Origin of the sequence: Streptomyces sp. NBC_01190 (assembly GCF_045039895.1) — a bacterium.
Taxonomy (GTDB): Bacteria; Actinomycetota; Actinomycetes; order Streptomycetales; family Streptomycetaceae; genus Actinacidiphila.
Genome location: NZ_CP108580.1, coordinates 3,115,857 through 3,231,199, shown reverse-complemented (window position 1 = coordinate 3,231,199; position 115,343 = coordinate 3,115,857). Strand labels below are relative to the sequence as shown.

At 72.9% G+C, this 115,343-nt stretch carries 91 protein-coding genes, 1 pseudogene and 1 riboswitch (2 of these 93 cut by a window edge); of the genes and pseudogenes, 59 read left to right on the top strand and 33 right to left on the bottom strand.

Annotation, left to right across the window (positions count from 1 at the left end):
* The 10 genes and pseudogenes from OG519_RS13425 to OG519_RS13380 form a co-directional block, all read left to right on the top strand.
* A protein-coding gene (locus OG519_RS13425) for a phosphatidylglycerol lysyltransferase domain-containing protein (RefSeq protein ID WP_405582923.1) crosses the window boundary here: on the top strand, window positions 1-1,043 show its 3' portion. The gene continues 853 nt to the left of window position 1, outside the view; 1,043 of the gene's 1,896 nt are visible here — the last part of the coding sequence; its start codon lies off the left edge, out of view; the stop codon is at window positions 1,041-1,043.
* A gap of 16 nt (window positions 1,044-1,059) precedes the next feature.
* Window positions 1,060-1,932: a dihydropteroate synthase gene (folP, locus tag OG519_RS13420; protein WP_405582921.1), complete on the top strand. Its 873-nt coding sequence runs from the start codon at window positions 1,060-1,062 to the stop codon at window positions 1,930-1,932.
* Window positions 1,929-2,390, top strand: a pseudogene (locus OG519_RS13415) (nuclear transport factor 2 family protein); the annotation flags it as partial. The gene folP and the pseudogene OG519_RS13415, both read left to right, overlap by 4 nt.
* A 269-nt stretch (window positions 2,391-2,659) precedes the next feature.
* Entirely contained in the window at window positions 2,660-3,019 is a 360-nt protein-coding gene (gene folB / locus OG519_RS13410; RefSeq protein WP_405582919.1) for a dihydroneopterin aldolase, read from the top strand.
* Entirely contained in the window at window positions 3,016-3,624 is a 609-nt protein-coding gene (gene folK / locus OG519_RS13405) for a 2-amino-4-hydroxy-6-hydroxymethyldihydropteridine diphosphokinase (RefSeq protein WP_405582917.1), read from the top strand. The genes folB and folK overlap by 4 nt, the downstream gene beginning before the upstream one ends.
* Before the next feature lie 83 nt (window positions 3,625-3,707).
* Entirely contained in the window at window positions 3,708-4,220 is a 513-nt protein-coding gene (locus tag OG519_RS13400) for a DUF3180 domain-containing protein (protein ID WP_405582915.1), read from the top strand.
* A gap of 291 nt (window positions 4,221-4,511) precedes the next feature.
* A complete protein-coding gene (locus OG519_RS13395; protein ID WP_405582913.1) occupies window positions 4,512-5,081 on the top strand; it encodes a cysteine dioxygenase in 570 nt (189 codons plus the stop codon).
* Entirely contained in the window at window positions 5,081-5,572 is a 492-nt protein-coding gene (locus tag OG519_RS13390; RefSeq protein ID WP_405582911.1) for a rhodanese-like domain-containing protein, read from the top strand. The genes OG519_RS13395 and OG519_RS13390 overlap by 1 nt, the downstream gene beginning before the upstream one ends.
* A gap of 217 nt (window positions 5,573-5,789) precedes the next feature.
* Window positions 5,790-7,082, top strand: a complete 1,293-nt coding sequence (locus tag OG519_RS13385) for an MDR family MFS transporter (protein WP_405582909.1) — start codon at window positions 5,790-5,792, stop codon at window positions 7,080-7,082.
* Window positions 7,083-7,170: 88 nt separating this feature from the next.
* Window positions 7,171-10,245, top strand: coding sequence for a helix-turn-helix transcriptional regulator (locus OG519_RS13380; RefSeq protein WP_405582907.1), 3,075 nt, complete (start codon window positions 7,171-7,173; stop codon window positions 10,243-10,245).
* On the opposite strand, the gene OG519_RS13375 is transcribed toward OG519_RS13380, so the two are convergent.
* Window positions 10,242-11,420 carry an ABC transporter ATP-binding protein gene (locus OG519_RS13375; protein WP_405582905.1) on the bottom strand — a complete coding sequence of 393 codons (1,179 nt, stop codon included), beginning with the start codon at window positions 11,418-11,420 and terminating at the stop codon, window positions 10,242-10,244. The genes OG519_RS13380 and OG519_RS13375 overlap by 4 nt on opposite strands.
* Before the next feature lie 267 nt (window positions 11,421-11,687).
* On the opposite strand from OG519_RS13375, the gene OG519_RS13370 reads away from it, so the two are divergent.
* The 4 genes from OG519_RS13370 to OG519_RS13355 all read left to right on the top strand — a co-directional run bounded on the left by OG519_RS13370 (window position 11,688) and on the right by OG519_RS13355 (window position 15,367).
* The gene (locus tag OG519_RS13370; RefSeq protein WP_405582903.1) at window positions 11,688-12,464 is read left to right on the top strand and encodes an ABC transporter permease; all 777 of its coding nucleotides are present in this window, start codon (window positions 11,688-11,690) and stop codon (window positions 12,462-12,464) included.
* Window positions 12,461-13,165: an ABC transporter permease gene (locus OG519_RS13365; protein WP_405582901.1), complete on the top strand. Its 705-nt coding sequence runs from the start codon at window positions 12,461-12,463 to the stop codon at window positions 13,163-13,165. The genes OG519_RS13370 and OG519_RS13365 overlap by 4 nt, the downstream gene beginning before the upstream one ends.
* Window positions 13,162-14,148 carry an ABC transporter substrate-binding protein gene (locus OG519_RS13360; RefSeq protein ID WP_405582899.1) on the top strand — a complete coding sequence of 329 codons (987 nt, stop codon included), beginning with the start codon at window positions 13,162-13,164 and terminating at the stop codon, window positions 14,146-14,148. The genes OG519_RS13365 and OG519_RS13360 overlap by 4 nt, the downstream gene beginning before the upstream one ends.
* A gap of 178 nt (window positions 14,149-14,326) precedes the next feature.
* Window positions 14,327-15,367 (top strand): hypothetical protein, encoded by a 1,041-nt coding sequence (locus OG519_RS13355; RefSeq protein ID WP_405582897.1) that lies wholly within the window; start codon window positions 14,327-14,329, stop codon window positions 15,365-15,367.
* Window positions 15,368-15,474: 107 nt separating this feature from the next.
* Here OG519_RS13355 and OG519_RS13350 read toward each other — a convergent pair whose 3' ends face one another.
* Complete coding sequence (locus OG519_RS13350) at window positions 15,475-16,617, bottom strand: NADH-quinone oxidoreductase subunit D (protein WP_405582896.1); 1,143 nt, start codon at window positions 16,615-16,617, stop codon at window positions 15,475-15,477.
* A 157-nt stretch (window positions 16,618-16,774) separates the two neighbouring features.
* On the opposite strand from OG519_RS13350, the gene OG519_RS13345 reads away from it, so the two are divergent.
* Window positions 16,775-17,749, top strand: coding sequence for an NAD-dependent epimerase/dehydratase family protein (locus OG519_RS13345; RefSeq protein WP_405582894.1), 975 nt, complete (start codon window positions 16,775-16,777; stop codon window positions 17,747-17,749).
* A gap of 153 nt (window positions 17,750-17,902) precedes the next feature.
* On the opposite strand, the gene OG519_RS13340 is transcribed toward OG519_RS13345, so the two are convergent.
* The gene (locus OG519_RS13340; protein ID WP_405592702.1) at window positions 17,903-18,868 is read right to left on the bottom strand and encodes an SAM-dependent methyltransferase; all 966 of its coding nucleotides are present in this window, start codon (window positions 18,866-18,868) and stop codon (window positions 17,903-17,905) included.
* A 177-nt stretch (window positions 18,869-19,045) separates the two neighbouring features.
* On the opposite strand from OG519_RS13340, the gene OG519_RS13335 reads away from it, so the two are divergent.
* A complete protein-coding gene (locus OG519_RS13335; protein WP_405582892.1) occupies window positions 19,046-20,047 on the top strand; it encodes a carbohydrate-binding protein in 1,002 nt (333 codons plus the stop codon).
* Window positions 20,048-20,173: 126 nt separating this feature from the next.
* Here the strand turns inward: OG519_RS13335 and OG519_RS13330 are convergent, their stop codons facing one another.
* The 3 genes from OG519_RS13330 to OG519_RS13320 form a co-directional block, all read right to left on the bottom strand.
* Window positions 20,174-21,112 carry a 1-phosphofructokinase family hexose kinase gene (locus OG519_RS13330; RefSeq protein WP_405582890.1) on the bottom strand — a complete coding sequence of 313 codons (939 nt, stop codon included), beginning with the start codon at window positions 21,110-21,112 and terminating at the stop codon, window positions 20,174-20,176.
* A gap of 300 nt (window positions 21,113-21,412) precedes the next feature.
* Window positions 21,413-22,600: an N-acetylglucosamine-6-phosphate deacetylase gene (gene nagA / locus OG519_RS13325; protein ID WP_405582888.1), complete on the bottom strand. Its 1,188-nt coding sequence runs from the start codon at window positions 22,598-22,600 to the stop codon at window positions 21,413-21,415.
* Window positions 22,600-23,532 carry an ROK family protein gene (locus OG519_RS13320; RefSeq protein WP_405582886.1) on the bottom strand — a complete coding sequence of 311 codons (933 nt, stop codon included), beginning with the start codon at window positions 23,530-23,532 and terminating at the stop codon, window positions 22,600-22,602. The genes nagA and OG519_RS13320 overlap by 1 nt, the downstream gene beginning before the upstream one ends.
* 286 nt (window positions 23,533-23,818) lie before the next feature.
* Between OG519_RS13320 and OG519_RS13315 the strand changes: the two genes are divergently transcribed.
* The 3 genes from OG519_RS13315 (at window position 23,819) to otsB (ending at window position 26,429) form a co-directional block, all read left to right on the top strand.
* Window positions 23,819-25,057 carry an extracellular solute-binding protein gene (locus OG519_RS13315; RefSeq protein ID WP_405582884.1) on the top strand — a complete coding sequence of 413 codons (1,239 nt, stop codon included), beginning with the start codon at window positions 23,819-23,821 and terminating at the stop codon, window positions 25,055-25,057.
* Window positions 25,058-25,139: 82 nt separating this feature from the next.
* Window positions 25,140-25,436 (top strand): DUF3263 domain-containing protein, encoded by a 297-nt coding sequence (locus tag OG519_RS13310; protein WP_405582882.1) that lies wholly within the window; start codon window positions 25,140-25,142, stop codon window positions 25,434-25,436.
* A gap of 144 nt (window positions 25,437-25,580) precedes the next feature.
* The gene (gene otsB / locus OG519_RS13305) at window positions 25,581-26,429 is read left to right on the top strand and encodes a trehalose-phosphatase (RefSeq protein WP_405582880.1); all 849 of its coding nucleotides are present in this window, start codon (window positions 25,581-25,583) and stop codon (window positions 26,427-26,429) included.
* 77 nt (window positions 26,430-26,506) lie between these two features.
* On the opposite strand, the gene OG519_RS13300 is transcribed toward otsB, so the two are convergent.
* Complete coding sequence (locus OG519_RS13300) at window positions 26,507-27,937, bottom strand: trehalose-6-phosphate synthase (RefSeq protein ID WP_405582878.1); 1,431 nt, start codon at window positions 27,935-27,937, stop codon at window positions 26,507-26,509.
* Between the two features lie 261 nt (window positions 27,938-28,198).
* Entirely contained in the window at window positions 28,199-29,164 is a 966-nt protein-coding gene (locus tag OG519_RS13295) for a glucosyl-3-phosphoglycerate synthase (protein ID WP_405592700.1), read from the bottom strand.
* 193 nt (window positions 29,165-29,357) lie between these two features.
* A riboswitch (SAM riboswitch) is annotated at window positions 29,358-29,487 on the top strand.
* Between the two features lie 17 nt (window positions 29,488-29,504).
* Between OG519_RS13295 and thrC the strand changes: the two genes are divergently transcribed.
* The 4 genes from thrC to groL all read left to right on the top strand — a co-directional run bounded on the left by thrC (window position 29,505) and on the right by groL (window position 33,794).
* Entirely contained in the window at window positions 29,505-30,803 is a 1,299-nt protein-coding gene (thrC, locus tag OG519_RS13290; RefSeq protein ID WP_405582877.1) for a threonine synthase, read from the top strand.
* Window positions 30,800-31,075: a MoaD/ThiS family protein gene (locus OG519_RS13285; RefSeq protein WP_405582875.1), complete on the top strand. Its 276-nt coding sequence runs from the start codon at window positions 30,800-30,802 to the stop codon at window positions 31,073-31,075. The genes thrC and OG519_RS13285 overlap by 4 nt, the downstream gene beginning before the upstream one ends.
* A 527-nt stretch (window positions 31,076-31,602) precedes the next feature.
* Complete coding sequence (locus OG519_RS13280) at window positions 31,603-31,806, top strand: cold-shock protein (protein ID WP_009339379.1); 204 nt, start codon at window positions 31,603-31,605, stop codon at window positions 31,804-31,806.
* A gap of 365 nt (window positions 31,807-32,171) precedes the next feature.
* On the top strand, window positions 32,172-33,794 hold the full coding sequence (gene groL, locus OG519_RS13275) for a chaperonin GroEL (protein WP_405582872.1): 1,623 nt from the start codon (window positions 32,172-32,174) through the stop codon (window positions 33,792-33,794).
* A gap of 459 nt (window positions 33,795-34,253) precedes the next feature.
* Here groL and murQ read toward each other — a convergent pair whose 3' ends face one another.
* Together murQ and OG519_RS13265 are read right to left on the bottom strand one after the other, a co-directional pair.
* On the bottom strand, window positions 34,254-35,186 hold the full coding sequence (gene murQ / locus OG519_RS13270) for an N-acetylmuramic acid 6-phosphate etherase (RefSeq protein ID WP_405582870.1): 933 nt from the start codon (window positions 35,184-35,186) through the stop codon (window positions 34,254-34,256).
* A 135-nt stretch (window positions 35,187-35,321) separates the two neighbouring features.
* A complete protein-coding gene (locus OG519_RS13265) occupies window positions 35,322-36,236 on the bottom strand; it encodes a MurR/RpiR family transcriptional regulator (RefSeq protein WP_405582868.1) in 915 nt (304 codons plus the stop codon).
* A 257-nt stretch (window positions 36,237-36,493) separates the two neighbouring features.
* On the opposite strand from OG519_RS13265, the gene OG519_RS13260 reads away from it, so the two are divergent.
* Together OG519_RS13260 and OG519_RS13255 are read left to right on the top strand one after the other, a co-directional pair.
* On the top strand, window positions 36,494-36,853 hold the full coding sequence (locus OG519_RS13260) for a hypothetical protein (RefSeq protein ID WP_405582866.1): 360 nt from the start codon (window positions 36,494-36,496) through the stop codon (window positions 36,851-36,853).
* Window positions 36,850-37,182, top strand: coding sequence for a DUF4031 domain-containing protein (locus OG519_RS13255; protein ID WP_405582864.1), 333 nt, complete (start codon window positions 36,850-36,852; stop codon window positions 37,180-37,182). Before OG519_RS13260 ends, OG519_RS13255 begins: the two co-directional genes overlap by 4 nt.
* 197 nt (window positions 37,183-37,379) lie before the next feature.
* Here the strand turns inward: OG519_RS13255 and OG519_RS13250 are convergent, their stop codons facing one another.
* From OG519_RS13250 to OG519_RS13240, 3 genes are all read right to left on the bottom strand, one after another.
* Window positions 37,380-38,621 (bottom strand): IS4 family transposase, encoded by a 1,242-nt coding sequence (locus OG519_RS13250; RefSeq protein WP_405582862.1) that lies wholly within the window; start codon window positions 38,619-38,621, stop codon window positions 37,380-37,382.
* A gap of 324 nt (window positions 38,622-38,945) precedes the next feature.
* Window positions 38,946-40,046 carry a DUF6879 family protein gene (locus OG519_RS13245; RefSeq protein WP_405582860.1) on the bottom strand — a complete coding sequence of 367 codons (1,101 nt, stop codon included), beginning with the start codon at window positions 40,044-40,046 and terminating at the stop codon, window positions 38,946-38,948.
* Window positions 40,047-40,147: 101 nt separating this feature from the next.
* Window positions 40,148-40,390 carry a hypothetical protein gene (locus OG519_RS13240; protein ID WP_405582859.1) on the bottom strand — a complete coding sequence of 81 codons (243 nt, stop codon included), beginning with the start codon at window positions 40,388-40,390 and terminating at the stop codon, window positions 40,148-40,150.
* A gap of 145 nt (window positions 40,391-40,535) precedes the next feature.
* Here OG519_RS13240 and OG519_RS13235 point away from each other — a divergent pair, with 145 nt between their 5' ends.
* From OG519_RS13235 to OG519_RS13185, 11 genes are all read left to right on the top strand, one after another.
* Window positions 40,536-41,495, top strand: a complete 960-nt coding sequence (locus tag OG519_RS13235) for a hypothetical protein (RefSeq protein ID WP_405582857.1) — start codon at window positions 40,536-40,538, stop codon at window positions 41,493-41,495.
* 98 nt (window positions 41,496-41,593) lie between these two features.
* Window positions 41,594-42,994 carry a radical SAM protein gene (locus tag OG519_RS13230; protein ID WP_405582855.1) on the top strand — a complete coding sequence of 467 codons (1,401 nt, stop codon included), beginning with the start codon at window positions 41,594-41,596 and terminating at the stop codon, window positions 42,992-42,994.
* On the top strand, window positions 42,991-43,860 hold the full coding sequence (locus tag OG519_RS13225; protein ID WP_405582853.1) for a S8 family serine peptidase: 870 nt from the start codon (window positions 42,991-42,993) through the stop codon (window positions 43,858-43,860). The genes OG519_RS13230 and OG519_RS13225 overlap by 4 nt, the downstream gene beginning before the upstream one ends.
* The gene (locus OG519_RS13220) at window positions 43,857-44,447 is read left to right on the top strand and encodes a GAF domain-containing protein (RefSeq protein ID WP_405582851.1); all 591 of its coding nucleotides are present in this window, start codon (window positions 43,857-43,859) and stop codon (window positions 44,445-44,447) included. The genes OG519_RS13225 and OG519_RS13220 overlap by 4 nt, the downstream gene beginning before the upstream one ends.
* Window positions 44,448-44,736: 289 nt before the next feature.
* Window positions 44,737-44,901 (top strand): hypothetical protein, encoded by a 165-nt coding sequence (locus tag OG519_RS13215; RefSeq protein ID WP_405582849.1) that lies wholly within the window; start codon window positions 44,737-44,739, stop codon window positions 44,899-44,901.
* Window positions 44,902-45,039: 138 nt separating this feature from the next.
* Complete coding sequence (locus tag OG519_RS13210) at window positions 45,040-48,294, top strand: thiopeptide-type bacteriocin biosynthesis protein (RefSeq protein WP_405582847.1); 3,255 nt, start codon at window positions 45,040-45,042, stop codon at window positions 48,292-48,294.
* Window positions 48,291-49,379 carry a hypothetical protein gene (locus tag OG519_RS13205; RefSeq protein WP_405582845.1) on the top strand — a complete coding sequence of 363 codons (1,089 nt, stop codon included), beginning with the start codon at window positions 48,291-48,293 and terminating at the stop codon, window positions 49,377-49,379. Before OG519_RS13210 ends, OG519_RS13205 begins: the two co-directional genes overlap by 4 nt.
* Entirely contained in the window at window positions 49,376-50,356 is a 981-nt protein-coding gene (locus OG519_RS13200; protein WP_405582843.1) for a JmjC domain-containing protein, read from the top strand. The genes OG519_RS13205 and OG519_RS13200 overlap by 4 nt, the downstream gene beginning before the upstream one ends.
* Window positions 50,353-51,696 carry an MFS transporter gene (locus tag OG519_RS13195; protein ID WP_405582841.1) on the top strand — a complete coding sequence of 448 codons (1,344 nt, stop codon included), beginning with the start codon at window positions 50,353-50,355 and terminating at the stop codon, window positions 51,694-51,696. The genes OG519_RS13200 and OG519_RS13195 overlap by 4 nt, the downstream gene beginning before the upstream one ends.
* A gap of 148 nt (window positions 51,697-51,844) precedes the next feature.
* The gene (locus OG519_RS13190) at window positions 51,845-52,390 is read left to right on the top strand and encodes an AAA family ATPase (RefSeq protein WP_405582839.1); all 546 of its coding nucleotides are present in this window, start codon (window positions 51,845-51,847) and stop codon (window positions 52,388-52,390) included.
* 146 nt (window positions 52,391-52,536) lie between these two features.
* Window positions 52,537-52,800 carry a hypothetical protein gene (locus OG519_RS13185; protein ID WP_405582837.1) on the top strand — a complete coding sequence of 88 codons (264 nt, stop codon included), beginning with the start codon at window positions 52,537-52,539 and terminating at the stop codon, window positions 52,798-52,800.
* Between the two features lie 24 nt (window positions 52,801-52,824).
* Here the strand turns inward: OG519_RS13185 and OG519_RS13180 are convergent, their stop codons facing one another.
* Together OG519_RS13180 and OG519_RS13175 are read right to left on the bottom strand one after the other, a co-directional pair.
* Window positions 52,825-53,715 (bottom strand): alpha/beta fold hydrolase, encoded by an 891-nt coding sequence (locus tag OG519_RS13180; RefSeq protein WP_405582835.1) that lies wholly within the window; start codon window positions 53,713-53,715, stop codon window positions 52,825-52,827.
* Window positions 53,716-54,051: 336 nt separating this feature from the next.
* A complete protein-coding gene (locus OG519_RS13175; protein ID WP_405582833.1) occupies window positions 54,052-54,729 on the bottom strand; it encodes a GNAT family N-acetyltransferase in 678 nt (225 codons plus the stop codon).
* 181 nt (window positions 54,730-54,910) lie between these two features.
* Between OG519_RS13175 and OG519_RS13170 the strand changes: the two genes are divergently transcribed.
* Both OG519_RS13170 and OG519_RS13165 read left to right on the top strand, forming a co-directional pair.
* On the top strand, window positions 54,911-55,189 hold the full coding sequence (locus tag OG519_RS13170) for a type II toxin-antitoxin system Phd/YefM family antitoxin (RefSeq protein ID WP_405582831.1): 279 nt from the start codon (window positions 54,911-54,913) through the stop codon (window positions 55,187-55,189).
* The gene (locus OG519_RS13165) at window positions 55,182-55,586 is read left to right on the top strand and encodes a type II toxin-antitoxin system VapC family toxin (protein ID WP_405582829.1); all 405 of its coding nucleotides are present in this window, start codon (window positions 55,182-55,184) and stop codon (window positions 55,584-55,586) included. Before OG519_RS13170 ends, OG519_RS13165 begins: the two co-directional genes overlap by 8 nt.
* A 63-nt stretch (window positions 55,587-55,649) precedes the next feature.
* On the opposite strand, the gene OG519_RS13160 is transcribed toward OG519_RS13165, so the two are convergent.
* From OG519_RS13160 to OG519_RS13145, 4 genes are all read right to left on the bottom strand, one after another.
* On the bottom strand, window positions 55,650-56,147 hold the full coding sequence (locus OG519_RS13160) for a hypothetical protein (protein ID WP_405582827.1): 498 nt from the start codon (window positions 56,145-56,147) through the stop codon (window positions 55,650-55,652).
* 78 nt (window positions 56,148-56,225) lie between these two features.
* Window positions 56,226-67,334 (bottom strand): amino acid adenylation domain-containing protein, encoded by an 11,109-nt coding sequence (locus OG519_RS13155; RefSeq protein ID WP_405582825.1) that lies wholly within the window; start codon window positions 67,332-67,334, stop codon window positions 56,226-56,228.
* A complete protein-coding gene (locus tag OG519_RS13150) occupies window positions 67,331-78,526 on the bottom strand; it encodes an amino acid adenylation domain-containing protein (RefSeq protein ID WP_405582823.1) in 11,196 nt (3,731 codons plus the stop codon). Before OG519_RS13150 ends, OG519_RS13155 begins: the two co-directional genes overlap by 4 nt.
* Before the next feature lie 311 nt (window positions 78,527-78,837).
* Window positions 78,838-79,056 (bottom strand): MbtH family protein, encoded by a 219-nt coding sequence (locus OG519_RS13145; protein ID WP_405582821.1) that lies wholly within the window; start codon window positions 79,054-79,056, stop codon window positions 78,838-78,840.
* A 1,071-nt stretch (window positions 79,057-80,127) separates the two neighbouring features.
* On the opposite strand from OG519_RS13145, the gene OG519_RS13140 reads away from it, so the two are divergent.
* The 7 genes from OG519_RS13140 (at window position 80,128) to OG519_RS13110 (ending at window position 84,306) form a co-directional block, all read left to right on the top strand.
* Complete coding sequence (locus tag OG519_RS13140) at window positions 80,128-80,676, top strand: DUF1062 domain-containing protein (protein WP_405582819.1); 549 nt, start codon at window positions 80,128-80,130, stop codon at window positions 80,674-80,676.
* A 259-nt stretch (window positions 80,677-80,935) separates the two neighbouring features.
* On the top strand, window positions 80,936-81,391 hold the full coding sequence (locus OG519_RS13135; RefSeq protein ID WP_405582817.1) for a group II truncated hemoglobin: 456 nt from the start codon (window positions 80,936-80,938) through the stop codon (window positions 81,389-81,391).
* The gene (locus tag OG519_RS13130) at window positions 81,388-82,080 is read left to right on the top strand and encodes a TMEM175 family protein (RefSeq protein WP_405582815.1); all 693 of its coding nucleotides are present in this window, start codon (window positions 81,388-81,390) and stop codon (window positions 82,078-82,080) included. The genes OG519_RS13135 and OG519_RS13130 overlap by 4 nt, the downstream gene beginning before the upstream one ends.
* 80 nt (window positions 82,081-82,160) lie before the next feature.
* Window positions 82,161-82,589, top strand: coding sequence for a protein-tyrosine phosphatase family protein (locus OG519_RS13125; protein ID WP_405582814.1), 429 nt, complete (start codon window positions 82,161-82,163; stop codon window positions 82,587-82,589).
* Window positions 82,590-82,691: 102 nt separating this feature from the next.
* Complete coding sequence (locus OG519_RS13120) at window positions 82,692-83,075, top strand: ArsR/SmtB family transcription factor (protein ID WP_405582812.1); 384 nt, start codon at window positions 82,692-82,694, stop codon at window positions 83,073-83,075.
* Window positions 83,072-83,824, top strand: coding sequence for an aquaporin (locus OG519_RS13115; RefSeq protein WP_405582810.1), 753 nt, complete (start codon window positions 83,072-83,074; stop codon window positions 83,822-83,824). The genes OG519_RS13120 and OG519_RS13115 overlap by 4 nt, the downstream gene beginning before the upstream one ends.
* 23 nt (window positions 83,825-83,847) lie before the next feature.
* Complete coding sequence (locus OG519_RS13110; protein WP_405582808.1) at window positions 83,848-84,306, top strand: arsenate reductase ArsC; 459 nt, start codon at window positions 83,848-83,850, stop codon at window positions 84,304-84,306.
* Window positions 84,307-84,454: 148 nt separating this feature from the next.
* Here OG519_RS13110 and OG519_RS13105 read toward each other — a convergent pair whose 3' ends face one another.
* Window positions 84,455-85,378: an NmrA family NAD(P)-binding protein gene (locus OG519_RS13105; protein WP_405582806.1), complete on the bottom strand. Its 924-nt coding sequence runs from the start codon at window positions 85,376-85,378 to the stop codon at window positions 84,455-84,457.
* 101 nt (window positions 85,379-85,479) lie between these two features.
* Between OG519_RS13105 and OG519_RS13100 the strand changes: the two genes are divergently transcribed.
* On the top strand, window positions 85,480-86,046 hold the full coding sequence (locus OG519_RS13100) for a TetR/AcrR family transcriptional regulator (RefSeq protein ID WP_405582804.1): 567 nt from the start codon (window positions 85,480-85,482) through the stop codon (window positions 86,044-86,046).
* 48 nt (window positions 86,047-86,094) lie between these two features.
* Here OG519_RS13100 and tgmC read toward each other — a convergent pair whose 3' ends face one another.
* The 3 genes from tgmC to OG519_RS13085 all read right to left on the bottom strand — a co-directional run bounded on the left by tgmC (window position 86,095) and on the right by OG519_RS13085 (window position 88,714).
* Window positions 86,095-87,309 carry an ATP-grasp peptide maturase system methyltransferase gene (gene tgmC / locus OG519_RS13095; protein WP_405592698.1) on the bottom strand — a complete coding sequence of 405 codons (1,215 nt, stop codon included), beginning with the start codon at window positions 87,307-87,309 and terminating at the stop codon, window positions 86,095-86,097.
* A 276-nt stretch (window positions 87,310-87,585) separates the two neighbouring features.
* Window positions 87,586-87,876, bottom strand: a complete 291-nt coding sequence (locus OG519_RS13090) for a DUF397 domain-containing protein (protein ID WP_405582803.1) — start codon at window positions 87,874-87,876, stop codon at window positions 87,586-87,588.
* Window positions 87,836-88,714: a helix-turn-helix domain-containing protein gene (locus tag OG519_RS13085; protein ID WP_405582801.1), complete on the bottom strand. Its 879-nt coding sequence runs from the start codon at window positions 88,712-88,714 to the stop codon at window positions 87,836-87,838. Before OG519_RS13085 ends, OG519_RS13090 begins: the two co-directional genes overlap by 41 nt.
* Before the next feature lie 391 nt (window positions 88,715-89,105).
* On the opposite strand from OG519_RS13085, the gene OG519_RS13080 reads away from it, so the two are divergent.
* From OG519_RS13080 to OG519_RS13070, 3 genes are all read left to right on the top strand, one after another.
* Window positions 89,106-89,675 carry a Uma2 family endonuclease gene (locus OG519_RS13080; protein ID WP_405582799.1) on the top strand — a complete coding sequence of 190 codons (570 nt, stop codon included), beginning with the start codon at window positions 89,106-89,108 and terminating at the stop codon, window positions 89,673-89,675.
* Window positions 89,676-90,135: 460 nt separating this feature from the next.
* On the top strand, window positions 90,136-90,861 hold the full coding sequence (locus OG519_RS13075; RefSeq protein ID WP_405582797.1) for an alpha/beta hydrolase: 726 nt from the start codon (window positions 90,136-90,138) through the stop codon (window positions 90,859-90,861).
* 33 nt (window positions 90,862-90,894) lie between these two features.
* On the top strand, window positions 90,895-91,524 hold the full coding sequence (locus tag OG519_RS13070) for a TetR/AcrR family transcriptional regulator (protein WP_405582795.1): 630 nt from the start codon (window positions 90,895-90,897) through the stop codon (window positions 91,522-91,524).
* An 80-nt stretch (window positions 91,525-91,604) separates the two neighbouring features.
* On the opposite strand, the gene OG519_RS13065 is transcribed toward OG519_RS13070, so the two are convergent.
* Complete coding sequence (locus OG519_RS13065; protein ID WP_405582793.1) at window positions 91,605-92,273, bottom strand: hypothetical protein; 669 nt, start codon at window positions 92,271-92,273, stop codon at window positions 91,605-91,607.
* A 468-nt stretch (window positions 92,274-92,741) separates the two neighbouring features.
* A complete protein-coding gene (locus OG519_RS13060; protein WP_405582791.1) occupies window positions 92,742-93,887 on the bottom strand; it encodes a methyltransferase domain-containing protein in 1,146 nt (381 codons plus the stop codon).
* A 550-nt stretch (window positions 93,888-94,437) separates the two neighbouring features.
* Here OG519_RS13060 and OG519_RS13055 point away from each other — a divergent pair.
* Window positions 94,438-95,148, top strand: coding sequence for a copper homeostasis protein CutC (locus OG519_RS13055; protein WP_405582789.1), 711 nt, complete (start codon window positions 94,438-94,440; stop codon window positions 95,146-95,148).
* Complete coding sequence (locus OG519_RS13050) at window positions 95,145-95,693, top strand: hypothetical protein (protein WP_405582787.1); 549 nt, start codon at window positions 95,145-95,147, stop codon at window positions 95,691-95,693. Before OG519_RS13055 ends, OG519_RS13050 begins: the two co-directional genes overlap by 4 nt.
* A 151-nt stretch (window positions 95,694-95,844) precedes the next feature.
* Here OG519_RS13050 and OG519_RS13045 read toward each other — a convergent pair whose 3' ends face one another.
* A complete protein-coding gene (locus tag OG519_RS13045; protein ID WP_405582785.1) occupies window positions 95,845-97,950 on the bottom strand; it encodes a HelD family protein in 2,106 nt (701 codons plus the stop codon).
* Between the two features lie 449 nt (window positions 97,951-98,399).
* Between OG519_RS13045 and OG519_RS13040 the strand changes: the two genes are divergently transcribed.
* Complete coding sequence (locus OG519_RS13040) at window positions 98,400-98,621, top strand: hypothetical protein (protein ID WP_405582783.1); 222 nt, start codon at window positions 98,400-98,402, stop codon at window positions 98,619-98,621.
* A gap of 142 nt (window positions 98,622-98,763) precedes the next feature.
* Here OG519_RS13040 and OG519_RS13035 read toward each other — a convergent pair whose 3' ends face one another.
* Entirely contained in the window at window positions 98,764-100,491 is a 1,728-nt protein-coding gene (locus OG519_RS13035) for an LPXTG cell wall anchor domain-containing protein (protein WP_405582781.1), read from the bottom strand.
* Between the two features lie 220 nt (window positions 100,492-100,711).
* Between OG519_RS13035 and OG519_RS13030 the strand changes: the two genes are divergently transcribed.
* Both OG519_RS13030 and OG519_RS13025 read left to right on the top strand, forming a co-directional pair.
* A complete protein-coding gene (locus tag OG519_RS13030; protein WP_405582779.1) occupies window positions 100,712-102,364 on the top strand; it encodes a DNA repair helicase XPB in 1,653 nt (550 codons plus the stop codon).
* A gap of 283 nt (window positions 102,365-102,647) precedes the next feature.
* Window positions 102,648-103,403 (top strand): VanZ family protein, encoded by a 756-nt coding sequence (locus tag OG519_RS13025; RefSeq protein ID WP_405582777.1) that lies wholly within the window; start codon window positions 102,648-102,650, stop codon window positions 103,401-103,403.
* A 162-nt stretch (window positions 103,404-103,565) separates the two neighbouring features.
* Here the strand turns inward: OG519_RS13025 and OG519_RS13020 are convergent, their stop codons facing one another.
* The gene (locus OG519_RS13020) at window positions 103,566-106,418 is read right to left on the bottom strand and encodes a helicase C-terminal domain-containing protein (protein ID WP_405582775.1); all 2,853 of its coding nucleotides are present in this window, start codon (window positions 106,416-106,418) and stop codon (window positions 103,566-103,568) included.
* A 131-nt stretch (window positions 106,419-106,549) separates the two neighbouring features.
* Here OG519_RS13020 and OG519_RS13015 point away from each other — a divergent pair, with 131 nt between their 5' ends.
* Window positions 106,550-107,686 (top strand): hypothetical protein, encoded by a 1,137-nt coding sequence (locus tag OG519_RS13015; RefSeq protein ID WP_405582773.1) that lies wholly within the window; start codon window positions 106,550-106,552, stop codon window positions 107,684-107,686.
* 550 nt (window positions 107,687-108,236) lie between these two features.
* Complete coding sequence (locus tag OG519_RS13010; protein WP_405582771.1) at window positions 108,237-108,863, top strand: HAD family hydrolase; 627 nt, start codon at window positions 108,237-108,239, stop codon at window positions 108,861-108,863.
* Here OG519_RS13010 and OG519_RS13005 read toward each other — a convergent pair.
* A complete protein-coding gene (locus OG519_RS13005) occupies window positions 108,842-109,102 on the bottom strand; it encodes a hypothetical protein (RefSeq protein WP_405582769.1) in 261 nt (86 codons plus the stop codon). The genes OG519_RS13010 and OG519_RS13005 overlap by 22 nt on opposite strands.
* Before the next feature lie 187 nt (window positions 109,103-109,289).
* Between OG519_RS13005 and OG519_RS13000 the strand changes: the two genes are divergently transcribed.
* Window positions 109,290-109,673 carry a cold-shock protein gene (locus OG519_RS13000; protein ID WP_405582767.1) on the top strand — a complete coding sequence of 128 codons (384 nt, stop codon included), beginning with the start codon at window positions 109,290-109,292 and terminating at the stop codon, window positions 109,671-109,673.
* A gap of 361 nt (window positions 109,674-110,034) precedes the next feature.
* On the opposite strand, the gene OG519_RS12995 is transcribed toward OG519_RS13000, so the two are convergent.
* The 4 genes from OG519_RS12995 to OG519_RS12980 form a co-directional block, all read right to left on the bottom strand.
* On the bottom strand, window positions 110,035-110,958 hold the full coding sequence (locus OG519_RS12995) for a 1,4-dihydroxy-6-naphthoate synthase (protein ID WP_405582765.1): 924 nt from the start codon (window positions 110,956-110,958) through the stop codon (window positions 110,035-110,037).
* Between the two features lie 54 nt (window positions 110,959-111,012).
* Complete coding sequence (locus OG519_RS12990) at window positions 111,013-111,777, bottom strand: futalosine hydrolase (RefSeq protein WP_405582763.1); 765 nt, start codon at window positions 111,775-111,777, stop codon at window positions 111,013-111,015.
* Entirely contained in the window at window positions 111,774-112,265 is a 492-nt protein-coding gene (locus tag OG519_RS12985) for a hypothetical protein (RefSeq protein ID WP_405582762.1), read from the bottom strand. The genes OG519_RS12990 and OG519_RS12985 overlap by 4 nt, the downstream gene beginning before the upstream one ends.
* A gap of 195 nt (window positions 112,266-112,460) precedes the next feature.
* The gene (locus OG519_RS12980) at window positions 112,461-113,840 is read right to left on the bottom strand and encodes an MFS transporter (RefSeq protein ID WP_405582760.1); all 1,380 of its coding nucleotides are present in this window, start codon (window positions 113,838-113,840) and stop codon (window positions 112,461-112,463) included.
* Between the two features lie 270 nt (window positions 113,841-114,110).
* On the opposite strand from OG519_RS12980, the gene OG519_RS12975 reads away from it, so the two are divergent.
* Together OG519_RS12975 and OG519_RS12970 are read left to right on the top strand one after the other, a co-directional pair.
* Window positions 114,111-114,869 carry a DUF3027 domain-containing protein gene (locus OG519_RS12975; protein WP_405582758.1) on the top strand — a complete coding sequence of 253 codons (759 nt, stop codon included), beginning with the start codon at window positions 114,111-114,113 and terminating at the stop codon, window positions 114,867-114,869.
* A 178-nt stretch (window positions 114,870-115,047) separates the two neighbouring features.
* A protein-coding gene (locus OG519_RS12970) for a sacsin N-terminal ATP-binding-like domain-containing protein (RefSeq protein ID WP_405582756.1) crosses the window boundary here: on the top strand, window positions 115,048-115,343 show its 5' end (the start). Its footprint extends 2,944 nt past the window's final position; 296 of the gene's 3,240 nt are visible here — the first part of the coding sequence; its start codon is at window positions 115,048-115,050; the stop codon falls past the right edge of the window.

Here is a 115,343-nt window from a genome sequence, read left to right as displayed (position 1 = left end):
CCGTCTGCTACCGGGTGGTCTCCGGCGTGGCGCTCGCCAGCGGTGACCCGATCGGCGACGTGGAGGCGTGGCCCGGCGCCATCGACCGCTTCATGGCGCTGTCCCGGGCGCACGCCTGGCTGCCCGCCGTCGTCGGATGCAGCGAGACCGGCGGCGAGGTGTGGACCCGCGAGACCGGCCTGGACGCCCTGGAACTCGGCGACGAGGCGATCGTGGACACCGCCGGCTTCACCCTCGAAGGCCGCGCCATGCGCAATGTGCGGCAGATGGTCAAGCGCATCGACCGGGCCGGATACGTCTGCCGGGTGCGCCGGGTGCGCGAGCTGTCCGACCTCGACAAGCAGCGGGTACGGCTGGCCGCCGACGCCTGGCGCGGCACCGACACCGAGCGCGGCTTCTCGATGGCCCTCGGCCGCTTCGGCGAGGAGGCCGACGGGGACTGCGTGGTCGTCACCGCCCACAAGGACCGCGAGGACGGCGATCCGCACCCCGAGCTGGGCGATCTGCGGGCCGTGCTGCACTTCGTGCCCTGGGGCGCGGACGGCATGTCGCTCGAACTGATGCGCCGCGACCGCGCCGCCGACCCCGGCCTCAACGAGCTGCTGATCGTGGCCGCCCTCCGGCAGGCGCCGGACCTCGGCGTCAAGCGGGTCTCGCTGAACTTCGCGATGTTCCGCTCGGCGCTGGCCCGCGGTGAGCGGATCGGCGCCGGACCGGTGCTGCGCGGCTGGCGCGGGCTGCTGGTGTTCCTCTCCCGCTGGTTCCAGATCGAGTCGCTCTACAAGTTCAACGCCAAGTTCCAGCCCGAGTGGGTGCCGCGCTTCCTGGTCTTCCCCAACTCGCGCGACCTGCCCCGGATCGGCTTCGCGATCATGCAGGCCGAAGGCTTCGTCACCCTTTCACTGCCGCTGCCCGCCGCGCTCCAGCGCTTCCTGCCGGGACGCGCCGGACGGCTCGGCCACCAGAAGGCCTGTTACGCGAACGCCGAGCTCACCCGCGGGGCCGCCGCCCCGGACCCGCGCAAGGGGAGCGCGCTCGCCTGACCCGTAGGCTGGGCCCATGGTTACGTCGACGAGTACGTCACAGGGCCGGACCGGCCCGCGCGGCCTGCCGGAATGGGATCGCTGCGCGGTCATGGGCGTGGTGAACGTCACCCCTGACTCGTTCTCCGACGGCGGGCGCTGGTTCGACCACGAGCAGGCCGTCAAACACGGCCTGGACCTGGTCGCGCAGGGCGCCGACCTGGTGGACGTCGGCGGTGAGTCGACCCGGCCCGGTGCCAAGCGGGTGAGCGAGGCGGAGGAGCTGCGCCGGGTGCTCCCGGTGGTGCGCGGCCTGGTCGCGGCCGGTGTGCTGGTCAGCGTCGACACCATGCGGGCCTCGGTCGCGGAGCAGGCCGTCACGGCCGGCGCCCGGCTGGTCAACGACGTCAGCGGCGGCCTCGCCGACCCCGCGATGATCCCGGCGGTCGCCGCCGCCGGGGTGCCCTTCGTCGTCATGCACTGGCGCGGCCAGAGCATCGACATGAACAACCGGGCGGTCTACGAGGACGTGCTCGCCGAAGTGCTCGGCGAACTGCGGACCGCGCTGGACCGGGCGGTGGCCGGCGGGGTCGCCCCCGAGCGGATCGTGCTCGACCCGGGCCTCGGCTTCGCCAAGACCGCCGGGCACGACCTGACCCTGCTCGCCCATCTCGACCGGCTCCAGGACCTCGGCCGGCCGCTGCTGGTGGCCGCCTCCCGCAAGCGGTTCCTCGGCCGGGTGCTCGCCGACGAGGCCGGTGATCCGCCACCGGCCAGGGAGCGCGACGCCGCCACCGCCGCCGTCACCGCCATCGCCGCCAGGGACGGCGCCTGGGCGGTACGGGTGCACGAGGTGCGGGCGAGCGCCGACGCCGTACGGGTGGCCCGCGCGATCGGCGCCGCCGCATGACGCCGCGCACCGCCGAGGCCAGGGCCGCCGAGCGCGCCAACCAGGCGTTCTACGACGCGGTGGAGACCTCGGACCTGGACGCGCTGGAGTCGGTCGTGCTCGACGGGCCGCTCGCCGAGTCGGTCACCGTGGTGCACCCCGGCTGGCCGGTGCTGCGCGGCCGCCGCGAGGTGATGCGCTCGTACGCGCTGATCATGGCGAACACCGACTACATCCAGTTCTTCCTCACCGATGTCGAGGTCGCCGTCGACGGCGACACCGCCCTGGTGACCTGTACGGAGAACATCCTGACCGGCGGCCCCGCCGAGGAGGACGGCTCGGCCGGCTCGCTGGTCGGCGGGCTGGTGGTGGCCACCAACGTCTTCCGCCGCACCTCCGACGGCTGGCGGCTGTGGGTCCACCACGGCTCGCCGGTGCTCGCGGACGAGGAGGACGACGAGGACGACGAGGACACCGTCGCGCCCGACGACGCGCCGGGCGGCCTCGACAGCCTGGGCGGCGGCTCCGGCGGGCTCGACGAACTGGACGCGCCCGGCGGTCTCGCGGGCCTTGAGGGACTCGACGACATCGAGGATCTGGACGGGCCCGACGACCCGGACGACCTGCCCGACGGGCCGGACGATCCCGATGACGGCCCTGACGGCCCTGACGGCCCTGACGGCCCTGACGGCCCTGACGGCCCTGACGAGCCCAAGGGGCCGGGCCCGGACACGAAGGAGTGAATCAGGTGGACCGGGTCACACTGCGTGGGCTGCGTATCCGCGGCCACCACGGGGTGTTCCAGCACGAACGGGATGACGGCCAGACCTTCGTCGTCGATGTGTCGCTCGGCCTGGACACCGCGCCGGCGGCGGCCGGTGACGACCTCACCCGGACGGTGCACTACGGTGAGCTGGCCGAACAAGTGGCGGCCGTGGTCGCGGGCGACCCCGTCGATCTGATCGAGACACTCGCGCAGCGGATCGCCGACGCCTGTCTCGGCCATCGACTGGTCGAAGAGGTGGAGGTGACCGTGCACAAGCCGGACGCGCCCATCACCGTGCCCTTCGACGACGTGACGGTGACCATCACCCGGAGGCGGCCGTGACCACCGACGACCGCCCGGCCGGCGACCCCACCAGGCAGCCGGTACCCGCCTCGGTGGTGGCCCGGGTGGACGCCGCCGACACCACCCTGAGCAACCCCAAGACCGCGGTGATCGCCCTCGGCGGCAACCTCGGCAACCGCCTTGAGATCCTGCAGAGCGCGGTCGACGCCCTGGAGGACACCCCCGGCGTCCGGGTGAAGGCGGTCTCGCCGGTCTACGAGACCGAACCCTGGGGCGTGCCGGCCGGCAGCCAGCCGAACTACCTCAACGCCGTGATCCTGGTCCGCACCACCCTCCCGCCGGACGGGCTGCTGGAGCGCGGCCACGCGATCGAGGAGGCGTTCCACCGGGTCCGCGATCAGCGCTGGGGCCCGCGCACCGTCGATGTGGACATCGTCGCCTACCAGGGGGTGCGCTCGGACGACCCCGTCCTCACGCTGCCGCACCCCCGGGCCCACGAACGCGCCTTCGTCCTCGTCCCGTGGCACGACATCGAGCCCTCGGCCGAACTGCCGGGCCACGGCCCGGTCGCGGAGCTGCTGGCCGCGGTCGCCGACCAGGTCGTGGTGCGCCGGGCCGACCTGGAACTCCGGCTGCCGGAGTAAACGTTGGCATCAAGCGACATATGGCGAGGACGGGCCCGACGGCAGGCACGGATGCGGGCACAGAAGGTGGAGGCGGGGACTCGGTGAAGACGCTGCGGATCAGGACACTGGCGGGGGTCTTCGCGATCGCGATGCTGCTCTCGTGGTCGGGGGCCCGCCTGTGGGACACCTTCGGGACGCTGCCGGGGGTGCCGGTGGCCGCGCCGATCGTGCTGGCGCTGATCGCGGTCGCGCTCTTCGCCACCGCCCTGTCGCTGCGCTCCCGCTTGCGCGCCCAGCGCGAACGCCAGCCGGGCGCCAAGGGGGTGGACCCGCTGGCCGCCGCCCGCTCGGTGGTCTTCGGGCAGGCGAGCGCGCTGGTGGCCGCCCTGGTCGCCGGGCTCTACGGCGGTACGTGCGTCTTTCTGATCGCCTCGAAGCTGGACCAGGATCCCCGGCGGCAGCAGGCGATCTACGCGGCTCTCGCGGTGCTCACCGCCTTCGCCGTCATCGCGGCGGCGCTCTTCCTGGAGCGGGTCTGCAAGCTCCCCGACGACGACGACACTCCGCAGCCGGGACAACAGCGGCCACATCAGCACCAGCAGCACCGCCGCTGACCTGGGGCAAGCTGTGCCCCGGCTTGACCGCCGGCCAGGTGGCGTGATTCAGTCCTTCACGTGAAGGGTATCGGCCTGCGTCTGCATCGGAGGGTCCATCTGGACCTGGTCCGGTACGCCGGCTGCGTGTGTACCGCCGCGCGCTGACGCGCGCTCCGGTCCGCCATTCACCTTCGCGTCCGCTCGCACCGATCAGCTGAACTCCACCGGGTCACCTCGGATCACACCGGGTCCCGCTGGATCGCACCGCATCAGCCGAGCGCCGACGCGACCCTCCTCAGGGTGGTTCCCATGACGATCTCAGCTCCGCGTACCGCACGCTCCACCGCTGCTGCCGCCGCCCCCGCAGCGACCGCCCCCTCTTCCGCCACCGCCCCCACCGCGGCCGATCTGCTCGACTTCGCCCGCAAGGTGGCCGCCGACGCCGCCCTCGTCGGTGACCTCCCGCTCGATCCCGAGGGCCGTACCTGGGTCAGACTCGAAGGACCCGGCGGCGCCGAGGCCTGGCTGATCGGCTGGCCACCCGGCGCCGAGACCGGCTGGCACGACCACGGCGGCTCGTACGGCGTCTTCGTCACCGCCGCGGGCGAACTCACCGAGCGGTCCCTGTCGGTGCCGCTGCCCACCGAGGGCTGGCGCTCCCTGGAACTCGCCGAGGGACTCGACCGCCACCGCGTCCTGCCCGAGGGCGCGGGCCGCGCCTTCGGCCGCAACCACGTCCACCAGGTCGAGAACCGCTCGCAGACCGGTCACGCGGTCTCCGTGCACGCCTACTACCCGCCGCTGCCGCTGATCCGCCGCTACAGCCGCAAGGGCAGCACCCTGCGGCTCGAACTCGTCGAGCGCCCCGAGGAGTGGTGATGCCGGCCACCGCCCCCCTCCCCGGGCCGCCGCCGGCCCAGCCGACCGTCGACGAGTACCTCGCCTCCATACGCGAGCGGCTGACCCGCCTCACCCCCGCCGAGGCCGCCGAGGCCGCCCGGCACGGCGCCCTGCTGGTCGACATCCGCTACGGCTCGCTGCGCGACCGCGACGGCACCATCCCGGGCGCGGTCATCGTCGAGCGCAACGAACTCGAATGGCGGCTGGACCCCAGCAGCCCCCACCGGGTTCCCCAGGCGGTCGGCCACGACCTCGAGCTGATCGTCGTCTGCAACGAGGGCTACGCCTCCTCGCTGGCCGCCGTCTCGCTGCACGCCCTCGGCCTCCACCACGCCACCGACCTCACCGGCGGCTTCCAGGCCTGGCGCGCGGCCGGCCTCCCCATAGCGCCGCCGACCGGCACCCCGACAGCGCCGACCCCCCACATAGCGGCGACCGCCGCCGGGTCCGCGCACGTCCAGCCGGCGTAGCCGCGTCAGGCACTCCCCAGCCGCAGCCGCCTTCAGCCGCCTGAGCAGCCTGAGCAGCCTGAGGGGCCTGAGCCGCCTGAGCCGTCTTAGGCATCCCGGGCGACGCACGAGTCCGCCGCCCGGAAGATAAGCCACCTTCCCGATGCGCCTCCGGTACCAGGGCACGCAGCCTTGGCACACCGGACAGAGCGCGACAATCAGGGAGGAGGCGCATGCCATGCCCACCGTGCCACGCGCCATCGGCGGCACACTGCGGGGATTCCCGGCGGGATTCTGGTGGCTCTGGTCGAGCACACTGGTCAACCGGCTCGGCACCTTCGTCTTCCCCTTCCTGACCCTCTACCTCACGGTGCGGCGCGGCTACTCGGCCACCGAAGCCGGCCTGGTGCTGTCCCTGTACGGGGTCGGCTCGGCCGCCGGGGTGCTGCTCGGCGGCGAACTCACCGACCGGGTCGGCCGCCGGTCCACGATGGTCTGGGCCCAGGTGGCCACCGCGGCGGCCACCGCGGCCCTCGGTCTGGTGACCCAGGCGGCGGCGATCGCCGCGCTGGTCCTCGCCGTCGGGGTGGCCGCGGCCGTGTCCCGGCCCGCGGTCTCCGCGATGATCTCGGACCTGATGCCGCCGGCCGACCGGCTGCGGGCCTTCGCCGTCAACTACTGGGCGATCAACATCGGGTTCGGCCTCTCCGCGGTGGTGGCCGGCTTCATCGCCCAGCAGGGATACATCTGGCTCTTCGTCGGCGACGCCGCCACCACGCTGGCCTGCGCGGTGCTCATGCGGGTCAAGCTGGCCGAGACCCGTCCGGCCGCCGGGAAAGCGTCCCCGACGGCGGCGGACCGGCCGTCCGCCCCGGCCGTGGCCGCCACCCGGGTGCTGCGGGACGGGCGCTTCATGGCGCTGACGGCGCTCGCCTTCGCGCTCTGGCTGGTCTTCTTCCAGGGCGGCACCTCGCTGCCGCTGGTCATGTCGGACCACGGCCTGGGATCGCACGAGTACGGCCTCGTCATCGGCCTCAACGGGCTGCTCATCGTGGTGCTCCAGATCCCGGTCACCCGGCTGGTCAAGGGGCGCGACCCCGGCCGGTCGCTGGCCCTCGGCGCGCTGCTGATCGGCGGCGGCTTCGGCCTGACGGCCTTCGCGGGGTCGGCCACGCTGGTCTACGCGGCCACCGTGGTGGTGTGGACCGTGGGCGAGACGGTGTACGCCCCCGCGTCCGCCGCGGTCGTCGCCGAGCTGGCGCCCGATCACGCCAGGGGCCGCTACCAGGGCGTGTTCGGCTTCGGCACCTCGGCCGCGACCTGCCTCGCCCCGCTGGCCGGCGGTCTGATCCTCGACCACGGCGGGTCCGCGCCGCTGTGGGGCGGCTGCGCCGTACTCGGCACGGTGGCGGCGGTGGCGTTCCTCCTGATCCTGCCCGCCAAGCGCCGGGCGCCGACGCCGCCGTCAGCACCCCGGCCGGGAGACCGGTCCGGGGCGGAGGAGCTGTCCGCGGAGGCCGCCGCCGGCTGAAGACGGGCGCCGCAGGCTGACGCCGGCTGACGACGGTACGTTCGGGCGAGTCATCCTGGTTTCGGCCGCTATACGATAATGACCACTGATGACCATCGCTGAGCACGTCCCCGTCAGTCCCGCGTTCGTCGGCCGAAGCGCCGACCTCGCCGTACTGCGGGCCGCCCTCGACCGGAGCGCAGCGGGTGAACCGCAGAAGGTGCTGGTCAGCGGCGAGGCCGGGGTGGGCAAGACCCGCCTGCTCGAGGAGTTCGTCGCCACGGCCCGCGGGCACGGCGTGCTGGTGGCGGTGGGGGAGTGCATCGAGATCGGCGCGGACGGGCTGCCGTTCGCGGCAATCTCCGCGGTGCTGCGGTCACTGCTCGGACAGTCCGCCGACGAGGAGGCCGCCCTCGCCGAGGGCGTGCGGGACGAGCTGGCCAGCATCCTGCCGGAGCTGGGCAGGACCCCGCCCCGCGGCTCCGACCTGGCCGACGGGACGGCGCGGCTCTTCGACCTCACCGTCGATCTGCTGGAGCGGCTGGCGGCCGACCGCACGGTGGTCGTCGTCCTTGAGGACCTGCACTGGGCGGATGCCTCCACCCGGGCCATGCTGGCCTACGTCGTCCGGTCGCTGCGGCGCGGCCGGCTGCTGCTCGTCGCGACCTACCGCTCCGACGACCTCCACCGCAGGCACCCGTTGCGTCCGCTGCTCGCCGAGCTCGACCGGCTGCGCGCCGTCCAGCGGATCGACCTGCCGCGCTTCACCCGGGCCGAGGTGACGCGCCAGGTGACCGGGATCCTCGCCGCCGCGCCCGACCCGGCCGACCTCGACCGGATCTTCGAGCGCTCCGACGGCAACGCCTTCTTCGTCGAGGAGCTGGTCCGCGCCTACGCGGCCGGCTCGCGGGCCTACCTCAGCGAGTCGATGCGCGGACTGCTGCTCGCCAGGCTGCACTCGCTGCCCGAGGAGGTGCAGCAGATCACCCGGGTCGTCGCGGAGGGCGGCAGCAACGTCGAATACCCGCTGCTGCTCGCGGTGGCGCGGCTGCCGGAGGACGACCTGATCGAGGCGCTGCGGGCCGCGGTGGACGTCCGGCTGCTCCAGCCCACCCCCGACGGTCTCGGCTACCGCTTCCGCCACTCGCTGGTGCGCGAGGCCGTCGCGGGTGAACTCCTCCCCGGTGAACGCTCCCGGCTCAACCGGCGCTACGCCGAGTCCCTTGAGGCCGACCCGTCCTCGGTCCGGGCCGACGAACGGACCGCGCGGCTGGCCGGCTACTGGTACGCCGCCCGCGACGCGGAGAAGGCGCTCGTGGTCAGCCTGCGGGCGTCGGTGGAGGCCCGGCGCCGGCATGCCTACGCCGAGCAACTGCGGATGCTGGAGCGGGCGATGGAGCTGTGGGACGTGGTGCCGCCCGATGTCCTGTCCCGGCTGCGGCCACCGGACGGCGCGGAGGTCTACCCGTCGGGGGACGGTACGGGCGCCGCCACCGTCCTCGGCTATCTCGATCTGGTGGCCGAGGCGGCGGTGGCCGCGCGGTGGAGCGGCGATCAGGAGCGGGCCCTCACCATCGCCAGGGAGGGCACGGCGGGCGCGCGGGCGCAGGGGGATCCGCTGCGCGAGGCGTGGTTCTGGGCCCAGCGCTCCCAGCTCGCCCAGGACCTGGCGCTCGGCGACGGACGGCGGGAGCTGGACCGCGCCCACGAGCTGGTCCGCGACCAGCCGCCGTCGGCCTTCCACGCCGAGGTGCTGGCCGGCCTCGCCGCCTGGGGAGCGCGCCACGAGCCGGGGCCGGACAGCCTGGCCAGCGCCGAGCGCGCGGTGGACTACGCCCGGCAGGTGAAGGCGGAGTACACCGAGCTGCACGCCCGGCTGGTCCGCGGCTGGCTCACCGCCGACATCGGCGGCATCGAGGAGAGCCGCGCCGAGCTCTACGGAGTGCGCCGGCGGGCGGCGGAGCTGGGCGCGGTCGGCGTCCTCGGCCGGGTGAGCATCATCCTGCCGTCGGTTCTGGAAGGGATGGGCCGCTCCCGCGAGGCCGTCGCCGCGGCCGAGGAGGGCGTCAGGACCTGCCGGGCCCGGGGCCTGGCCAACAGCGAGGCATGGGTGGGGTGCAACCTGTCGCTCTCGCTGTTCTGGCTGGGCGAGTGGGCGGAGTCGGAGCGGGTCCTGGACGAGGCCGAGCGGGTCGCCAGGTCCCGCAAGGCCCGCGGCCTGGTGAGCGCCAGGCGCGCGCAGATGGCCCTGGCCCGCGGCGACCTCGCCGAGTCGGGCCGCCAGTTGGCGCTCGCCCGCGAGCACCTCGGCACCCATGATCCGCAGCCGCAACTGCTCATCTCCCCAGCGGAGATGGCGATCCGCATCGCCGCCAAGGAAGGCCGGTTCGCCGAGGCGCGGGCGGAGTTCGCCGCCATCGTGGCGGCCGGCTTCCCGCCGGGCACCGAGCGGTACGCCCTGCCGCTGCTCTGCACCATGGCCGCGGTCGAGGCGGACAGCCGCGGCGTCCCCGAACTCGAACCCGGCCGCGCCGCGGTCCTCGCCACCATCCGGGAGCACGCCGGGCGGCTGCGGCTCCTCGTGCCGGTCAGGCGCGCCTACGACCTGCTGCTGCGGGCCGAACTGCACCGGGCCGAGGGCACGGCGACCCCCGGGCACTGGGCGCGGGCCGCCGACGCCTTCGCGGCGGTGGAACGTCCCTACGAACTGGCCCTCGTCCGCCGCAACTGGGCCGCCGCGCTGCTTCCCTCCCGCGAGGAGCGGCCGCTGGCCGCGCGGCTGCTCGGCCAGGCGTACGCGGTGGCCGACGGGCTCGGCGCGTGTCTGCTGATGGACGACATCGCGCTGCTGGCGGGCCGGGCCCGGATCGACCTCACGCCCGCCACCGCGAAGGCCGGCCCGGCGGCCTCGGCCGCCCCGGCCGAGCCGGTCCCCGACCCGTCAGCGGCGGCCGACAGCGCCGACGCCTTCGGCCTGACCGCGCGCGAGCTGGACGTGCTGCGGCTGCTGGCCCGGGGCGACAGCAACCGGGGGATCGGCGAGGAACTCTTCATCTCACCCAAGACGGTGAGTGTGCACGTCTCCCACATCCTCGCCAAGCTGGCCGTCACCAGCCGCGGCGAGGCCGTCGCCCTCGCCCACCGCCTCGGCTGGCCCCCCGCACCCCCCAAGCCGCCGCTCTAGGACGTCGACCGGCCGGCGGCCTCGCTCGCCGACGTCGCCGACGCGGGGGCGACCGGCAGGGAGTCGGCGGCGGCCGTGTTGACGGATCGTCGCAGCGCGGTGTGGAGCCGGGCCGGGGTGAGGACACCGGCGAAGCGGGGGCCCTCCATCACGGGGATCCAGCCCGCGTCGTCCTGCAACATCGCCGCCAGGGCGTCCTTCAGCGACGAGCCGACCCAAGCCCGCGCCGCCACCGGCCGTACGTGGTCGCCTACGGTCCCGGTCGAGGCCGCCAGCTCGTCGGCCGTCACCCAGCCGTGCAGCGCGCCGTCCGCGTCCAGGACCACCGCCCAGTCGGCCGCCGCCGCCCGCAGCCGGGCGCCGGCCGACGGCGCCGGGTCGGCCGGGCCGAGCGTCACCGGCCGCGCCAGGTCGGACGGCTCGATCGCGGTCACCGAGAGCCGCTTCAACCCCCGGTCGGAGCCGACGAACCCGGCCACGTAGGGCGTCGCGGGGGCGCCGAGCACCGTGGCCGGGGTGTCGAACTGTTCGATGCGACCGGCGCCGTAGACCGCGATACGGTCGCCGAGCCGTACCGCCTCCTCGATGTCGTGGGTGACGAAGAGCACCGTCTTGCCGAGGCGTTCCTGGAGGTCGAGGAACTCGTTCTGCAACCGCTCCCGCACCACGGGGTCCACCGCGCCGAACGGCTCGTCCATCAGCAGCACCGGCGGGTCGGCGGCGAGCGCGCGGGCCACACCGACCCGCTGCTGCTGGCCGCCGGAGAGCTGGTCCGGATAGCGGGAGCCGAATGTCCCGGGGTCGAGACCGACCAACTCCAGCAGTTCGGCCGCCCGTTGCCTGGCCTCCGCTTTTTTCCAGCCGAGCAGCGCCGGGACGGTCGCGGTGTTCTCCAGAATCGTCTTGTGCGGGAACAGCCCCACCTGCTGGATCACATAGCCGATCCGCCGCCGCAGCTTTACCGGTTCGATACCGGCTATGTCCTGGCCATCGAGATAAACACGGCCCCCGGTCGGCTCGATCAGCCGGTTCACCATCTTCATGGTGGTGGTCTTGCCGCATCCTGACGGCCCGACAAGCGTGACCAGTTCCCCCGCTTTGACCTCGAACGACAGGTCGTCCACCGCGGTGGTGCCGTCGGGGTAGCGCTTACTGACGTGCTCGAAACGGATCATGGGTCCTCAACGATCGAGCGGAACGATCCGCGGGGGCTGCCGTACTCACGGTACTCACCGCAACCCTGGCGTCCGAATATGGCAGCAATGTTGCGGCTGTATGGCGGAAAGCCCGATCCGCATTTCCCGGCTATAGGCTCGCCGGAGATCGTTCGCGGCAGACCCCGGGCTTTACGGAGCACGACGGGAGCACAGCGGGAGCACGACAGAAGCGCGATAGAAGCACGACAGAAGCACTGCGGAGCACGACGAAGGAGGTGGACCCGCATGGCATCGCGGAACTGCATGGTGGCGAACGACTGGATATGCGGGGCTTATCTCCGCACGTACCGTCAGGAACTCACGGACGCCACGGTCCAGCACATCTGGCTCACCGCGGTGTCCGTGGCCATCGGTCTGCTCGTCGCCTTTCCGCTGGCCCTCACGGCCCGCCGCTGGCGGCCGCTGGCGGGACCGGTGCTCGCGGTGACCACCGTCCTCTACACCGTGCCGTCGCTGGCGATGTTCTCGCTGCTGCTGCCCTTCTTCGGCATCTCACCGTCGCTGGTGGTCACCGGTCTCGTCCTGTACTCGCTGACCATCCTCGTCCGCAACATCCTGGCCGGCCTCGCCGCCGTGCCCGAGGACGTACGGGAGGCGGCCCGCGCGATGGGATACGGACCGCTGCGGCAGCTCCTCACGGTGGAACTCCCGCTGGCGCTGCCCGCGCTGATGGCCGGGCTGCGGATCGCCACCGTCTCCACGGTCGCGCTCACCACGGTCGGCGCGATCATCGACTACGGCGGCCTCGGCAATCTGCTGGTCGCCGGGATCTCCAGCAACTTCAAGGCGCAGGTGCTCGCCGCCTCGGTGCTGTGCGTGGTGATCGCGCTCGCCGCCGACGCCCTGCTGCTCGGTGTGCAGTGGCTCATCACCCCGTGGACCCACCGCGGCCGCGGCGGGCCCCGCCGCCCGGCCGCCGGGGCGGCCCCCGGCGCGGGCGGCCGCGACGGCGGGCGGGACGGCAAGCGCGACGACACGACGGAGGGGGTGGCCGCGGCGTGAACGCGATCGGCGGAGCCTGGGACTGGCTCACCACCCGGGCCAACTGGCACGGCGCGGACGGCGTGCCGCACCGGCTCTCCGAACACCTCTACTTCAGCGGTGTCTCGCTCGGCATCGCGCTGCTGATCGCGCTGCCGCCGGCCGTACTGCTCGGCCATTACGGCAAGGGCGGCGCGCTCGCGGTCAACATCTCCAACATCGGCCGCGCGGTGCCGACCTTCGCCGTGCTGACCCTGCTGCTGATCGCGATCGGCTCCGGCAGCGACTGGCCGGTGATCGTCTCGCTGGTGCTCTTCGCGGTGCCGCCGCTGGTCACCAACGCCTACGTCGGCATGCGCGAGGCCGACCGCGATGTGGTGGAGGCGGCCCGGGGGATGGGCATGACCGGCGGTCAGCTCCTCTTCCGGATCGAGCTGCCGCTCGCCTTCCCGCTGATCTGGACCGGTGTCAGGTCCGCCGCCGTCCAGGTGGTGGCCACCGCCACCCTCGCCGCCATGGCGGGCTTCGGCGGCCTCGGCCGGATCATCACCGCGGGCTTCAACCGGCAGATCACCGCCCAGGTGGTGGCGGGCGCGGTGCTGGTGGCCGGCCTCGCGCTGCTCGTAGAAGGGGTCTTCCTGGCCCTGCAACGGGTCCTCGACCCCATGCGCCGGCGCAGTCGGCCCGGCGCGACCCCCCTGTCTGGAGTGCTGAACCCATGAACGGACGCCTGCGCGTCGCCGGTACGGCCGTCGCCGCCGCCCTGCTGCTGACGGGCGTGGCGGCCTGCGGCGGCAAGAGCCTGGAGCAGAAGGGCTCGGGCGACTCCTCGGCCGGTCCGTCCGCCGCCACCGGCGGCGGCAAGGGCAGCCTGGTGATCGGCTCGGCCGGCTTCACCGAGAGCACCGTGCTCGCCGAGCTCTACGCCAAGCTGCTCGCGGACGCCGGCTACCACACCTCGGTGCGGACCCTGCAAAACCGCGAACTCTACGAACCCGCCCTGGAGAAGGGGCAGATCGACGTGGTGCCCGAATACGCCGCGACCCTCGCCGAGTTCCTCAACACCAAGGTGAACGGCGCCGCCGCGGCCACCAAGAAGCCGGTCGCCTCCGGCGATGTGAACGCCACCGTGGCCGCCCTGACGACGCTCGCCGGACCGCGCGGACTCACGGTGCTGCCGGCCGGCCGGGCCGTCGACCAGAACGCCTTCGCGGTCACCGCGGACTTCGCCGCCAAGCACCACCTGAAGACCCTTTCCGATCTCGGCGCGGCCAAGCTCAAGATCAAATTGGCGGCCGGCGACGAATGCCCCGACCGGCCCTTCTGCGCACCCGGCCTGAAGTCGGCCTACGGCATCGACATCACCGGAATCGACCCCAAGGGCGTCGGAACTCCCCAGTCCAAGCAGGCGGTCAAGGACGGCACCGACCAACTGGTGCTCACCACCACCACGGACGCCACCCTCGGCCAGTACGGCCTGGTGCTGCTCACCGACGACAAGCACCTGCAGAACGCCGACAACGTGCTGCCGGTGGTCAATGCCAAGGACGCGGGTGCCCCGGTGGTCGCCGCCGCGCTGAACAAGCTGACCCAGGTGCTGACCACGGCCGATCTCACCGAACTCAACGAGAAGGTGGACGGCGAGCGGCTCAAGCCCGCCGATGTCGCGGCGGACTACCTGAAGGCGAAAGGGCTGGCCAAGTAGTGGCGGTCCAGGGGGAGTTCACCCCGGCCACGCGGCCGTCATTTCCGCCCGGCCGGGGTGAACGCAAGGTGGCGCGATGAATGCCCTCCGTGCTTCCGGCGGAATCGACGGGCCAAACCCCCCGAATTTTCCGACCCCGGCCCCCCACGGACCCGCCGCGCACGCTAAATTTCTGGCCATGCCCCGTGGACGTCACCGCCATTCGCAGCCGCTGCACCGGATGCTGCCGCCACTCACCGTGGCGGGCTGCGCCGTAGCACTCGCCGCCGCCTCGTTGTTCGCCGGTGATACGAGTGCCCTCCGGGTGATCACGCTCGCCACCGCGCTGACCGCGATCGCCGGCGCGGGCCTCGCCCGTACCTGGGACCGGTCGGCCGGCCGCGAGGTCGCCGAGCTGGAAACGCTCCGCGAACGGGACGAGTGGCGCACCGACGAACGGGTCGCCGAGCTGGAGACCGATCTGGAGGAGTCCCGCGAGCTGCGCGGGAAGCTGGAGCGGAAGCTGCGCGGCAAGCGGGCCGAACTCGCCGGGCTGCGCACCGAACACGCCGATCTGCTGCGGCGGTACGCCACGGCGGAGAGCGAGCGGGCCAGGGCGCTTGAGGCGCGCCGCAGGCTCCAGGCGGAAGGCGGCTCCGGCGGGCGGCAACTCGCCCTGGCCGGCGCCCCGTCGCCGGTCGGCCCCGCGGCCTTCCTCAAGGCCGACCAGGCGTTGCAGCACCTGTCGCGCAACGTGGCCACCCAGCAGGCCCAGGCGACCGTCGAGGAAGCGCGGCGGCGTGATGTCGCGGCGCCCGACGAGCCGCAGGGCAAGCACGCGGCGTCCGCCCCGGAAGGGGACGCGGGCACCTCGGGCGGGGGCGGCCCGGCCACCTCGCCGGCCGGCCTGCCGATGCGCGAGCACCGGCTCGTGCCGGCGGTCGCGGCGGCCGTACTGCCGTACGCCCAGCCGCCGCGGTCGGCCGCGCCGGGCACGCCGGCGCACCGGGCGGTCGGCGGCTTCGACTTCTTCGGCACGCTGAAGACGCCGGGAGGCGGGGAGGCGGGCGATTCCCTCGACGACGGCGCCGACGGTGCGGACGGCGGGAACGGCGGGGGCGCCGCCGACGCCGCCGGGGAGCACACCCAGGTGGACGACAACGGGTCCGAGATCATCGACCTGACCGCTCACGACGACACGGAACAGCTCGACATGTCCGGGCTGCGCGCCCAGGCGTAACGCCCGCAGGGCCGGGCGCTTCCCGCCCGGCCCTGCGCGGCCGGTGTGTAGCCCCTACTTAGCGGCTACTTGGCCCTGCTCATCACCTACTTGGCCCTACTTGGCCCCTACTTATCAACGTCTCCCACCACGAAGAACATCGAGCCCAGGATCGCCACCATGTCGGCGACCAGTTGGCCCGGCAGCAGCACCGCCAGCGCCTGGATGTTGTTGAACGACGCCGAGCGCAGCTTGAGCCGGTACGGCGTCTTCTCGCCCTTGGAGACCAGGTAGTAGCCGTTGAGGCCGAGCGGGTTCTCGGTCCAGGCGTAGGTGTGCCCCTCCGGGGCCTTGAGCACCTTGGGCAGCCGCTGGTTGATCGGTCCCGGCGGCAGCTCGGCCAGTCGGTCCAGGCAGGCGTCCGCCAGGTCCAGCGCGTTGTGCGTCTGGCCGAGCAGCACCTCGAACCGGGCCAGGCAGTCGCCCTCGGTGCGGGTCACCACCTTCAGGGTGTCCCGCAACTCGCCGTAGGCCAGATACGGTTCGTCGCGCCGCAGATCGAAGTCCACCCCGGAGGCCCGCGCGATCGGGCCGCTGACGCCGTACGCGTGCACATCCGCGCGGCTCAGCACGCCCACGCCGCGGGTACGGGCGCGGAAGATCTCGTTGCCCACCACCAGGTCGTCGAAGCGGCCCATCCGGGACCGCACCCCGGCCACCGCCGCGCGGACGCGCGCCGCCCAGCCCGCGGGCAGGTCCTCCTTGAGGCCGCCGACCCGGTTGAACATGTAGTGCATCCGGCCGCCGGAGACCTCCTCCATCACCCGCTGCAACTCCTCGCGTTCGGTGAACGCGTAGAAGATCGGGGTGATCCCGCCCAGCTCCAGCGGATAGGAGCCGAGGAACATCAGGTGGTTCAGCACCCGGTTCAGCTCGGCGAGCAGGGTCCGGGTCCACACCGCCCGGGCCGGCACCTCCATGCCGAGCATCCGCTCGACACCCATCACCACGCCCAGCTCGTTGGAGAACGCCGACAGCCAGTCGTGCCGGTTGGCCAGCATCACGATCTGCCGGTAGTCGCGCGCCTCGAAGAGCTTCTCCGCACCCCGGTGCATATAGCCGACGATCGGCTCCGCCCGCTGGATCCGCTCCCCGTCGAGCACCAGGCGCAGCCGCAGCACACCGTGTGTCGAAGGGTGCTGCGGTCCGATGTTCAGCACCATGTCGGTGCTCTCGGCCGCCCCGCCCACCCCGATCGTGGTCTCCGTCATGCCCCCCATCCTCTCAGGTCGCCGCCCGGCCCGGTCGGCCCACCGCAAGTTGCCCGGCGGTGACCCGGCCCATCGGCCGGGGGGCTCCGCCGTGGGCGGAATCCGCTCTCGGCGAGCAGGGGTTCTGCCGGCGGGCGCGGGCGGACAGGGTGGAGGGATGAAGCTACTGGTACTGGGCGGGACGGAATTCGTCGGGCACGCCGTGGTCGAGGCCGCGGTCGCACGGGGCTGGGAGGTGAGCGTGTTCAACCGGGGGCGGCACCCGGCGCCGGACGGCGTGGCGCGGCTCGTCGGCGACCGGGAGGGCGATCTGGCCGCCCTCGCCGAGGGGCGCTGGGACGCGGTGGTCGACACCTGGTCGGCGAAGCCGGACGCGGTCCGAACGGCGACCCGGCTGCTCAAGGGGCGGGTGGGGGCGTACGCCTATGTGTCGACCGTGTCGGTGTACGTGTATCCGGCGCCGCTCGGCGCGGACGAGGACGCGCCCGTGGTCGACGGCGAGGGCGACGACTACTCGGCGGTCAAGCGGGCCTCGGAACTGGCCGTGCTCGACGCCTTCGGCGACCGCGGGCTGCTGGTCAGGCCGGGACTGATCCTGGGGCCGCACGAGAACATCGGCCGGCTGCCCTGGTGGCTGAACCGGATCGCCCGCGGCGGTGACGTGCTCGCTCCCGGCCCCCGCGACAACCCCTTGCAGTTCGTGGACGCGCGGGACCTGGCGGCATTCACGCTGGACGGTCTGGCCGCCGGGCTCGCCGGCCCGTACAACGTGGTCAGCGAGCCGGGCCACACCACCATGGGCGAGCTGCTCGCGGAGTGCGTGCGGGTCACCGGTTCCCCGGCGCGGCTGCGCTGGGCCGAGCCGGCGGTGATCGAGGCGGCCGGGATAGCGCCGTGGACGGAGCTGCCGGTGTGGGTGCCGCCGGGCAAGGAGCACGACGGGATCCACGGCGTCGACGTCGGCAAGGCGCTCCGCGCGGGTCTGCGGTGCCGGCCGGCGGCGGAGACGGTCGCCGACACCTGGGCGTGGCTGCGGTCGATCGGCGGGGAGGCGCCGCGCCGCGCCGACCGGCCGAGCCCGGGGCTCGACCCCGAGGTGGAGCGCGAGGTCCTGGCCGGCCTCACGGGGTGAGCGGACCTCCGGGGGTGAGTCGGGCCTCTGGGGCGCGCGGATCTCTGGGGCCGAGTCGGCCTCGGGCGGCGGGCGGACCTGCCGGGGCGCGTTGGCCTTCTAAGGTGGGCGGACCGCCGTGGGGCGTGTCGGCCTCGGGCGGTGGGCTAACCCTCAGGGGGCGGCGTCAGTGGCGGGCGGCGGGGTGAGGAGGTTGGCGCAGGGCGGGTCGATCGGCGTGGTCAGCCAGAGGAAGTCGCCGAGGCCGCCGGGGGCGATCAGTTCGGCGGCCTGGGAAGCGGCGGCGAGGGCGCGTACGTAGGCGGCGGGATCGCTGGACGCCAGGGCCAGCGGCGGCCGGCCGGCGTGCAGCCCCAGGGCGCGCAGCGCGTCCCGCTGGGTCGTCAGGGTGCCCGGCAGCGCGTCCATCGCCACGTGAGCGGTGAGATCACACGTGCCGTCGGGGACCGGCGGCACCTGGCGGCCGGCCCGGTAACCGGTCAGCGTCCCGTACGGGGGCCGGTCCGCGGCGCGGTGCCCGTAGTCGACGGCGACCGCGAGGCCCCCGGCGAGGCCGCCCACCGCCTCCGCCCACGCCTCGGACCTGCTCCGGCCGATCTCGGCGCGCCCGCAGGGCCCGGCCGGCGGCCACCAGCGGCTGAGCCACGCCAGGTCGGGCCCTTCCACCGCCGCGCCCAGCCGCTCGGCGCCGTCCGCGGCGCGGACCTCGACCAGCCGCGGTGTGCCGGCGGGATCCGCCTCGGCCACCGCGACGGGGACGTTGTCGAGCCATTCGTTGGCGAAGAGCAGCCCGCGGACGCCGGCCGGGGGTGTCGCGGTCCAGGTGATCCTCGGATCGAGGTCCGGTGGGCGCGGCGCGCGCTCCACCGCGTAGAGCCGGACCCGGGCGGCGAGCGAGGGCGGCAGGTGGCGCGGGAGCGCCCCGCAGAGCTCGGCCCGGCCGGCCGCCATGTCGACGAAGGCCAGCTCGGCGGGGTGGCCGAGGGCGGTGTCGACGCGGCCCAGCAGCGCGGCGACGGCCGCGGCGAAGAGCGGCGAGGCGTGCACGGAGGTGCGGAAGTGGTCGGCGGGACGGTGCGTCACGAAGAAGCCGTCGGGGCCGTAGAGCGCGCGCTCCATCGCCGTACGCCAGGGCAGCCACTCATCGTCCACGGCGTTGACCGTACGTGAGATGCGGGTGGATCCCGTCACAGGGGAACCTTCCTGACCTGCCCGCGCGTCCAAGGGGACGAGCGGTGTGTCTCCCGGGGCCGGTAGGGTTTCGGCATCGGAAGTACGTAGGGAGTTGGACAGCTCATGACCGCCGGACACGACGGCACCCCGGAGAACGACGACCCGTTCGGGTATCTGTACCGGTCCGACGGCGGTGCGCAGCAGCAGCCCGAGCCGGACGCCCAGCAGCCCCGGGTGCCCCGCACCTCCTACAACCAGGTGCAGCGGGTCGGCGAGCGCCGCAGCCCGCAGCAGCCGCAGGGCGGTTACGGCTACCCGCAGCAGCAGCCCCAGCAGCAGCCGGGCGGGTACGGTTATCCGCCGCAGCAGCAGCCGCAGGGCCAGCAGCAGTACGGATACGACCAGGGGCAGCAGCAGCAGTACGGCGCGCCACAGCAGCCGTACGACACCCCGCCGCCCGGTGGGCGCAGAGGTCGGCAGGGCAACGGCGGTCCTGACGCCCCCAACCGCAAGGGCCTGCTGATCGGCGCGGTCGCGGTGGTGGCCGCCGTCGCGATCGGCATCGCCTTCGCGATGACCAATGGCTCGGGCGACGACAAGAAGAAGCTCGGCGACCAGCCGACCGGTGCCCCCGCGGCCAGCTCGGCGCCGAGCACGGCGCCCACGCCCTCCTCGGCCGAGCCGACCCCCTTCGACTCGCAGAAGGTGGACGCGGCGACGCTGGCGCTGTCCGGCGGGGCGGCGAAGAGCAACCAGTGGCCGGGCGCCGACGCGGCGGGCGGCACCTACGTGGACCACATGGGCCAGGCCGGCGCGTCGGTGGCGTGGACCGTCACGGTGCCGAAGGACGGCCCCTACACGTTTTTCATCAGCTACGGGAACGCCGGTGACGACGCCAACCTCAGCTTGTCGATCAACGGGAAGCCGCGCAGTGACGCGGTCAACCTGAAGAATTACGGTAGCCCTCGTTATACCGACTGGTCCAAGGCGTGGAGCAATCTCACGTATTCCTGGGTGGACCTGAAAAAGGGCGCGAACGTGCTGGCGCTGACCTGCATGCCCAACACCAATTGCGGCGTCAACCTCGACCAACTCTGGCTGAAGGACGGCCAGGTCACCAAGTAGGGGCCCTCCGGGGGTGGGGGTGGCCAAGGCCGGCCGCGGGGGCACCGTCGGCGAACCCCAACGCCGAACCCCTGCTTTTCAGCCCGCCCGGCGTTTGAGGGCAGGAGGGGCGGCCTCCCCCGGGGGTCAGGGTGGGAGGGGGGTGGCGTGGAGGGTGGGGAGGAGTTTGGCGTACGTGGTGGGATCGAACTCCCCCGCCGTGGGGGCAAGAATCGTCGCCGCCGAAAGAGCCACCGCCCGGGTCAGGGCGTGCGGCCAGGGCAAACCCTCGGTGAGGGCGGAGAGGAGGCCCGCGACGGCCGAGTCGCCCGCTCCGGCGGGGTTGCCGGTGAGCGCGGCGGGCGGGCGCGCCTGCCACGTACCGTCCGGGGTCACCGCAAGCATCCCCTCGGGCCCCAGCGACGCCGCCACCGCCCGCGCACCGCGCCGCCGGGCGTCCCGCGCCGCGCGGGCCGGTTCGGCGAAGCCGGTGAGACCGGCGAGCTCGTCGGCGTTGGGCTTGATGAGATCGGGCCGCGCGGCCACCCCGCGCCGCAACGGCTCCCCGCTCGTGTCGAGCAGCACGAAGACGCCCGCCGCCCGCGCCTCCCTGACCAGTTCCGCGTACGTGCCGACCGGCAGCCCCGGCGGCAGGCTGCCGCACAGCGCGACGGCGGCGGCGTCCGGCGCGGCCAGCAACGCGCGGTAGACGCCGAGGAAAGCGTCCCACTCGGCCGGGCCGACCGTGGGCCCCGGCTCGTTGAACATCGTGGTGTCGCCGGTGCCGGTGTCCACCACGCCGACCGTGCGGCGGGTGGTCCCCGCCGTCGGGACCAGCGCGTCGGTGAGCAGCCCGCCGGGCGACGCGGCGGCCAGCAGCCGCCGTACCTCGTCGCCGGTCGGCCCGCCGGCGAAACCGGTCACGACCGTGCGGTGGCCCAGCGCGGACAGCACCCGGGCGACGTTGACCCCCTTGCCGCCGGGCCGTTCGGCGGTGTCGAGGACCCGGTGGGTGGTGTGCGGACGCAGCGAGGCGACCCGGTAGGTCACATCGAGCGCGGTGTTCAGCGTGACGGTGATGATCACCCGTTGATCATGGCAAACGCCGGCCGCCCGGCCCACCCCCCGGCCCCTCGGGGCGCCCCCGAAATCCGGGTCGCCCCCGAAAATCCGCCCCCGAACCGGGGCGGCGGCCCGCGCCGCTGAGCGGGCGTCAGGGCCGCCGTACCGTCGCGGGTCCGGCCACCGCGCCCAAGGCCCGCCCGACCGAGACCGCCGGGACCGACAGAGCCCCGCAGGGCCCCGTACGGCCGCCGGGCCGCCTCCCGCACTCCCCGGGCGGGCCCGGGGCGGCCCGGGGCCTGGCGAGAAGCCCCGCAGGCCCCCTCAGGCCGGCCGGACCACCCACTCACCCTTCCGCATCACACCGACCACCTCGTACCCCTCGTCCAGTACGACGAGATCCGCGTCCTTGCCCGGCTCCAGCGTGCCGATCCGGTCCGACAGGCCCAGCAGCCGGGCCGGGTTGGTGGAGGTCGCGAGCACGGCGTCGGCGAGCGGGAGTCTGTCCAGGGTGACGCCCCGCTTGAAGGCGGTGTCCAGGGTGAGCGTCGAGCCGGCGATCGAGCCGCCCTCGACCAGCCGGGCCACTCCGTCGACCACCTCGACCTGCATCGGGCCGAGTTGGTAGAGGCCGTCGCCGAAGCCGGCCGCGTCCATCGCGTCGGTGATGAAGGCGACCCGCCCCGCACCCGCGCTGGCGAAGGCGAGTTCGAGCACCGCGGGGTGCAGGTGCGTACCGTCGTTGATCAGCTCGACGGTGACCCGCTCGTCCTCCAGCAGCGCCACGATCGGGCCCGGCTCCCGGTGCTGGAGCGGCGGCATCGCGTTGAAGAGGTGCGTCGCCACTGTCGCGCCCGCGTCGATGGCCGCGCGGGTCTGGTCGTAGGTCGCGTCGGTGTGCCCGATGGCGGCGATCACGCCGAGGTCGGCGAGCAGCCGTACCGACTCGATGCCGCCGGGGAGTTCGGTGGCCAGTGTGACCATCTTCGCGGCGCCGCGGCCCGCCTCGACCAGCTTGCGGACCTCGGCGGGGTCCGGGTCGCGCAGCAGTCCCTCGTCGTGCGCGCCCTTGCGGCACGGCGAGATGAACGGGCCCTCGTAGTGGATGCCCGCCAGGTCGCCCTGTTCGACGAGTTCGGACAGGACGGCGGCCTGCCGGGCGAGAACGCCGAGGTCGTTGGTGACCGTGGAGGCGACCAGCGTGGTGGTGCCGTGCTCGCGGTGGGTGCGTACGCCGGTGAGGATGTCCTGCGCGGTGCCCGAGGTGAAGGACGCGCCGCCGCCGCCGTGGTTGTGCAGGTCCACGAAGCCGGGCACGATCGTGTACCCCCGCCCCGCCAGGTCCAGGGTGACATGCTCCGCCTGCTCGTTGGCGGCGATCGTGCCGCCGTCGACGGTCAGCCGGCCGCCCTCCACCACACCTGACGGCAGCACCACCCGGGCACCGGCCAGCACCGTGCGCTGGGTCGGCCGGGTCGGCGGCGTCGGCTGGGTCGTTGTTACCGGGGCCATCAGGCGGTTACCTCCACGGAGATCAGATCCCAGGCGAGCAGGCCCGCGCCCAGGCAGCCGGCGGTGTCCCCGAGCGCGGCGGGGACGATGAGCGGAAGCTTCTGGAAGGTCAGCCGGGCCTCGACGGCCGCGCGGAGCGGGCCGAAGAGGGTGTCCCCCGCCTCGGCGAGCCCGCCGCCGATGATGAGCACCCGGGGGTCGAGCAGGGTGAGACCGGTGACCAGGCCGTCGGCGAGCGCGTCGATCGCCTCGCCCCAGACGGCTGCCGCCCGCCGGTCCCCGGCTTCGACGGCCCGCGCGCAGTCGGCCGCGTCCGCCTCGGGGTCGCCGCTCTCCGCCGCCCAGGTGCGGGCGACCGCGGCGGCCGACGCGTACGCCTCCAGACAGCCGGCCGCCCCGCAGCCGCACTCCCGGCCCCCGGGCCTGACCACGATGTGGCCGATCTCGCCCGCGTATCCGTGCGCGCCCGCCTCGATCCGGCCCTCGATGCCGATGGCGCCGGCGATGCCGGTGCCCAGCGGGACGAAGAGGAAGCGGTCGGCGCCGTTGCCCGCGCCGATCCGGCCCTCGGCCAGCCCACCGGTCCGTACGTCGTGTCCCAGCGCCACCGGCACGCCGCCCAGACGCTCGGCGAGCAGCGCCCGCAACGGGACGTCCTTCCAGCGGAGGTTGGCCGCGTACACGGCGATCCCGGCCACCTCGTCGACGATGCCGGGGACCGCGAGTCCGGCCGCGGCGGGCGCCTCGCCGTAGGCGGCGAGGCCGTGTTCGCGCAGCTCGGCGGCGAAGTCGAGGATCGCCGCGATCACCGCGTGGGGTCCGCGTTCCCGGCCGGTGGGGCGGCGCGCCTCGTGCAGCAGCGTGCCGTCCGCGGAGATCAGGGCGGCTTTCATCCCGGTTCCGCCGACATCAAGGGCGATGACATGTCTCACGGGGACAGTGTCCCGGCCGCCCGCCTAAAGGTCTAGTCCACTCGCCTGTGAAGATCGATCAGCATCCGCAATTCGGAATCAACGGGTCCCTGAGCGGAGGCCGATGTCGAAGTGAGATCACTCATGGTGTAGACCTTGGCTAAAGATATGAGGAAGACTCGGCGCTTCCGTAGACAGTGCTTCTGGCAGTACGCAACGCAGTACGCCGGTACTTCAAAGGGCGGTAGGAACGGTGCAGCGGCGACTACTCGGGCTGGCGGCGCTCGGCGTCACGTCGGTCATGGCAATGAGCACGCTCAGCGCGTGCGGCACAAGCAATCCGCTCAGCGGAGACGTCACCCTGCACATGATCGCCGCGGACTACGGTGACCCCAAGACCGGGAACAGCTCCACCACGTACTGGAACGACCTGGTGAGCGCCTTCGAGCAGAAGAACCCGCACATCAAGGTCGACGTGCAGGTGCTGAGCTGGGACGTGGTCGACGACAAGGTCGCCCAACTGGTCGCGCAGGGCAAGGCGCCCGACATCGCCCAGATCGGCTCCTACGCGGCCTACGCGGCGCAGAACCAGCTCTACAGCGCGGACGACCTCTTCACCATCAGCGAGCAGGCGGACTTCATCCCCTCGCTGGCGACGGCCGGTTCGGTGAACCGCGTCCAGTACGGCATACCGTGGGTCTCCAGCTCCCGGATGTTCTTCTACAACCAGAAGCTCTTCACCGCCGCGGGGATCACCAAGGCGCCGGAGACCTGGGACGACATCGCCGCCGACGCCAAGAAGCTCAAGAACGACGGCGTACCGGTGCCGTACGGGCTGCCGTTGGGCACCGAGGAGGCGCAGGCCGAGGCGCTGCTGTGGATGCTCGGCTCGTCCGGCGGCTACACCGACACGGCCGGCAACTACACCTTCGACTCCAACGCCAACGTCGAGGCGCTCACCTGGGTCAAGAAGAACCTGGTCGACAAGGGCCTGATCCAGTCCACCCCGCCGGCCAAGACCAACCGCCGCGACATCTTCGACGACTTCCTGGCCGGAAAGGCCGGCATGGTCATGGGCCACCCCTCGCTGCTCACCCAGGCGAAGGCCGCCCACATCGACGTCAAGGCGGTCAATCTGCCGGGCGAGACGGGCCTGAGCACCGACACGCTCGGCGTCGCCGACTGGATGATGGCGTTCAAGCAGAACGGCAACAGGGACGCCGACGGCAAGTTCCTCCAGTACGTGTACGAGCAGCAGAACGCGGTCAGGTTCCTCGACGAGTACGGCCTGCTGCCGGTGACCACCAGCGCCTCGCAGGCGATGCAGGTCAACAAGAAGGACGCGGATCTCTGGCCGTTCCTCAAGCTGCTGCCCGACGCGGTCTTCTACCCGGTCGACAAGACCTCGTGGGGGCCGGTCAGCGACGCGGTGAAGAAGTCCATCGGCCAGACGATGACATCCGACCCCAAGACGGTCCTGTCCGCCCTCCAGAACCAGGCGATGACGCTGGACGCCAAGAGCACCAGGGCGCAGCCGGGGTCGTAACGTAGGTCCGGCCGGCCCGCTCGCGGCCGGCCGTTCAGGGTTCCCGGTCGTCCGGGCGGTCCAGGTGAGGGGGCGCGAGCCGGTGGAGCCGTCCAATACCGACGAGCGCGCCGAGCCTGCCGATGCTGCCGAGCCTGCCGATGCCGCCGAGCCCGCGGGGCTCTCGGCGCGGGACCGCGCGGTGCTCGACATCGCCGGCCGCACCTTCACCGGGCCTGGACCCCGCGAGCGGGCGATCCGCGAGCGGCTCGGCATCTCGCCCACCGCCTACTTCCAGTTGCTCAACGCCCTGCTGGACGACCCCCGGGCCCTGCGGTACGCCCCGGGGGCCGTCAACCGGCTGCGCAGGGAGCGGCAGCGGCTGCGCGACGAGCGCTGAGCCGTACCGGCCGGCAGGACCCCGGATCGGGCCGCTCAGGATCGGGCCGCTCAGGATCGCCCCGCCGGATCGGCCGAGCCCGGACGGATCATTCGCGGGCGTTCGCCGCGCATGCGTCCGCCCCACCCGGGTAGGGTCGGCCCCATGGCCTCCGCCGACATCCTCACGCCCCGCACGCCCGAGGGAAAGGAAGGGCTCGCGGCGCTGCTCGCGCGGCCCGAACGGGCCGTGGTCGCCCTCGACTTCGACGGCACCCTCGCACCCATCGTGCCCGACCCCGAGCAGGCCAGGGCGCACCCCGGCGCGGTCCCCGCGCTGGCCCGGCTCGCGCCGAAGGTGGCCTCGATCATCGTCGTCACCGGCCGTCCGGCGGGCGTCGCGGTCCGCTACGGCGGCTTCGCCGGCGTCCCCGGCCTGGACCACCTCGTGGTCCTCGGCCACTACGGCGCCGAGCGCTGGGACGCGCACAGCGGCGAGGTCCGCGCTCCCGGCGCCCACCCCGGAGTCACCGCGGTGCGGGCCGAACTCCCGGGCCACCTCGACCGGATCGGCGCCTGGCACGGCACCTGGATCGAGGACAAGGGCGGCCGGGCGGTCGCCGTCCACACCCGCCGCACCGAGGACCCGGACGCCGCTTTCGAGGCCCTGCGCGGCCCGCTGACCGAACTCGCCGACGCCCACGGCCTGATGATCGAACCCGGCCGCTACGTCCTGGAGTTGCGGCCCCCCGGCATGGACAAGGGCGTGGCCCTCGCCGCGTATCTGCGCGAGACGAAGGCCGGATCCGTTCTCTACGCCGGTGACGACCTGGGCGACCTCGCCGCCTTCGCCGCCGTCGTGGCGCTCCGCGAAGAGGGCCTGCCCGGCCTCCTGGTGGCCAGCGCGGGCGCCGCCGAGACGCCCCCAGACCTCCTCGACCAGGCGGATCTGAGCGTGCCGGGCCCGGAGGGCGTGGTGAGCGTCCTCAACGCCCTCGCCGACGCGCTGGACTGAACAACAGGGGGGCTCAGACTCAGCCGAGCGGCTGAGCCCCCGTCAGCGAGGCGGTCGCCGCGGGGTTCCGCACCGGCTCACCCCTGGAGCTCCCGCAGCTGTTCCAGGAACCAGCGGGACGGCGGCAGCGCGGTGGACGCGTCGGCGAGGCGTTTGGTGCGGGCCGCGCGGTCGGCGTCGGGGAGGGTGAGCGCTGTGTGCAGGGCCGCGGCGGTGGCGCGGATGTCGTAGGGGTTGACGCTGATCGCGTCGTCGCCGAGTTCCGCGTGGGCGCCGGCCTCCCGGGACAGGACGAGGGCGACGCCGTGGTCGGAGACGACCGGGACCTCCTTGGCGACCAGGTTCATACCGTCGCGGATGGGGTTGACGAGGGCCACGTCGGCGAGGCGGTAGGCCGCGAGCGAGCGGGCGAAGTCGTCGTCCACCTTCAGCAGCACCGGATCCCAGCCGGGCGTGCCGTACTCCTCGTTGATCGCCGCGGCGAGGCGGGCCACCTCGGCGGTGTAGTCGCGGTAGAGCGGCAGGTCCTGGCGGGAGGGGTAGGCGAAGGCCACGTGCACGACGCGTTCACGCCACTCGGGGCGGTCGGTGAGGAGCTGCCGGTAGGCGAGCAGGCCGCGGACGATGTTCTTGGAGAGCTCGGTCCGGTCCACCCGGACGATCAGCTTGCGGCCCGCCCCGGTCTCCGCCCGCAGCGCGGTGATCCGCTCGGCCACGTCCGGCCGGTGCGCCCGCTCCCGCAGGAAGTCGCCGTCGGCCCCGAGCCCGTGCACCCCGAGCCGGGTGGTGCGGCCGCGCCAGGTGACCTCGGGCCCGGCGGGCGTGGTGGTGACGGTGGCGCCCAGCAGCGTCTGGCAGCACGCCGCGAAGGCGTCCGCCCACCTGCGGGTGAGGAAGCCGGCCCGGTCGGCGCCGAGGATGCCGCCGAGCACCTCCTCGGCCACGTCGTCCGGCAGCAGCCGGAAGTAGTCCGGCGGCGCCCACGGGGTGTGGGTGAAGTGGCCGATCCGCAGGTCGGGGCGGCGCTCCCGGAGCATCGCCGGCACCAGCGACAGGTGGTAGTCCTGCACCACGACCGCCGCGCCCCGGTCCGCCTCCTGGGCGAGCGCGTCCGCGAAGGCCGCGTTGTACGCCTGGTAGGACGCCCACTGGCCGCGGAAGTCCTCGTCGAAGACCGGCTCGAGCGGCGTCTGGTAGAGCAGGTGGTGCACGAACCACAGCACCGAGTTGGCGATCCCGTTGTACGCCGCCTCGAAGACCGGCCGCTCGACCGCGATCATCCGGACGCCGTCCTCGCCGACACCCCGCCGTACGGCCTCCCTGTCGCCGTCGGAGAGCGCCGCGCACACCCACACCGCCTCGGCGTCCGGGCCGATCGCGCTCAGCCCCGACACCAGGCCGCCCCCGCCGCGGCGGCTGGTCAGCTCGCCGTCGTCGCCGAGGGCGTACGAGACGGGGCCGCGATTGGAGGCGACCAGAATCCGGGCAGCGTGCTGGGTTCCGACCATGCCGCGAGCCTAGCCAGACAGGGCCCGTCTCAAACGTCCCCGGCGGCCGCGGCGGGACCGCGGCGAGCGGTGCGACCAGCCACGACGTACGGGAGCCCGCCGAGGGCGGCGGCTGCGCGGGCCACCGGTGTGCCACTGGGTGCCACCGGTGGTGACACGCTGTGCCAGTGGCCCGTCCCCGGGCCGCCGGGGGCCCCGGGCAGCCCGGTCGGGCCGCCCCGCTCAGGCAGCCCGGTTCAGGCCGCCGGTCAGGCAGCCCGCTCAGGCCGCCCGCCGGGCCAGGTACTCCCCGATCTCCAGCATCGGCGGCCGCTCCTCGGTGTCCACCGGATGGGTCCGCGGGATGAACCCCTCGTCCACCCGGTCGAACTGGGTCAGCCGCGGCCGGACCAGCGGGCCCCGGGAGAGCCGGACGTGGGCGGTCCGGTAGATCGCCGCCGCCATCCGGCCCAGCGCCTGCCCGTCCTGGTGGCGGTGGTGCCGTACGCCCACGTCCACCTGGGCCAGCGCGTCCAGGTCGACCAGGCCCAGCGAGTCGATCAGCATGCCCAGCTCCACCCCGTAGCCGACCGGGAACGGGAGCTGTTCAAGAAGTGACCGCCGGACCGCGTACTCCCCGCCGAGCGGCTGCACGAAGCCGGCCAGCCGCGGCCAGTGCAGGTTGATCAGCGGGCGGGCGACGAGTTCGGTGACCCGGCCGCCGCCGGCCGGCACCACCGAGTCGCCGGTTTCCAGCGGGCGGTCGTACATCGCCTTGACCAGCATCAGCGCCGGGTCCGTGAGCAGCGGGCCGACGATCCCGGAGACGAACCGGGAGTCGAACTCGCGCAGGTCGGAGTCGACGAAGCAGACGATGTCACCGCTGGTGACCATCAGTGACCGCCACAGCACCTCGCCCTTGCCGGGCAGGGTGGGCAGCCTGGGCAGTATCGCGTCCCGCGGCACCACCCGGGCCCCCGCCTCGGCGGCGACCCGCATCGTCCGGTCCCGCGAACCGGAATCGACCACCACCAGTTCGTCCACCAGGGGCGTCGCCGCCGACATCAGCTCGCGGCGGATCGTCGTGACGATCTCACCGACCGTGGCCTCTTCGTTCAGCGCGGGCAGTACGACACTGATCGTGCCCCGCTCGCCCGCCGCGTGTTTGGCGGCGAGCAGCAGGTCCAGCGGACGGTCGTCCGCCGACCACGATCGGCCTGTCAGCCAGCGCTCCACCTCGTTGAGCACGCGCGCTTCTCCCTGCCGTGGTGGGCCCTGGATACGGGCGGTGTGATCCATCGGACGAGTTTCAGGAGTCTCGCCTTACGGACGGCCTGCTCGGATCCACTGCTTCTCCGTTACAGTCTTGAACACGACCCGGGCTCCCGTCATGCCGAGAGCCTGGCACAAACGCCTTGGATCATCGCATCCAGTGCCATACCGCTCATCCAGAGGGGCAGAGGGAACGGCCCGTTGAAGCCCCGGCAACCCTCCCGCCGACCGCGAGGTCACACGGTGGGGAAGGTGCCAATTCCGTCTTGTGGCGATGTACGTCACGAGGAAGATGAGGAGAAAGGGCCTCGCCATCATGGCTGCGCAGACTGTCGCAAGCACCGCCGCCCCCCGGACCCCGCTCGGCGCCCCGTTCGGACCGGCCGCCGCACTGAGCTGCCGGGAATGCGGCACCCGCTTCCCGCTGAGCCCCATCTTCGCCTGCGAGGAGTGTTTCGGGCCGCTCGAAGTCGCCTACGACCTCCCGCTCGGCGACCCGGAAGCCCTGCGCCGCCGGATCGAGGCCGGCCCCACCAGCATCTGGCGGTACGCCCCGCTGCTCCCGGTGGCCGCCGATGTCGCGGAGCACCCCAACCTCGCCCCCGGCTGGACCAAGCTCGTCAAGGCCGACAACCTCGCCCGCGAGCTGGGCATCACCGGCGGTCTGTACGTCAAGGACGACTCCGGCAACCCGACGCACTCCTTCAAGGACCGGGTCGTCGCCATCGCCCTCGAAGCCGCCCGCACCTTCGGGCTGACCACCCTGTCCTGCTCCTCCACCGGCAACCTGGCCGGCGCGGTGGGCGCCGCCGCGGCCCGCGCGGGCCTGCGCTCGTGCGTGTTCATCCCGCACGACCTGGAGGCCGGCAAGGTCGTCATGGCCGCGGTCTACGGCGGCGAGCTGGTCGGCATCGAGGGCTCGTACGACGATGTGAACCGGTTCTGTTCCGAGCTGATCGGCGACCCGATCGGCGAGGGCTGGGGCTTCGTCAACGTCAATCTGCGCCCGTACTACGGCGAGGGCTCCAAGACGCTGGCCTACGAGATCGCCGAGCAGCTCGGCTGGCGGCTGCCGGACAACCTGGTCATCCCGATCGCCTCCGGCTCCCAGCTCACCAAGATCGACAAGGGCCTCCAGGAGCTGATCAAGCTCGGCCTGGTCGAGGAGAAGCCCTACAGGATCTACGGGGCCCAGGCCGAGGGCTGCTCCCCGGTCTCGGCGGCCTTCAAGGCCGGAAAGGACGTGGTCCGGCCGGTGAAGCCGGACACCATCGCCAAGTCGCTGGCGATCGGCAACCCGGCCGACGGCCCGTACGTCCTGGACGTCACCCGGCGCACCGGCGGCGCGGTGGAGGACGTGAACGACGAGCAGATCGTCGCCGCGATCAAGCTGCTGGCCAGGACCGAGGGCATCTTCGGCGAGACCGCGGGCGGGGTGACCGTCGGTGTGCTGCGCAAGCTGATCGAGACCGGGCAGCTCGACCCGGCCGCCGAGACCGTCGTGCTGAACACCGGCGACGGGCTGAAGACCCTGGACGCGGTGGCGCCGACCACCGGTCCCACCGCGATCATCCGTCCCACCGTCGCCGCGTTCCGAGAGGCTGGCCTCGCATGACTGCTTCTGTTCGAATCCCGACCATCCTGCGTACCTACACCGGCGGCAAGGCGGAGGTGTCGGCCGAGGGCTCGACGCTGGCCGAGGTGATCGGATCGCTCGAAGCGCTGCACACCGGTATTTCGGCGCGGGTGCTCGACGACAGCGGAAAGCTGCGCCGCTTCGTGAACGTTTATGTGAACGACGACGATGTGCGTTTTTCCGAAGGCCTGGAGACCGCGGTGCCGGACGGCGCCAGTGTCTCGATCATTCCCGCCGTCGCCGGCGGCTGAACCCGCCGGGCGCGGCTTTGGAGGAAGCTCCGAGGCTGTTCGGCTTTCGGTGCCCCGGTCACCCATTGCGGTGATCGGGGCGCTGTTTTTGTTACCGGGCCGCCGCTGTGCGGCGGGGTGTTGTCGGGACCCTACCGGGATTCCGGCCGGCGGCTGTCGGTGCGGGGAGATAGTTGAAAGGTTGTACAGTTTCCCGCGTCAAGTCTCCACACGGCCTTCACCGTCCGGCGATTTATCGCCAAATTCACGAACGAATTATCCGGTTAACCCTTTATGTCCGGTCCGAGTTGCCCGGCCTTGTCATTTCTTCTGATGTTATATCCGATGAGTCAGACCCTGAATTCTCGTCCAATTGACCTGTTGCACTGGGCATCCGTGCAGATACATTCAGCCGCGGTCGACGCGTTCCGGCGCACGCCTCCCAGGGTTCCCACCTGTTCTTGGTAAGGGTCACCCTGGCGGGTGAGGTCTGACCCGGGCCCGCGGAGTGCGGGGCTGCGATAGGGCCAGTAATAGGGGAGTTGGGAATGGCTCAGGGCACCGTCAAGTGGTTCAACGCGGAGAAGGGCTACGGCTTCATCGCGGTCGACGGTGGTGCGGATGTTTTCGTCCACTACAGCGCGATCCAGATGGACGGCTACCGCACCCTCGAAGAAGGCCAGCGAGTCGAGTTCGAGATCTCGCAGGGTCAGAAGGGGCCGCAGGCGGACATGGTCCGGCTGGCAGGCTGACATCCCGGCGCGTTCGGCCACCGACGCGACGTACATACGCAGTGAACGCGGGAGGGTCCGCACCCGGTGAGGGTGTGGACCCTTCCGTGTATACCTGCGTGTTCGAGTGCCGGCGGCACTCGTACGGGGTCTGCCAGGAGGGGTGAACGAGCCCTGGAAGCTTGCACTCGCCGGGGGAGAGTGCTAATCATTGGCGTTAGCACTCTCCTAGCGAGAGTGACAACTTGGACCGGGTCGGCGAGGCCCGCTCGGCCGTCGGGAAGGAACCGGCGGCCGGCTGGCCGTCCGTCGCGGGCGCCACGCGGTCCGATCCACCGCCCCCTGCCTCGGTGGGGGAACCCCCAGTCCGCGGAGGACACTTCACAATGGCTAAGATCATCGCGTTCGACGAGGAGGCGCGGCGCGGACTCGAGCGCGGGATGAACCAGCTCGCCGACGCCGTCAAGGTCACTCTCGGCCCCAAGGGCCGGAACGTCGTCCTTGAGAAGAAGTGGGGCGCCCCCACGATCACCAACGACGGTGTCTCCATCGCCAAGGAGATCGAGCTCGAGGACCCGTACGAGAAGATCGGCGCCGAGCTGGTCAAGGAAGTCGCGAAGAAGACCGACGACGTCGCCGGTGACGGCACGACGACCGCGACCGTTCTCGCCCAGGCCCTGGTCAAGGAAGGGCTGCGCAACGTAGCCGCCGGCGCCAACCCGATGGCCCTCAAGCGCGGCATCGAGAAGGCCGTCGAGGCCGTCTCCGCCGCCCTGCTGGAGCAGGCCAAGGACGTGGAGACCAAGGAGCAGATCGCCTCCACCGCCTCCATCTCCGCCGCCGACACCCAGATCGGCGAGCTGATCGCCGAGGCCATGGACAAGGTCGGCAAGGAAGGCGTCATCACCGTCGAGGAGTCGCAGACCTTCGGGCTCGAACTCGAGCTCACCGAGGGCATGCGCTTCGACAAGGGCTTCATCTCGGCCTACTTCGCCACCGACCTGGAGCGGATGGAGGCGTCGCTCGACGACCCGTACATCCTGATCGTCAACTCCAAGATCTCCGCGGTGAAGGACCTGCTGCCGCTGCTGGAGAAGGTCATGCAGTCCGGCAAGCCGCTGCTGATCATCGCCGAGGACGTCGAGGGCGAGGCGCTCTCCACCCTGGTCGTCAACAAGATCCGCGGCACCTTCAAGTCCGTCGCCGTCAAGGCCCCGGGCTTCGGCGACCGCCGCAAGGCCATGCTCGGCGACATCGCCATCCTCACCGGTGGCACGGTCATCTCCGAGGAGGTCGGCCTCAAGCTGGAGAACGCGGGCCTCGACCTGCTCGGCCGCGCCCGCACGGTGGTCATCACCAAGGACGAGACCACCATCGTCGACGGCGCCGGTGACAGCGAGCAGGTCGCCGGCCGGGTCAACCAGATCCGCGCCGAGATCGAGAACAGCGACTCGGACTACGACCGGGAGAAGCTCCAGGAGCGCCTGGCGAAGCTGGCCGGCGGCGTGGCCGTCATCAAGGCCGGCGCCGCGACCGAGGTCGAGCTGAAGGAGCGCAAGCACCGCATCGAGGACGCGGTGCGCAACGCCAAGGCCGCCGTCGAGGAGGGCATCGTCGCCGGTGGTGGCGTGGCCCTGCTCCAGGCGACCGCGGTCTTCGACAAGCTGGAGCTCGAAGGCGACGAGGCGACCGGCGCCAACGCGGTGCGGCTCGCGCTTGAGGCCCCGCTGAAGCAGATCGCCATCAACGGTGGTCTCGAAGGCGGCGTCATCGTCGAGAAGGTGCGGAACCTGCCCGTCGGACACGGCCTCAACGCCGCGACCGGTGAGTACGTCGACATGATCGCCGAGGGCATCATCGACCCGGCGAAGGTCACCCGCTCCGCGCTGCAGAACGCGGCGTCGATCGCGGCGCTGTTCCTCACGACGGAGGCGGTCATCGCCGACAAGCCGGAGAAGGCCGCAGCGGCCGCGCCCGGTGGCATGCCCGGCGGTGACATGGACTTCTGATCCGCAGGATCAGAAGCCCCGCTCCACCCTTGAAAAGCGGTGCCCTTCCCCTCCGGGGAGGGGCACCGCTTTCTCCTCCGCCCCGTCGTGGGGCGCCCCGCGGCGTGCGCCCGCAACGTCCCGCCCCGTCCCCGCCTGCGGGTGCTCCTTTTTGGCCTGCTTCCCCAACCGCCAAGCGCGACGCCGCCCCCTACCGGGGTGGGGGGTTCCGGTTGGGTCGAAGCGCGCCTTCGCCGTGGCTGTGCGCGCAGTTCCCCGCGCCCCTTTGGGGCACTGTTCCGCCGCCGCGGCAGTAGGGCGGTGCCCTACAGGGGCGCGAGGAACTGCGCGAGCAACCACGACGCACCCGCAGACGGGGATCAGCCGGACCACCACGGACCCGCCCCGAAAAGGGGCGCGAGGAACTGCGCGCTTAGCCACGACGGAGCCGCACCCCGAACACCGCCGAACCCCCAACCGCTACCGCGCCGCCGCCGAGGCCAACGCAGCGCGAAGGTGACCCCCCGCCGCAGCGAGCAACCGAGCCGCGGTAGCGGCGTCCACCCCCCCGAGCAACGCAAGAATCGCCGGCTTCACCTCACCCCCCGCAGCCGCCAGCGCCCCCTCGATCTCCGCGTCCCCCGCCCCCGTCGCCAGCCAGATAATCCGCCGCGACCGCGCCCGCAACTTCTCATTGGACGCCCGGACGTCAACCATCAAGCTCCCGTACGTCTTACCGAGCCGAATCATCGTGATCGTCGACAGCATGTTGAGGACCAGCTTCTGCGCCGTACCGGACTTCAACCGCGTCGACCCCACCACCAGTTCGGGCCCGACCACCACCTCGATACCGTGCTCCGCGGCAGCCGCCAGCGGCGACCCGGCGTTGCAGGAGAGCCCGACCGTCAGCGCCCCCGCCGCCCGCGCGTGCTGAACCGCGCCGAGAGCGTAGGGCGTGCGGCCGGACGCCGAGATACCCACCACCGTGTCGTCCGGCGTGATCCGCAGTCCCGCCAGGTCCGCCACCGCCAGGTCCACCCGGTCCTCCGCGCCCTCCACCGACGTGACCATCGCGTCGGGCCCGCCCGCGATCAGCCCGACGACCTCGCGCCCCGGGGTGGTGTTGAAGGTGGGCGGGCACTCGCTCGCGTCGAGCACGCCGAGCCGCCCCGCGGTGCCCGCGCCGGCGTAGATCAGCCGCCCGCCGCGCGCCATCCGCTCGGCGATGGCGTCGATGGCGGCGCTGATCGCAGGCAATTGGCTCGCGACGGCGGCCGGGACGGTCGCGTCCTCGGCGTTCATGGTGCGGGCGATCTCCAGGGTGGAGAGCCGGTCGATCTCGGCGAGCTCGGGCCGGAACGCCTCGGTGGTCAGCGTCCCCAACTCGCGGCGCAGCTCGGTGTACTGGGTCATATGCGGCTCGTTCATCCTTCTCACGACGTGCTGGTACGGGTGGTTCGGGGTCTTCGGGATCAACCGCGGCGCGGCGGGTACGGCGCCGCGCCGTCCGGGTACGGCGCGGCCTTACGCGCAGCCTCAGGCGCGGCCCTACCCGCGGCCCGCGCGCGGGATGTGCCGGTGCGCGAGCGCCTCGTACGACGCGGAGAGGGCCGGCGCCGCCGCCTCGTACGTACGCTGCGCGACGCCTATGAACAGGCAGTCGACGACGAGCAGTTGGCCGGTCCGGCTGGACATCGCGGCCGGCCGCAGCTCGCTCTCCCGCGATGTCGCGGTGGTCAGCACCACGTCCGCGTACTGGGTGACCGTGCCGTCCGCCCGCCCGGTGATCGCGATGGTGGTGGCGCCCCCGTCGAAGGCGGCCCGCAGCGGGTCCACCACGTCGTGCGTGCTGCCGGAGTGCGTGATCGCCAACGCCACATCGCCGGAGCGTAGTTGGACGGCGTTGGTGACCGCGAGATGCGGATCGGTGTGCGCGTGGGCGATCAGCCCGATCCGGAGCAGCTTCTGCGCGAGATCCTGGCCGACGAGGCTGGACGCGCCGACCCCGTAGACGTCGATCCGCCGGGCGGCCACCAACGCGGCCACGGCGGCCTCCAGTTGGGTCATGTCGAGCTGCGCGGCGGTGTCGGCGAGCGTCTGCTGCTCCTCCGCGGCGAGTTTGGCGACGACCTGGCCGAGCGGGTCGTCCACGGCGATGTCCGCGGTGACGGCGGGCGCGGCGCCTGCGGCCCGGTGGGCGGCCAGCGCGGCGAGGGCGAGGCGCAGGTCGCGGTAGCCGGGGTAGCCGAGCAGGCGGGCGGTACGGACCACGGTCGCCTCGCTCGTGCCGGTCCGCCCGGCAAGGGCGGTGACGGTGAGCTGGGCGCAGCCGGCCGGATCGCCCGCGACCGCTTCCGCGACCCGCTGCATGGAGCGGGTCATCGACGGGCCGAGCGTACGGACCTTGGCGGCCAGCGCGCCCGGATCGGTGGGGGTGACCGGGGCAGCGGGCGCGCCGGGCACTCCTCGCGCCCCGCGTCCCGCGCGCAGGGGGCGGGGCGGGGGGAAAGTTTCCTTCACGCTGTGGGTCACGCTCTGAAAGGTATTTTCACCGGCTCGGCAGCGTCAAGGGGACACAGGGGGGTGAGGCGCCCGGTTCCGGCCGCCGGTGCGCCGGACCGCCGGGCCCGCCGAAGTGCCTGGCCCCCGCCGCCAGGCACTTCGGCGGCCCCGTAACCGTAGCCGCCCCGGATCGCCGCCCGACTTGCGACAATGGAGCCATGGAAGGCCAAGCCGACAACCGTACGATCGAGGCGGCGCTGCACGACGCCCGCGCCCGCGTCCTCGCCGACCTGACCGCCCGCGAGGTGGCGGCGGCCGAGGTCGTCTCGCTGCTGGAAGAGGCACTCAGCAAGCGGCGCTGGTGGGTGCGGCAGTGGCCGGACGGTGCCGCCTACGTCGCCGGGCTGCTCGCCCAGGACATCCAGGACGCGCTGCTGGAGACGCACGGCCGCTGGCCGCTGTGCCCGCGGTGCGAGGAGCCGCACGCGCTGGCCGTCGAGCCGGAGCTGGGCCCCGACCCGCACTGGGTCTGCGAGGCACGCGGCGAGGCCGTCTCAGCGGTGGGCGCGCTGCGGTGATATTCATCGACCCGCCCACCTGGCCCGGCCACGGCCGCCTCTGGTCGCACCTCGTCAGCGACACCTCCTACGACGAGCTGCACGACTTCGCCGCCCGCCTCGGTGCCCCGCCCCGCGCCTTCGAACGCGACCACTACGACATCCCCTCCCACCGCTACGCCGACGCGGTCCGCCTCGGCGCGGCCGAGATCGGCAGCAAGGAACTCCTGCGCCGCCTCACCGAGGCGGGCCTGCGCCGCCGCAAGCCCCCCAAGAACGCCCTCCGCCTCGTCCACGACGTCCCCCTCCCCGATTTCCCCGATTTCCCCGACCCCCCGGACACCCCTTAGGGCCAATAGCGGTGATTTAGGTTTTTTTCCGGCGAGTCGGGTTGGCTTTGGTCGGCTCGACCAGCTGGACGGTGGGGGTGTTGGGCCGGGGTGGGTTGTTGTGCTCGGCTCGTTTCAGTGCCCAGTTCGACATCTTGCGTTTGATGACACGGGGGTTGGAGCGCAATCGCCGTGCGGGCAGCAGTCGTTCGGTGATCTCACGCAGACTCTGTGTGAATGTGCGGGCCAGGCGGGAGGGGGGAAAGCGCCGCCTGGCCGGTGACGTGGCGGCGGACGATGCGCAGGGTGCGGGTGAAGGAGAGCCGGTCGGGGTCGTGCCCGGTGTGTAAGGCGGCCTGGTGCATCAGGTCCCGCAGTGCGTGATGGACCAGCAGGAACGCGAAGATTTCCTGCTCGACCCCGCGTGGGTGCTGGGAACGCAGCACGATCCCGGGGCCGCCCTGATGGTTCTTGATCTCATCGAGGGTGTTCTCGATCTCCCAGCGCTGGGCGTAGAGGGCGGCGAGTTCGCCTGCCGAGGCATCGGCGGGGTCGAGGATGGTGGTGATCAGCCGGTAGACGGTCCCGTCACCTCCGCCCGGACCGAGCGTGTACTCGATCACCCGAACCTGTTCCGGGTCCGCTCGGCGGTGCTTGTCCCGGGTGGCGACGATCTCCGAGAGATACGAGCCGTCCTCCAGCGTGGCCAGGACCGGCAGCACGATGACGCTCCGCACCCGCCACAGCAGGTCAGCGCCTCCGGCCTTGGCCGCCCGCCACAGGTCCAGGCCGCAAAAGCCCCGGTCGGCCAGCACGAGCATGTCCCTGGTCAAAGCGGGGAAGATCCGCTGGGCCAGGGCGGTCTCATGAGAAGACAACGGGCCGGCCTCAGCCGCGAACACGGCATGAGTGCCGCACTCGGCCAAGGCCGCGACCCTCACCTGCGGGTACGCGCTCCTGCCCTGTCCGCGGCTGCTGCCCGGCCGCCCGAAGAACTCCGCGTTCGCGGCCGTGTCCGGCACGTCGAACCCGGTGCCGTCCACCGCGACCAGCCGCCACCGGCCGAACCAGGCACCCTGAGTCTGCTGGACCGCTACCGGTCGGCAGACCCGGCCGAACAGGACCCGAAGCGGCTCCGGCCCCAGCCTCAGTCGCGCCCGGCCGATCGCCGCAGTGGTCGGCACCCGCCATGCCTTCGCCCAGCGGCCCTCGTGCTCCAGTCCCTGCACGAGAAGCCGGGCCACTTCCTCATAGCCCTGTCCGAAGAACAGGCACATCGCCAGGACGAAATACATCACCACCCGAGCAGGCAACAGCCGGTTCCGCTGTTCGGCCCGACCACACTCAGCGACGACCTCATCGATCAACTCGGGCGGGAAAGCCCGCGTGAGCACCCCCAACGCGATCCGATCCGAGAACCGCTCAACCCCCGACGACTTCACCTGTCCAGGCCTTGGCACACACCATCCAACGACCAGACCACACCAAAGTCACCGGTATTGCCCTTAGGTCGTGTCTGACCAATCCCTCCCCCAGTCCCTCCCCAGCTACCGCTGGGAGTGCCCCCACCGCCCTTGCGAGCGCACGCGCCGGACGCCGTGGGCCCCGCCCTGCGGGCGGACGACGCTATGTGTGAGACACGGCCTAGCCAGCCGATTGGTTCATCACCAACTCGGCGTCGGTGCTGGACCGGGCGCGGATCGACGTGTGAGCTGGGGCGGGCGGGGCGGGGTGGGAGCGGGGAGTCGCGAGGCCGCGGGTCCGCTCGGGCGGCGGGCGGGGGGTCAGGTGGTTCCGGACAGGCGCTGCTCGCTCGCCGGCGTCGTCGCGGGCTGCAGGATCCGGCTGTTCAGCGGTGCGGGCGCGTGCGCGGGCGCGGATGCGGGGCGGGTGAGGCCCGCGCGTTCGGCCAGAACGCCGGCCTGGAAGCGGCTCTGCGCCTGGAGGCTCTCCAGGATCTCGGCGATGTGACGGCGGCAGGTCCGTAAGGACACACCGAGCCGTCGGGCGATCATCTCGTCCTTCGTGCCCTGGGCCAGCATCCCCACCACGGCGCGCCGCACCTCGGAGTCCGCCCTCCGCGACTCGGCGCCGCCCACTGGTGCCGGGCCTCCGGGGCGGAACGGCGCCGCCGCGGCCCACAACTGGTCGAAGACATGGCACAGATACGCCACCGACTCCGCGTCCCGGATCACCAGCGTCCCCGCCGGGGTACCGTCCGGGCCGATACGCGTCAGCACGGCCACGCTGCGGTCGAAGACCGTGGCATCGTGCGGCAGTTCCGGCGCGGCGCGGAACTGCGCCCCCGCGGAGCCGAGTACGGCCAGTTGGTCGCGGAACCTGGATCCTCCGTCCACACCGAGCCGGCACAGTGTGCGCACCCGCACCCCCCGTCCCAGCAGCGCGAGTTCGCGGCGCAGCGCGTCTTCCGGGACGCCGGTGAGCAGCGCCTCCTTCCGGATGGCGAACACCTCGTGGCGGCAGTGCGACGACTCCTGCGCGAGAAGCGGAGCCGCGCCCACGGTCCCGGGCAGCACCTCGACGGTGTGCCGGTGCTCCGACGCCTGCCGGGCGGCACGATAATGCGGCATCAGTGCGGCGAACTCCCCCCGGATCGAGCGCATCCGGGCCTTCGTCCGGGCGATCTCCTCCTCCATCGGCGCCACCACCGTGGAGGCCGCCGTCTCCGGGTTCATCGGCACCAGGGTCTCCGGCCGGAACGGATCGGGGTGCAGCAGCCGCAGGTCGACCAGTACCCGGCACGCGCGGTCGAACTCCTCGGCGGACAACCGGTACGCGCGAGGGCCCGCCGCCAGGTCCAGCCGGCCCTCGGCCAGCGCGTGGTCGAACAGCGACAGCGCGGAGTGGTCCAGCAGGCGGGCCATGTCCCGATCTTCTCTGCCGCTCTTTTCGGACAACGTGGCCCCCAGTCGAATCATGTCAGTTGTGGACATGCAGTTTGCTGCCAGAACCCGGCGCTCGACAATCAGCAGCCGCCTGGTGCACCGTCATGTGATTGCACGGACAGCCGGTCCTTGTCCTTTCCGCATCGGGAGTCGGAACTCGGTCTAGGAGTCGTCTTGCCGAGCGCAACGCCGGAACCAGCAATGCCGCTGAGCCTGAGGTAATACCCACTGCCGTCATTTCGCCGAAGATCGTCGACGACGTCGACCTTCGGTTTCCCATCAGCCGGCCGGTAAGTCGGTGCGCCCATGAACATCGCGACCACCGGTGGATTGTGCCACAGTCCTCTCCGTCCGAAAACAGTGTGAAAGCGCTTTTCGGCCGCGCCCGCCCGCGCCCGCCCGCGCTCCGGATGCGGTGCCGCAAAGGTCTGAGCCGTTCGTCCGACCACGACGGGAGTACTTCTCCGTATGTCCGCTGCTCCTATCACCGCTCCCGACCGCGCGCAGCGGTCGACGGTCGACCTGCTTCTGTTGTCGCTCGGGCTGGACGCCGGTGACCGCCTCGTCATCGCCTTCGCCGCCGCACACACCACGCGGGCCGTCTGGCTGTGCGCCCGGGCCCGTACGGCAGGCGTGGACGTGCGGCTGATCGGCCCGGCGGGCTGGGGCACGCCGCGCCTGGGCCGGCGGGTGCGCGACGCGGCCGACGCGCTCCGTTCCTCCGCCCCGGACGTCGTCCCGGCGCCTTCCGCGCACGACGTCGCGCTGTTCCTCGGCGGCGAACTCCTCGACCCCTCCCACCTGCACCTGCCGCCGTGGCTCGGCGCGGTTCAACTCCCCGACCCGGTCGGGAGTCCCGCCGGGGCGCTGCCCCAGGGCTGGGAGGAGGAAGTACGCGAGGCGGCCGCCGTCCGGCTGCGGTCCCTGCCCGCCGGGGTCACCGTGGCGTCGCACCTCCGGTCGGCGGACACCGCGAGCCTCGACCTGCTCGGCGACCCGGACACGCCGGTACGACGCGCCGACGGGACGCCGCAACCGGGGGAGCTGCGCTTCCTCCCCGCAGGGCATGCCGAGGTCCCCGTCATCGGCGCGGACGGCATCTTCGTGGCAAACGCGAGGATTGGCGTGAATCGCGCCGTCCGCTTCGGCACCGCGCTGGTCCACCGGCCGGTGCGCCTCGCCGTCTCCGGCGGGCAGGTGGTGGACGTCGGCTGCCCCGACCCGGCTCTGTACGGCTTTCTGCGACGCGCGGTCACCGTGCACCGCGCCGCCACCGTGAGCCTCCTGCGATGCCGGCCGCTCACCGACGGGACCGACGACGTGGCGCTGCGGCTGACGGTCCCGCCGGGCGGAGCCTATTCGCGGGCGTCGGCCGATCTCACCGTCGAACTCGCCGCGACCGGGCACTGGCGCCCGACCATCCCGTAGCCGTAGCCGTAGCCGTAGCCGTAGCCGTAGCCCAGACCAGCCCCCCAGCAGCCCTTGCCCCGCTTCCGCCGAGCCTCCATGCCCCGAGGAGCCCGCCCATGTCCACACCGGTCGCCGCCGCACTTGTCCGCAGCCGCTACCTCCTGCTCGGCGCGTCCCCGTACCGCGACGCGGGCGGTGTCGAGGCGTGGTTCGGCTTCGTCACGCGCACCGCGTCCCTCGTCCGGTTCGGCCGCACCGCCCACGACGCGCTGCGCACCGGCGACCTCTCCGGTCTCGAACCGGCGGAGCTGGAACGGCTCGCCGGGCTGGGCGTCCTGGTCGACCGGGAGGAGAACGAACTGGCCGCCGTCACCGGACGGCTGCGGGCCGGCTCCGCCCGGCGGCAGACCCGTGCCGTCACCATCATGCCGACGTCGTACTGCAACATGGCCTGCGACTACTGCGGACAGGAGCACAGGAAGGCCGCCCACGACGCGCGGCGTATGGACCGCACCGCGCGCCGCGTCGAGGCGATGATCGCCGACCCGGAGACCTCGGCGGTCAAGGTCACCTGGTTCGGTGGCGAACCCCTGCTGGCCCTGCGCGTCATCCGCGAGATGAGTGCCCGGTTCACCTCGGCGGCCGACCGGCACGGCACCGCGTACTCCGCCCGGATGGCCACCAACGGGAGTCTGCTGACCGTTCGCACCCTGGAGGAACTCCACCTCGACTGGCGCCTGACGTCGATGGAGCTGACCATCGACGGTCCCGAGGCGGTGCACAACCGGCGCCGGATCATGCGCAACAGCCGGGGCACCTTCCGCCGTACCGTCGAGGTGCTCGGCGAGGTGGTCCGTCGCGGGCGCGTGCCCGGGCTGGACATCAGGATCCGGGTGAACATCGACAACGGCAACGAGGACCACGTCACGGACCTCCTCGACGACCTCGCGTGCCTCGGCCTGGCCGACCGCCAGGTACGCATCCAGCTGTCCCCGGTGCACTCCTGGGGCAACGACGTGTCCGCGGTGGAGCTCCAGGCGAACGCCTACGCCGGCCGCGAGGCCCGGTGGCTGCGCACAGCCGAGGCGCTCGGCCTGTACTTCGTCGCGTTGCCCGGCTCCACGGTCTCCACCACCTGCATCGCCACCAGCAGGTCCGGCGAGATCATCGACACCGCTGGCCGGATCTACTCCTGTTCCGAGCACCCCTTGGTGCCAGGGGTACGCGACACCCAGGTGGTCGCCGAGGTGGCCGACCTGACCGGTGCGGCGCCGCGGCCCGCCGGCGCCTTCGACGACTGGTACGACCAGGTCGATTCCGGCGGCGCCCAGTGTGCCCGCTGCCCGATCCTCCCCGTGTGCGGCGGCTCCTGCCCCAAGCTGTGGCGGGACGGCCACCTGCCCTGCCCCAGCCTGCGGTTCAACTGGGAGGAACGGCTCGACATCGAGGTCCGCCGCCGGGGCTGGATCCCGGTGGCCACCGCGCCGCGGGACCTCCTGGCCGGAGCCGTGCGGTGACGGACGCGGCGCCGGCCGGCGCGCGCCGCGTCGTCCGCTTCTCCCACGTCTCCACCGGTCAGTTCTACGATGCGGCGGCCGTCGCCGCCCCCGAGCCGATCGGGCGCGACTGGGCCTGGGGCGATGCCACCGGGCGGGGCGTGAGGGTCTGCGTGGTGGACAGCGGTGTGGAGGCCGGCCACCCGGGGATCGGACCGGATGTGCGGCAGTTCACCGCCGCCCCGCCCGCGCCGGCCGCCCCCCACGGCGCCGGCCACCGCGGATGGACCGTCGCCGAGGACACGGCGGGCGACGTGAGCGGCCACGGCACCGCCTGCGCGGGCATCATCCGCGCGGTCGCCCCCGGCTGCGAGCTGACCAGCGTCCGGGTACTGGACAGCAATCTGCAGGGCAACGGCGAAGCGCTGCTCGCCGCTCTCGAATGGGCGGTCCGGCAGCGGTTCGCCCTGGTCAACGTCAGCTTGTCCACCCGCCGGGCCGCCTTCAAGGAACACCTGCACGACCTGACCGACGAGGCGTGGTTCGCCGGGGTCACCCTGGTCTCCGCCGCCCACAACGGCCCGGTCGACAGCTACCCGTGGCGTTTCCCCTCGGTCATCTCGGTCGGCGCGCACGCCGTCCCCGACACCGAGCACGTCGAGTCCAACCCGGCGCCCCCGGTGGACCTGTTCGCGCTCGGCGTCGACGTGACCGTGCCCTGGCGGGGCGGTTCGGTCCGCCGCGTGTCCGGCAACAGCTTCGCGGCGCCGCGGATCACCGGGCTGTGCGCCCGCATCCTGGAGCGTCACCCCGGCTTCCGGACCCCGCAGTTGCGGCACGTACTGACCGCGACCGCCGGCAACATCAGGGCGGGGAGTGCGGCGTGAGCGGCGCGGAACTCGACGAGATCCTGCGTTCCACCGTGCGGCTGGCCAGGCTGTCCTTCGCCGCCGCGGCCGCTTCGGTCTTCATCCGGGACGCGCGGACCGGCAGCCTGGTCTTCGAGACCTCGTCGGGTGTCGGTGAGGACCGCCTGGTCGGGACGACGCTCCCCGGCGACCACGGCATCGTCGGCTGGGTCGCCAACACCGGCGACCCGCTGATCGTCCGGGGCGTCGCCGAGGACAGCCGCTTCGACCGGGACTTCGCCGAGGGCACCGGCCTGGTCCCCGACGTGATCATGGCCGTGCCGATGGAGCGCGACGGCGAGATCATCGGCGTCCTGGAGGTGCTGGACCCCACGCTGGAGCGGATCGGCGACCTCGACGCCATGGATCTGCTCACCGAACTCGCCAACCAGAGTGCCGCCATTCTCCGGCTCTCGCTGGCGCGGAGGCGGGGATCGGAACGCGGCCCCGTCGACGGGCCGCTGGAACGCCTGTCGGCCGCCGTCCTGCGGGCCGGCGCGCCGCGCGCCGCCGCGGTGGCCGCCCTCCTCGACGCGGTCACCGACCTCGTGGACCAGGAAGCCTAGGCCCCGGGATGCATCTTGCCGCACGAATCCCCGGGCCGACGGAAGAAGCACTCGACGTGGCCGTGACGCCGAAAGGAGCGGCCCGCGCGGCAGCCTGAAAGTAATTCCGCAGGTGCAGGCGACGACCGATATGCGAAAGGATATCGGTCAATTCGCCGTGCCCGGAATTCGATTCGCTGTCATTCATTCTTATTCCCTGGGTGTGACTATTGACGCACCAACGCTCCGTTCCGATAATTTAAATAGGCCGCCCGATCGGATCGGGCGGTAATGGACTCGGGAGGAAATCATGGCGGAAGAGCCCGGAAAGATCGACGGCGAGGAATTGTCCGCGGCGGCGGAAGAAGCCGATGCGGCGGTCGCGGAGGGCGACGTGGAGGGTCACGCCGAGGAAGTGACGGACCAGGAAGCCGGTTACACCGACACGAACTTCGGCTGCAGCGAGTCCTTCTGACGCCTGGCCGGCAGCCATGACCGTACGGCCCTGCCCCGCGGAACTTGACGCGAGGTGGGGCCGTACCGTCCACGCCGTCCCCCCGCTGATCGGCGCAGCATTCGGCAGCAAGATCGGACAACGGCCCTGGGAGCTGCGATGTCCCCGCTGGAGCAGCCGCGGAGCGCGGAGGACCGCCCGCCGCCGGGCAACCGACCGCCGCCGGGCGCCCCGCGGTACACGGCCGGTGCCCGCGCGATCCTGCGGATCCCCGCGCTGGCGGCCGACCGTTACACCGCGATGCTCGACGACTGCCCGGCCGACCGGCCGGACTGGGCGACCGCGCACCACGCCTTCCTCCAGGAGACCTGGCGGCTGCCGCACGTCCCCCCGGCGCTCCGCCACGCCGCTCCCGCCCTGCTCGCCGCACTCGGCGACACCCTGCCGTCGCCCGGCACCCGCGCTGCGCTGGCCCTGGACCGGTACGTCAACCGGATGAGCACTCGGCCCACGCCCTTCGGCCTGCTCGCCGGTGTCGTCGGCGTGCCCTTCGCCGCAGACCGGGACATCCGGTTGGAGGGGCCGCCCGCGCCCAGGCCGCGCCGGAAGCCCGCCGCGCCCGCGGGCACCGCGCCGGACGCCCCCGCCGGCGCCGGTCCGCTCGCGGGGTCGACTTCGCTGATCGCATCCGACCTGGCCCACGAACTGGACGGCCACCTGTGGCGGGAGCCGCACGGCCAAGGCGTCGCGGTGTGGCTGCGCGGCTCCGCCCCCGCGCTGGCCCTTCTCCGAGCGGCCCGCCACCCGCAGAGGGCCGACACCCTGGTCGCGCTGCTCGGGGGCGGCCCGGACGGCGCGACCCCGGCGACGGCCGCGGCCACTGTCCTGGTGACCGCGATGGTCCGGACGGGGTTCCTGCGCCCGGTCCCCGACAGCCCGCCGCGGACACGCGCTGACATCCGCCGGCCGCTCGCCGGCGCACAGCGCGCGCCGGGTGCGGCGGCGTCCCGCGAACCCGCGGCACCCCCGGACGTCGCGGCATCGCCGGACGTCGCGGCACTGCCGGACGTCGCGGTTCCGTCGCCCGCCGTCGCGGCCCGGCCGACTGCCGGCGCCGGCCCGACAGGGCACCTGGACGCCATCGCCGCCGTGTCCGGATCATCCGCCGCCGACCCGCGGGTGGCCCGGCTGGCCGAGACGGCGGCGTCGCTTCTCGCCCTGGTCGGGCGCGGCAGCCGCTATCCCCGCTATCTGGCCCGCGCGGCCGAGGCGTTCACCGCGCACTACGGTGAGGGCGCCCGTGTCCCCGTCCTGGAGACGGTGCACACCCTCCGCCTTCTGCGCGTCTCCACCGAAGCCGTGGAGACCGGGTACGACCAGCGGGACGCGCTGCTCGCCGAGCTGGTCACCGGGGCGCTCGCCCACCGGCGCCTCACCTGCGAACTCGACGACGCGCTCGTGACCAGGCTGGTGGCGAGCGCCGGGCCACCGGCCGCCGCACCTCCGCTGCCCGGCGTGGACGTCTGCCTGCGGGTCGCCCGGGACGGCCACGGCGTCCTGCGGGCCGCGTTGAGCGGATTCGGCGCGGCGCCCGCCGGCACCGGATACGGCCGTTTCACCGACCTCCTGGACGACGCCACCCGGGGCGCCCTCCAGGACACCTTCCGCGCTCAGGAGTCGGCCGCCCCCGACAGGCTCTTCGTAGAACTGTCCTACCGGCCGGGTCCGGCGGCCGCGGAACACGTCACCGCACGCGACCGGTGGCGCGGGTGGGAGATGCCGGTGGACGTCGCCCCCACGGTCCCCCCGCACCGGGTCGTCGCGCCCGCCGACATCCTGGTCGCCGTCGAGTCCGGGCGCTTCGAGTTCTTCAGCGCCCGCCTCGGGCGGCGGCTGTACATCACCCAGTCCTCGGCGCTCGGCCTGCACCTGGCACCACCCGTCTGCCGGTTCCTGCTCGACGCCTCGGCCAACAGCTTCCGGCACCCGGCGCCCTTCGACTGGGGCAGCACGGGCCACGGGCCGTTCCTGCCCCGGCTCGCCCGCGGCCCCCTGGTGGTCGCGCCCGCCCGCTGGCGGCTGCGCCGCGTAGACCTCACCGGCGAGTTCACCACGGCGGTGGGTGCCTGGGCGAAGACCTGGATGGTGCCGCGTCACGTCCGGCTGGTGCGCGGCTCGGAAGGGCTGCTGCTCGATCTGCGCAGCGCGGTGTCGCTCGCCCACCTCCGGGCCGCACTCGACCGGGCCGCACTCGACCGGGCCGCACTCGACCGGGCCGCACCCGGCCGGGCCGCACCCGGCCGGGCCGTGCGGGGCCGTGCCGATGCTGGGGTGCTGCTCGAGGAGGTCGTGCCCGTACCCGGTGGTGAGGTCGTGGCGGGGCAGGACGGCGGCCGGTACCTGCTGGAGGCGGTCGTCCCGGTCACCATCGGGCGACCGGTCGGGGCCGCGCGGACCGGCGCCTCCGGAGATTCCGCCGCCAGTGCCAGTGCCGGCGTCGCCGCCGCCACCGTCGCCGACGCCGCCGCTTCGGGCGTCCGCACCGCCGTCCGCCGGTCGCACCCGCCCGGCGGCGACTGGCTCGCGCTGCACCTCGCGCTGCCCCACCGGCTCCAGGACACCCTGATCACGCGGCGGTTCCCGGACCTGCGGGCCGCCCTGGCCGCCCGGTACGGCGCCGACCGAATGTTCTTCGTCCGCTACGCCGATCCCGTCGACGAACTCCGCATCCGCCTGCGGTGCGCCGACGGCCGGCATGGCGCGCTGCTGGACGACCTGCTCGACTGGACGCGCCGGGTGAGCGGGGAACTGCCGGTGAGCGACGTGTCGCTGCGTACCTACCGCCCGGAGACCGACCGCTACGGCGGTCCCGCGCTGATCGGCGCCGCCGAGGCGCTGTTCGACACGGACTCCGCCGCCGTGGCCGAAGCTCTCGCCCGGAAGGCCGCGGCGCCGCTGCCGTGGGCCGTGCTCACCGCCGCCAGTGTCGACCGGATCGCCGCCGTGCTGCTGCCCGACCGGGCCGACCGGCTGACCCTGGCCGCGCGGCTGACCGACTCACGGGCCGGCTCCGCGGAGTACCGCGCACACGGGAGCGCGCTGTGGGAGCTGCGCTCCGGCCGCGGGCCGGCCGACGCCGTGCCGGCGAGGGTCGCCGCACGCTGGACCGAGGGCGGCGCGGCCTACGCCCTCCGGCTCGGGGAGCGGTGGCCGGGCAGCTCGGGCGGTGACCGGAGGCTGCGGGCAGCGGCGTCCTTGCTGCACATGCACACCAACCGGATGGGTCTGGGCCGGGCCGGGGAACGCGCCGCGTTCGGCCTGTGGCGCCGGCTGCTGGAGCGGGACGCCGCCCGGTTCCGGACGGGCGGCCACCGCACCGCAGCCGCCGACCTGCGAGAAAGGGCCGCACAGTGACCGTACCGCGTGCCAACTGGCTGGGATTCCTGTCCGACGAGGAACGCGTACCGCATGGCGGGGAGGCGCTCGTCGACCGGGTGCGTGCCCTCCTCGCCGACCCCCGGCCCGGACCGGAGGACCTGTTCTCTGCGGCCAACCTGGTGGCGCTCACGCTGTTCCGGCTCGGTCGCCTGGACGAGGCCCGCGCCGTGTGCCACAGCGAGATCGACTACGCCGGTGACCGGCCCGACTCGGCGCTGCGGCCCCGGCTGGCCGCTCTGGGCCTTCAGCCCCGGATCAACCTGCTGCGGATCGAGGGCTACGCGGGCGACCTCGACCGCGCGCTCACCGGTCTGGCGGCCCTGGAGGACGTGGCCGCGGGGCGCGCGGTTCGATCCGGCGGGATCGACTGGTCCCCCGGCGACCTCGACGCGGACCCGGCTCTGCACCGCCGCCTCCGCACGATCGCCCGCAACGTCCGCGTCGGCGACACCTGCAAGATCCTCCTGCGCCGGGGACGGCACGAACTGCTCCTGTCCGAGGCGTCCCGCTTCCGCGCGCTGTGGCCGGCGCTGACCGCCGCCGGTCTGCACCAGGCCGCCGAGGCACCCTGGACGGTGGCGCCGGGACGCCGGAGCGTGCCGGGACCGGCCGGCCCGAGGGCGCGCACGGTCCAGGAGAGCCGGCTCGCGTTCGTCCGCGAACTGCACACCGCCGCCCATGAAGCCGACACCGGCCGGACCGCGGAAGCGGCCGAGTCCGCCTCCCGCCTGGCAGCCGGACTGCCGCTTCTGACCGGCGGCCGATGGGCCTCCGCGACGACCGTGCCGCGGTGGCGGGCGGTCCTGGGCGCCGTCTTCGTCCGGGCGGGCGACGAGAGGTCGGGCCGGGCACTGCTGCTGGACGCCCTGGACGCGGGGCGCCGGGCCGGCGACACCGCTCTGGCCGGCGGAGCCGCCCGGTGGCTGGACGCCGCCGGGGTCACCATCCCCGCCGGGCCGGAGCGGCCCCCCGACATCGAGTCGCTCCTCGTCGTCTCCGGCCGCCTGGCGGCGCGGTTGGGGCACCGGGCCCGGCAGCCGCGGACCGGGGCGGGGGCGTGACGGCGGTGGGAAACCTCGACCGGCTGATCGACACGCGGCAACTCGCCCGGCACTGGGAGGACCGGCCCTTCGTCTGCGCCGGCCTCGGCGCACTGGACGGCGTGTTCGGCCTGGAGGTGGCTGAACGGCTGCTCCACAGCGCCGCGTTGCCGGCGGCATCGGTCCGGCTGTTCCGCGACGGAACCGAACTGCCCGCCCGCGGCCACACCCGGCGGCGCGAACGCGGCGGCGCGGCCCGCGAGGGCCTCGTCGACGCCGCCGCCGTGGAACGCGAGATCGCCGCGGGCGCCACCCTGGTCATGGAGGAACTCCGGACCCATCACCCGGAGATCGCGGACCTGTGCGGCGAGGTCACGGACGAGACCGGACTGGGCACCTACTGCGCCGCGTTCCTCACTCCGCCCGGCGCCCGGGGCGTGGCCCCCCACTACGACACGGCGAGTGTGCTGCTCCGCCAGGTCCACGGCTCCAAGCGCTGGCGGATCGGCAGCCCGCTTCAGCGCTGGCCCGCCCGGGACTGGTCGGCGGCGCACAACACCCCGGTGGACGAGATCATGGACGTCGTCCTCCACGAGGGCGAATGCCTCTACCTACCGCGAGGGTTCTTCCACGTCGGCGACGCCACGGACGAAGCCTCGCTCCACCTGTCGATCGCCCTGCGTCCGATCACCTGGGGGGCTCTGATCGCCGCCATGGCGGCGGAGGGACAGAGCGAGGAGCCGCTGCGCGAGAGCCTGCCGTACGCGTTCCACCGGCTCGGCCGGCAGGAGTTCGACCGCAGGCTCGCCGACAGGGCCGCGCCGCTCGTCGCCCGGCTCACCGCCGACGGCGTGCCCTCCGCCAGCCGCGGGACCGTCGACAGGCTGCGCGGCGCCCACCCCCGGACCCCGCCGCCGCGAGGGGCGCTGCGCGCCGCGCTCACCTCACGCCGTCCCGATCGTCCGCAGGACCGGATCGCCCACGAGGAGGCGCCATGACCGCCGAGACCCCGGCCCCCGTCCCGTCGGGGCTGCGCGCCAATCGCAACTGGCAACGGCTCTGGCTCGCCCAAGCGGTGTCCGTCGTCGGCGACTACGTGTTCGACATCACCGTCGTGCTGTGGGTCGGCACCGTCATCGCGCACGGTCGCCCGTGGGCACCGGCCGCGGTGAGCGGGGTGTTGATGGCGGCCGCACTGCCGATCTTCCTCATCGGTCCGATCGCCGGGGTGTTCGTCGACCGGTGGGACCGGCGGCGGCTGATGCTCGCCACCGACGCCCTGCGCGCCGCGGTCATCGCTCTGCTGCTGGTGATCCCCGCCTCCGGGACGGCGCTGCCCGTCGGTGTGCGGCTCGGCCTGGTGTACGCCGCGGTCGCCCTGTGCGCCGGCGCGTCGCAGTTCTTCAACCCGGCCCGGCTCACCATCGTCGCGGCCACCATTCCCCGGGCGGACCGGTCCCGGGCATTCGGCCTTTCCCAGGCCACCGGCAGCGCCGCCGGCATCCTCGGGCCCCCGCTGGCCGCGCCGCTGCTGTTCGATGCCGGCGTCCAGTGGGCGCTGGTCGTCAACTCCTTCTCCTTCGTGCTGTCCTTCTTCCTGGTCAGGGCGCTGCGGGTGACGCCCGATCCGTCACAGTCCGCCCGGCGCCCTACCTCGTTCGCCGCAGACTTCCGCGAGGGCATCACCTTCTTCGTGCGCAGCAGAGCACTGATGGCGATGCTCGGCTCCACCTGCGTCTACACCGTCGGCGTAGGCGCCCTGAACGTCCTGGACGTCTTCTTCGTCACCGACAACCTGCATGCGGCGGCCTCCTGGCTGGGCACGGTCGGCGCGTTCTTCGCCGTCGGCGCGCTGGCCGGCGCCCTGCTCTTCGGGGCGATCGCCGGCAAAGTCAGCGACACGCGGATCTACTGGCTGTGCCTGGTGGCCACCGGCACGCTCGTCATCGTCTACTCCCGCCTCACCACCGTTCCGGCGGCGCTGGTGGTCATCGCCCTCCTCGGTCTGCCGGTGGGCGCCGTCAACGCGGTCATCGGCCCCCTGCTGCTCAGCATTACTCCGGAGCGGCTGATAGGCCGGGTGGTCACCGTCATCGGCCCGGTACAGCAGCTCACCTCGCTCGGTGCCATGGCTCTGGCCGGTGTCCTCACCAGCACCGTGCTGCGGGGCTTCGACGTGTCGGTCGGGGGAGTCCACTTCGGGCGGATCGACACGGTCTACGCTGTCGGCGGGGTCTTCATGATCCTCGGCGGCGTCTGGGCGGCCCGCAGGCTCAGGCCCGCGGCGCCTGCCGAGGTCGCCGCCGCCGAGGACGCGGAACCGGTCGGGACCCCCTAGCCCAGGCCCCCGGCAGCCCCCAGCGTCCCGGCAACCCCAGCCGTCCCCCAGCGACCCCGTCCGATCCCCGGGGCGGCGGCGCCTGGGCCACCGGAGATCGCGGGCGATCGATCTTGACCTGGCACGTGCTGCTGGTGACCATCGTTCGATGAGACGAGTCCTGGTTGTGGGGAGTACGGGCGCCGGCAAGTCCACGCTGGCCCGGGCGCTCGCCGGGCGGCTGGCGATTCCCTGCCACGAGATGGACGCGCTGGCCATCACCGGCCCCGGCTGGCAGGAGAACCCCCGCCTGGTCGAGGACGTCGAACACCTCACCGCGGGCCCCTGCTGGATCTTCGACTCCTTCGGCCGCCCCCAGGTCCGAGACCTGCTCTGGTCCCGGGCCGACACCATCGTCTGGCTCGACTACTCCCGCCCGGTGATCATGCGCCGCGTGCTGCGCCGCTCAGCGGCCCGCACCCTCCTGCGCCGCCGGATCTTCGCCGGCAACATCGAAACCATGGCCGCCTGGCTCACCCCCGACCACCCCGCCCGGTGGGCCTGGTCCCAACACGCCGCCCGCCGAGCCGAAATCACCTCCCGCTGCGCCGACCCCCGCTTCACTCCCCTCGACGTCATCCACCTCCCCACCCCCCACTCGGCCCGCACCTGGCTCGCCACCCTCCCCACTCCCAACCATCCGCCCCGGCCATAACCGCCTCGGCGGGTCCGTTCGTGACCCTGTGGCTACAGTGAGCAACCACGGGGTGCGGGCCGGATATCGGATCGCGGCCAGGAAAGCCCCTCGGCCGCGAGCGGGTGCCGCACCGGGCGGCGGGGTCTGAGAGAGCGGGGGGAGGCGTGCGGGGGTTCGGGGTGGGGGAGGCGGTGGTGCGGCGGGACGTGGTTCGGGGGAGGGTGTGGAGCGCGCAGGCGCTGCGAGAGGGGGTGGTCAGCGCGGCCGAGCACGCGGCGGTGGAGGGTGCGAGGGAGCAGGCGCTGGCGATGATCGCGGCCCGCGGCGGGCCTTTCGGCGAGGCCGCCGGTTGGGCGCACTGGCGGTGGCCCGCCGCGTGGACGCCGCCGGTGCTGGACGATGCCGCGGGGTGGCCGGGGCGGGCGTAAGGGTGCCGCCGGGGGCTGGGGCGTTCAGGCGGTGGGCTTCATGACGGTGTCGACGAAGTCGCCGATCGCGGCGAGGGTGCGGCCGGGCTGTTCGATGTGGGGGAAGTGGGCGGCCTCGGGGATGGGGGCGAAGCGGGCGGTGGGGAAGGCGTCGGCGAACGCGCGGCCGTAGGGAAGGGGGGCGATGCCGTCCTGCTCACCCCAGACGACGAGGACCGGGACGGTGACGCGGTGGAGGCGGCCGTGGAGCTTCGGGTCGTGGGTGAAGAAAGGGCCGCCGTAGGTGGCGAGGGTCTTCTGGTTGGCGGCCATGCCGGCCCGCTGCCGGTCGGTGAAGGTGCTGAAGTCGGGGCGGAACGCGGCGTTGGCGAAGGAGAGTTGGCTGATCTCGGCGGGGGCCAGGGCGCGGACGTCGAGGATCTCGTCCTGGGTGCCGGTGTGGATGCCGACGGCGTTGAGGAGGGTGAGGCAGCCGATACGGCCGCGGGTGTCGCGCAGGGCCATCTCGGCGGCGATCCAGCCGCCGACGGAGTTGCCGATGACCATGACGCCGGTGAGGTCGAGCGTGTCGAGCAGGTCCAGGTAGGCGATGGCGAGGTCGGCGATGGAGTCGGCCCACTCCGGGCGGGGCGTGCCGTCGAAGCCGGGGTGGGTCGGGGTGATGGTGCGGACGTGCTCGGAGAGGGTGGTGGCGAGGCCGGCCATCGTGCGGGGGCCGGCGCCGCCGTGCAGGAGCAGGACGGTGCCGCCGTCGGCGGTGGGGCCGGTGGCGGTGGCCGTGGGGCCGGCTTCGTCGATGGTGAGGGAGAGATTGTTGGGGAGGCCGACGACGCGGGTGGTGCGGGCTGGGGTGTCGACGCGGGCGGCGGGGGCGGCCGGGGCGGCAGAGGCGGTGGGGGAAGCGGTGGCGGACATGGGGCGGTTCCTTTGCTTCGCGGAAGCGGGGCCTCTTCCTGAGAGCTGACTCGCATGAATATAGGCGAGTCGCACCGCCTCGTGCAAGTTGACTCTCACGACGAGGGCAGGCTCGCGGCCAGGGGGGTCGCCGGAGGCGGACACGCGTGGGGGGGCGCCATGGGCGCCGCCAAGCCCCAACAGGTCCGGAAGCGGACGCTGTTGAGGGGCCACCTCGCCGCGACCGCCGCGGGGCCTTCAAGAAGGCGTACGAGCGGGTGGGGGCGCAGCACGTCCTCCTGATGGACGTCGCGGGGGATTCCGGCCCGACGAGGACGAGCCGTACGTGCTGAGGGTCTACTCCAGGTTCGAGCTCGAACCGGTGGATGACTGAGGGCGAGGGCGGTACGGGTCCGCGCCCCCGCGGGCCAGGCGCTGTTCGAGGTGCGCGCGGCAGGCGGGCCACTCCGTAGCCGTGACGGAGAAGATCGCGGAGTCGCGGAGCAGGCCGTCCTCCCCCGGGGCCCAGGAGCGGGACCAGTTGCGCAGCACGCCCTCGAAGTGGGCGCCCGCTGCCTCGATCGCCGCCCGGGAACGGCTGTTGCGCGCGTCGGTCTTCAAGTCGAGGCGGGCGACGGTCCAGTTGTCGAAGGCGTGGCGGAAGAGGAGGTACTTGGCCTCGGTGTTGAGCCCGGTGCCCTGGGCTGACGCGGCGAGCCAGGTGAAGCCGACCTCGATCGCGTGCAGGCGGTCGCCGGCCGGCGACAGCCGCGGGTCCCAGTAGGCGGTGACTCCGACGGCGCGGCCTGAGGCGCGTTCCACCTGGGCGTACGGGGCGAGGTGGCCGGCGGCGGCGCGGGCGAGTTGGGCGTCGATGTACGCGGGCACCTCGGAGGCGGTGGGTACCCAGGTGAAGCGGTACGGGTTCCGGTCTTCCTCGGCGGCGACGGCCAGGTCGCCGGCGTGCTGCTGCCGCAGGGGCTCCAGCCGGACGAGCTTGCCCTCCAAGGCCGGTCCCTCAAGCGTGAAGGTCATTTTCTCCCCCGTCCAGGGACTCGTGCGGCGCCGGCTTCTCGGGCCGCGGGCCCGAGGCAGCATCGCAGAGCGGTTCGCCCATGTCGCCCGAATTCCGTACGGCCACGGGGGTAACGCCCGCCACGTCCCTGGTGGGCTCGCTGGCGTAGCCCCTTAGGACACGGCGCGCTACAGTGGAAGAGTGAAGACCATTACCCAGCGTGAGTTCCGCAACAACTCCGCGGCAGTTATGGACGCTGTCGAAGCGGGCGAGACCTACCACATCACCCGGAACGGAACCGAGGTCGCCGAACTGCGCCCCCTTGCCCGAAGGCGGCGCCTGAGCGCCGAGGAACTGGTGGAGCGGCACCGAAGGCTGCCCCGCGTCGACTCCGCACAGATGCGTCAGGAAGCGGACGAGTTCTTCGGGACAGACGACCGCGTCGGCGAGGACGACCCCTGGGCGCGCGACCGTGGCTGACCGCCACCCGTCGGGAGTCCTCGACACCCGTACTTACATCGACCTGGACCTGCTCGATCCCGCGGATCTGCCGGCCGTCCCCGAAATCACCGCCATCACCCTGGCCGAACTGCACCAGGGCGTCGCCATGGCCAAAGATCCCGCGGTGCGCGCCACCCGGATGGAAAAGCTCGGAGCGGCTGTCGCCGACTTCGACGCGCTGCCCTTCGCGGACGACGCGGCAGCCCGCTACGGAACACTCGTCACGCTCACCGTCGCCGCGCGCCGCGATCCGCGTCCCCGCAGGATGGATTTGATGATCGCCGCCATCGCCTCCGTCAAAGGGCTCCCCCTGTTCACGCGCAACGCCGACGACTTCAAAGGCCTCGAAAGCATCGTCACCGTCGTCGCGATCTGACCACGCCCGCCGCGAGTCGTCGGGGCGACTCGCGGCGAGCGGACGGGCGGGGGTCGGTGGGGGTTAGGAGCAGCGCGCGTCGAGGGCGGTGAGGTAAGTGCAGTCGACCGTCTCGGTGTTGTTGGTGGGGTTGGGGTCGGTGGCGGAGGCCGTGGTGATCGTGGCGGTGGCGCGGAGGGTCAGGGCGAGGGTGACGGGGTTGATGGGGAGGGTGAAGGTCCGGGACTGGGAGGTGCCTGAGGCGATCGGGCCGAAGGGGCAGACCGCGCTGCCCGGGTTGGTGGTGCAGGCACTGCCGGAGGCGGGGGTGAGGACGTCGGAGACGGCGGTGGTCACGGTGGCGCTGGACAGGGCGTCCGGGCCGTTGTCGGTGACGGTGACCGTGTAGACGATCGACGGGGTCAGCAGGGAGAAGTGCGGGGTGGCGGTCAACGTCACGGCCGCGTCCGCCGTGGCGGTGTCGGCGTGGGCCGCCGACGGCAGGGCGAGCGTCCCCGCACCCAGCAGCAGGGCGGACGCGCAGGTGGCCAGGGCACGGCGGTGGCGCTGGGCGTGGATCATCGGTCTCCTTGGTGAAGGGGTGGCCGGGCGGCCGAACGGCGCGCCCGGAGACGGGTCATGGGGCGTGGCGGCGGCGGATCAGTGACCTTCGCCGCGCGAGGACGGGGACGAGTACGAGGACCGGGACGTGGACGGAGGCGCGGGCAGGAATCCGGTCCGTACGAACCAGTCGACATACGTACGAATGGTGGCGTCGGTGATCCGCGGCGCCGGAACGCCGAGGCGGCTCAACTCCGCCGCGGTCCGCGAGGAGTCGAACGCGCGGGCGGCCGGCGGGGTCGCCGGAGCGGCCCCGGACCGCTCGGCGGCCCGGGCGTCGGACCGCATACCGAGCAGCAACTGGGCGGCGGAAGCACCGGCGTTGCCGTGCCCGGAAGGGTCGCTCTGGTCGCTCTGGTCGCTCTGGCCGCTCTGGCCGCCCTGGTCACCGGCGGCGCTCCGCCGCTCGACCCGCTCCCACCACCGCTCCGCCGGCAGCCCATCGAGTACGAAGCCGCGCTCGCGCAGCACCGCGAAGACCCGGTCGATGGTCGGCGCGGCCGGATCCGTGAAGTGGAAGTCGGCCCCCGGCGCGAGCCGTTCGCCGGCCAGCCGGACGATCGCCGCGCTGACGTGGTCCACCGGGACCCAGCCGGTCGGCTCCGCGGCCCCCTCGGGCACCGCCCCCGCCTGCACGCACCCCTTGACGAACTGCCAGAGCAGGTCGTGCTCCTGGCAGGCTCCGGTGGTGCGGTCGCCGGAGATCCGGCCCGGGCGGTGCACATGCACGGGCACGCCGTGCTGCCGCGCCAGGTGGGCGATGCCTTCCGCCACCCACTTGCTCTGGACGTAACCGCTGGTCAGCGCCTCCGGCGGCCCGGGGGGCGTGGTCTCGACGATCGCCGCCCGGTCCGCGCCACCGAGCGCGTACACACTGGTCGTCGAGACGAAGTGCATGACCCCGGCGGCCGAGTCCGCGACCACCCGGAGCAGTTCCCTGGTGCCCTCGACGTTCGCGGCCCGCAGACTCCCGTACGGCGCCAGTACGTTGACGTCCGCGCCGTTGTGGATCACGGTGCCGACGCGCCGGCTCAGCGAGGTCAGCGCCTGCTTGTCCCAGCCGAGCGAGGGGGCGGACAGGTCGCCGGGCAGCGGTACGATCCGGCCCTCGTACTCCGCCCGCCACAGGCCGTAGTGGGTGAGCGCGGCCCGCAGCCGGTGCAGGCCCTGCTCGGGACCGTCCGCCCGGACCAGGCACTCCACCGGGTCGTCGGCCGACTCCAGCAGGTCGCGCAGCAGGAACGCGCCGAGGAAGCCGGTGGCGCCGGTGAGCAGCGTCCGGCCATCGCAGGCCGACGGCCCGGCGGCCGGGACGGCGAGCGGGGTCGGGGCGGCCGACGGGTTCAGGGCGGTCGGCGTCAGTCCCGACGACGAGGTCAGGGCGGTCCGGACGCGCCGGACGTCGCCGAGCGTCTCCACCTCCTTGACCAGATCCACCGGACCGGCGTCCACATCGCCGTCCCTGGCCAGGTCGAGCAGCCGGGCCACGGCGGCGACCGTCGGGGCGGTGAAGAGTTCCCGGATCGGCAGCCGCACCCCGAAGAGTTCGTCGACGCGCTGGGCCAGCCTGACCAGGAGCAGGGAGTGGCCGCCGAGGTCGAAGAAGTCGTCGTCGATGGTCAGCCGGGGGACATCCAGCAACTCGGCGAAGGCCTCGCAGAGGGCCTGTTCCTGGGGGGTACGCGGGGCCCGGCCGCCGGCGGAGGTCCGGTCGGGAGCCGGCAACGCCCGCCGGTCCAGCTTGCCGTTGGGGGTGAGCGGCAGCGCGGGCAGCCGGACGAAGGCGGCCGGGATCATGTGGCCGGGCAGGCTGTCGGCCAGCGCGGTGCGCAACTCCGCGTCGTCCACGCGGCCTTCGGCCCCGGTGAGGTAGGCGACGATGCGGCGCTCGCCCGGCTGGTCCTCGCGGATGATGGCGCAGGCCGCGCCGACACCCGCCAAGGACGTCAACGCCGCCTCGATCTCGCCGAGTTCGATCCGGAAGCCGCGCAGTTTGACCTGGTCGTCGGCGCGGCCGAGGTAGTCGAGCCGCCCGTCGGTGTTCCAGCGGACCAGGTCGCCGGTGCGGTACATCCGGCTGCCCGCCGGCCCGTACGGATCGGCCACGAACCGGCCTGCCGTGAGGCCCGGACGCCCGAGATAGCCGCGGGCGAGCGCCGGCCCTGCCACGTACAGCTCACCGACCACACCGGGCGGCAGCAGGTCGAGAGCGTCACCCAGCACGTAGACCCGGGCGTTGTGCACCGGGCCGCCGATCGACACGGTGTGACCGGGGGCGGCGTGGCCGTCGGCGGTCAGGGGTCCGCTGAGGGTGACGCAGACGGTGGCCTCGGTCGGGCCGTACGCGTTGTGGATCCGCCGGCCGGGCGCCCAGCGCCGCACCAGTTCCGGGGTGCACGCCTCGCCGGCCAGGACCAGCGTGGCGCCGGCGAAGGCGCGGGCGTCGTACGGGGTGGCGGCGAGTACGGCGGGCGTCATCGTGACGTGGGTGATGCCCTCGCGCGCCGCCAGCGCGGTCAGTTCGTGGCCGGGGAGCAGGGTGGCGGGGTCGGCGAGGACCAGGGTGGCGCCGAGGCCGAGCGCCATCCCCAGCTCCCAGAAGGCCGCGTCGAAGCTGGGGGACGCCATCTGGAGCACGGTGCTGTCGCTGGTGACGCCGAGGATGTCCGCGTGGGTGCGCAGCAGGCTCGCCACGCCGCGGTGGGTGACCGCGACGCCCTTGGGACGGCCGGTCGATCCGGAGGTGTAGATGACGTAGGCCGGCTGGTCGGGAAGGCACCGCGGCGACGGCACCGTGCCGGGCCGCTCGGCGAACGCGGATGACTCGTCGGAGGGTTCGGAGGGTTCGAAGAATTCGAAGCCGGTGACGGCCGCGACGTCGGCCGATCCCGCGAGGTCACCCGCGTCGCCGGCGCCCGCGCTCTCACCGGGGAGAGGGGGCGAGAGATAGGTGACGGGGCAGTCGGCGGCCGGGAGTTGGGCCGCGAGCTGCCGGGTCGTGATCAGGTGGACGGGCCGCGCGTCGTCGATCATGTAGGCGAGGCGGGCCCGCGGGTAGGCGGGGTCCAGCGGCAGGTACGCGGCGCCCGCCTTCGCAACGGCGAGCACCGCCACCACCAGCTCCACCCGGCGCGGCAGCGCGAGGGCCACCACGGTCTCCGGGGTCACCCCCTGGGCCGCCAGATGACCGGCCAACCGGTCGGATCGGGCGTCCAGTTCGGCGTACGTCAGCGCCTGGAACCCATCGCGTACGGCGGCGGCACCCGGGGCGCGCGAGACGTGCCCGGTGAACAGCTCGGGGAAGGTCGTGGCCGGCGCCCCGACGACCTTCCCACGGCCCAGGGCCAAGAGATCGGCGCGTTCCTGGTCGGCAAGGACGGTGTACGCGGCCAGCCGGCGGTCGGGGTCGGCGGTCAGCCGGCCGAGCAGGTGGCGGAAGCGGTCGAGCAGCCGGGTGACGGTCGCGGTGTCGAAGAGTTCGGTGGCGAACTCCACCGCGGCGTGCAGGCCGCTCTCGTCCGGCAGTTCGCTGAAGGAGAAGGTCAGATCGAACGTGCTGACGCCGCCGTGCCGGGTGAGCGGTGTCGCGGTCAGCCCTGGCAGGTCGAGGCGGGCGGCCTGCTGGTTCTGGAGGACGAGCATGACCTGGAAGAGCGGGGACTGGTTCTGGTTTCTGACCGGGTTGAGGTCTTCCACGAGGCGCTCGAAGGGCAGGTCCTGGTGCTGGTAGGCGCTGAGGTCCTGGTCCCGGACGCGGGCCAGCAGTTCGCGGAAGGTGGGGTCGCCGGACAGGTCGGTCCGCAGGACGAGGGAGTTGACGAAGAAGCCGACCAGGTCGTCCAATGCGTCGTCGGTGCGGCCCGCGATGGGCGTGCCCAGCGGGATGTCGGTGCCGCCGCCGTGCTGGTGCAGCAGCAGGGCCACAGCGGCTTGCAGCACCATGAACAGACTGGTCCCGGTCTCCTGAGCCAGTCGCCGCAGCTCCCGGTGCAGGGCGGGGTCGAGAGTGGCGAAGCTCAGGTCGCCGCGGTGGGTGCTGACGGCCGGGCGGGGCCGGTCCTGCGGGAGGGTGATCTGTTCGGGCAGCTCGTGCAACGCCTTCCGCCAGTAGGCGGACTGCTCGGAAACGAGGCCCTGTTCGCCGTCGAGCAGGTCGTGCTGCCAGAGGGTGTAGTCGGCGTACTGCACCGGTAGGGGGGCCCAGTTCGGGGCCCGGCCGTCGAGGCGGGCCCGGTAGGCGGTGGCCAGGTCGCGGGTGAGCGGGTCGAGGGACCAGCCGTCGGCGGCGATGTGGTGGACCACGATCACCAGCGTGTGCAGGTCGGCGCGCTGCCGGAACAGCCGGGCCCGCAAGGGCAGATCCCTCGTGACGTCGAACGACTGGTCCATGACGCTCGCGATCCGGCCGTCGAGCGAAGCCTGGTCCGCCACGTCATCGAGCACCAGGCGCGGTGTCGCCTCCGCCGCCGGCAGAATCAACTGGCGCGGGGTGCCGCCGACTTCGGGATACCGGGTGCGCAGCGTCTCGTGCCGGCCGACGACATCGCCCAGCGCGGCCTGGAGTGCTTCGACGTCGAGGGTTCCGTCGAGCCGGACGGTCAGCGGAATGTTGTAGGTCGGGCTCGGGCCCTCCAGTTGGTCGAGGAACCACAACCGCCGCTGGGCGAAGGACAACGGCAGGACCTCGGGCCGTGCCCCCGCCGTCACCCGCCGTCGGCCGTCGCCCGCGCCCGCGGTGATCCGGGCGAGTTGGGCGACCGTCGGGTGCTCGAAGAGTTCCCTGACCGACAACTCCACGCCGAGCACCGAGCGGATCCGGCTGGTCAGCCGGGTCGCCAGCAGTGAGTGGCCGCCGAGGTGGAAGAAGCCGTCGTCGACGGAGACGGCCGGCACCCCCAGCAGATCGGCGAACAGCCCGCACAGCACCTCCTCCTGCGGAGTACGGGGAGCGCGTCCGGCGTGGTCCCGGCCGGCCCGGCCGTCGCTGCCGGGCGCCGGGAGAGCGTGCCGGTCGATCTTGCCGTTGGGGGTGAGCGGCAGCGCCGGGAGCCCGACGAACGCCGAGGGAACCATGTAGTCGGGCAGGGTGGTGGCCAGTGCCGTACGCAGCCGCGCGGTGTCCACCCCCTGGCCGCCCCCTGCCCCGGTGGTGGTCAGGTAGGCGACGATGCGGCGGTCGCCCGGCTGGTCCTCGCGGATGATGGCGCAGGCCGCGCCGATGCCTTCGAGTGACGTCAACGCGGCTTCGATTTCGCCGAGTTCGATGCGGAAGCCGCGCAGTTTGACCTGGTGGTCGGCGCGGCCGAGGTAGTCGAGTTGTCCGTCGGTGTTCCAGCGGACGAGGTCGCCGGTGCGGTACATGCGGCTGCCGGCCGGGCCGTAGGGGTCGGCGACGAAGCGTGCGGCGGTCATGCCTGGGCGGCCCAGGTAGCCGCGGGCGACCGCCGGACCGGCCACGTACAGCTCGCCGATGACACCGCGCGGCACGGGGGAGAGCGCCGGATCCAGTACGTACAGGCGGCTGTTGACCACGGGGAGGCCGATGGGCACCGTGTGTGCCGGGGCGGTGGGGCCGTCAGTGGTGAACCGGCCGCTCATGACCACACAGACAGTGGTCTCGGTGGGCCCGTAGCCGTTGAAGACCCGTCGCCCGTCGGCCCACCGCCGCACCAGATCCGGCGTCGACGCCTCGCCGGCCAGCAGGATCGTGGCACCGGACAGAACCGTCTCGTCGGCGGGCATCGCGGCGAGTACGGCGGGCGTGACCGTCATGTGGGTGACACCCTGGTCACGGAACGTTTCTGCCAGGCCGGCGTTCGGCAGCAGCGTGGCGGCGTCCGCCAGCACCAGCGTCGCACCGCTCAGCAGGGCGGAGGCGATCTCCGAGAAGGCGGCGTCGAAGCTGGGCGAGGCCATCTGGAGCACCACGCTGCCCGCGCCGATCCCCAGCACGGACGTCTGGCTGTGGGCAAGGCTGTTGAAGCCCCGGTGGGTGACGGTGACGCCTTTGGGGCGGCCGGTGGATCCTGAGGTGTAGATGACGTAGGCGGGGTGGTCGGGCAGGACCGCGTCCCTGACGGCCTTTGCGGCCGTTGACGTGTGCCATTCGTCGCGGTCCAGGTAGGTGGCGGGTATCCCGGTGGGGGGAAGCTGGTCCGCCGACTCTTCAACGGTGAGGAGGTGGACCGGTCGGGCGTCGTCGAGCATGTACGCCAGCCGCTCGCGTGGATACGCCGGATCGAGCGGCAGGTAGGCGCCTCCGGCCTTGAACACCGCGAGGACGGCGACCACCAGTTCCGCCCGGCGCGGCAGCGCGAGGGCCACCACGGTCTCCGGGCCCACCCCGTGGCCCGCGAGGTGAGCGGCCAACCGGTCGGATCGGGCGTCGAGTTCGGCGTACGTCAGCGACCCGGTTGCGTCCCGTACGGCTTCCGCCTCCGGTGAGCGCGCCACCTGGGCCGCGAACAGGGCGGGAAACGTCGACTCCGGCAGCTCCCGGACCGGCCCCCGGCCCAGCCCCGCCACCTCCGCCCGCTCCTGCGGCGATACGGCGGTGTACGCGGTGAGTTGGCGGTCGGGGTTGGCGGTGAGCTGGGTGAGCAGGTGGGTGAGGCGGTCGGTGAGCCGGGTCACAGTGGCGAGGTCGAAGAGTTCGGTGGAGAACTCGACGGCGGTGTGCAGGCCGCCCAGGTCCGGAAGCTCGGTGAAGGAGAAGGCGAGGTCGAACTTGCTGACGCCGTTGTGGCGTTGCAGCACGGTCGCCTCGACGCCGGGCAGGTCGACTCGGGCGAGCCGCTGGTTCTGGAGGGCGAGCATGACCTGGAAGAGCGGGGGCTGGTTCTGGTTTCTGACCGGGTTGAGGTCTTCCACGAGGCGCTCGAAGGGCAGGTCCTGGTGCTGGTAGGCGCTGAGGTCCTGGTCCCGGACCCGCTCCAGCAGTTCGCGGAAGGTCGGGTCGCCGGACAGGTCCGTCCGCAGCACAAGGGAGTTGACGAAGAAGCCGACCAGCTCGTCCAGCGTGTCGTCGGTGCGGCCCGCGATGGGGGTGCCCAGCGGGATGTCCGTGTCGCCGCCGTGCTGGTGCAGCAGCAGCGCGAGAGCGGCCTGGAGCACCATGAACACACTGGTGCCGCTCTCCTGCGCCAGCCGCCGCACCGCGCCGTGCACCGTGGCGTCCAGCGTGCGCAGGTGCATGTCGCCGCGGTTGGTGGCTACCGCGGGGCGGGGCCGGTCCTGCGGGAGGGTGATCTGCTCGGGCAGCTCGCGTAAGGCCTTCCGCCAGTAGGCGGACTGCTCGGCCGCGAGGCCCTGTTCGCCGTCGAGCAGGTCGTGCTGCCAGAGGGTGTAGTCGGCGTATTGCACCGGTAGGGGGGCCCAGTTCGGGGCGCGGCCTTCGAGGCGGGCGCGGTAGGCGGTGGCGAGGTCGCGGGTGAGCGGGTCGAGGGACCAGCCGTCGGCTGCGATGTGGTGGACCACGATCACTAGCGTGTGCAGGTCGGCGCGCTGCCGGAACAGCCAGGCCCGTACCGGCAGATCCCGCGTGACGTCGAACGGCGTGAGCACCGCCGCCCGTACCGCGTCGTCCACCGACTCCTGCTCCCCGGCCGGAGGCATCCCCGAAGTCCCGGGCTCCTCCGAGATCCCCGGCGCTCCCGGCGTCCCCTCGCCGCACACCATCAACGCGAGTTCGGGCAGGGCCTCTTCCGGCGGACGTATCTCCTGCCGCGGTGTGCCGTTCGTCTCGGGGAAGACCGTGCGCAGGGTCTCGTGCCGGCCGACCACGTCGCCCAGCGCGGTCCGCAGCGCGTCGACGTCCAGCTCCCCGGTCAGCCGGACGGTCAACGGGATGTTGTAGGCGGCGTTCGGGCCCTCGAAGCGGTTGAGGAACCACAGCCGGCGCTGCGCGAAGGACAGCGGCAACGCGGCGGGGCGCTCCGCCCGCCGGACCTGGCGGCGGGCCGCCGAAGCGCCGGCGAGCACCGGCGCCAGGGCGGCCACGGTGGGATGGGCGAACAGCTCGCGCAGCGGCAGCTCCACGTCGAGCACCGAGCGGATCCGGCCGACCAGCCTCGTCGCCAGCAGCGAGTGGCCGCCGAGTTGGAAGAAGTCGTCGTCGATCGACACCTGGTGGCGGCCCAGCAGATCGGCGAACAGCCCGCACAGGATGCTCTCCTGGGGCGTACGCGGCTCCCGGCCGGGGCGGCCGGCGGGTCCGTCTTCCGCCTCCGGGGCCGGCAGCGCGTCCCGGTCGACCTTGCCGTTGGGCGTCAGCGGCAGCGCGGGCAGCTCCACGAACGCGGCCGGCACCATGTACTCCGGCAGCGCGGCGGCGAGGGCGGTCCGCAGCCGCACCGGGTCGAGGGACGGACCGTCGAGCCCACTGGCGGTCACGTACGCGACGAGCCGGGAGTCACCCGGCCGGTCCTCGCGGAGGATCACGGTCGCGCCGCGCACCTCGGGCAGCGCGGTCAACGCCGCCTCGATCTCTCCCGGTTCGATCCGGTAGCCGCGCAGTTTGACCTGGTCGTCGGCGCGGCCGAGGTAGTCGAGCTGTCCGTCGGCGTTCCAGCGGACGAGGTCGCCGGTGCGGTACATGCGGCTGCCCGCCGGGCCGAAGGGGTCGGCGACGAAGCGCCCGGCGGTCAGCGCCGGACGCCCGAGATAGCCGCGGGCGACACCGGCGCCGGCCACGTACAGCTCGCCCGCCACCCCGGGCGGTGTGAGCGCCAGCGCCTGGTCCAGTACGTACACCGCGCTGTTCCACACCGGCGTCCCGATCGGGACCGCGGAGCCGGGGACCGGGTCGCCCGGGTGGACGCGGTGGGCGACGCAGCCCACGGTGCACTCGGTCGGCCCGTACTCGTTGATCACCGTCGCGGCCGGGTTGCGGTCGCGCCAGGATTGCAGGACCCCGCCGAGCAGTTGCTCGCCGCCGACGATGAGGTCCCCGGCGAACTCCGGCCGGTCCAGGTGTTCGAGCAGCGCCAGATGGCTCGGCGTCACCTTCAACAGCCGGTACGTGGTGGGCGCCGCCGAGCCTTCCGCCGCCGCTGCCGTCCCCGCCGCCGCGTCCGGTGTCCGCGCGCCCAGGTCGTCCCACGTCACCTGCCCGCCCGCGGTCAAGGGGACGAGCACGGCGGTCACGGTGAGGTCGAAGGCGATGGAGGAGTGGAACGACGCGCTGCCCGCCGCCCCCGGATAGGTCGCCCGCGCCCAGGTCACGTAGTCCACCACGTTGCCGTGGGTGACCGCGACGCCCTTGGGCCGGCCGCTGGACCCGGAGGTGTAGATCACATAGGCCGGGTGGTCGGCGGCCGGGTGACCGGCGGCCCCGGCCGGCGCCGGGCGGGAGCCGGCCCCGCCGTCGAAGTTGTTGCCCAGCGTGTCCAGCCAGGTGGTGGCCACGCCGCCGGCCGGCAGCGTCGCGGCGATCGCACCGGTGGTGACCAGGTGCACGGGACGGGCGTCGTCCAGCATGTGGGTGAGGCGCGACGCCGGATAGGCCGGGTCCAGCGGCAGATAGGCGGCGCCGGACTTCAGGACCGCCAGGATCGCCGCGACCAGGTCGGCGCCGCGCGGCAGGGCGAGGGCGACGATCCGTTCGGGACCCGCGCCGTGCGCCGCCAGGTAGGCCGCGAGCCGGTCGGTGCGGGCGTCCAGCTCGGCATAGGTCAGGGTGGTCGACGGGTCCTGGACCGCCACCGCGCCGGGCGTCCTGGCCACCTGCTCGGCGAACAACTCGACGTAACTACGGGCAGGTTGCGGCCGTACGGCACCCTGCCCGAGCGCCAGCAGCGTCTCCCGCTCCGCTCCGGTGAGGCTGTCCACCCCACCGACCCGGCGGCCGGGATCCTCGGCGATCGTCGTCAGCAGCGCGGTCGTGCGGTCGGCCAGCGACGCGACGGCCTCGGCGGTGAAGAGGTCGGCGCGGTAGTTGAAGGCCAGCCGCAGCGTGGTTCCGGGGTCGACGGTGAGGGCGAGCGGGTAGTGGGTGGCGTCGGCGCCGCGGAAGCCGGTGACCCGCAGCCGGGGCAGGCCGTCCTGCGGCGGCGCCGCCGACACGGCGTTCAGCGGGTAGTTCTCGAAGACGGCGAGCGTGTCGAAGAGCGTGGGCAGCCCGGTGAGCGACCGGATCTCGGTGAGCCCCAGGTGCTGGTGGTCGAGGAGCCGAGCCTGTTCCTTCTGCACCCGCGCGCACAGCTCGGCCAGGGACTCCTGCGGCCGGACCTCGACGCGGACCGGGATGGTGTTGATGAACAGCCCGATCATCGACTCGACGCCGGGGATCTCCGGCGGCCGGCCGGACACCGTGGTGCCGAAGACGACGTCCCGCTGACCGGTGGCCCGCGCCAGCACGATGCCCCAGGCGCTCTGCACCACGCTGTTGAGGGTGAGGCCGTGGCTCCTCGCGGTCGCCCGCAGCGTGGCCGAGGTCTCGTCCGGCAGCGGTACGACGAGGCGGGCCGGCAGCGCGGCGGCCGGCGCCCGGCCGCTGTCCGAGGCGTCCCGCCCGGCCAGCAGTGTCGGGGCGGCGACGCCGCCGAGCGCGGACCGCCAGGCCGTCTCGGCGGCGGCCCGGTCGCGGCCGGCCAGCCAGGCCAGGTAGGTGCGGAAGGGGGTGACCGGGGGCAGCGCGCTGTCGTCGCCGTCGTGCGCGTACAGCTCCAGCAGCTCCTGGAGCAGCACCGGCATCGACCAGCCGTCCCACAGGATGTGATGGCTCGTCAGTACGAGGTGGTGAGTCTCAGGACCGAGGCGGACCAGGGTGAAGCGCAGCAGCGGCGGCTCCGCCAGGTCGAACCGCTCGGCCCGGTCGGCGGCGAGGAACCACTCCAACGCGTTCGCCGCGTTGTCCCGTTCCAAGCCGCTGAAGTCCACGTCCGACCAGCGGGGCGGTACGTCGGCGGCCACCGCCTGCACCGGCTCGTCCAGGTCCTCGTGCAGGAAACCGACCCGGAGGTTCGCGTGCCGGCGCAGCAGCGCGGCGGCGGCGCCGCGCAACCGGCCCGTGTCCACCGGTCCTTCGGTCTCCAGCACGATCTGCACCGTGTAGACGTCAACGCCGTCGGCGTCGTACAGGGAGTGGAAGAGCATCCCCGACTGGAGTGGTGTCAGCGGCAGGAGCTCTTCCAGACTGAACCCGGTCATTTCCTTTTCCCCCACTTGTCGGTCAGCCGGTCGAGCTGAGCCTGTTTGATGGTGATCAGCGGCATGTCCGACGGGGTGAAGCCACCCGCGTCCGCGCCGCGGGCGTGATCGACCAGGGCGCGCAGCACCCGCAGCCAGCCTTCCGCCAGCTCCGCCACGTCCTCCGCGGGCAGCAGATCCCGCGGCCAGGACCACTGCGCGACCAGTTGCGGCCCGGTCGACAGGTCACGGGTGTGCGCGTTGATGTCCAGGACGTGCGAGGCGGGCATGTCCGGGTCCTGGTTGCGCGGCGCGGGCGCGTCGAAGACCACCTGCCAGTCGCCGTCGGCGGCCGGAGCGGCGCCCGAGATCCGGCCCAGGTAGTTGAAGCCGATCTGCGGGGTGGTGTCGGTCCTGGCGAGTACCTCGCGGGTGGCGGGGTTCAGATAGCGCAGCATGCCGAAGCCCATGCCCCGGTCGGGTACGGTCCGCAACTGTTCCTTGACCTGCTTGAGCGCCTGGTCGAGGACGGCTCCGGGGATCCGCGCGGCGGTCAGCCGCGGCACCGGGCCGGGGTCGAGCCGGACCGGGAAGAGACTGGTGAACCAGCCCACCGTGCGCGACAGGTCGACGCCGTCCGCCAGGTGCTCCCGCCCGTGCCCTTCCAGGTGCAGCAGCAGCTCCGTGCGCTCCGAGATCCCGCGGCGGGTGCGCCAGCCGGCCACCGCGACGGCCAGAGCGGCCAGCAGTACGTCGTTGATCCCGGCGTGGTAGGCGGACGCCACCGTGGTGAGCAGCGGCTGTGTCCACTGCGTCGGCAGTTCCACCGTGTGGGTGCTGATCCGCTCGGCGGTGTCCCGGGCCGGGTCGAGCGGGCGGTTGCCGAGCAGCGGGTCGGGGGTGCGCAACACGCCTTGCCAGTGCGGGAGTTCGGCGGTCCGGCGGTCGCTGAGCGCGTCCGCGGTCAGCAGTTCCGCCCACTGCCGGAACGAGGTCGCCGCGGCCGGGAGCGGATCGCCCGTCCGTCCGGTGGCGTCGGGTGCGCCCACCGCCGTCCAGGCGGCGGACAGGTCGGCGGCGAGCGTACGCCACGACACGCCGTCGACCGCCAGATGGTGCACGACGAGGAGCAGCCGGCCGGCCCGCCGGGGGCCCGCGTCGAACCAGACGGCCCGCAGCATCGTCCCCGCGCCGGGGGACAGGGCCCGCCGCGCGGCCTCGCCCTCCCCGGCGAAGACCGCCTCGGCCTCGGCCGCGCCGAGTCCCGACACGTCCACCCGGGTCAGCGCTTCCGCCCCGGACACCGTGCCGACCGGGGGCACCTCAAGCCCTGGCCTGCCGTCGTCCGGCCGCTCCACCAGCCGCATCCGCAGCGCGCCGTGGGTGTCGAGCACCGCTTGCAGGACGCGGCCGAGGCCGGCCTCGGTGGCGTCCGCCGGGGTCTGGAAGGTCATCGACTGGTTGAACCCGTCCTGCCCGCCGGGCCGGTCGAGGAACCACGACACGATCGGTGTCGGCGGCACCGGTCCGGTGCCCGCGTCGGCCGCCCGCGATGGTTCTGCGGTGAGCGCCGCCGCGACCTGGGCGATCCGCTCCGGCGTACGGTGCACGAACACGTCCTGCGGGGTGATCGCCAGGCCGGCGCCGCGCACCCGGCTGACGACCTGGATGGACAGGATGCTGTCGCCGCCGAGTTGGAAGAAGTCGTCGTCGATGGTGACCCGGGGGACGCCGAGGACTTCGGTGAAGACCGCGCAGAGTGCCTCTTCCTCGGGGGTGCGCGGGTTCCGGCCGCCGCCGGCGCCGCCGGCGAGGTGGGCGGCGGGGTCGGGCGCGGGCAGTGCCGCCCGGTCGATCTTGCCGTTCGGGGTGAGCGGGAGGGCCGGCAGGTCCACGAAGGCGCCGGGCACCATGTAGTCGGGCAGGGTGACGGCCAGCGCGGCGCGCAACTCCGCGTCGTTCACGCGGCCTTCGGCCCCGGTGAGGTAGGCGACCAGGCGCCGCTCGCCCGGCTGGTCCTCGCGGACGACGACGCAGGCCGCCCCGATGCCCTTCTGATCCGTCAACGCGGCTTCGATCTCGCCGAGTTCGATGCGGAAGCCGCGCAGTTTGACCTGGCTGTCGGCGCGGCCGAGGTAGTCGAGCTGTCCGTGGTTGTTCCAGCGGACGAGGTCGCCGGTGCGGTACATGCGGCTGCCGGCCGGGCCGAAGGGGTCGGCCACGAACCGGCCGGCGGTGAGGCCGGCCCGGCCGAGGTAGCCGCGGGCCAGGCCGGCGCCCGCGACGTACAGCTCACCGGTGACCCCGCGCGGCGCCGGGTCGAGACGCTCGTCGAGCACGTAGCAGGCCATGCCGTCCAGGGCGCGTCCGATGGGCGGCGCCGTGTCGAAGGAGCTGCCGGAGTCGATGTGCTGCCGGGTGGCGAAGGTGGTGGTCTCGGTCGGTCCGTAGACGTGGTGGACGGCGGTACGGGGGCACGTGTCGGCGACCTTCTGGAGCACGCCGAGAGCCGCCGCCTCACCGCCCGTGCAGACCATCCGCAGGCCCGCGAAGACCGTCGGATCGGCCTCCGCCAGCGCGTTGAACAGCGCCGTCGTCAGGAACAGCGCGCGGACTCCCTCGTCCTGGACGAGGCGGGTCAGCGCCGTCGGACCGACCACGCCCGGCGGTGCCACCACGACGCGTCCGCCGGCCAGCAGGGGTGTCCACATTTCGTAGGTGGAGGCGTCGAAGGCGTAGGCGGAGTGCATCAGGACGGCGTCGCGGGCTCCGTCGAAGAGGGAGTCGCGGGTGAGGGCGAGGATGTCGGCGTGGGTGATGGCGACGGCTTTCGGTTCGCCGGTCGAGCCCGAGGTGAACATCACGTACGCCAGCCGCTCGCCACCGTCGACCACGGGCAATTCCCCGCGGAACGGGGGCTCTTGTTCGGCCAGGCGACCCTCGGCGTCGAGTTCGAGGACGTGGATGCCGGCGGCTGCGGCTTCCTCGACCCAGGCGTGGCCGCGCCATACCGCGTCGACCAGGAGGACGTGGACGCCGGCGGTGCGTACGGCTTGGCGGATCCGGGCCACCGGCCAGCGGCCGTCGAGCGGCACGTACGCGCCGCCCGCCCGCAGTGCGCCGAGTGAGGCGACCACGAGCCCGGGGCAGCGGTCCATCAGCACCGCCACGCCGCCCTCGGCCGCCACCCCGCGGCCGACCAGAGCGCCGGCCAGCCGCTCGGAGCGCCGGTCGATGTCCCGGTAGGTCAGCTCTACGCCCGGCGCCCGGACCGCGACCGCTTCCGGGTTCCGGGCGGCGGCCCGCGCGAACGCCGCCGGTATGGACAGGGCGTCCGGTTCTGCGGCGCGGCCCCGGCCGAGGACGAGGAGTTCGGTGCGTTCCCGGTCGGTGAGGGCGGTGTAGGCGGTGAGTTGCCGGTCGGGGTCGGCGGTGAGCTGGGTGAGCAGGTGGGTGAGGCGGTCGAGCAGGTGGGTGACGGTCGCGGAGTCGAAGAGTTCCGTCGAGAACTCGACGGCGGTGTGCAGCCCTTCCTGGCCGGGCAGTTCGGTGAAGAAGAAGGTCAGGTCGAACTTGCTGATGCCGTGGTGCCGTTCCTCGGCGGTGGCGGTCAGCCCCGGCAGGTCGAGAACGGCGGTCTGCTGGTTCTGGAGCGACAGCATGACCTGGAACAGCGGGGACTGGTTCTGGGTACGGGTGGGGTCGAGGTCTTCCACGAGGCGCTCGAAGGGCAGGTCCTGGTGCTGGTAGGCGCTGAGGTCCTGGTCCCGCACGCGGGCCAGCAGCTCGCGGAAGGTCGGGTCGCCGGACAGATCCGTCCGCAGCACAAGGGAGTTGACGAAGAAGCCGACCAGGTCGTCCAGCGCGTCGTCGGTGCGGCCCGCGATCGGAGTGCCCAGCGGGATGTCGGTGTCACCGCCGTGCTGGTGCAGCAGCAGCGCGAGAGCGGCCTGGAGGACCATGAACAGGCTGGTGCCGCTGCTCTGGGCCAGTTGCCGCAAGCCACGGTGCAGCGAGCCGTCGAGGACACGCACCTCGGCGTCGCCGCGATGGGCGCTGATCGCCGGGCGTGGCCGGTCCTGCGGAAGGCCGAGCTGCTCGGGCAGGCCGCGTAACGCCTCCCGCCAGTAGGCCAGTTGCGTCTCGGCCACGCCCTCGGCGTCGAGGTACTGGTGCTGCCAGAGGGTGTAGTCGGCGTACTGCACCGGCAGGGGTGCCCAGTTCGGCGCGTGTCCCTCCAGGCGGGCCCGGTAGGCGGTGCCGAGGTCGCGGGTGAGCGGGTCGAGGGACCAGCCGTCCGCGGCGATGTGGTGCACCACGATCACCAGCGTGTGCAGGTCGGAGCGCTGCCGGAACAGCCGGGCCCGTACCGGCAGATCCCGCGTGACGTCGAACGGTGTGCGCATCGCCGCCCGTACGCTCTGGTCCACCCACCTGCCGACGCCGTCGTCCGCGATCCCTTCCGGCGCGTCGGCGAACTCCCATCGCGGAGCGGCGGCCTCGACCGGCAGCACTGACTGGCGCGGGGTGCCGTTGGTGTCCGGGTAGACCGTGCGCAGCGTTTCGTGCCGCCCCACCACGTCGGTCAGCGCGGCTTGGAGCGCCGGCACCCGCAAAGCGCCGTCGAGGCGGAGGGTGAGCGGCACGTTGTAGGTGGCGTTCGGGCCCTCGAAGCGGTTGAGGAACCACAGCCGGCGCTGCGCGAAGGACAGCGGCAGCGTCGAAGGGCGGTCCGCCGCGTCCACGGCGGCGATCCGGTGGCGTCCTCGCCCGGCGCCGGTCAGCAGCGCCGCCAGCCCGGCGACCGTCGGATGCTCGAACAGGTCCCGGATCGCCAACTCCACGCCCAGCACCGAACGCACCCGGCTGACCAGCCTGGTCGCCAGCAGCGAGTGGCCGCCGAGCTGGAAGAAGTCGTCGTCGGCACCGACCCGGTCGACGCCGAGCAGATCGGCGAAGATCCCGGCCAGCGCCTCCTCCCGCGGGGTGCGCGGCAGGCGGCCCGCACCGGCGCCGCCGGCGAGGTGGGCGGCGGGATCGGGCGCGGGCAGCGCCCTGCGGTCGATCTTGCCGTTGGCCGTGAGCGGCAGCGCGGCCAGTTCGACGTACGCGGCGGGCAGCATGTACTCCGGCAGCGTCGTCCGCAGTGCCTCGCGCAGCCGCGCCGGGTCGAGCGGCGAGGCGCCGTCGGCGGCGGTCAGGTAGGCGGTGAGCCGCTGGTCGCCCGGCTGGTCCTCCCGTACGGTCACGGTCGCGCCGCGCACCTCGGGCAGCGCCGCCAACGCGGCTTCGATCTCGCCGAGTTCGATGCGGAAGCCGCGCAGTTTGACCTGGCTGTCGGCGCGGCCGAGGTAGTCGAGCTGTCCGTGGTTGTTCCAGCGGACGAGGTCGCCGGTGCGGTACATGCGGCTGCCGGCCGGTCCGTAGGGGTCGGCCACGAACCGGCCGGCGGTGAGGCCGGCCCGGCCGAGGTAGCCGCGGGCGAGGCCGGCGCCCGCGACGTACAGCTCACCGGTGACCCCCTGCGGCGCCGGGGCGAGGTGCCGGTCGAGGACATAGAGGCGCATGCCGTCCAAGGCCGTGCCGATCGGCGGAGCCGTCACCAACGAACCCCCCGGGCCGACCAGTTGGCGTGCCGCGAAGGTGGTGGTCTCGGTCGGGCCGTAGGCGTTGTTGACGGCGGTGCGGGGGCACGCGTCGGCGACCTTCTGGAGGGCGCCCGCGGCTGCCGCCTCACCGCCCGCGCAGACCATCCGCAGGCCGGCGAAGACGGTCGGGTCGGCCTCCGCCAGCGCGTTGAACAGCGCCGTCGTGACGAACATCGACGCGAGTCCCTCGTCCGCCACGAGCCGCCGCACATCGGCGGGCTCCAGCACGCCGGGCGGTGCCACGACGACGCGTCCGCCGGAGAGCAGGGGTGTCCACATTTCGTAGGTGGAGGCGTCGAAGGCGTATGCGGAGTGCATCAGGACGGCGTCGCGGACTCCGTCGAAGAGGGAGTCGCGGGTGAGGGCGAGGATGTCGGCGTGGGTGATGGCGACGGCTTTCGGTTCGCCGGTCGAGCCCGAGGTGAACATCACGTACGCCAGCCGCTCGCCACCGGCCGGTTCGGGCAGCGGGCGCGGCAACTCGGGCAGCGGCCCGTCCGTTTCCGGTGCGCCGGCGACCACGTTGCCGACGGCGTCGAGTTCGAGGACGTGGATGCCGGCGGCCGCGGCTTCCTCGACCCAGGCGTGGCCGCGCCATACCGCGTCGACCAGGAGGACGTGGACCCCGGCGGTGCGTACCGCCTGGCGGATCCGGGCCACCGGCCAGCGGCCGTCGAGCGGCACGTACGCGCCACCTGCCCGCAGTGCGCCGAGTGAGGCGACCACGAGCCCAGGGCAGCGGTCCATCAGCACCGCCACGCCGCCCTCGGCCGCCACCCCGCGGCCGACCAGAGCGCCGGCCAGGTCCGCGGTCAGCACGTCGAGTCGGGCGTACGTGATGGTGGTCGTGTCGTCCCGGACCGCGACGGCCTGCGGCGAGCGGGCCACCTGCTCGGCGAAGACCTCGGGCACGGTGCGCGCCGACCGCGGACCGGCGGCGCCGTGGCCCAGCGCCAGGACATCGGTGCGCTCCCGGTCGGTGAGGGCGGTGTAGGCGGTGAGTTGCCGGTCGGGGTCGGTGGTGAGCTGGGTGAGCAGGTGGGTGAGGCGGTCGGTGAGCCGGGTGACGGTGGCGGTGTCGAAGAGTTCGGTGGCGAACTCGACGGTGGTGTGCAGGCCGCCGTGGTCGGGCAGTTCGGTGAAGAAGAAGGTCAGGTCGAACTTGCTGACGCCGTTGTGGCGTTGCAGGACGGTGGCCTTGATGCCGGGCAGGTCGAGGTGGGCGGCCCGCTGGTTCTGGAGGGCGAGCATGACCTGGAAGAGCGGGGACTGGTTCTGGCTGCGGGTGGGGTTGAGGTCTTCGACCAGGCGCTCGAAGGGCAGGTCCTGGTGCTGGTAGGCGCTGAGGTCCTGGTCGCGGACCCGCTCCAGCAGCTCGCGGAAGGTCGGGTCGCCGGACAGGTCGGTCCGCAGGACGAGGGAGTTGACGAAGAAGCCGACGAGGTCGTCCAGCGTGTCGTCGGTGCGGCCCGCGATGGGCGTGCCCAGCGGGATGTCGGTGTCGCCGCCGTGCTGGTGCAGCAGCAGCGCGAGAGCGGCCTGGAGCACCATGAACAGGCTGGTGCCGCTGCTCTGGGCCAGCCGCCGCAGTCCCTCGTGCAGCGCGGGGTCGAGGGTCGCGGTGTGCACGTCGCCGCGGTGGGCGCTGACCGCCGGGCGGGGCCGGTCGAGCGGGAGGGTGATCTGCTCGGGCAGACCGCGTAACGCCTCGCGCCAGTAGGCGAGTTGTTCATCGGCGAGACCGGCGGCCTGCGTTGGCCCGGATCCGTCGAGCAGGTCGTGCTGCCAGAGGGTGTAGTCGGCGTATTGCACCGGTAGGGGTGCCCAGTTCGGTGCCTGGCCGTCGAGGCGGGCGCGGTAGGCGGTGGCGAGGTCGCGGGTGAGCGGGTCGAGGGACCAGCCGTCGGCGGCGATGTGGTGGATCACGATCACCAGCGTGTGCAGGTCGGCGCGCTGCCGGAACAGCCGGGCCCGTACCGGCAGATCCCGGGTCACGTCGAACGGCTGGTCCAGGATGTCCGCGATCCGGCCGGCGAGGTCCACCGCGCTCGCATCGGTGACGCTCACCGTGGGCGTCGCCTCCGCGGCCGGCCGGATGCGCTGGTACGGAACGCCGTTGACGTCCGGGTAGAGCGTGCGCAGCGTCTCGTGCCGGCCGACGACGTCGCCCAGCGCCGCCTGAAGGGCCGCGACGTCCAGCGGACCGTCCAACTCCACGGTCAGCGGGACGTTGTAGGTGGCGCTCGACCCCTCCAGACGGTTCAGGAACCACAAGCGGCGCTGCGCGAACGACAGCGGCAGCCGCTCCGGGCGGTCGAGGACGCCGACCCGCGGCCGATGGCGGCCGGCGCCTTCGCCGGTGCCGTCGTCGCGCCGGGACACCTCGACCAGCGGGGCGAGTTGGGCGACCGTCGGGTGCTCGAAGAGTTCCCTGACCGACAGCTCCACGCCGAGCACCGAGCGGATCCGGCTGATCAGCCGGGTCGCCAGCAGTGAGTGGCCGCCGAGCAGGAAGAAATCGTCGTCGGCAGAGGCGCCGGCTATCCCCAGCACCTCCGCGAACAGCTCGCACAGCACCTGCTCCCGCGGGGTACGCGGCGCCCGTCCCGACGTTCCCGCGGTACCGGCCGGGTCGGGCGGCGCGGGCAGGGCGCGGTGGTCGATCTTGCCGTTGGGGGTGAGCGGCAGCGCCGCCAGTTCGACGAACGCCGACGGCACCATGTGGAGCGGCAGCGCGGCCCCGAGCGCCTCCCGGAGCGTCGCCGGGTCGGCCGGGCCCGCGCCTTCGTCGGCGGTGAGGTAGGCGACGATGCGGCGGTCGCCCGGCTGGTCCTCGCGGATGATGGCGCAGGCCGCGCCGATGCCTTCCAGTGATGTCAACGCGGCTTCGATTTCGCCGAGTTCGATGCGGAAGCCGCGCAGTTTGACCTGGTCGTCCGCGCGACCGGCGTAGTCGAGTTGTCCGTCGGTGTTCCAGCGGACGAGGTCGCCGGTGCGGTACATGCGGCTGCCGGCCGGGCCGTAGGGGTCGGCGACGAAGCGCGCGGCGGTCAGGCCTGGGCGGCCCAGGTAGCCGCGGGCGACCGCCGGACCGGCTACGTACAGCTCGCCGATGACACCGCGCGGCACCGGGGAGAGCGCCGGATCCAGTACGTACAGGCGGCTGTTGACCACCGGGAGGCCGATGGGCACCGTGTGCGTCGGGGCGGCGGGGCCGTCGGCGGTGAGCCGGCCGCTCATGGCCACACAGACGGTGGTCTCGGTCGGGCCGTACGCGTTGTGGATCCGCCGGCCGGGCGCCCAGCGGCGGACCAGGCCGGGGGAGGACGCCTCACCGGCCACGATGATGCGGGCACCGGCGAAGGCGTCGGCGTCGTACGGGGTGGCGGCGAGCACGGCCGGGGTGAGGGTGACGTGCGTGACGGCCTCGGCGGCGGCGAGCCGGATGAGCGCGGGCCCCGGCAGGAGCGTGTCGGCGTCGGCCAGCAGCAGGGTGGCACCGTTGCCGAGCGCCATGGCCAGATCCCAGAAGGCCGCGTCGAAGCTGGGGGACGCCATCTGGAGCACCGTGCTGTCACCGCTGACGCCCAGTACCTCGGCGTGCGTACGCATCAGGGAGGCCACACCCCGGTGGGTGACGGTGACGCCTTTGGGGCGGCCGGTGGATCCTGAGGTGTAGATGACGTAGGCGGGGTGGTCGGGCAGGACCGCGTCCCTGACGGGCTTCGCGGCCGTTGGCGTGTGCCATGCGTCGCGGTCCAGGTAGGTGGCGGGTATCCCGGTGGGGGGCAGCTGGTCCGCCAACTCCTGGACGGTGAGGAGGTGGACCGGTCGGGCGTCGTCGAGCATGTACGCCAGCCGCTCGCGTGGATACGCCGGGTCGAGCGGCAGGTAGGCGCCTCCCGCCTTGAACACGGCGAGGACGGCGACCACCAGTTCCGCCCGGCGTGGCAGCGCGAGGGCGACCACGGTCTCCGGGCCCACCCCGTGGCCCGCGAGGTGAGCGGCCAACCGGTCGGAGCGCGCGTCGAGTTCGGCGTACGTCAGCGACCCGGTTGCGTCCCGTACGGCTTCCGCTTCCGGTGAGCGCGCCACCTGGGCCGCGAACAGGGCGGGAAACGTGGACTCCGGCAGCTCCCGGACCGGCCCTCGGCCCAGCTCCGCCACCTCCGCCCGCTCCTGCGGCGATACGGACTGGAGGGCGGCGAGCGGTGTTTCGGGCCGCGCGCCGGAGAACGAGGTCAGCAGGGCGACGATTCCGCGCTGGTGCGGAGCCAGGCTTTCCGGCGGATAAAGCTGGGGGTTCGCGTCGAAGCCGATGAGCGGGCCGGTGGCTTCCGACCTCTCGGAGAGGAAGAAGGCGATTTCGTCCACCGGTCCGGTGGACAGGATGCGGGACTTCGACGGGGCGTCACCGAACATCAACCCGTAGTCGTACGGCATGATGTTGACCACCAGGCTGCTCATGGCCGTGGGGTTCGGGCCACCGGACGCCTTCAGATCCCGGACCAACATCTCCCGGGAATAGCGGCGGTGACGCAGTGCGCCGCGGATTTCCGCCGCGACGTGTCCGATCAGTTCGCCCACGGTCATACCCGGCGATATGCGCACCCGCAGCGGGACGACATTGGCGGTCATGCCGGGAATCTCGGTGTGTGTGCCGGCCCGGCCGTTCGTGGTCAGGCCCAGCATGACGTCGCCCGAGCCGGTGGCCCGCGCGACATGCAGCGCGGCGGCGGCGACCGCGACGGCCGACCAGGTGGTACGGGCGGCGCGGCCGACGGCCTTCAGCCCGGTCAGTACGTCGGCGCCGAGTCCTTCCGCGACGTGCAGGCCGGCGGCGGCGTTCTCCGTTTCCCCGGCGGCCGGGTCGCCGTCGAAGCCGCTGGAGCCGCCGGGGCCGCCGGGCGCCGTGACGCGCGGGGGGACCAGGTTCTCCGGCGCCGGGAAGTCAGGAAAGCGGCCGGCCCAGTAGGCGCGGTCACGGGTGTGGTCCGCGGATTCCGTATACGCCCGGTCGCTGTCCACCAGCGCCCGCAGCGAGGCGGTCTTCGGCTCGATCGCGGTCCCGGCCACCAGCGCCGTATACAGTTCGGCCACCCGCCGGCCCAGCAGCGAAAAACCCAGTCCGTCCATCACGAGATGGTGATAGCGCGAATACCAGAGGTACCGGTCCTCGGCCACCTTGAGCAGGAGATGGGCGAAGAGTTCGGCGGGCCGTGTCGGATCCGTCGGTCTGCGCAGGTCTTCCGCCATGCGTCTTTCGGCGGCGGCGGGCGGATCGGCATGCGTGGTGAGATCGATGACCGAAGGCGCTACCCGGCGCGGGACCAGTTGCCGCTGATACGGGAGGCCGTCGACCGTGAAGAATTCGACGTGCAGCGACCCGCACTCCGCCACGGCTGTCGCCACGGCCTCGGTGAAGGCGTTCTCGTCGATACGGGAGGCCATCTCGATGCATTCGGCGATGTTGTACTTCGGGCTCGTCGGGTCCAGGTGCTGGCTGAACCAGACTCCCTGCTGAGCATAGGTCAGCGGCAGGATAGGGGAATCGATTTCGGGCATGCCAATTCCGCCGTTCGGGAAAGTTCTGCGAAGTGAGGGGAAAGGGAGGCGGTGACCGGCGTCGAGCGCGCTCGGCGGCGCCGCCGGACAGGATGGAAAGGCGCCGGACAAGACGGGAAAAGGGTCCGGTCCGGCAGCGCGGTTCAGTGGAAGGCCGCTCCACCGAGGACGCGTCGCTCTGCCCACGGCACTGCGGCACTGCGGCACCGCGGCGGCGGCCCCGGCCGGGCCCGCCCGCATCGCCGCGTCGGCCAGCCGCCGGCTCATACGGTCAGCCGCCGGCGGGCACAGTCGGCCGCCGGCTCACACGGTCAGCCGCCGGCCGCGTCCATCGCCTTGACCAGGCTGGCCGGCCGCATGTCCGTCCAGGTCGCCTCGACGAAGCCCACGCACTCGGCGTGCGAGCTCTCGGCCAGCGCGATGTGCCAGCCCGCGGGCACCGCCGCGTCGGCCGGCCACAGCGAATACTGCCGCTCGTCATTGACCAGTACGAGGAAACGGGCGGTTTCGTCGTCGAACGGATTTGCCATCGGAGAACTCCCCCACATCGCGGTTCACTGACTTCGCCGATCAAGCCGGATCGGGTCGATGCCTCAGCTCTGGTAAGGCATCCCGGCCGGTAGGACAATACAACTGCATCGGGACCCGGTCAGCGTACAACAGCTTTCCGGCCGTTATCGGACGTTGCCAACCGGGGCCGGGATTGGCTGATGAGGGCCGCGAAGAAGGGTCGCTCGGTACCAGTTTGATTGACCGCGAGAAGTCGGGGTAGACGGGGGCCCGCCGATTCCGGATGGATTTTCGAATCTGCCCGCCTCGCCCATCTCACCTGTGGTTTCTCTAGCGGTTAAGGATGGGCACGATGGTTCCGTGAATATATGCGAGGCCAAAGCATGACGAGCCGTGGTGGCCGGAGGTGACCGGTCGATGGACGGTGACTAGACACTCGACCAGGAACGGCCAGATCGCTGACCGGAAAGCGACGGCTGCCGCGCGGAGGCGCATGGCACAGTCAATTGGCATAGGCCAGGGAAACCGGGCGCCGAATATCGCGCAGGTGTGCACTTCAGGGCCTTGTCCGGCGAGGGCCCGGCGATAACCGCAAACCACACCCGTCACACCGTTAACTGCCGCACCGTGTATCGGGCATGTTTCCGACCGGTGGTCTCCGCCCCCACCCGCCCACCCGCACGCGACCAGATCTACGACCGAGGCCGTACACCCCCTACATCCCCCGAACCACCGCGTATCGCCCTCCGGGCCGCCCCCACTCCCGACGGCTGCGGAATCGTGCCCCTTTGGGGCGCCCCCTCTTCCGGCGGCGGAGGAACCGTGCCCCGTCAGGGGCGCGGGGAACTGCGCGACAAGCCACGACGGCGCATGCGTCGGGGGCGGACCCCACGCGGGCGCCGGGGGTCCCAAAAACCGATGGAGCCGCGCCGCCAAGCGCCACTACCCTGCTGCCCGACCACGCCGCCAACCAAAGGCCTCCCTTGTACACCGTGTGAGACCCCCCACCCGCTGATCCGAAGCGCGCCGCGCGCATCTCCGCGCCGCGCTCCTTTCCGCTGCGGTCTTCTCACTGAAACCGGTGTACCCCTGTGCTCAAAATCTGGGTGGTCATGCCCACCTGCCCGCCAATCGTGCTGCGCCGCTGCCACGCGTGCCCGGCCGACCGCTTCCGGGCGAGCGGCAAATTCCGCGTCAACGCCAACCACAAGCTCATCGACGCCTGGCTCCTCGCGCTCTGCACCGGGTGCGGGGAAACCGTGAAGCTCACGGTCCTGGAGCGGGTGAACGTACGCTCCGTACCTCCCGGGCTGCTGGCCCGGCTGCACGCCAACGACCCGGCCCTGACCGCCGAGTTGCTCCAGGATCCAGCCCTGCGGCACCGCAACCGCGTCGCCCTCGACTGGGACGGCGCCTGGCGGCTCGACACCGGCGGATCCGATGACCTGGACCAGGAGGTGATCGACGTCTCGGTCCGCTTCGCCGCGCGGATCCCGGTCCGGCCGGTGCGGCTGATCGCCGAAGGATTCGCTGTGTCGCGGGCCGAGGTGGAGCGGCTGATCGCCGCGGGGACGCTTGTCTCGGCGGTCCGGCTGAGCGGCAAGCTCTCCGGTGACTTCACCTTCACCCTCAAGCGCTGAGTCCTCCTCAACCCTGGTGCCTGGCCGACACGTTCGGCCGGCCAGGCCCCAGGGCGCCCGCCAGGATCCGGTTCATGTGCCCGAAGCGAACACCACTGTTTCCCGGGCCGGCGATTGCGATCATTGCGGGGAACCGATCCCCACGGAGGGCCGACATGACCGTCGAGTACATCCGGTACCGCAGCTGCGACCCCGAACGCCGGGCCGACGTCGAAAAGGCAGCCGAGGTCGCCACCGTTCCCGAAGGCGGGCGGCGGCCGTGACCGAGCGCACTGGCACCCTGTACGAGGCCGTCGGCGGCATCGAGGCGCTCCGCCGGCTCAGCGCCACCTTCTACGACGCCGTGCTCGTAGACCCGCTGCTCGCCCCGGTCTTCGCGAACTTCACCCGCACCCACGTCGAGCACGTCGCCGTCTGGCTCGCCGAGGTCTTCGGCGGCCCCGCGGACTTCACCGCAGCGCACGGCGGTCACCAGGGCCTGCTCAACGCCCACCTCGGCCTGTCGATCACCGAGCGGCAGCGGACGAGGTGGATGGAGCTGATGACCGAAGCGGTGAGCCGGGAACTCCCCGCCGACCAGGCGCTGCGCCGCGAGGTGCTGGACTACTTCGCGTGGGGCACGAAGATCGCCCGCGCGGTCTCGGCCGACCCGGTCGGCACCGATCTCGGCACGCCGGGGCCGACACCCCGCTGGGGCTGGAACGGGCTCAAGTGAGCGAGACCCAACGGGTCGAGGCGTTCAGCGACGGCGTCTTCGCGATCGCCACCACGCTGCTGGTCCTGGAGATCCACGTGCCCTCCCAGCACGGGCACGCGCTGACCCGGGCGCTGGCCGACCAGTGGCCGTCCTACGCCGCTTACGTGGTCAGTTTCCTGGTCATCGGGGTGATGTGGGTCAACCACCACGCCCTCTTCGGCTACCTGGCCCGCGTCGACCGCACGCTCATCTTCCTCAACCTGCTGCTGCTGATGGTGGTGGCGGCGCTCCCGTGGCCGACGGCGCTGCTGGCCGAGCACTTGCGGGACCCCGACGACGCCCGGGTGGCCGGGGTGATCTACAGCACCGTGATGATGGTGCACGCGGCGCTCTACGTGGCTATCTGGTGGTACGTCACCTCCCGGGGCCACTTGCTGCGTGCCGGGGTGGACCGGGCAGCGGCACGCGCCACCCGCGTCCGGTTCAACCTGGGTGCGCTGGCGTATCCGGCGACCGTCGCTCTGGCCCTGGTATCCCCGGCGGTCATGCTCGCCGCGCACGGACTGATGGCCGTCTACTACGCCTTCAACCACCTGGCTCTACCCGACGGTGACCGGCCCGCCGCGCCGGCGGATCCGGGGCAGCCGGGGCCTTCGGGGCAGCGGCAGGCCGAACGGCCCGTATCCGAGTCGCCTCCCCTTCCGTGAGGAGCCCTCTGGCGTCTGCGGCTCCGGCGAAGGCTCGGAAGCGGCCTGACCGTCGGCCGGACGGGGGATAGGTTCGCAGGATGACCACGTCATGGGACCCCACGGCGGCGGGTGTGCTGCGGCTGCCCTCCGGCCGGCTCGTCCGCGGCCGGGGGCTACGCCGGCCGCTCCCGCCGGGCCCGCGGCCGACCTTCGCGCTCTACCTGCTGGGTCACCGGCCACCGCCGGTCGGCTGGGAGAGCCGCTGGCTCCGCTGGCCGGACTTCTGGCTGCCGTCCGACCGCACCGCGACCGCGGCCGCGCTGCGCGAGGCATACGCGCGCGCCGAGGACGAACGCGTCGAGATCGCCTGCGCCGGCGGAAAGGGACGTACCGGCACCGCCCTGGCCTGCCTCGCCGTGCTCGACGGGGTGCCCAGCCGCGCGGCCGTCGCCTACGTCCGGGAGCACTACGCCCCGCGCGCCGTCGAGACACCCTGGCAACGCCGCTTCGTCCACCGCTTCCCGTAGCGGGGGCCTGCCCTCTCCCGGGACAGTGCCGGCCCCGTTGGCCCCGTTGACTCCTGTGACCCCGCTGTATCGATGTTCATCGATGTACGTCACGATGGACGTATGTCGAAACAGACCTCGCGGCCGCTTCCGGTCATCGGTCAGCCCGCCGCGCCGTGCCGCCCGGCGATCACCTCCGCACCGCTGGATGAGGATCAGGCCGCGGACCTGGCCAAGGTCTTCAAGGCGCTGGGCGATCCCGTGCGGCTGCGGCTGCTGTCGATGATCGCTTCCGGGGAGGGCGGCGAGGTGTGCGTCTGCGCGTTGACGCCGGCGTTCGACCTGGCCCAGCCGACGATCTCCCACCATCTGAAGCTGCTGCGGCAGGCCGGCCTGATCGACTGCGAACGCCGCGGGACCTGGGTGTACTACTGGGCGATGCCGGCGGCTCTGGAGCGGCTGGCCGCGGTGTTGCGGGTCCCGCGAGCCGCGGGGGTGGGCGCGTGACCGCCCCGGTGCCACTGCTCCGGCGGGCGGCGGCGGAGGCGGTCGGCACGGCCCTGCTGGTGGCGGTGGTGGTCGGCTCTGGCATCCAGGCCGCGCACCTGTCCAGCGATGGCGGCGTGCGGCTGCTGGCCAACTCCCTGGCCACCGTCTTCGGTCTCGGCGTGCTGATCACCCTGCTCGGGCCGGTGTCCGGCGCGCACTTCAATCCGGTCGTCACGCTGGCCGCCTGGTGGAGCGAGCGCCGTACGGGCCGCGGCCTGACCGGCCGCGCGGTGATCGCGTACGTCTCGGCCCAGACCCTGGGCGCGATAGCCGGCGCCGTGCTGGCGAACGCCATGTTCGCGCGGCCGCTGGTGCGGTGGTCGACCCACGACCGGTCCGCCGGGCATCTGTGGCTCGGCGAGGTGGTCGCGACGGCCGGCCTGGTGCTGCTCATCTTCGGTCTGGCCCGCACCGGTCGCGGCCAACTCACCCCGGCCTCGGTCGCCTCGTACATCGGCGCCGCCTACTGGTTCACCTCCTCCACCTCGTTCGCGAACCCCGCGGTCACGGTGGGGCGGGCGTTCACCGACACCTTCGCGGGGATCGCCCCCGCCTCCCTCGCGCCGTTCATAGCGGCCCAGTTCCTCGGCGCCGGGCTCGGCCTGGCCCTCGTCGTGCTCCTCTTCGGCCGGACCGCCCCCGCCCGGGCGGCCGTCCAAGACGCTGAGAGCGAGCTCAGCGCCCCCGTAGCCCCTTTGAACCCGTGAACACCCCCGCTGGGAGATCCGTCGTGACCGACTCCGCCCCTCGCCCGTCCGTGCTGTTCGTCTGTGTCCACAACGCCGGCCGGTCCCAGATGGCCGCCGCCTTCCTCACCCATCTCGCGGGCGACACCGTCGAGGTCCGCTCGGCCGGTTCGACCCCCGCCGACCAGGTCAACCCGGCCGTGGTCGAGGCGATGAGGGAAGCCGGCATCGACATCTCCGCCGAGACCCCCAAGGTCCTCACCGTCGAAGCCGTCCAGGCGTCCGACGTGGTGATCACCATGGGCTGTGGCGACACCTGCCCCGTCTTCCCCGGCAAGACCTACCTCGACTGGCAGCTCGACGACCCCGCCGGGCGCGGCGTCGAAGCGGTCCGCCCCATCCGCGACGAGATCGAGCGCCGCGTCCGCGCCCTCATCGCACAGATCACCCCGTCCCGGAACCCCGCGCCCGGGTCGGCCGACCGATCCCCGACCACTATCTGACCGCACGCCTGCCCCCGGAGAGGCGGTTGGTAGATCCCGTCTACGTAGACCAAATCTACGTAGATCGAATCTACGTAGACGGGATCTACCTAACTGTGCGCCACCGGTGGTGCGCTACGCCGCCGCCGTCGCCGTACGGCCCGCCGGGTCAGGCGGTGGGCGCCAGGTGCTGCCTGGCCCACTGGGCGAACGGGGTGAGGGGGATACCGAGGGCCTGGGCGAATTGGGGGCGGGCGGGCTGGGGGGCCGCGTTCATCCACTCGTGCGAGGCGCCCATGGGCGGCATGCCCGCGGTGAGCGCCTCCGCCACCGTCATATCCGGCGCGGCCAGGTGCGTGCCGAGGGTCCGGGAGAGGACGTCGGCGATCTGCTCCATCGTCAGGTAGTCCCCGGCCAGTTCCAGCTCGACCCGGTCGAACCGTTCCGGCGCGGTGACGGCGGCGGCAGCCGCCTTGCCGATGTCGTCCGCCGCGACGAGCGCCAGATGGGTCGTCGGCTTGAGCACGCTCACGATGCCGCCCTCGATGCCGCGTGGGAAGAGGAACGCCATGGAGGGAAGGAAGTTCTCCATGAAGAAGGCCGGCTTGATGAGGGTCCAGCGGGGGAAGCCGGCCGCGCGGACACGCTCCTGAAGCGCGGCCTTGGCTCCCAGGGTGGGCTCCATCGGCGCCCAGCGGCCTTCTGCCCAGCCGGGAGCGCTGGTGTGCTGCCCGGCGCCGGAGACGGAGGTGTGGACGAAGTGCGTCACCCCGGCGGCCTTGGCGCCCTCGATGAGGTTGACGCCCTGCGCCACCTCCCCCTCGAAGTCGAAGCCGTCCTCGGTCATGGCGGGCATCTGCACCGAGAAGACGGCGCGTGCCCCCTCGGCCGCCCGCACCACCGACCCGCGGTCGTGGAGATCGCCGAGGACCAGCTCGGCTCCGAGCGCTTCGACCGCCTTGGCCCGGGCGGAACCCGGATCACGCACCAGCGCGCGGACGGGAACGCCCGCCGTGAGCAGGGCGCGGGCCGTGGCGCCGCCCTGCCTGCCGGTGGCGCCGGTGACAAGGACGGGTGCGGAGTGTGTGGACATGCGTACTCCCGGGGCTGACAGCAGAAACGGCGGGGCCCGCCGTTTTCTCCCGGGGTACGATACGGCGGGGCCCGCCACTTAACAACGCCTGAGGTGACACGATGCCCGACCACCAGCGCGCGGACGCCCGGCGCAACTACACGCGGATCCTCGCCGTGGCCGAGGGGGAGGTCGCCGCCCACGGGGCCGACGCCTCGCTGGAACAGATCGCCCGTACGGCCGGGGTCGGCTCGGCCACCGTGCGCCGGCACTTTCCCACCCGCCGCGCGCTGTTGGAGGCGGTGTCCCGGAGCCGGATCGAGGTATTGGGCGCTCGCGCTCGCGACCTGACCGGCGACGACGACAGTAGGGGCGCGCTGCTGGCGTGGCTGAGCGACGTCGTCGCCTACTCCGCCTCCGCGCGGGGGCTGGCCGCCGCGCTCGCCTACGACGGTCCCGAGCCCGACCCGCTGCACGACAACTCCTGCGCCACAGCGCTGGAGCAGGCGGGCGCCCCACTCCTCCAGCGCGCCGTGGCCGACGGCGCGGTGGCGCCGAGTGTCACCGTCACCGACCTGATCACCCTGGTCGTCGGCATCGCGCTGGCCACGGAGAACCACCCCGACCCGGCCGCGGAGGCGGCCCGGCTCTTCCAGCTGACCGTGGCGGGCCTCAGCCCCCAGCGCTGACCGTGCCGGGGCCGGGGGTAGGGGCGCGGGCCGTCGGCCGAGGGGCCGTTACGGCGGCGGAAACGCCGCGTCCCCCCGGGTGGCGGAGGTGTTCGGGATGCGGTGCTCCCAGCGGAGGGCTGGGTCGGCGGCGATCCAGTAGGTGTGGGAGCGGTTGGTGACTCGGAGGTGGACCGCGTCGATGTCCGGCGATCCGGCCCGGTGCCAAGCGGTGAGGGTGTCCTCGACGGTGCTCCAGAGCGCGACCGGGCCACCCTGGCGGACCGTCCAGCCGGAGCCGTGGGGACCGTGGTTGAGCGCGGCGAAGGACTCCTGATCGGTGTCGAACAGGTACGTCGTCTGTTCACCGTCTTCCGCCGTGGAGCGGACCACCTGCACTCCAGGCAGCGCGAGTTGGACGAGAAAGGCGGGCATCCACTCGTCGAGTACGTCCGGCCCGACCGATGTGCGGTGCTCCGTCTCGGCGTATGCGGCACGAGCCGACAAGTCGCCGGCGAGGGGCGGGAGGGCCTGGGAGCGGGCGGGCATGAAGGAGGAGGGACCGATGATCCGCCCCTCGGCGGTACCGTCCCCGCGCACCACCAGCTTGGCCAGTCCGGTCCCGTACGACCACGACCCGACCGTGGCGAGGATGATTCCGCCGGGTGAGGTCTGGCGCACCCAGGTGTAGGGGATACGGCGGACCGCGCAGGTGGCGATCACCTTGTCGTACGGTGCTCGGTGCGGGTGCCCGAGCAGGCCGTCACCGGTGACGGTCCAGGTCGAGTACCCCACCGCCTCCAGCGCGGTGTCCGCACGGGCGGCGACCTCGGGGTCCACTTCGACGCTGGTGACGTTGTCCTCGCCGAGCCGATGGCACATCAGCGCGGTCGAATACCCCGTGCCCGTGCCGATTTCCAGCACGGACTGGTCGTCCGCCAAGTCCAGTGCCTCGATCATGCCGACGACGGTGGCGGGGACGGTGGAGGAGGAGGTCGGAAAGCCTCGAACGTGGCCGGCGATCTGATCGGCCGTGAGGTGACCGTCGAGTTGCGTCACGAGCGACTCGTCCCGGTAGGCGATCGCTGCCCACTCCGTCGGCTTGGTGTTCTCCGCCACGACCGGCCGCCATGCCCCGTCCTCCGTCGGCAGGAACACACCTGGTCGCAGGAACAGTTCGCGGGGTACGGCCTCAACAGCCGCCCGCAGGGGCGCCGAGCGCAGTGAGCCGCTCGCGGTGAGGCGATCGGCGAGGGCGCGGCGGTGGGCCGCGCCGCCGGGCAGCCCGTGGATGGCGCCGCCGAGCCCGTGGCGTACCCGTGCTGCCGCGAACCTCGCGTCCGCCTCGCCCAGATGTCCGAGGGACCGGCCAGGACGGTCGACGCCGATAGACGGCACGGACCTCAGCCCACCGTCGCGAACGGCTGCTGGTACGTGGCCAGGTAGGGCCGCATCCGGCTGATGCCCCAGGGGCGGGGTGCGGTGTTCTGCATGAACCCTCCAAATGACGCGCGGAAGTGGGAAGGGGCTGACCCCCTCCCGCTTCGGCGTGGGAGGTGGTCAGGCGGTGGGGAACACGCCGTTGGCGGTCGCGGTGACGAAGGCGGTCCAGGCGGCCGGGGTGAAGGTGAGGGCCGGACCGTGAGGGTCCTTGCTGTCGCGGACCGGGATGAGGTCGGGGAGGTTGTCGGCGACCTCGATGCAGTTTCCGCCATCCCCGCCGCTGTACGTGCTCTTGCGCCAACCGGCTCGGGTGAGGCTGTCGCTGGCTTCGATGCAGTTGTCGCCGCTGCCGCCGCTGTAGCTGCTCTTACGCCAAGTCAGCTCCGTCCGGCTGTACTTGAGGTCCATGCTCGTACTCCTCGGCTACCGCTTCGATGAGGGTCAGGGAGGCTTCCGGCGACAGCGCCGCCGCTCCGAGGAGATCGTAAGTCAGTGAGCAGCGCTTGACGGTCGCCGGATCGTCGACCAGCGACCCGGTTTCCAGGCCCTGGAGGTACGCCATCGGGGTATCGTCCTGGAAGGTCATGAGCTTCAGCGCACCTTCCATCCCCGCGTGGGCTCCCACGCCAAAGGGCAGCACCTGAAGGATGATTCGGTTGGTGCGGATCATGGTGGCCAGATGACGTAGTTGCTCGGCCATGATGAAGGGGCCACCTGCGGCGCGGCGGATCGCTGCTTCGTCAACGACCGCCCAATACAGGGGCCGGTCCGGGTTGTTGAAGATCTCTGCCCGCGCAAGTCGGGCCGCCAGTCGATTCCTGACTACTCCGTCGGAAACGAGCGGGTCGTAGCCACGGATCACGGCCCTCGTATAGGCGGGTGTCTGGAGCAGGCCCGGGACCAGGAGGGGCTCCCACTCCCTGATCGCCAGCGCCAAGGTTTCCAGTTCAGCGACGTCGGCGAAGTGCTCGCGGAACGGCGTTGCCCGGCCCGCCTCCAGGTTCCGTACGAAGAATCCGTCCGTGCCCAGGATCTCGTCCAACTGCACCGCCATGTCCGGCTGAATACGGCGCCGCCCGACCTCCAGGTTCGAGACGTGGGTCTTCGCGACGAAGAGCCGCGCGCCCAGCTCCTCCAGACTGAGCCCCGCCTGCTCGCGCTTGAAGCGCAACTCGGAGCCGTACAGCTCCCGTGACGACGCCGTGACGTCGAGCTTCTTGGGTTTTCCCGGTTGCCGTTGGGTCATTGCGCTGCTCCCTTGCGTGCGAGAGTGAGCTCGATCAGAGCTATGACCGACCGTAGCGACCCCTCACCCGCCGTGCAGCCAAAAACCCAAAACTACGCACGTACTAGCTAACGCCCTCCCTGCCCCCTGACGCCTCCACCTCCCTCCGCCGAGCCATCCCAGAGCGGATCGCGCTCAAGTGCGCGCCCGCATACTGCCCCCGGCCACACCCCGCCACCTGGCACGACAGTGAAGACGCCACCCGCGCCCGGTGGCAGGCCACGGTCACTACACGACGCGAATCGCTGCGCGCCCCGCGGTAGCCACCGCAGCCGCAGGTGGGCGACACCGGCCCCGCGACCAAGCACACTGGAGACGGTCACAAGGAGCAAGGAGAAGGGGGGCGGAAGGCGTGAGCGTTGCCAGCATCGAGCAGCACAGCGGGCCCTGGACCGTCGCGGACGTTCTCGCCCTGGACGAGGACCGCAGGTACCGGTACGAGCTGCTCGGCGAGTCTCTGGTCATGTCCTCCGCCCCCGGCCTGCGCCACCAGCGCGCCGCATTTCGCCTCCATGTCGCCTTGGACGCTGCGGCCCGCGCGGCCGGCGCCCCGGTCGAGGTTCTGGAGGCCATCAACGTCACTCTGCCGTCCGGCCTGGTCGTCCCGGACATCGTGGTCGCCGACGCGGGCGCGACCGCCGAGGACGGCGTCAGCATCGACGCCGAGGCGGTGCTGCTCGTGGTCGAGTCGGTCTCCCCGGGCAACGCCACCATGGACCGTCGCTTCAAGCCCCTGCTGTACGCCGAGGCCGGCATTCCCGCCTACTGGCGGCTGGAGAGCGACCCCGGACCGATGCTGGTGATCTCCGAACTGCAGGGCAGTCGGTACATCGAGCGCACCACCGCGCTGGCCGGCTTCGTCACCGGCGTCAGCGAGCCGTTCCCCTTCCAGATCGACCCCGCAGGACTCACCCGCCAGTAATCCCACCCCGCACCGCACCGCAGCGCCCGGCGAACCGCGCGCTGTCAAAGAGCGCTGCCCCGTCACACCCCGTCCAGGACACGCCGGGTCGTCCCGGGCGTTGGCCACAGCCGGCTGCTCTTACGGCAAGGGTGGACAAACGGGTGCTTTCGCGTCCCGTTGCCGCTTCACATACGGCACCAGCCACGACTCCGGCTGTGGTACCGGACAGTTGGCCGCATCTCCCCCGACTCAGCACCGGCCGCCGCCGGTGTGCGTGGCGACGGTGATCGAGTCGCCATTGTGGTCGGTCACCTTGGTCAGGTCCGCGCCGTAGGTGTCGACGGTGTAGGTGATGACCGTGGGTAGCCGCCGATGGTGGACGTTGTGTCCAGACAGTGTGTATGGTTGATGGAGTAGAAGGAATCTGCCCAGGTCAGCCAGGTCGCGTGCGGGCACGCGGCTGGATCAGGAGATCGCCATGTCGGACGTAGACACCACCCGCCCCGTATTCCTGCTCGTGCCGGGGGGTCACCACGGCCCCTGGGTCTACGAGCGGCTCCAGGCCGTGCTGGCCGACCATGGCTGGGCGAGCCACGCCATGAGCCTGCGCAGCGCCGTAGCGGAGGAGGCGGCGGGGGAACCGCTGCCCGGGGTGTACGACGACGCCGAGGCCGTCCGCGCCGCCGCCGGGGCGATCGACGGGCCGGTCATCGTCGTGGCGCACTCGTACGCCGGGGTGCCGGTCACCGAGGCGCTGCCCGACCTGCCCAACGTGGTGCACGCCGTCTACGTGGCCGCGTACATGCTGGACGTGGGCGAGGGGATGTTCCAGACGCACGGTGTGCCGGTGCCGGAGTCCCTGGCCGGGCTGCGGCCGCCGGAGAACCCGGACCTCAACCTGCCGGCCGCCTTCTACGACGGCGACCCGGCGAACCCGGAGACCGCGGCGGCGTCCGCCCGCCTCCTGCCGCAGACGGTACGCGCGGACTACGAGACGGTGACGCGGGCCGGCTGGCGGAACGTCCCCAACAGCTACGTCATCCCCGAGGCGGACGTCTCCATCACCGGCACCGTCGCGGAGCGGATGGCGGCGCGCGCCGACACCGTTTACCGCGTTCCCGGGCACCACGCGCCCTTCTACTCCCACCCGAAGGAGTTCGCCGAGACGCTGATGGAGATCGGGACGCGTACGATCGAGGGCTGAGCGGCGAAACGCTCCTTCTTCGAGGTGGGAAACATGGGCTCCGTCACCCGACAGCGCCGGGACGCGAACAGGCGCTCCCCGGCGGAGGAGCAGTTGGTGGCCGCGCTGGAGCGGCTGCTCAAGGGCGGGCGCGTCTTCACCGAGATCAGCGTGCAGCAGATCCTCGAAGAGGCGGGCGTGTCCCGCGCCACCTTCTACGCGCGTTTCCGGGACAAGTCGCAGCTTCTGATCCGGCTCACCGACGGGCTGCGGGCGCGGCTGCTCGGGCTGGCCCAGGCGTGGGACCCGGCCGCGGGGGAGGACGGCGCCGAGCGGTACGCGCGGTTCTTCTCGCAGGTCATCGCGATCCACCGGGAGAATTACGCGGTGCTGTCCGCCGTCAGGGAGCTGGCGGCCTACGACGCGGCGGTTCAGGACTTCTACACGGCCGACCTGGAGGAGTTCGAGAAGGCCGTCTACCAGACGCTCGTCGACCAGCAGAGGTCCGGTGACACGGTCGCCGATCTCGACGCGGTGGCCGCCGGCCGGATCATCGTGTGGGGCGGGGCGCAGGCGATCGCGCACCACATCGGGGTGGACGACGGGAGCGGGGACGCCGCGTTCGCCCGGGAGTTGGGGAAGATCTGGTGGTACGGGGCGTACCGGCGGGGGGACGGCGGGTAGCGGGTCGGCCGGGGTCGGGGGCCGACTGGTTGGGGGCCGGCGGCCCGTGGGTCAGCCGCCTCCCGCCCGGCCCCGGCGGCTCAGCCGAGCAGCTCCAGTTCGGTCGCGAGGTTGCGGCGGGCGATGGGCTCCCAGTGCGTACGGCCGTACTCGGTGCGGAACAGTGTTGGCAGAGCGAGGAGTTGGGTGAGGATCTCGGCGCGGCCGGTGCGGAAGGCGTCGTCCGGGACGAAGCCGTACTCCTCGCGGACAGCGGCGGCGTAGGCCGCGTAGGCGGCGGGGTCGCCCGCCAGGACGGCGAGGTCGGCGTCGCACAGCGCCTCGCCGTTGCGGTCGCCGGGGGCCGGGTCGTGGGTGATGGTGAGCCGGACCAGGCGGGCGACTTCCGCCGTACGGTCCTGGTCCAGGCCGGCTTCTCTCAGGGCGCGTTCGGCGAGGTTGGCGCTGCGCTCCTCGTTCTCGGTGCGGTCGGGACGGTAGACGGCGTCGTGGAACCAGGCGGCCAGCGCGACGGTGTCGGGGTCGTCCGCGTGGGCGGTCAGCTCGGTGGCGCGGGCCAGTACGGCGACCAGGTGGTCGAGGGTGTGATAGTGCCGCTGCGGTTCGGCCCACCGTTCCAGCAGGTCCGTGCCGTACAGGGCGGGGTCGGGCGCGTGCTCCGGGTCCTTCTGGCAGCGGCGCAGCAGGTCGCACCACTCGGCGAGGAGGGCGGCGTAGCGGGGGTGCGCGGCAGCGGGCGTGGTGGGCATGCGGGATATTGTGCGGTACGGGTGGGGCGGGCGGGGCGGCGCCCTGCGGGCGGCCGGTAGCGGTGTGGGGCGCCCCTGCGGTGGGCTTGGCCTTGCGGCGGCTTTGGCCTGCGGCGCTGCGGCCGTGCGGCTCTGCGGGTTTCTCGGGGTGCCGGTTGTTTTTTCGGTGCGGGTGCGTTGGGGCTGGGCGCGCAGTTCCGCCCCCAGAGCTTCGCCTGGGGGGACCCCCACCAGAGCTTCGCCTGGGGGGACCCCCACCAGAGCTTCGCCTGGGGGGACCCCCACCAGAGCTTCGCCTGGGGGGACCCCCACCAGAGCTTCGCCTGGGGGGACCCCCACCAGAGCTTCGCCTGGGGGGACCCCCAGCGCCACCTTTGGGGGCTTGGGTTCGCCGACGCACGGGTCCCCGCGGCCCTTTCGGGCTTGGGTTCGCCGGCGCATGGGGCCTCGCGGCCCTTTCGGGCTGGGTTAGGAGGGGTGGGGGGTGTTGAGCCAGATGTGGTGGGTTGGGGGGGTGACGGTGAGGCCGAAGCGGGTGGGGGTGGGGCGGCCGTGGCTTTCCCACCAGCGGACGGCGCTCTCGACCTCGTCCCAGAGGCGGCGCGGGCCGGACTGGTGGACCACGGACTCGCGGTGGCCGTCGCGGAAGACGATCACCGCCCAGGAGCGGTCGGTGCGGCTGTAGAACCAGATCGGGCGGGTCCGGCCCCGTTTTTCCGCCACCGCCTGCACGCAGTCCCGCACGAGCAGGCCGAGGACGAAGGGGTCGGGGGCCTGCGGGCCGGAGTGGAAGCGGGTCTCGGTCAGGGTGCTGACGCTGCGGTCGGCGGTGTCGGTGCCCTCGGGCGGCACGTAGTCGCGGTGGCGGATCGTGGCGCGGCGCTGGGCGCGTAACTTCATGAACTCCACCAGCCCCCCGAAGCGGCCGCAGGCCTCCGCCCCGTCGACCGCGAGGCGGACGATGGCGTCACCGTTGGCGTAGTGCGTGCCCCAGGGCGCGAGGATGAAGCCGCCGGGGGCGATCTGCTCGATCCAGGCGGCCGGGATCTCGCGCAGGCCGCAGGTGGCGATGATCCGGTCATAGGGCGCGCCCGGGGGGTGGCCGAGCGAGCCGTCGCCGGTGATCACGGTGGGGTTGAGGCCGGCCCGGGCCAACGCGGCGCGGGCGGTGGCGGCGACGGCCGGGTCCACCTCGACGGACGTGACGGCCGCGTCGCCGAGGCGGTGGGCGAGCAGGCCGGCGTTCCAGCCCGTACCGGTGCCGATCTCCAGGATCCGCAGGCCCGGCCGTACGTCGAGCCGAGCCAGCATCGAGGCGACGACGGACGGCATCGAGGCGGAGGAGCTCGCCACCCGGCCGGGTGAGGTGCCGGTGTGCCGGCCGTCGTCCCACTGGGTGACGATCGGCACGTCGGCGTGGGCGTACGCTTGCCAGGCCCACGGGTCGGCGGACTTGGCGACGGCGACGTTGTCCCCGGCGTCCGGGTCGTAGGGCCACATCAGCTCGGGCAGAAAAGCGCAGCGGGGCACGTCCGCGAACGCCGGCGCCCAATCCGGCGCCAGCGCCGCCGACTCGAACAGTTCCCTCCCCAGCGCGGCCCAACTCCGCTCCACATCCGTCCGACTCGGCCCACCCGCCCTCTCAAGGCTCGTCCGCCCGGCCACGTCCACCAACCCCTCCCATCGACAGCGCCCGCCCCACGCGGCGCCGAAGCATGCACGGTGTGTGATCGACACGCTACTCAACGTGCGCCCCGCAGTGTGCGGCTGCACCCATACGGAGTACCCCCGACCGCCGCCCGGCTGCGAAGCCCTCGTTCGTCCGGTGGGGGGTCGGGGCGGTGTTGAGGGCGGCGCCATCACCGGCCCGCGCGGGGTCCGATCGCGGCACGGATATCCATAGCCCTCTTGGCGCGCGGGTTTCCGCGACGTGAGCGTCTGGCGGGGGCGGGCGGCTGGTCCGCCGGGTCGACGCGGGGCGGGGCGTCGGCGGGCGGGGGTTGCTGGTGCGGTGTCACCTTTGCGGTCGGCCCGGCGGGGGTTGTTACCTGACGGTGTTTCATGTCGGGGGCATGGAACGCGGTGGCGGAATCGTTCTCGGGGGATCGGATGAAGGCTGGGGGCGCCTCTCGCGCGGGAGTGACGGGTGTGGCACCATCCTCATATGTCTAGACCAATCTTCGAGGTGATCGCGCTCGGCGCAGACGATGCCGTAGCGGCCCAGGACGGCGGGGCGGACCGCCTTGAACTGGTCACCGACATGGCGGCGGACGGGCTGACGCCGAGCCGGGCCACGTTCGGCGCGATCCGGGCCGCCGTGGACATCCCGCTGCGCGTGATGCTGCGGCTGTCCGACGGGTTCAGCGTCAGGGACGCGCAGGAGCTGGACGCGCTGTGCGAGGCGGCGCAGGGGCTGCGGGCCGAGGGCGCCGAGGAGTTCGTGCTCGGGTTTCTCGACGCCAGGGGCTGGGCCGACCTGGACGCCGTGCACGCCCTGGTGGACGTGCTCGACGGCTGCCAGTGGACCTTCCACCGCGCCTTCGACCGGGCCGCCGACCGGGACGCGCTGCGTTTGCAACTCGCCGGGCTGCCCGGCCTCGACACCTATCTGACCGCCGGATCCGCGCACGGCGTCGCCGACGGCCTCGCCGTGCTCAGCGCGGAAGCCGCGCGGGTCGGCGAACCCGGCTACGAGCCCAGGCTGCTGGTCGGCGGCGGGCTGCTCCTCGACCACGTGCCGGGACTGCGCGCGGCCGGCCTGGACGCCTTCCATGTCGGCGGGGCGGTACGGCGCGACGGCTGGGCCGGCTCCGTCGACGTCACCGCGGTCCGCGCCTGGCGGCAGGCCCTGGACACACCGGTGGCGGTGGGTTGAGCTGGGACCCGCTGGACGCGCTGCCGCCCGACGAGCCCGACCGGTCCTTCCCCCGCCGCACCTGCTGGCCGGAACGGCACTGGCTGAACGTCCCCGGGCCGTTCTACGTCGGGATGAACGACTCCTGCTGGACAGGACGGATATGCGCGCCGGCCAACGTCTGCTACGGCGAGTACCAGGGCTACACCGGCTTCCACAACGAGTACGTCTACCGGCAGCCGCGAACTCCCACCGAGGTGCTGGCCGTTGTCGAGGCCGCCTGGAGCGACCCCTACAGCGGCTACGCCTACGACGGCGACGAGCACTGGACGCCGTCGGCCGTGCGTGAGTGGTGGAAGGACCGGGGCCGGGTGCGGGCGTACGTCGACGCGCTCGCCGCCCACTGGGCCGACAGTGCCCGCGCCGACGAGCGGGAGGCGGCGGCGGGCCTGCGCGAGTACGGCGCGTATCTGCGCTGCGGGCTCGCGGCCGACCTGCGCCGCTATCTCTTCCGGCTCGAGGAGGGCGACTATCCGGCCGAGGGGGCTTGCTGTCCGGAGTTATAGGTCGCGGGATCTTTGGACCTGGGAGGTCCTCGGCGCCCCAGGCCTGGGCACCCCGGACGTGGTCAGCCCGGACCTGAGCACCTTGGCATCCCGGACCCCGGGCCTCCGGCGCCCCGGACCCCCGGGCCCAGGGCGTGACCCGTCCTGGCCCTCACCGCAGCGCCTCCGGCAGCGGCTCCGCGTGCACCACCGTCAGCCCCGACACCGCACGGGTCAGCGCCACGTACAGCCGGCGCAGCCCCGTACGGGCATCCGGCTCCGCGGCCACGAGCGCCGCGGGATCGTCCAGCACCACGTAGTCGTATTCCAGGCCCTTCGCCAGCGAGGCCGGCACCAGGGTGAGGCGGGCGGACGCCGAGGTCTCCTCGCCGGGGGAGAGGTGGGCGAGGCCGGCGGCGGCGAGGGCGGCGGCCAGCTCCGGGATCCGGGGGTCCGCCGCGATGAGGCCGATCGAGCCCTCGAAACCGAGGGACGCGCGGCACGCGTCCACCACCGCCGAGTCCAGCCCGGCGCGCGGCACCTGGCGGATGGCGAGCGCGCCCGCCGACTCACGGACCGAGGTCGCGGGAGCCAGTCCTGGGGCGATGGCGGGCAGCAGCCGCGACGCGTACGCGATCACCTCCCGGGGGACACGGAAGCCGCGCGTCAACTCCTCGACGTGGGCCTCCGGTTTGCCCAGATGGGCCAGCGCCTCGGCCCACGACGAGGTGGCCCACGGGGTGGTGCCCTGGGCGAGGTCGCCGAGCACCGTCGCGGACCCGGTGGAGCAGCGGCGCCCCACCGCCCGGTACTGCATCGGGGAGAGGTCCTGCGCCTCGTCCAGCACCACATGGCCGAGCGAAGACGTGCGCTGGACCAGGTCGTTCGCCTCGTCCACCAGCACCGCGTCCGCCGCCGACCAGCGCGCCGACTTCAGGCCGCGGGCCGGCTTCTGCCAGCCGATCACCGCCTGCTCCGCCGGACTCAGCAACCCGTCGGCGCACGAGGCCAGGAACTCCGGCTCGGTGAGCAGCCGCAGCACCGTCTTCGCCGGATCCACCGGCGGCCAGCACGCCTTCACCACGGCCTTCACCGCCGGGTTGCGGGCCACCGCGTCCTGCACCCGGTCGTCCGGCGCCTCCCCGGCCCGCTCCATCTGGACGAGCACGGCGTGCGCGATCCGCTGCGGCAAGGCGTCGCGGGCGGCCCCGTAACGGATGTCACGGTCCGCCAACTCCCGCACGATCTCTTCCAGTTCATAGGCCGGCACCCGCCAGCGCCGGGATCCCCTGACCACCATCACCGGCTCCTTCGGCATGGCGATCGCCGAACGGACCGCCCGCCGCAGGACCTTCGCCATCCGGGCGTCGCCCTTGATCCGGGCGGCCTCCGCCGTATCCGCGCCCCGCACCTCGACATGGGCCACCAGATCGTCCACCGTCGCCTGCTTGACCTGGAGTTCGCCCAGCGCAGGCAGCACCTGCTCGATGTACTGGAGGAAGGACTTGTTCGGCCCGATCACCAGCGTGCCGGTACGGGCCAGCCGCTCCCGGTGCGCGTACAGCAGATACGCCACCCGGTGCAGGCCGACCGCCGTCTTGCCGGTACCGGGACCGCCCTGCACACAGACCGAACCCGCGAGCCCGGCCCGGACGATCTCGTCCTGCTCCGGCTGGATGGTGGCGACGATGTCCCGCATCGGGCCGACACGCGGGCGCTCGATCTCGCTCTGGAGCAGCTTGCTCGACGTCTCCGACTCGGCCGGGTCGGAGAGGTGTTCGTCCTCGTACGCGGTCAACTCGCCGCCGGTGTAGCCGAATCGGCGGCGCAGCGCCACATCCATCGGCTCGGCGCGGGACGCGCGGTAGAAGGGCTGCGACACGGGGGCACGCCAGTCGACGACCATCGGGTCGCCCTTGGCGTCGTGCACGTGCCGCCGCCCGATGTAGAAGCTCTCGCCCTCGGCGTCCTCGGCCGGTTCGCTGCCCGGGGCGCGGCGGTAGTCGAGGCGGCCGAAGAAGAGCGGGGTGCCGGCGAGATCGGCCAGCGCCTTGATCCGCACCTCGATCTCGCCGGCCAGGATCTTGGCGTTGACCCAGTTCCCGGTGACGTCGGTGATGTCGAGCGCCTCGACGTCGTGGCGCATGGCCCGCAGGGCGTCCCGGGAGGAGGCGAGGTGGTCGCGCTCGCGGCGCAGCGGATCCGACGGGTCCCGGGGTGGTTCCTGGGGCTGGGATTGGGGTTGGGGCTGGGGTGGGGTCTGGGCGGGCGAGGGCACGGCTTTGCCTCCGGCTCGGAGATGGATCCGTAGGGATCACGCGGATCCATGCGGTTCGGTACGGCTCATGACGGCTCGCGGCGGCCGGCCGTCCGGCTGGGCGGGCGGGCGGGCGGTGCCGGACGTACCGGGACGTCCGGGGACGCGCACGAGGCGGTGTCACGAGGAGCCGGCCGGTTTCCGTCCGGGCGGCGGCGCTCCCGAGGGGAGGCGGCAAGACCGGCGATCATACGCTTCGGGCCGGAGCGGTGCGAACGGTTTTACGGCGCGTCGCGGAGTCCGGTTTACGGCGCGGGGTCCGGTCTGCGGCGGGTCGCGGGGTGCGGGCACTCGGGGTCCGACCCTGGGCCGGGTCAGGGGCCGAGGTCCGCCCGGCGGCGGACACGCCCGGCCGAGATCTACCTCCCCGGTCCGACGTACTCCGGACGCCGGAATCGTAGGGTTGAAATATGGCATCTCCTACGACTTCGACCTATTTCTCCCGCCCCAGCACCCACGGTGGCACCTCGCTGGGCGCCCACCCGGCGGACGTCGACCACCGCCTCGGCAACGCGCTGCACGCGGTCCGCACCTACGCGGGCGCCGCCGTCCAGGTCGCCGTCTTCGGGGAGGACGGCATGCGGTACGTGATCAATCCGCTGCTCAGGTGGCGACCGCGGCGGTGGCGCTGAGCCGGGCTCTTTATGGCGCGCGGGTGTGGGGGGCGGGCGTGCGAAGAGGCCGGCCGCCCAGGGTGACCTGGGTGGCCGGCCTCCTTCGTGCCCGCGGACGGGGGGTCCGTCCGCTGCCTGCTTCCTTCCTAACCGGTCGCGGTTAGCTGTGGCGTCCGCGACGGCGGGTGAAGACCACGATCAGGCCGCCGGCTCCGAGGACACCGGCCGCGGTCAGCGCCATCCACTGGACACCGTCGGCGCCGGTGTGCGGCAGGCCGGCCGGGGTGGTGTGAACGGGGTGCGGGTGGGTCGGCGGAATGTGGGTCGGCGACGTGTAGGTGGGCGGGGCGGTGTGCGTGGGGTGCGGGTGCGGGTGCGAATGAGTGGGCGGAATGTGGGTCGGCGGGGTGTGCGGGGGCCTCGTGGGCGGGGTGTGCGGTGGCTTGGTCGGCGGGGTGGGCGGCTTCGTGTGGTGCGGGGGGTGCCAGGTATGTGTGGGCTTCGGGTGGTGCGGGGGGTGCCAGTGGTGCGGCGGCTTCGGCTGGTGCGTGCTCGGCGGGCAGCTCGTGGTCGGCTTCGGGGGCTTGGTCGCCGTGGGCCAGGGCTTCGGGTGGCCGTAGCCGGCGCCGTGGCCGCTGCCCGGGTCGCCGTGGCCGTACCCGTTGCTCGTGGTGGTGGGCTGCGGGTGCTCGTGGCCAGTGCCGTTGCCGAATCCGGCGAGGTAGTCGCTGTCCGAGTCGCTGTGTCCGGCCGGGGCGGTGTGCCCGTACGCGGGGGTGGCCGGGGCGGTGTGGCCGTACGCCGGGGTGGTCGGCGTGGGCCGGCCGTAACCGGTTCCCGGGTCGTCGGTGGGGTCCGGGGCGCCGTAGGCGGTGCCCGGGTCGTCGGTGCCGTAGGTGTCGGTGCCGTAGGCGTCGGCCGGGTCGCTCTCGCCGTAGCCGCTGTCCGAGCCGCTGTCCGAGCTGCTGGGGGCGGCGCCGGTCGTGGTGGCGGGGCGCGGCCAGGAGTGGCCGCCGTCCCAGGAACCGGTGCTGAAGCCGGTGGCCGGGGCGCCATGGGTGGTGGAGCCGTTGCCCGACCAGCCGTGTCCGGAACCGCTGTGGGCGGAGCCCTGCCAGCCGGTGCCGGTGCCGGTGCTTGTGCTGGAGCCGGAGCTGGTGCTCGCGTCCGAGCCGGTGCCGGTGTTCGAGGCGGTGCTCATACCTGTGTTCGTGAACGTGCCCGTACCCGGGCCGGCGCCGGTTGCACCGCCGGAGTGGCCGCCCTGCCAGGACGACCCCGTGCCGCTGTCGGCGCCGGGTCGCTGGCCGTGGGATTGGCCCTGCCAAGGTGACCCGGTCGTGGTCTGGGCCGCCGGCTGCTGGGCCTGCGCGGCAGGGTCGGCCGAGGGCCGCTGGCCCTCGGCGGCGGCCGATGATCCGGCGGCGCTGTCGGCGGCGGGTCGCTGGCCGTGGCCCTGCCAGGGGGACCCGGTGGAGGTGCCGGCCGCCGGCTGCTGACCCTGAGCCGCCGCGGGCTGTTCGCCCTGAGCCGCCGCGGGCTGCTGGCCTTGGGAGGCGGCCGCCGCTGACCCGGTGGTGTCGGTCGTGGCGGCGGCGACGGGTCGCTGGCCATGGAATGGGCCGGTGCCGGTGCCGGTGCCGGTGCCGGTGCCGGAGCCGCCGTCGGCGCCTTGCTGGGCGCCGCCGCTCTGGGTGAAGGGACTGGTCGGGCCGCCGCCGTCCGCGGGCGGGAGGCCGGCCGCGGAAGCGGGGAGCAGCAGGCCGGTCGCGGCCAGGACGGCCACTCCGACGACTGCCGTGGACGCCGTGACGGCACGGAGCGTCCTCCGCTTGCGCGGCGGGGCGGGAGGATGCGTCTGCTGGTGATCCATAAGTGCAGAAAACATCAAATACGACTCATCACCTTGTATGCCACGAAAGATGACACCCCAAGTTCGCACGGATGGCCACCCCAGCGCCGGTGAATGCCGCCCGAACGAGTGAACCCCTGGTCCCACCGGTATCCGACGTACAATTTTCTGTTCCCCCCGAACGCTCCAGCGGGCCCCGAGCCACGCGGCCCCCGGAACGTTCACCCAACGCGCTTCCCGACCGCGGAGGTCCTGCGTGTCCTGTCTGATCGTCCAGAGCGACAAGACCCTCCTGCTGGAGGTCGACCACGAACAGGCCGACGCCTGCCGGCGGGCCATCGCCCCCTTCGCCGAGCTGGAACGCGCTCCCGAGCACATCCACACCTACCGGCTGACCCCGCTCGGCCTGTGGAACGCCCGCGCCGCCGGCCACGACGCCGAGCAGGTGGTGGACGCGCTGATGGAGTACTCCCGCTATCCCGTGCCGCACGCCCTGCTGGTGGACGTGGCCGAGACCATGGACCGCTACGGGCGGTTGCGGCTGAGCAAGGACCCCGTGCACGGGCTGGTGCTGACCAGCACCGACCGCCCGGTACTGGAGGAGATCCTGCGGTCCAAGCGGATCCAGCCGCTGGTGGGCGCGCGGATCGACGAGGACACCGTGCTGGTGCACCCCTCCGAGCGCGGCCAGATCAAGCAGGCGCTGCTGAAGCTCGGCTGGCCGGCCGAGGACTTCGCCGGATACGTGGACGGTGAGGCGCACCCGATCGAGCTCGACGAGTCGCAGTGGAGCCTGCGGCCGTACCAGAAGCAGGCCGTGGAGAACTTCTGGCACGGCGGGTCGGGCGTGGTGGTGCTGCCCTGCGGCGCCGGCAAGACGCTGGTGGGCGCGGGCGCGATGGCCGAGGCCAAGGCGACCACGCTGATCCTGGTGACCAACACCGTGTCGGCCCGCCAGTGGAAGCACGAGCTGGTCCGGCGGACCTCGCTCACCGAGGACGAGATCGGCGAGTACAGCGGCACCCGCAAGGAGATCCGGCCGGTCACCATCGCCACCTACCAGGTGCTGACCACCCGGCGGAAGGGCGTCTACCCGCACCTGGAGCTCTTCGACTCCCGGGACTGGGGTCTGATCGTCTACGACGAGGTGCATCTGCTGCCGGCGCCGGTCTTCAAGTTCACCGCCGACCTCCAGGCGCGGCGGCGGCTCGGGCTGACCGCCACGCTGGTCCGCGAGGACGGGCGCGAGTCGGACGTCTTCTCGCTCATCGGGCCCAAGCGGTTCGACGCGCCGTGGAAGGAGATCGAGGCGCAGGGGTACATCGCGCCCGCCGACTGCGTCGAGGTCCGGGTCAACCTCACCGACTCCGAGCGGCTCGCGTACGCGACCGCCGAGGCCGAGGAGAAGTACCGGTACTGCGCCACCACCGCGACCAAGCGGAAGGTGACGGAGGCGCTGGTCGCCAAGCACGCGGGGCAGCAGACGCTGGTCATCGGGCAGTACATCGACCAACTGGACGAGCTGGGCGAGCACTTGGGTGTGCCGGTGATCAAGGGCGAGACGTCCAACGCGCAGCGGGAGAAGCTCTTCGAGGCGTTCCGGCAGGGCGAGATCTCGGTGCTGGTCGTCTCCAAGGTGGCCAACTTCTCCATCGACCTGCCCGAGGCGACGGTGGCGATCCAGGTCTCCGGCACCTTCGGCTCCCGGCAGGAGGAGGCCCAGCGGCTCGGCCGGGTGCTGCGGCCGAAGGCGGACGGCCACGAGGCGCGCTTCTACTCGGTCGTCGCCCGCGACACCATCGACCAGGACTTCGCCGCGCACCGGCAGCGGTTCCTGGCCGAACAGGGGTACGCGTACCGGATCGTGGACGCGGACGATCTGCTGACGGGGGCGGGCGAGGACATCTGACGCCGGGTCGGCGGGGCTCGCGGTTTTGCCCGCCGGCCGCCGCTCCCGCACCGCGCTCCCGCCGGTTCCCGGCCGTTCCCGCCCGCCTTACGGCCGGCTCCCGGCTGCCGTCCGGCTGGCTTCCCGGCTGCCCTTCGGCTGGTTTTCCGGCTGAATTCCGGTGCCCTTCGGGGCCCTGCCGGACGCGTACGGGGGCGGGTTCGGGGTAGGCGCACGGTCAGCACATTGGGTGCCTACCCGAGGGGGGACGCGGCTCATGGCCGTCCGAGACACGCTGTTCCGCGTGACGTCGAAGCGGGGCGAGCCGAAGTCGCGGCCGGCTCCGCCGAAGGAGGCCGTGCCCAAGGCGCGCGCGCCGAGGTTCCGTACCGCCAGGGCGGTCGACCGCAAACCGCTGCCGCCCGAGCTGCGCGAGCCGGCGCCCAGGACGTCGCGGCTGCGCCGCAGGCCGGTGGGCGGTACGGCCGCCGCCGACACGGCACCGAGCCGCACCCGTACCCTCGCGACCGACACCGACGCACGCCGCCCGGTCCTCCAGCGCCGTTCCTTCGGCTCCACGCTCGCCCGCGCCGCGGTCATGGCCGTGGCGATCATCGGCATGGTCGCCTTCGCGGTGGCCCTCGCCAAGGTGACGCTGGTGCCGTCCCCGGCCTCCGTCAAGCTGATCCACACCAACCTCCGGCCGGGCGCCTCGATCCGCGCCTACCTCGACCAGCCGGCCCTGCGCGACACGGTCAAGCAGATCGGCGGCAACATCCTCCTCGGGGTGCCGTTCGGCATCCTGCTCCCGATGCTCTTCCCGAAGGCCCGCGGCTTCATCCGGGTCGCCGTCATCACCGCCCTGGTGATGGTGATCGTCGAAGCCGCCCAGGGCGCGATCGTCGAAGGCCGCGCCTTCGACATCGACGACGTCATCCTCAACACCACCGGCGCCCTCATCGGCTACCTCCTCCTGGGCCGCCGCCTGGGCCTCGCCCTCCACCCCCGCCGCACCCACTGGTGGCACCGTTACCGCCGCGACCAGAATACGGAGGTGTAGGCGGTCGCCGTGCGCTGTCGGTGGGCCGTGCCACACTCTGAGTGACGCGGGCCGGGAAACGGTTATCGAGGACCCGTTTCCGGTTGAGGTCGACCCGGGGCGTCTCGTACAGGCCCGGGGCTGACGGCGCCGGAACGGTTTGAGCTGATTTGAGCTGAGGGGTCAGGCGGGGTCGTCGGCCAGTTCGGAGACGCCGGTGATGCGGTGGAGGGGGAAGGTGCGGACCTCGTCGGCGTTGTGGTCGTAGGCGGTGACGTAGCCGCCCTCGACGCGGACGGGGGCGATGACGCGCTGGCTGGCGGCGCCCTCGGCGTTGACGTAGCCGATCCAGAGGGAAGAGCCGGTGAGGACGGCGGCCTGGATGGTGGCGAGGCTGTCGGCGGTGGGGGAGCGGGGAAGCCCTTGCTCGGTGGCGCCGTTGGCGCCGTTGGGCCCGGTGGCCGTCGCGGAGGCGCGGCGGACGGCGGTGCTGGCCCGGTCGCCGGCCCGGATCGCCTTGACCGCGGCGCCGAGCAGCCGGTCCTGCGGCACCGGCGGACCCTCGCCGACCGGGACCGGCGGGGTGCGCGGCGGGGTGCGGCGGGCGTCGGGGCGGCTGATCACCACATCGCCCTCGGCCGATTCCGCGGCCGGCGCCAGCCCCATCGCGCGCAGCCGGTCGAGCAGCGTCGAGGGCTCGGTCTGCGCGGCCACCACCGTCGGGGCGAGGCGGCGCAGGCCCAGGCCTGACGCGCGGCGGTCGGCGAGCAGTTCGGTGAGCAGCGCGTCGTCGTCGCAGCGCAGATACGCGGACGCCGCGCCGACCCGCAGCGTGCCGTGCCGACGGGCCACGTCGTCGATGAGATAGCTGAGCGGCTGCGGCACCGGCGTACGGGAGTGCACGGTCAGGAAGGACTGGAGCTCGGACGCGGAACGCCCGGCGTCCAGGGCCCGGCGGACCGACTCCGGGGTGAAGCGGTAGACGGTCGCGCCGCCCTTGGACTCGATGTCGGCGAGCACGCCGAGGGTCTCGGCGAGCGGGGCGATGAGCGGTCCGGGCGCGACCGCGGTCAGGTCGGCCTGGAGCAGGACGTGGTCGAGCGGCTCGGGGAGCAGCGGCGCGAGGGTGGCGGCCGCCAGATCCGTACCGTCGCCTTCGCTGCCATCGCCGTTCTTGCCGCCACTGCCCTTCCCGCTGCTGCGGCTACTGCCGCCACTGCCGCCACCGCCGTCGAGAAGTGGCCGGGCGTGCGCGGCCAGGGCGCCGCGGCCGGTGATCCCGAGGGTCTCCGCGTCGTTGAGGGTCCAGCCGAGCAGATCGCCGCGGAAGGCGTCCGCCCCGGCCCGCAGCGGACGTTCCCAGCGCAGCCGGGCCAGCAGGGACGGCTGATCCGCGGCCGAACCCGGCGGCAGCTCGGCGAGCAGCCGCAGCGTACGGCGGCGGACCTGCGGCGTCAGCGACCGGTCCAGGTCGGGACCGAGCGCCGACAGCGCCCGGTTCTTCGGGTCGCGGCTGCCGACCAGACCGGGGGTGCGGGTCGCGGTCAGCCACGCGCCGGCCAGCACCACCCACTGCCGGGCGGCCGGCTGCTGCCGCCAGTCGTCGGCGGCCGGGGTGGGCGCGTAGGCCTCGTCCAACTCGCCGTCGGTGGCGATCAGACCGGCGGCGTAGGCCAGCTCCAGCCAGAAGGCGGTCTCCTGCTCGGGCAGGTCGAGGGCCCCGGCGGTGCGGCGCAGTTCCCGGACGCTGATGCCGCCGGCCCGCAGGACCGGCGGGCCACCGCTCTGCCAGGCGGTCAGCACCTCGGTGACGATCCGGACCGCGGTGAGCGCCTGCCCGGCCGCGGTCAGATCCACCGTCCGCGGGGTCCTGGCGACCGCCGTCACCTCGGGCGGGGTCGGCTGCGGCGTACGGTGCGCCCGCCCGCCCCGCAGGGTCAGCGCCGCCTCGCGGGGCAGCACCACGTTGTGCGGGCCGGACGGCAGCAGCACGCCCCTGGCCAGCAGCCACTGCACGGGCGTCACCGCGTCGGCGGCGCGCACCGCCACGTTCGCGTCCCGGACCTCGCCGTACGGCGGCCCCCACACCAGTCGCTCCAGAACTCCCCGAACCCCCTCCGGCGCCCTGGCGAGCAGCGCCGCGAGCCGCTCGGGGTCGCCGAAGAGCCCGGCCAGCGCGTTGAGGGCGCTCACCGGATCGTGGGTGGCCGCGAGCCCGGCGTCCCGCAGTACCTCCTGCAAGCGCGCGGGCGACATCCCCGCGGTCGCCTCGCCCACGGCGGGCCCGAGACCGGTCGCCGAGGCCATGGCCGCGGAAGGGGCGAGTACGTCGCGGGCCGTACGGACCAGGCGCAGCTCGTCCTCGCCACCCCACACGATCCCGCGTACCCGCAAGGCCGCCAGGGCGGCGGGCAGGGCGTCGGTGATCGCCCGCACCACCGCCGGGTCGAGGGGCGCGTCGCCGAGGGGGAAGTCGGCGGGGGTGGAGACGCGGCGGGGGGCGGGGGCGGTGTCGCCATTGTCGGTGGCGGCGGCGGAGGGCGGTGCGGTCGGGCCGGGGGCGGCGGACGCGGGTGCGGTGGAGGCGGGTGCGGTGGAGGCGGGTGCGGCGGCGGGGTCGGGGGCGGCCGTGTCGGCGGCGGGGGCTTCGGTGCGGCCTTGGGCGGTGGGCGGTTTGGCGGCGGCAGCCGGGGCGGCTCCCTTGGCGGCGGCGCCGGATCCCCGCCTCCCACGAGCCGCCGACGTGCGGCCGGTCAGCAGCGAGCGCAGCGACGCGTAACCGCAGGGATCGGGCGAGATCGCCAGCGCCTCGGCCACCTGCCGGGTGAAGGTGTCGAGATGCTCCAGCGCGCGCAGCACCGACGCCCGGGTGACGGCACGGGTCGCGAGCTGGGTGAGGTCGGTGGGGACGGGCGTGAGGAGATCGGGGCGCGTACGCAGCAGCAGGGCCAGGGCCGCGTCGTCCCGCGCGCGCAGGTCCTCGGCCAAGGTGCGCGGGGCGTGGGCCGCGGCGCCTTCCCGGGCTTCACTCGTCATCCGTCCCACAGTAGCCGCACCGCTCGAATATCCGAGCCCGCGCATGGGGTCGCTTGGGACGCGGACAGCCGCGGGCGTCGCCGGGTACCGTCGGGGCAGGCCAACAGAGAGCGCTGAAAGGGGGCTTGGCGGTGGGCGTCGAGAGCGACCGGTTGGTGTTCGACTATCTGAGCCGGATCGGCGATCTGGCGCAGACCGCCCTGCCCGCCGCCCAGCGGATGCAGCTCGTCGCGCGGCTGCGGACCGACATCGCCAAGCAACGCGGCGGCAGCGACAGCCCGGCCGCCGTCCGCCGCATCCTGGACCGGATCGGTTCGCCGGACGCGGTGGTGGACGCGGCGGCCGAGAGGGGCGGGACGGCGGGCTCGGGTAGCGGGGGAAGCTGGGGCGGTGGGGGCTGGGGCGGTGGCGGTACGGTGCCGCCGCCCGGTGCGGAGGCGCCGACCGGCTACTACGGTCCGTACCGCAAGCCCGAGGCGGCGGGTCGGCCGGAGAGTGCGGGAGGTGCCGGGGGTGCCGGAGGCTCTGGGGATGCCGCGGGTCCCGAGGGCCCCGGGGATGCTGCGGCGTCCGGGCCCACCGGGGCCACCGAGTGGTGGCGCGTCCAACCGGCCGGCGGCCGGCCGCCGGCCGGTGAAGAGCTGGCCGGGCTGCCCGGGATGACCGGTGGCGTGACCATCCCTCTGTACGACGAGGATCTTGTCGAGGACGTGGTGGACGGCCCGTTCGGCCCCCGGGTCGTACGGAAGCGGCTGGTGCCGGTGGAGGAGGCGGCGGCCGAGGAGGCCGAGGGGCTTCCCGAAGCCGTGGCAGGCAAGAGCCGCTGGTGGCCGCGGCTGCCCGGCAGGGGCGGAGCCGCCGCCAAGGCGGAGAGGGCCGCGAAAACCGGTAAGGCCGGTGAGGCGGCCAAGGTCGCCAAGGCCGGCCGGAAGGGGTGGGGGAGCCCGGTCCTGCTGCTGGCCGCCGCGTTGCTCGTCGCGGGCGCGGCGATCGGTTCGCTGATCCCGATGGGTCTCGGCTGGCTGCTGGGCTACTTCTCCCGGCGCCTCAGCCGCCAGCAGGCGAAGTTCGGCATCCTCGGCATACCCGGCACCGCCGCCCTGGGCATGCTGGTCTGGCTCTGGGGCCGCGACGTCGGCAAGTGGAGCACACCCATCGCCGACGGCAAGCTCGGCGAGGCGATCCAGGACGCCCTCCCCGCCACCATCCGCCTCGCCGCGATCGGCTCCGCCCTCTACCTCCTCTGGCGCTCCCGACGCACGGCGTGAGTTGGTGACCCTCTCGCCTCGGGGTACCGCAGGGTGGGTGCCCCCGTAGGTGTGGGGCCCGCCCTGGCTCCTTATTGCCGCGCCCTCGCCTCGGGGTGACCTGCGCGGGTAGGGGTGCCCCCGGAGGGTGGGTGTCGCCTGGGGGGAAGGTGGGTGAGGGGGTGCCGTTGGAGGTGAGGGTGCGGGAGGGTGGGCACCCCCGTAGGTGTGGGTGCCGCCCTGGCCCTTTTTGCCGCCCTCTCGCCTCCGGCCGCTCAGACCCGGTGTCGACGGTCGATCGTGCTCGACTCCTCGTACCTCGGAGCCTCCGCGCGTTCTCCCTTTCGACACCGGCGCGGCCTTTGGCTCGCTGGCTACCGGCGAACCCGGAGCGGAAACGGTGCCCAACGAGGGTGACGCAGGGCGTTGAGCGGGCCCCCGGGGTGAGGGCGCGGCAATAAGGGGCCAGGGCGGTGCCCATACCCACAGGGGTGCCCGCCCCAGGGTGCCCGCACGGGCGGAGGTCACCCGGAGGCGTGGGTGCCGTGGGAGAGGGGGGACAATCTGAGGCGTGACCAAGAACCCTGCCCCGTTCACCGTCGGGTTTGACCTTGATATGACGCTGATCGACTCGCGGCCCGGTATCAAGGCGGTGTACGACGAGCTGGCCGCCGAGACCGGGGTGTTCATCGACTCCGCGCTCGCGGTGACCCGGCTGGGGCCGCCGCTGGAGGAGGAGTTGGCCCACTGGTTCCCCGCGGAGCGGATCGTGGCGGTCGGCGAGCGCTACCGCGAGCTTTATCCGGCGCACGCGATCGCGCCGACCCCGGCGATGCCCGGCGCGATCGACGCCGTCGCGGCAGTCGCGGCCGCCGGCGGGCGGCCGGTCGTGGTCACCGCCAAGTACGGGCCGAACGCCGCGCTCCACCTCGCCCACGTCGGGATCGACGCCGACGTGCGCGGCTGGCTGTGGGCCGAGGCCAAGGCCGAGGCGCTGCTCGAGTACGGCGCGTCCATATACGTGGGCGACCACATCGGTGACGTCCGAGGCGCCCGGCTGGCCGGCGCCGTGTCCGTGGCGGTGTCCACCGGCCCGTGCGACGAGGCCGAGCTGCGGGCGGCCGGCGCCGACGTGGTGCTGGCGGATCTGACCGGATTCCCCGCCTGGCTCGCCTCTTACAGCTCCGCGGTGGCCTGACCGCCCTCCGGCCCGCGCGCCGCCTGCCGCTGGGCGAGCGCCGACCGCAGCAGGCCGCCGAGCGCCAGCGCCAGTCCCAGCGCCATCAGCATGGAGACGAAATAGGCCGGCGTCGGAAGTGGCCTGGTGTGCAGCAGCAGCGGTGCGATGGTCGCCAGCGTGCCGACCGCCCCGACGAGAAACACGATCGCGCCGATCCTGACCAGCAGGTCACCTGCGCCCATGGTTTGTTTGCTCACCGGACAAGGGTAGATCCGTGGCGTGGACGCCGTGGACCGTGGATCCGGACCTCGGCGTCTTGTCACAGGGCGGCGGGCCATTAGCCTGTTGCCAGCGGGTTTCCGATGAGGCCCGCCCACGCGTTGCTTCGATGTGGTTCCACGTCATTTCCAGCAGCATTTCCAAACAGCGAGGACGAGGTCGGACGTGCCTACCGGCAAGGTCAAGTGGTTCAACAGCGAGAAGGGCTTCGGCTTTCTCTCCCGCGACGACGGTGGCGACGTCTTCGTGCACTCTTCGGTGCTGCCGGAAGGCGTGGCGGCGCTCAAGCCCGGTCAGCGGGTGGAATTCGGAGTGGTCGCGGGCCAGCGCGGAGATCAGGCACTCTCGGTGACGCTGCTCGACCCGGCCCCCTCGGTCGCCGCGGCTCAGCGCCGCAAGCCCGACGAACTGCTGCCCATCGTGCAGGACCTCACCACGCTGCTTGAAGAGGTGGCCCGTTCGCTGCAACGGGGCCGGTACCCCGACAAGGCACACGGCAACAAGATCGCTACGGTGCTGCGGGTGGTGGCGGACCAGTTGGACGTCTGATCCGGTGCCACCGGACACCGGTGAGCCCTTCTTCGGTGTCCCCGGTGTTCCGGGCTTCCGGCCCGCCGATCTTCCGGCCGATCTTCCGGCCTCGGGCCCGGTTGAATCCGTTAACCAATGGCCCAAGTTTTCCGGCCGACACTCGCTCGGCCTTGGCGGCGCTTTACCGGACGGCTCCATTCCGGTAAGGCGCCGCCGGACGTTTTCCGGCCGCCTTTTCGAGTTTTCCGGCCACGTTTCGCCGACCGCCTTCGCCGACCGCCTTCGCCGGCCATCTTTGCCGACCGTGTTTGCCGGCGGTTACCGCCTCGCTCCGGCCGTCTTTCCGGTCGGTGCCACTCGGCGCGCGCTACTACGACGGTCAAAAGACCAGCGCGTCCGCCGGGAGCGCCGGCACCAGCCCCTCGGCCGCCGCCCGGGTCAGCAGCCCCCGTACCGCCGCGTAGCCGTCCTCGCCCAGGTCCGCGGTGAACTCGTTCACGTACAGCCCGATGTGCTGGTCGGCGACGGCCGGGTCCATCTCCTGGGCGTGCGCCAGCACATACGCCCGGGAGGCCGCCGGATCGTCCCACGCCATCCGTACCGAGGCACGCGCCGCCGCGGCCAGGTCCTGGAGCCGCTCCTTGCCCAGCGAGCGCTTGGCGATGATCGCGCCCAGCGGGATCGGCAGCCCGGTGGTGGCCTCCCAGTGCTCGCCCATGTCCGCGAGCTTGTGCAGGCCGTAGTCCTGGTAGGTGAAGCGCGCCTCGTGGATCACCAGGCCCGCGTCCACCCGGCCGTCCCTGACCGCCGGCATGATCTCGTGGAACGGCAGCACCACGATCTCGCCGACCCCGCCGGCCACTTCGTCGGCGGCCCAGAGCCGGAAGAGCAGATATGCGGTGGAGCGCTCGCTCGGCACCGCCACCGTCTTGCCCGCCAGGTCCACGCCGGGCTCCCGGGTCAGCACCAGCGGGCCGCAGCCACGGCCGAGGGCGCCGCCGCACGGCAGCAGCGTGTACTCCGCGAGCACCCAGGGCAGCACCGCGTACGAGACCTTCAGTACGTCGAACTCGCCGCGTTCCGCCATCCCGTTGGTGATGTCGATGTCGGCGAAGGTGACGTCCAGCGGGGGCGCGTCCGGGACCTGGCCGTGCGCCCAGGCGTGGAAGACGAAGGTGTCGTTCGGGCAGGGGGAGTACGCGATCTTCAGCGCCGCGTTGTCGGCGGCGTCAGCGGCGCCCGCGGCGTATGGGGCGTGAGCGGTGTCGGTGTCGGTGTCGGTGTCAAAAGTGTCGTCAGCCATGTTCAGCGTCAACCTCCCATATGACCGGGTGATTTCCAGCGGTCCGTTTGACGTTCACGGGTGCGCCGGGCCGTCCGGCGGCGGGGCGCTCGCCGTGACCGGGGCCAGGGCGGCCGGGAGCCGCTCGAACGCGGTGGTCAGCGCCGCCAGCGCCGCGCCGATCCGCCAGGCCGCCCGGTCCCGTGGGCCGACCGGATTCGACACGGTACGGATCTCCAGGACCGGCACCCCGGCGGCGCTCGCCGCCTCGGCCACGCCGAAACCCTCCATGGCCTCGGCCACGGCCCCCGGATGACGCCGGCTCAACTCGGCGGCGCGGGCCGCGCTGCCGGTGACCGTGGAGACGGTCAGCACGGGCCCGTACACGGCCGCCAGAGCCGCCGCGACGGCTCGTACCGACTCCTGGTCCGGCACGTGCTCGCAGGTCCCGAAACCCAGCTCCGTGACGCTCAGAAAGCCCTCTGGGGTCGCCGCCCCGAGGTCGGCGGCCACGATCGAGGAGGCGACGGCCACCGAACCCACCGGCGCGGTCGGGGCGAAGCCGCCGCCGATGCCCGCCGAGACCACCAGGGTGTACGGGTCGCCGGCCGCCTCGGCGCGGGCCAGCGCGGTCGCGGTGGCCGCGGCGGCAGCGGCGGGGCCGACCCCGGCGGCGATCACGGTCGCACCCGGCGCGGCGCCTCCCGTGGCGCCCTTCACGTCCGGGGTGACCGCCGACCCCGCCGTCCGCAGGCCCGCCGTCACCGCGTCCCGCTCGGCGGCGACCGCGGTCACCACCAGCAGCCGGCCGGGCGGTACGAGCGGGGCCGCAGCGGTCACTGGCCGCGCAGCAGGGTGAAGGAGATGACCCGGAAGGTCTCGTCGCCGGTGGTGTTGCCGGACTCCACGATGTTCAGCGTCACCGACTTCTGCGTCCGGGTCTGCCCCGACTGCGGGTCCTGCGTGTTGAAGAGCTGCGCGCTGTCGAGCTGCCAGTACGTCTTGTTCTTGATCAGCTCGTTGGTGACCAGCGAGGTGCCCTGCACGATCAGCCAGCCCTTGTCGCCGATCGACGGGTCGACCCCGATCCGTACCTGGTCGCCGACCGGCACGGTGATGTGGTGGGCCGGCTTGGCCTGGAGGCAGGCGATGAAGATCGCCTGGGGCAGCTTGGCGCCCTTGGCGTAGCACTTGCTGCTCGCCTCCGCCTGGACGGACTTCGAGCCCACGGTCACCGTCGCCTGCGCGGTCGGCTTGTCGCAGGCGGTGAGGGCGATCAGCCCCAGGGAGATGGCACCGATAGCGGTGACGGCGCGGCGAATGCTCATGGGGGTGAGGCTACCGGGCGGCCGACTCCGGCCCGCGCGCGGGTGCGGAGTGCTCTCCGGTCGCGGTAGGGGCGGTGCCTGCGGCTTTGCGCGGGGGCTTTCGCCGTGCCGCCGTCGCCCACTCGCCGTCGCCCTGCCGTCCATCCGCCGTCGCTTCGCCGTCCTGAGCGGGTCGGCGCCGCGGGGCGGTTCGCCCTACGCGACCCGGGCCGCGGAGCCGCCGCCGCGACGGGCCGCGCCCAGCAGGCCGCGTACCGAGATCAGGAACGCCAGCAGCACCAGACCCGCCGCCACCCCCATGCCGAGCGACGGGCTGCTCAGCGGCAGCACGATGCCGAGGCCGCCACCGACCACCCAGGCGAGTTGGAGGACCGTCTCGGAGCGGGCGAAGGCCGAGGTGCGGACCTGCTCCGGCACGTCCCGCTGGATCAGCGCGTCCAGCGAGAGCTTGGCCAGCGACTGCGAGATGCCCGCCACCGCCGCGACCGCCGCGACCGTCAGCAGGCCGAACCAGCCGGCCGCGGCCGCCGCCACCGACAGGGCGAACACCAGCACGGTGGCGATGATGATCTCCGGGCCGCGCGCCTTCAGCCAGGCGCCAAGTGCCGTCCCCAGCGCGTTTCCGACGCCGGCCGCCACCACGACCACGCTCAGCGACACCGCTCCGCTCAGGCCGCCCACCGGATGCTCGCGCAGCAGGAACGCCAGGAAGAACGTGAGGAACCCGGACAGCGCCCGCAGCCCCGCGTTGCCCTGCAAGGCGTGCAGCACCGAAGGGCCGACGCCCAGCAGACCCGGCTTCTTGCCCGGAATCCCGGCCGGCTCCGGTGACGCCTCCTCGTCCGCCCGCAGCCGTGCCTTGGCCTCACCGCGGGCCGAGTCCACCTTGTGCGGCAGCGACATCGACAGCAGCGCCCCGCACAGGAAGACCACGAACGCCGCGTAGAGCGGCCACTGGGGCCCGATGAAATGCAGGCCCGCCCCGATCGGCGCGGCGACCGCGGTGGTCAGCAGGCCGGCCAGGGTGACCCGGGAGTTCGCCTTCACCAGCGTGGTCCGGCTCGGCAGCAAGCGGGGCACCACCGCGCTGCGTACCACCCCGTACGCCTTGGACGACACCAGCACACCGAGCGCCGCCGGATAGAGCCCCAGACCCGCGGTCGACACCACCCCGGCCATGGTCCAGGCCAGCACCGCCCGCGCCACCATCGAGGTGGCCATCGCGGCCCGCCGGCCGTGGCCCAGCCGGTCGAGCAGCGGGCCGATCACCGGGGCGAGCACCGCGAAGGGCGCCATCGTCACCAGCAGATAGAGCGCCACCCGGCCGCGGGCCTGCCCGGTCGGCACCGAGAAGAACACGGTGCTGGCGAGGGCGATGGTGATGAGCATGTCGCCGGCCGAGTTGACCGCGTGCAGTTCGATGAGTTTCGAGAGGCCCGACTCGCCCGCGCCTCCCGCGCGTGTCGTACGGCGGATACGCCGGAGCACACCGCCGAAGACCCGCCCCGCGCCGTGCGCGAGGGCGCGCCCACCCCTGCGTACGGGCCCAGGGCCCGCGGTCACGGTTCGTGCCACGGGCCAATCCTGCCCCAATCGGAGAGCCCCGCACCCCCTCCTTTGCCATGGTGGTGCGCACAGGTAGGTTGCGATCGCGCAGAATGGTGGCAACAGGTGCGCCCGGGGGACGCTCGGGCAGACCGGGGAAACTGACCGGGGAGCATGGGAACGAAGGCGTTGAAGCGGTCCACAGGTCCGCTCCGCCCTCGCTCCCGGTACCGGGTCCGTCCCCCGTGGGCGCACACGTGAGACGGCGTAGAGAGAGAAACGATTTCTGTGAGTCCTGCGATGCGAAGCCGTACCCCTGACCGCCTGTGCGCCGAGGCGGTCGATGTCGCACTGGCTATGACGCAGGAGGCGGCCGGGCCGAACTCCGTCGGTGCGCACCTCGGGGTGGTCGCCGAGGGTGATCGGGTGGTCACCCATCACTTCGCCTGCGAACAGCCCGGCTACCGGGGGTGGCACTGGGCCACCACCTTGACCAGAGCCTCGCGCTCCAAGCAGATCACCGTCGACGAGACGGTGCTGCTGCCCGGGGACGACGCGGTGCTGGCGCCGGCCTGGGTGCCGTGGAGCGAACGGCTGCGGCCCGGCGACATGGGCCCCGGCGACCTGCTGCCCACCGAGGCGGACGACTTCCGGCTCGAACCCGGGTGGACGGGCGAGCCGGACCCCAGCGAGGGGGAGGAGGTCCCGCTGCCGTCGGTGGCGGAGATCGGCTCGGTCGCCTACGAGATCGGGATGGGCCGGCGGCGGGTGCTCTCCCGCGAGGGGCTGCACGCGGCGGCGGACCGGTGGGAGGAGGAGTTCGGGCCCAAGAGCCCGATGGCGATCGCGGCGCCGGCGCCCTGCCTGAGCTGCGGGTTCCTGCTGCCGATCACCGGGTCGCTGCGCCAGGCGTTCGGGGTGTGCGCGAACGAGTTCTCACCGGCGGACGGCCGGGTGGTCTCGCTCGGGTACGGGTGCGGGGGACACTCCGAGGCAGCGGTGATGCCGCCGGCGGTGGAGCCGTCGCCGATGGTGCTGGATGATCTTGACGAGGGGTAACGCGCCTCTCGGGGCGCGCCCCGCGTTCCGGGGGTGCGCCGCCGCCGGCCGGTGCGGGTCGATCGGGAGAAGAAGCAGCGGTGGACCCGGGCCGCGGGGGGACGGGGAATGGCGGTACCGTCACGACTGGCAGGGCCCCGCAGGGGTCGCAGGGTGAGTGATGGAGAGGGCGCCGTAAGTGACCCGCGCAGGTGTTGTAGGGACCGCCCCGGAGGGTGACGCGGACCCCTTCCGTACCGGAATCCTGCGGCAGGCGGTCCTGACCGCCTGGTCCACCTCCGCCGCCCGCTTCCGCGAGGACGCCAACGCCGAGGAAGACCTCGCGCTCGGCGGCTACCGCGACCGGCTGGCCATCGAACTCGCCCAGAACGCCGCCGACGCGGCCACCCGCGCCGGGGTCCCCGGCCGGCTCCGCCTCACCCTGCACCCGGCCGACGGCGACCGCCCGGCCACCCTCACCGCCGCCAACACCGG

Excerpts from the sequence above, each read along its gene's own strand:
- OG519_RS13075 (WP_405582797.1), top strand. The coding sequence starts at position 90,136 with ATGTCGGACGTAGACACCACCCGCCCCGTATTCCTGCTCGTGCCGGGG.
- OG519_RS13175 (WP_405582833.1), bottom strand. The coding sequence starts at position 54,729 with ATGACCTTCACGCTTGAGGGACCGGCCTTGGAGGGCAAGCTCGTCCGG.
- OG519_RS13360 (WP_405582899.1), top strand. The coding sequence starts at position 13,162 with ATGAACGGACGCCTGCGCGTCGCCGGTACGGCCGTCGCCGCCGCCCTG.
- groL (WP_405582872.1), top strand. The coding sequence starts at position 32,172 with ATGGCTAAGATCATCGCGTTCGACGAGGAGGCGCGGCGCGGACTCGAG.
- OG519_RS12985 (WP_405582762.1), bottom strand. The coding sequence starts at position 112,265 with ATGAGCATTCGCCGCGCCGTCACCGCTATCGGTGCCATCTCCCTGGGG.
- OG519_RS13070 (WP_405582795.1), top strand. The coding sequence starts at position 90,895 with ATGGGCTCCGTCACCCGACAGCGCCGGGACGCGAACAGGCGCTCCCCG.
- murQ (WP_405582870.1), bottom strand. The coding sequence starts at position 35,186 with ATGACCCAGTACACCGAGCTGCGCCGCGAGTTGGGGACGCTGACCACC.
- OG519_RS13160 (WP_405582827.1), bottom strand. The coding sequence starts at position 56,147 with ATGATCCACGCCCAGCGCCACCGCCGTGCCCTGGCCACCTGCGCGTCC.
- OG519_RS13125 (WP_405582814.1), top strand. The coding sequence starts at position 82,161 with ATGACCACGTCATGGGACCCCACGGCGGCGGGTGTGCTGCGGCTGCCC.
- OG519_RS13020 (WP_405582775.1), bottom strand. The coding sequence starts at position 106,418 with ATGACGAGTGAAGCCCGGGAAGGCGCCGCGGCCCACGCCCCGCGCACC.
- OG519_RS13380 (WP_405582907.1), top strand. The coding sequence starts at position 7,171 with ATGACCATCGCTGAGCACGTCCCCGTCAGTCCCGCGTTCGTCGGCCGA.
- OG519_RS13350 (WP_405582896.1), bottom strand. The coding sequence starts at position 16,617 with ATGACGGAGACCACGATCGGGGTGGGCGGGGCGGCCGAGAGCACCGAC.
- OG519_RS13395 (WP_405582913.1), top strand. The coding sequence starts at position 4,512 with ATGACGATCTCAGCTCCGCGTACCGCACGCTCCACCGCTGCTGCCGCC.
- OG519_RS13105 (WP_405582806.1), bottom strand. The coding sequence starts at position 85,378 with ATGTCCACACACTCCGCACCCGTCCTTGTCACCGGCGCCACCGGCAGG.
- OG519_RS13355 (WP_405582897.1), top strand. The coding sequence starts at position 14,327 with ATGCCCCGTGGACGTCACCGCCATTCGCAGCCGCTGCACCGGATGCTG.
- OG519_RS13085 (WP_405582801.1), bottom strand. The coding sequence starts at position 88,714 with ATGACCCAACGGCAACCGGGAAAACCCAAGAAGCTCGACGTCACGGCG.
- folP (WP_405582921.1), top strand. The coding sequence starts at position 1,060 with ATGGTTACGTCGACGAGTACGTCACAGGGCCGGACCGGCCCGCGCGGC.
- nagA (WP_405582888.1), bottom strand. The coding sequence starts at position 22,600 with ATGGCCCCGGTAACAACGACCCAGCCGACGCCGCCGACCCGGCCGACC.
- OG519_RS13155 (WP_405582825.1), bottom strand. The coding sequence starts at position 67,334 with ATGACCGGGTTCAGTCTGGAAGAGCTCCTGCCGCTGACACCACTCCAG.
- OG519_RS13300 (WP_405582878.1), bottom strand. The coding sequence starts at position 27,937 with ATGGTCGGAACCCAGCACGCTGCCCGGATTCTGGTCGCCTCCAATCGC.
- thrC (WP_405582877.1), top strand. The coding sequence starts at position 29,505 with ATGGCTGCGCAGACTGTCGCAAGCACCGCCGCCCCCCGGACCCCGCTC.
- OG519_RS13375 (WP_405582905.1), bottom strand. The coding sequence starts at position 11,420 with ATGATCCGTTTCGAGCACGTCAGTAAGCGCTACCCCGACGGCACCACC.
- OG519_RS12995 (WP_405582765.1), bottom strand. The coding sequence starts at position 110,958 with ATGGCTGACGACACTTTTGACACCGACACCGACACCGACACCGCTCAC.
- OG519_RS13040 (WP_405582783.1), top strand. The coding sequence starts at position 98,400 with ATGGCATCTCCTACGACTTCGACCTATTTCTCCCGCCCCAGCACCCAC.
- OG519_RS13065 (WP_405582793.1), bottom strand. The coding sequence starts at position 92,273 with ATGCCCACCACGCCCGCTGCCGCGCACCCCCGCTACGCCGCCCTCCTC.
- OG519_RS13245 (WP_405582860.1), bottom strand. The coding sequence starts at position 40,046 with ATGGCCCGCCTGCTGGACCACTCCGCGCTGTCGCTGTTCGACCACGCG.
- OG519_RS13090 (WP_405582803.1), bottom strand. The coding sequence starts at position 87,876 with ATGGACCTCAAGTACAGCCGGACGGAGCTGACTTGGCGTAAGAGCAGC.
- OG519_RS13285 (WP_405582875.1), top strand. The coding sequence starts at position 30,800 with ATGACTGCTTCTGTTCGAATCCCGACCATCCTGCGTACCTACACCGGC.
- OG519_RS13120 (WP_405582812.1), top strand. The coding sequence starts at position 82,692 with ATGTCGAAACAGACCTCGCGGCCGCTTCCGGTCATCGGTCAGCCCGCC.
- OG519_RS13340 (WP_405592702.1), bottom strand. The coding sequence starts at position 18,868 with ATGGAGCGCGCGCTCTACGGCCCCGACGGCTTCTTCGTGACGCACCGT.
- OG519_RS13370 (WP_405582903.1), top strand. The coding sequence starts at position 11,688 with ATGGCATCGCGGAACTGCATGGTGGCGAACGACTGGATATGCGGGGCT.
- OG519_RS13335 (WP_405582892.1), top strand. The coding sequence starts at position 19,046 with ATGACCGCCGGACACGACGGCACCCCGGAGAACGACGACCCGTTCGGG.
- OG519_RS13215 (WP_405582849.1), top strand. The coding sequence starts at position 44,737 with ATGGCGGAAGAGCCCGGAAAGATCGACGGCGAGGAATTGTCCGCGGCG.
- OG519_RS13345 (WP_405582894.1), top strand. The coding sequence starts at position 16,775 with ATGAAGCTACTGGTACTGGGCGGGACGGAATTCGTCGGGCACGCCGTG.
- OG519_RS13235 (WP_405582857.1), top strand. The coding sequence starts at position 40,536 with ATGTCCGCTGCTCCTATCACCGCTCCCGACCGCGCGCAGCGGTCGACG.
- OG519_RS13180 (WP_405582835.1), bottom strand. The coding sequence starts at position 53,715 with ATGTCCGCCACCGCTTCCCCCACCGCCTCTGCCGCCCCGGCCGCCCCC.
- OG519_RS13385 (WP_405582909.1), top strand. The coding sequence starts at position 5,790 with ATGCCCACCGTGCCACGCGCCATCGGCGGCACACTGCGGGGATTCCCG.
- OG519_RS13150 (WP_405582823.1), bottom strand. The coding sequence starts at position 78,526 with ATGCCCGAAATCGATTCCCCTATCCTGCCGCTGACCTATGCTCAGCAG.
- OG519_RS13260 (WP_405582866.1), top strand. The coding sequence starts at position 36,494 with ATGGAAGGCCAAGCCGACAACCGTACGATCGAGGCGGCGCTGCACGAC.
- OG519_RS13190 (WP_405582839.1), top strand. The coding sequence starts at position 51,845 with ATGAGACGAGTCCTGGTTGTGGGGAGTACGGGCGCCGGCAAGTCCACG.
- OG519_RS13280 (WP_009339379.1), top strand. The coding sequence starts at position 31,603 with ATGGCTCAGGGCACCGTCAAGTGGTTCAACGCGGAGAAGGGCTACGGC.
- OG519_RS13055 (WP_405582789.1), top strand. The coding sequence starts at position 94,438 with ATGTCTAGACCAATCTTCGAGGTGATCGCGCTCGGCGCAGACGATGCC.
- OG519_RS13390 (WP_405582911.1), top strand. The coding sequence starts at position 5,081 with ATGCCGGCCACCGCCCCCCTCCCCGGGCCGCCGCCGGCCCAGCCGACC.
- OG519_RS12975 (WP_405582758.1), top strand. The coding sequence starts at position 114,111 with ATGCGAAGCCGTACCCCTGACCGCCTGTGCGCCGAGGCGGTCGATGTC.
- OG519_RS13145 (WP_405582821.1), bottom strand. The coding sequence starts at position 79,056 with ATGGCAAATCCGTTCGACGACGAAACCGCCCGTTTCCTCGTACTGGTC.
- OG519_RS13230 (WP_405582855.1), top strand. The coding sequence starts at position 41,594 with ATGTCCACACCGGTCGCCGCCGCACTTGTCCGCAGCCGCTACCTCCTG.
- OG519_RS13195 (WP_405582841.1), top strand. The coding sequence starts at position 50,353 with ATGACCGCCGAGACCCCGGCCCCCGTCCCGTCGGGGCTGCGCGCCAAT.
- OG519_RS13100 (WP_405582804.1), top strand. The coding sequence starts at position 85,480 with ATGCCCGACCACCAGCGCGCGGACGCCCGGCGCAACTACACGCGGATC.
- OG519_RS13035 (WP_405582781.1), bottom strand. The coding sequence starts at position 100,491 with ATGTTTTCTGCACTTATGGATCACCAGCAGACGCATCCTCCCGCCCCG.
- otsB (WP_405582880.1), top strand. The coding sequence starts at position 25,581 with ATGGCCTCCGCCGACATCCTCACGCCCCGCACGCCCGAGGGAAAGGAA.
- OG519_RS13210 (WP_405582847.1), top strand. The coding sequence starts at position 45,040 with ATGTCCCCGCTGGAGCAGCCGCGGAGCGCGGAGGACCGCCCGCCGCCG.
- OG519_RS13315 (WP_405582884.1), top strand. The coding sequence starts at position 23,819 with ATGAGCACGCTCAGCGCGTGCGGCACAAGCAATCCGCTCAGCGGAGAC.